Below are 112,489 nucleotides of genomic sequence, written 5' to 3'. Positions count from 1 at the left end.
TGACGCTGCGGTACGCCCGCGCGGATGGCACGCACTCCGAAGCAACGTTTGATTACGTGTTGGCAGCAACGGGCCGGGACCCCAACGTGGCGAACCTGGGCCTCGCAAACACCTCGCTCGAACTCGACGCGCACGGCGTGCCGCGTTTCGACCCGGCTACGCTGCAAGTTGGCACCGCGCCGGTATTTTTGGCAGGCGACGCGAACGACGTGCTGCCGTTGCTGCACGAAGCCGCCGACGAGGGCCGCGCCGCGGGCCGCAATGCGGCTCGCTTTCCCGCAGTCGAACCCGTTGCGCGCCGTGCGCCGCTTGCGATCGTGTTCTCGGATCCGCAGATCGCCATGGTTGGCAAGTCACATCGAGAACTGGTGGAAGGCAGCTTCGTGACGGGTGCCGTGAGCTTCGAGGACCAGGGCCGCAGCCGCGTGATGCTCAAGAACCACGGCATCGGCCACGTGTACGTGGATCGCGCGACGCGGCGCTTCTTGGGTGCGGAATGGTTCGGACCGGCGGCGGAACATATCGGGCACCTGCTCGCGTGGAGTGTGCAGATGGGACTAAGCGTGGACGACATGGTGGCGATGCCGTTCTATCACCCGGTGGTGGAGGAAGGCTTGCGCACGGCGCTGCGCGATGCCGCCTCGCAGCTGAATCACAAGGGCTAGGCGAATTTCGCCTGGTTATCCTTTACAACCCGCAACGGCGCACACGCTGACAATGAAAGCACTCGCATGCGCTCGCGCCGCTGTCGTTTCGTGAGGCGACTTATTCGGGTGTGTTTACGCTTTATCCGCTTTTGAGCGGTAAGAACCGCGTGCATCATGGTGCAGGCTCTCGACTTTTCATTCACGAGCGACACTACAGCGAGGTTCTCGAGGACGTCAAATCAATCGCCGCTTCGTGGCGCCGCCGGCGCACTGGACTCCAGGCCCAATCCCCGAAGCGCCGACTCAATCAAATCTGATTATTGTCGCCGCGTGAAGCAGACAGTCGCGCATTGAATCCCTCGACTCCTTCGACTCGTAGAACTAAGCGGTTGCTGAGTGGCCTTATGTAACAGCTTTTTCTTAAAGCGCCTGGGCAGCAATTCGACCGAACGAAATCTTCTGCGCGCGAACACCTCGCCTCGAGCACATACACGCCACTTGCCAGCGACGACCTCAGACGCACATATTCGAAGCTGCGGGATCTTGGCGACGCCATGGAAATCGTTCAGAATGTCGGCGACCGAGTGAGAGATTACATCTATGTGGACCGCACGGAATACGCCCCGCCGGCAATTGGCGCCTCTTCGCAGACAAGACGGCGGAGTGCTATCGCAGCGCCGGCCTGCACTCGCACACCATCTCCGCGTGCCTGAAAACGGACAATGAACACGACTTGCCAGGAAACCACGCGAACGCATGGTCGCAAGACAGCCCTCCGATCGAGCAGATCGAAGAACTGCCGGGCGGTACCAAAGGTCTGACTGTTTTGATGGTTTTTCCCGTCAACTTCATGGGAATGGACGACGTACTGGCGTTCGCTGGTGCCGCCCGCCCCGTATCTCAAACGGAAACACATATCGTGTTCGACACGTTCCGTAATCCTTCCGTAATTCTCATGCCAGCGACGAGTCGGTCAGGCGTCGGGCGATAATGTACGACGACACCTTCGCAGAAGACCTCCTCGCGACGGAGGCGGTGCAACGCGTACTGGCCGCAAAGCCAAAATTCAATGGCAGCGTGTTCGCAACGGCGAAGCACAGGTTATCTCGTATGCAAATCGCTACCGCGAGGAAATGACTTCGTAACTCGGTAGCGCGTGCCCCGGATAAAACGTCCAGTCCTTACGTATCTCACGAACGTGGGACTGGACTGGTGGTGTACGGTCGGCCCACATGCTGCATCCCCTCCCGCCGGATACTGTCTGGGAAAACAGAAAATGCTCGCTCCTTTGCTTGCTGCATTCTACGAAACGGTTCGACAGGGCAGCGTCACGGCTGCCGCGCGACGGTTGGGGATAAGTCAGCCTACCGTCACAGCGCGCATCCAGCAGCTCGAGAAACGGTACGGCGTGCAACTCTTTCACCGGCGCGGCAGCCGCCTCGACGTGACGAAGACCGGCGCGGCGCTCATGCCGTTCATTGACCGTATGACGCAGGCGGAGAGCGACATCGACTTCGTACTGCGCAACGAGTGCGAGTTGTTCGCGGGCAGCTTCCGGCTCGGGACCACTGGCCCCTACTACGTCCTGCCGACCATCGCCGCATTTCGTCGCCGCTATCCTCACGTCCAGATCGGCATCGAGATCGGCAATTCGCAAGCCGTGCTCGACGCGCTCACGGAGCATCGCGTCGATATCGCGGTCTCATCGCATCACGTGGACGACGAGAGCCTCGAGTTGCATCGCATCGCGAGTGATCGGCTCGTACTCGTCGTCGAACCTCGCCATCCGCTTGCGGGGCAGCGCAGCGTCGACTTGAACGTGCTCGCGGCCGAAACGCTGCTGCTGCGCGAACAGGGCTCGTGCACGCGCGACGCAACGGAGGCCGCGCTTGGGCAGCGCCGCGTGGAGCCTCGGGCGCTCATCGAGATCGGCAGCCGCGAAGCGATCTGCGAAGCGATCCGCCTCGGCCTCGGCTGCGCCCTGATGCCCGCGGGCGAGGTGCCCCTCGGCTCAGCGCTCGTTTCCGTGTCCATCGAGCCGGAATGCCCTGCCGTATACGAATATCTTTATCACCTGCGCAGCCGTTCGGGCGCGCGTCTCATCACCACATTCATGGCGACGTTGGCCGAGACCATCGACCTCCCCATAAAAAAAACCGATACGTGAATCGGGGATCTTTCGCAGAACGCAATATAGGCGTCTTGCCCGCTGCCTAATATCGCCCTCAATCGCTGGATACACCGGCGAATCTTTGCAGGGGGATAACCATGACAAGACAGGCATTCGTCTATGCCGCATGTGGTCTCGCACTCGTCACCGCGCTCAGCGGTTGCGGCGGCGGGAGCACGCAATCGGCGGCAAACCGGACCTTTTCAGGCAACGCGGCGATCGGATCATCGGGGTCAGCCAGCAGCACTCTCAACAAGATGCTCGTAATCGAGCTCGACGGCGTGACCTATAGCGCCCTCACTGCGGGCATCTCGGGCGGCACTCTGCCGAACCTCGCGAAGCTGAACATTGCGCCTGCCTATAGCGGCGGCGTGAACAGCACGCTCAGCCAGCAACCGAATCTCGATATGCCCGGCTGGGCCACGATCGTGACCGGTTCCTGGGCCGACCGCCATCAGATCGAATCCGACGCGCCAAACCAGGCGCTGCACGCGCCCACCGTATTCTCAATATTGAAGTCCGCGGGTGCGGGCAAGTTGGGTGCAGCCGTCGATTCGCCTGGTTTCGCCTCGATCCTGACGCCCGACCAGAACGCCGGCTACATCGACACCGTGGTCAACTGCGCCTCAGTCGACAGCTGCGTGACGACTCAAGGCAAGAGCATGATCGACAACGGCTACTCGCTCGTCGTCGCCCAGTATCACTCCGCCGAAGACGCCGCTCTCAACTGGGGCCTCAACTCGTCGAATTATTCGGCCACGCTCGCCCAACTCGACAGTGCCATCGGCACGCTCGTCGGCGACGTGTCGCAACGCAGCGGGGAGAATTGGCTCGTGCTCGTGACAACCAGCCACGGCCTCAATGCCGCGGGTGGCACCGACGCCCTGCCACTCGCGCCGGAGTCGACGAGCTTCATCGGCATCAACCAGCAACCCAACGGGCGCCTCACCAATCCGGCCGCCCCCACCTCGCTCGCGGACCTCTATACCCGCGCCAGCATTGCAGACATCACGCCCACGCTGCTCGCCTATTGGAGTGCGCTGCCGAGCGCGGTGACGTATGCGCTCGACGGCGGCGAACTGGTCGGCCAGCAGCCGGTGTCGCAGCTCATCGGTGTCACCGGCAGCGGCAATGCGAGTACGGTGCTCAGTTGGACCCCGCCTTCGAGCGGCGCGATCTCGGTGCTACGCAACGGCCAGCAGATCGCCACGCTCCCTGCAGGCACGACGACGTACACGGACAGCCAGCTCGGCGTCAGCACAACCGGCGCTTATACGTTCAACTACGTGGTGGCCGCGGGCAATGCGCCGCTCGCGTCGCTGATCCAGATCGAGTATGTGGCGCCCCCTCCGCCTCCGCCCCCGCCTCCCCCTCTCGCGACGACGCTGACCAACGGCCTCTCGACATACTATCCATTCGGCGCGCTGCCAGCCGCCGACAAGATGGCGGCCAGCACGCTCGGCCCCTGGGCGGCGGATGCGAACGGCGGCTCGCTTACGCCGGATCCGTTTGGCGGCCAGGGTCTCAAGGTGGATACGAACATCGTCGACACGAATGGGTACGACGGCTACAAGCTCGTGCAGAACAACGACGTGACGAAACAGCCGCAGTTCACGATGGGCTTCTGGGTCATGACGTCTTGCCAGAATCTCACGGGCAACGGCACGCCAATCTTCTCGAACAAAAACTACTACTCGGGGGGCAACCCCGGTCTCACGATCGCGCTGTTCCCGGGTTCTGGCACGAGTTGTAACGTGCGCTTCAATATCGGCGACGGGACTACGCGCAACGACATGAACTCTGCGACCATCACCGCGAACAAGTGGGCCTACGTAGCATTCACAATCGACACGGTCGGCAAGACCATGACGGGCTACGTGTTTGATCCGGTGCTCGGCGAAGAGAAGTACACGGCCCCGGTCACGGTGACCGCGTCGAAGCTGCCGGGCCTCGGCGCTTTCGGCCTCAACGAGGACGGCACAGGCCAGTACTACATGAACGCGTGCAAGGATACCCCGCCCTACACGCCTGGCAAGTGCGCGGCTACGCCCCCGGATGTGCAGTCGTTCAGCGACCTCGCGCTCTGGAACCGCACCGTCACTGAGGCTGAACTGAAGACGGTCTTCGCTTCGGGCAAGCCGCTCTCCACCCTTCTCCCGTAAGAGACTCCTCGATGAATGCGAATAGCTTTCTCGCCATGCACGGCGCACAGCACCTGCGCCGCAGCGCAGGTGCGCTGCTCACCGGGCTGCTGTGCGCGCTGCTCGCGGCCTGCGGCCCCGGTTCGAACGGCGGGTCTTCCGCGCGAGCGGCTACGGGTGCGGGTGGCGCAAGCGCGCCGGTCGCGATCGTGGCGGCACCCGCCTCGGGCAGCTACGCGGCCCTTGGCGTGGCCGCCTCGCAGCCGCACCTCAACACGCAGTTGAACTGCGCGCCATGAACGTCACGCGAACCGCGCGCAAGGCGTGCCCAGTGCAGGCCCGACGCACGGTTCGCGCTCCGCGCAAAGCGCCTGTTCGCGCCCCTCGGTTCGGCCCTCGTATCGCGCGGCTACGCGCGAAGACAACGTAGAAGAAAACCCACCACATCATGACTTCATTGGATCGCCGTCAATTCCTGCGCGCCGCAGCGGCCGGCGCGACGTTCAGCATGTTCCCGCCCGCCATCCGGCGCGCGCTCGCAATTCCCGCGAATAACACGACCGGCACGATCAACGACGTGCAGCACGTCGTGATCTTCATGCAGGAGAACCGCTCTTTCGATCATTATTTCGGCACGCTACCCGGCGTGCGCGGCTTCGCCGACCGCTTCACGATCCCACAGCCGGGCGGCTCCACTGTCTGGCAGCAGAGCGACGGCAGCCGCACCGTGCTGCCGTTCTATCTGGACAGCACCAAGGGCAATGCGCTGCTTGCGGGCGGCGCGCACTCGTGGACCGACACGCACAGCGCCTGGGATAACGGCCGCATGACGCAATGGCCGATATCGAAGGGCGATGTATCGATGGGCTATCTGCAGTCCGCCGACCTCCCCTTTCACTTCGCCCTCGCGAACGCGTTCACGATCTGCGACGCGTACCACTGCTCGCTGCACGGCGGCACCAACTCGAACCGCATCTTCATGTGGACCGGCACGAACGGCCCCACCGGCTCTAACTATGCGGTCGTCAACAACAATGGATGGGACGGCCTCGGCCCGTCGGCGACGGGCCTGACCTGGACCACCTACGCGGAGCGTCTGCAAGCCGCGGGGGTGAGCTGGAAGGTCTACGAGAACCAGCCCGATAACTATAATGACAACCCGCTCGCTGGCTTCGCAGTGTTTCGCAAGGTCAACGAGACCATTTCCGGTTCGCCGAACGCACCCTATACACCGGCAATGGAGGCGCTTTCGCCGCTCTATAAAGGCATCGGCAACACGATGCCCGATGGCGGATTCCTGCAGGCCCTCGCCAACGACATCGCTGCGGGACAAATGCCGCAGGTGAGTTGGATCGTTTCGCCGGGGGCGTATAGCGAGCACCCTGGATCGTCTACCCCAGGCCAGGGCGCTTACTACCTGCAGTTACTGCTCGACACGCTCACGGCTAACCCCGATGTCTGGAGCAAGACCGTGCTCTTCGTGAACTATGACGAGAACGACTGCTTCTTCGACCATATGCCTCCGCCCAATCCGCCCTCCCCGAATGGCAACGGCACTTATGCCGGCAAGTCGACGGTCACGACGCAATACGAATATTTCACCCTTCCCAATCCGCCGGGCGACTCTTCACCGCTCGCACCGGACGGCAAGCCATACGGACCCGGTCCGCGGGTGCCGATGTTCGTCGTGTCGCCGTGGAGCACGGGCGGCTTCGTCAACTCTCAGGTCTTCGACCACACCTCGGTGCTGCGCTTCCTCGAACAGCGTTTCGGCGTGCGCGAAACGAACATCAGCCCGTGGCGTCGCACAGTATTCGGCGACCTGACCTCCTGCTTCAACTTCAGTAATCCAAATGATACGGCCGTCGCGCCTCTGCCCGCACCGACCAAATCCGCCGCCGATGCCCAGAGTGCGCAGCAAAGCGCGCTTGGCGCGGTGCCGGTGCCTTCGGTCGCGAGCCAGACGATGCCAAAGCAGTCGCTAATGGCGCGGCCGTCGCGTGCGCTGCCGTATCAGTTGCACACCAGCGCCAATGTTGACACGAAGAACGGCAACGTGTGGCTCATCTTCAGCAACACCGGCAGCGCGGGCGCTGTCTTTCACGTCTACGACAAGCTGCATCTCGACAAACCGCCTCACCGCTACACGGTGGAAGCCGGCAAAGAGCTTTCGGATGTCTGGACACCAGCCGCTGCGGATGCGGGCGCCTACGATCTTTGGGTGCTCGGCCCGAACGGCCTGCACCGCCAGTTCACCGGCAACATTACCAAAGCGACAAGCGGGCCCAATCCTGAGGTTCGCGTATGCTACGACACGGGCAACAACGCCGTTTATCTGACCATCATGAACACAGGCAGCGTCGCCACCAATACGACTGTCACATCGAACGCGTACCGGACCGATGGCCCCTGGACCTACGCGGTTCCCCCCGGCATGCAGGTCGAGCCGTACTGGTCGTTGACGTCATCGAATGGCTGGTATGACTTTACGCTCGCCGCCGAGAACGGCGTAACCCGCCGTTTTGCAGGGCGGGTCGAAACGGGGGCGGACAGTGTCAGCGATCCCGCAATGGGGAGCTAAATGTGCGGCGCGAATTTCAGTGGCACCTACGAGACTGCTGTGGGCAGCGACGGACTGGCGGCCATCGCTCCGCTCTTCGGGACAGTAGCCGGCGACGCAATCGCATTCACCGTGAACTGGGGACCAACGTACGTCTCGGTGAGAGGCTGGAGCGGCCTTCTGCTTGCTGACGGAAACCAGGCTTGCACGTACACGCTCTGGAATCTTTCGTGCACGCCGATGGATGAAGACGACTTCCAGCATTCGATCCTCACTGGCGCGGACCTGTTTGCAAGGGCGTGAAGAATGCGCCCGCACGGCGCCATACATCCGCGCGCTTCGCGAACGCATTATCGACGGAAATCGATATAATATGGATTCCTTTTTATTCTGCGCTGTACCTGGCGCATCAAAACGGCGTGTCGCCTTCGACGGTGGTGCGATAAAGCCTACGGCGCAGACGATCGGGCGTGCCCGCCGCGAGATGCATCAGCGAACGATTGTCCCAGAACACGAGATCGTGCTCGCGCCATTCGTGGCGGTAGCAATGCTCCGCGCGCACGCTATGCGCGAACAAGGCGTCGAGCAGCGCACGGCTTTCGTCCGCGGGTAGATCGACGATGCGCGTCGTGAAGTGCTCGCTCACGAACAGCGCCTTGCGGCCCGTTTCCGGATGCGTGCGCACGACGGGATGCACGACGGGCTTCACCTGCGCGATCTGCTCCGCCGTGAGATTCGGCCGCCACGGGCTGCGCGCCTGGAGTTCCGCATAGCGCGCGAGATAGGTGTGCTCGGCGCGCCGGCCCTCCACGGCGCTGCGCAAATGCGCAGGCAGCGTCTCCCACGCGAGATGCATGTTGGCGAACAGCGTGTCGCCGCCCTCCGCGGGCAACTCCTGCGCATGCAGCAGCGAGCCCAGACTCGGCTTCTCCTTGTATGAAAGATCGGAATGCCAGAAGTGTCCCGCGTCGCCAAGACCAATGGGCTTGCCGTTCTCCACGATGTTCGAGACGATCAGCACCTCCGGGTGGCCCGCCAGCGCGAACTGATGCAGCACGTGGATCTGCAACGGCCCGAAGCGGCGGCTGAATTCGACCTGCTGCTCCGGCGTGATGCGCTGGTCGCGAAACACCAGCACATGGTGATCGAGGTGCGCGCGATGAATGCGCGCGAAGTCTTCGCTCGACAGCGGCTGCGTGAGATCGAGGCCGACCACTTCCGCGCCGAGCGGCGCATCCAGGGGAAGAATGTCGAAGCGTTGGGACGCCTGCGCGTTCGATAAGGCGAAGGCGGTGAATGGGGCAGGGGTAGTCACGCAGCAAGCCTTTCAGGTAAGCAATGGCTTCAATCTACGTGATCTGACCGCCCGCTGACAACGAAGCAAATCCAATACGTTTATCCGTTCGAGTCATAAAGGCGCTGTTAAGGCATACGCCGAATATGTGGCTGATCGGCGCTCCGGGTTCGAATACTCATGTCCGAATCTGGCCAGAATCCTCACTGAATCTGTTTTAAAGTCTCGACATGCGCCTCGATCCCGACACCTGCTACCAGACCATGCTCTCGAGGGACCGCCGTTTCGACGGCTGGTTTTTCGTCGGCGTTTCGTCTACGGGGATTTACTGCCGCCCGGTCTGCCCGGTGCGCACGCCCCAGCGCCAGAACTGCCACTTTTTCTCCAACGCCGCAGCGGCCGAACGCGCGGGCTTCCGCCCCTGTCTGCGGTGCCGCCCTGAACTGGCCCCGGGCAACGGCCTGCTGGACGTATCGAGCAGGCTCGCGCGCGCCGCCGCGACGCTGATCGAAGAGGGTTTCCTCAATACCGGCAGCCTGGCTGACCTGGCCGCACGCGTGGGCGTGACCGACCGGCATCTGCGCAGGATCTTCGACGCGCAATTCGGCGTGACGCTGATGGAGTTCGCTCAAACCCAACGATTGCTGATGGCCAAGCGGCTGCTGACCGATACCCGCTTGCCGGTGAACGCCGTTGCGCTCACGGCGGGATTCGGCAGCGTACGGCGGTTCAACGACCTGTTCCTGAAGCAATACGGCCTGAACCCACTGCGTTTCCGCAAAGAAACCGATGCCCCCCATGCTTCGAATGCGGAAAGCGTGACCTTTCCGCTGGGCTATCGGCCGCCGTTCTGCTGGTCCGGCATTCTCGCGTTCCTCGCACGCCGGCACATAGCTGGCGTCGAGCATATCGGCGACGAGATCTATACGCGGACCCTCGCATTGAGCCACAAAGGCCACGACATCCACGGGTGGTTCAGCGTACGGCACACGCCACAACGCTACGCGCTCGAAGTGACCTTGCCGATGTCGCTGATGCCGGTCGTGGGGCAGCTTCTGCCGCGCGTCAGGCGTCTGTTCGATCTGGACTCGCGCCCCGATCTGATCGATCCGCATCTCGGCGACCTCGCCGACGGACAACCGGGTATGCGCGTTCCGGGCGCCGTGGACGGCTTCGAGATCGCGGTGTGCGCCCTGGCCGGGCAATCACCGCATTCAACGAGCACGCAACGCATCCTCTCACGCATTGCCGAGCGCTTTGGCACGCAGGTCAGCGCGCCGCAGGCGTTGACCCGCGTCTTTCCGTCCGCTGCAAAGCTCGCATGTGAGCCCGTTTCCGCAATCGAAGATACGGGCATGACGCGCAAGCGCGCAGAGACGATCGTTGCGCTCGCAAGCGAAGTGTCGTCGGGGCGCATCAGGCTCGAGCCCGCCGCGCCGCTGGAGGAAACGCTCCATGCGCTGCGGAACATTCATGGCATCGGCGAATGGGCCGTGCAATACATCGCCATGCGCGCCCTGGCGTGGCCCAATGCCTTTCCGCCGTGTGACCTGAAGCTGAAAAAGCGACTGGGCTACGCGCGCGCATCCGCACTCGGCCGCCACGCCGAACAATGGGAACCGTGGCGCGCCTACGCGACCCTTCACATGTGGAGCCAACTCGAGGGACAACTCAGATGACACCCGGCTACCTGATTCCGAGTCCATTGGGGGATATCGCGCTGCGCGTTGAAGACGATTTCCTGACCGGCCTCTTTTTCGTGGGCCAGAAGTACTTTCCGCAGATGTCGCTGATGCGCATCGGCACCGGAGCGCCGCCACTCGCGCTTTACGCACAGCGCCAAATCACGCAGTTCTTTGCCGGCGAGAGACGGGACTTCGGGCTTCCCGTTGCATTGCGGGGCACACCGTTTCAGCGGCGGGTCTGGAAAGAGCTAGAAGCGATTCCGTATGGGCGGGTGATCTCCTATGCGGAGGTCGCGAGGCGCTTGCGTCTGGACTCGGGGCACGCACGCGCGGTGGGAAGCGCGGTGGGCCGCAACCCCGTTTCCGTGATCGTTCCGTGCCACCGTGTCGTCGCGACGAACGGCGCGCTGACCGGCTACGCAGGCGGCGTCGATCGCAAGGCGGCGCTGCTCGAACTCGAACACGCCGCCCCGTTGGAATGAAACTCGAGTGGACCGCTTCGCAACGCTGGTTCAGGCCTTAGCCGCCGGTCCGAAAGCGGTCCGCTCTCACCGCTACTGCCCGCCCCCGTACATATCGAGCAGCATCAGCGTCACGCCGTTGGTCCAGCCAAAGCCGTCCTGCAACGGGTATTCGCCGCCCCCGCCGCCGCCTTCACCCGCGCCCTCCACGATATATTTCTCGACGAGCTTTTGCTGCGTGTTATAGACGTTCTCGACGTCGGCGAGAAAACGCGTGCCGACCGGCTGCGCGAGATCGCTGCGCCCGTATTGCTTGAGGCCCTGGATGGCGATCCAGTGCAGCGGCGCCCAGCCGTTCGGCGCATCCCATTGCTGGCCGGTGTTGTAGGTCGACGTGGCGAGGCCGCCTTGCTGGAGCAGTACGCTTTGCATCGTCTGCGCCGTCTTCTTCGCGCGCTCGGGCCACGCCACGCCCGCCATCAACGGATACATCATCGCGGGCGTCTGGTTGTCGCGCGCCTTGCCGAGTTGCCAGTCGTAGTCGCCGTAGTAGCCCTTGTTGTTCCAGAGGTAATGGTTGATACCTTCGGCGCGGCGCGCGGCGTAGCCGGCGAACTGCCCCACGCAGCCGAAATCGCGTGCGACCGTGCAGGCGCGCACGATCGTCGTCTCCAGATGGAACAGCAGGCTGTTCAGATCGACCGGAATGATCGACGTGGTGCGCACGGTCCAGAGGTTCTGGTTGTCGCCGAACCAGCGCGAGCTGAAGTCCCAGCCGCTTTCGGCCGTGGCGCGCAGGTCGCGGTAGACCTCGTTGGCGGGGCGGCCCGTGGCCTGCTGCGCGGTCTGGACGTCTTCGATATACGACTCGTCGCGCGGCGTGTCGAGTTCGTCCCAGTACCGGTTGAGCACGGTGCCGTCGCGCAGCACGACCACGTTGCGCGTGGCCTGCCCGCGCGGCGTGCTGCTCGCGCCCTGCATCCAGTACGCGTACTCCTTGCGCAGCGCGGGCAGGTACTTCTGATACACGCTGTTGCCTTCCTTCTGCGCCGCGAGCTCCACCATGTACGAATAGAACGGCGGTTGCGAGCGGCTCAGATAATAGGTCCGATTGCCGTTCGGAATATGGCCGAAGGTGTTGATCATGTAGGCGAAGTTGTCGAGCATGTCGTCGACGAGATCTTCATGGCCCGACTCCTGGAGCCCGAGCATCGTGAAGTACGTGTCCCAGTAATAGCCCTCTCTGAAGCGGCCGCCCGGCACGACATAGGGCTTCGGCAGCGGCACGAGCGAGCTGTTGTCGGGCGCCGACGTGGTCGTGCGCGTGAGCCCGGTCCAGAGCCAGTCGATATGCTGGCGCAGGGTCTGCCCCGCCGGCGGCGTGATGCTCTGGTCCGGCGGCGGCGTGAAGTACTGGTTTACGAAATTCGGCAATGAGAAGCCGGGTTGGTTCTTCTGCGCTTCGTAGAGCTGAACGATGGTTGCGGGGTCCGTGTTCGGCGTCGAATCGACGAAGGTCTTCTGGTCGGGGAAGATCTGCGCGGTCTGCACCGCCACGAAAAGATCGCCGTACAGAATATCGGGCGCGGGCGGCAGCGGCGCGCCCACCTGGGTGTCGGCGAAACAGTTTGCACAGGCGAGCAAAAGCGTGGCGACACTGGCCGCACTGATTGCGGTTCGCGAACGCTGCGGTGACTTTCGGGGCGGGAGTGACTGTAAGCTTGCGTGAATGCGATGCGCATCGATTGGCGATGCGGCGTGGATGCGAGATTGCAGCTGCGTGCTCATGTTGCCTCCGTGGTGTTGGGGCACTTCGCTGGTCTCCTCGCACCGGCCCGTTCACGCCGTTTGTTTGCGGCGTGCGGGTCCGGCTGGATGCGCAATGGCATCGCCGGATCCCGGGCAACGAGAGCATCGCATGACTTCGCACACCGAAGCAACTGCGGCGTGACAATGAATGACTGTGCGGAAATTTATGCCGCCGGCCTGGCGGGAAAGACACGGCGCATCGGTAACAGTGGCCGTGCTGGGGCAGCCCATGCGGCAGAAATGCGGGCGCCAGTCACAACAGCCCTGTCGTCGGCGCCCACTCGTTTAAACATCGCCCAGATCGTCGATGCGATCCGGACGCACGTCGCCGTCGGGCTCCAGCGATTCGTCGCCGTCTGCCGCGGCGCGTTCACCCGTGCCTGCGCTATCGGTGTCGCTCTGCGCTTCGTCCTCGCCCGCTTCGAGCGCGTGATTGTCGAGTTCGGTGTCGCGGTCGAATTCGTGGCGCTTCGCGCCCTGGGTGTCGCTGCCGGAATCGGATGAATCGCCCGGGCCCAGCGAGCCGGTGTCGTGCCCCGGCGGCAAGGATTCGGGAAGGTCGTTGTCGGGGTCCAGCGTGCTGTTCATGGCAGGCTCCTTGTATTGTCGATGCGTTCACGAAGCGCGCAGAACGCGTGCCCCGCAAACCGCGCCCTTCGACGAGCGCCGCGTCGCTGAATCGTTCCATGGCGAACGACTCGGGTCTGTCCACCACGTTCGTTCAATCGACGGTTCACACAGGAATTCATGCGCACCATACGTGCCGAACGCAAGCGGCGGTAAGCGGCGAGCGTGCACAAAAGGGGAAGCGATCACGGGCGTGACCGCGCCTGCCTGCGCAGACGTGCAAACGCCATCGCCACGCCGAGGACGCCAATCGCCACCCCGCCCATCGCCGCATGCACGTGGCGCTCGGTGAAGAGCGGCGCGCCGCCATTGCGCGCTTCAAGGTCGAAGCGGCCATGTGCGCCGATCTCGCCCGGCACAGGCGCATGCAGATTCTCGGGCGCGTCGGGCGCGCGCGGGTGGCCCGTCAATTGCCCGCGATACCCGGCTCGCGCGAGATAGCGGTCGAGCAGCCCCGGCGCGATCAGATCGGCGATGATGGCGCGCACCGTGGACCAGCCGAGCCAGAGCGTGCGCCGCCGATGTTGCGCAGCAAACAGAATGGCGCGCGCGGCGACTTCGGGTTCGTAGACAGGCGCAACGGGCCGCGCGTCCTGGCCGGTACGGTTGGCGGCCCAGTCGAACTGCGGCGTGTTGATGGCGGGGAGATCGACCAGCGAGATGTGCACGTCGAGGCCATCGTGAATCAGCTCCGATCGCACGGCGTCGGTAAAGCCGCGCACCGCGAACTTCGCGCCGCAATACGCGGATTGCAACGGGATCGCGCGCGAGGCGAGCGCCGACCCCACGTTGACGATCGCGCCGCGATTGCGCTTGCGCATGCGCGCGAGCGCCGCCATCGTGCCGTGCACCTGGCCGAGGTACGTGACCTGGGTCGCACGCTCGAAGTCGCGCGGCGAGATCGACGAGAGCGGCGCGAAGATCGTCGCCATGGCCACGTTCACCCACACGTCGATGTCGCCCAGTTCGCGCTCGACGCGCGCTGCCGCCGCTTCGACGGCCTGGGCGTCGGCCACGTCGGTGGGCACCGCGAGCGCGCGCACGCCACGGTAAGCGGCCTGTAATTGCGCGGCGGCGCGCACGAGCCGTTCGGGTTCGCGCGAAAGCAGCGCGACGTCGTAGCCCGCGCGCGCGAAGGCTTCGGCAACGGCGCGGCCCACGCCGGCGCCCGCGCCGGTCACGACAACGATTTTGTGGTGCGATTTTCGATGCATCGGCTCGGTATCCGAAAAGGACAGACGTGATAGTGTCGAACCGCAATGGCTATGCCTGTCTGGCATCGAAATGCGGTGCCCAGGCCGGCACCGCATTTGCGCATCGACCTGTTTGCGAACTGCCGCCCGCTTGCAGCGCGCCCCTGCCGAGGAGTCCCCTCATGCCATCGAATGCCACGCCGAACGCCAGGCCCACCCGGGCCGACCCGTCCGATCTCGACCGTCTCGCCATCGACACGATCCGCACCTTGTCGATGGACGCCGTGCAAAAGGCCAATTCCGGCCACCCCGGCACGCCCATGGCGCTCGCGCCGCTTGCGTACCAGATCTGGCAGCATCATCTGCATTACGACCCTGCCGCGCCGCTATGGCCCAATCGCGACCGCTTCGTGCTCTCGAACGGCCACGCTTCCATGCTGCTCTATTCGTTGCTGCACCTCACGGGCGTGCAAGCCATCGACGAGAAAGGCAAGCTCACGGGCAAGCCCGCGGTCTCGCTCGACGATATCAAACACTTTCGCCAGATCGACAGCGTGACGCCGGGGCACCCGGAATTCCGCATGACGACGGGCGTCGAGACGACCACGGGGCCGCTCGGCCAAGGGCTCGGCAACAGCGTGGGCATGGCCATGGCCGGGCGCTGGTTGGAGCAGCACTTCAATCGCGCCGATGCCGGAATCTTCGACTACCGCGTCTATGCGGTGTGCGGCGACGGCGACATGATGGAAGGCGTCTCGCACGAAGCGGCGTCGCTCGCGGGCCATCTGGGCCTGTCGAATCTGATCTGGTTCTATGACAGCAACCGCATCACGATCGAGGGCCACACCGACCTCGCTTATAGCGACGATGTCGAAGCGCGCTTTCGCGGCTACCACTGGAACACGCTGCACGTGGACGACGCCAACGACACCAAAGCCATCGAGGCCGCCATCGAAAAAGCGCAGGCCGTGACCGACAAGCCGACGCTCATCGTGGTGAAGAGCATCATCGGCTGGGGCGCGCCGAACCGGCACGACACGGCGGCGGCGCACGGCGAGGCGCTGGGCGAGGACGAAGTGCGCCTTGCCAAGCGCGCGTACGGCTGGCCGGAGGACGCGCATTTCCTCGTACCCGATGGCGTGTACGAACGTTTCGCGCAAGGCATGGGCGCACGCGGCAAGGCGGCGCACGAGGCATGGAAGCAACGCTACGACGACTACGCGAAGCGCTATCCCGAGCTAGCGAAGGAACTGGGCCTGATGCTCGACGGCAAGCTGCCCGAGGGCTGGGACACCGATATTCCCACCTTCGAGGCCGACGACAAGGGCATGGCCACGCGCGAGTCGTCGGGCAAGGTGCTCAACGCCATTGCGCAACGCGTGCCGTGGATGATCGGCGGCGCGGCCGATCTCTCCCCCTCCACCAAAACCAATCTCAAGTTCGAGGGCGCGGGAAGTTTCGAGCGCGACCACTACGACGGCCGCAACCTGCACTTCGGCATTCGCGAGCACGGCATGGGCGCGGTCTCCAACGGCCTCGCGCTTTCGGGCCTGCGGCCGTTCGCATCGACGTTCCTGATTTTCAGCGACTACATGAAGCCGCCCATCCGGCTCGCCGCAATCATGGAGTTGCCCGTAGTTTTCGTGTTCACGCACGATTCGATTGGCCTCGGCGAAGACGGGCCCACGCACCAGCCGATCGAACAGCTCGCCTCGCTTCGCGCTGTGCCGGGCCTGCTCACGCTGCGCCCCGCCGACGCCAACGAAGTCGCCGAGTCCTGGCGCGTTGCGCTCGCACGTTCGCGCGAACCGGCCTGCCTGGTGTTGTCGCGCCAGCCGCTGCCCACCGTCGACCGCAAAAAATACGCGAGCGCAGAAGGCGTGCGGCGCGGCGCATACGTACTCGCCGACGCGCCCGACGGCAAAGAGCCCGAAGTCCTGCTGCTCGCCACGGGCAGCGAAGTTTCGCTATGCATTGCCGCCTATGAGACGCTGAAACAGGAGGGCATCGCGGCACGCGTCGTCTCGATGCCGTCGTGGGACGTGTTCGAACTGGAGGACGAGGCGTACCGCGAGTCGGTGCTGCCGCCGCACATCCATGCGCGCGTGGCCGTGGAGCAGGCGGCGACGCTCGGCTGGGACCGCTACGTCGGCCGCTTCGGCTCGCAGATCGTGATGCACACGTTCGGCGCCTCCGCGCCGCTCAAGGCGCTGAAGACCAAATTCGGCTTCACGCCGGAACGCGTGGTCGAAGAGGCGAAGCAGCAGATTGCGCGCTGCAAGGCGGGCGCGGGTGAGTAGTCAGTGCCTGCCGGCGCCGTACATGCGCAAATAGCCGCTATGCAGCATCACGGGCTTGCCGTCCGTCTCTTCGATGAGGCGGGCGGCTGCCGCTTCGATCGCGTCGCGGTTGCGGTGGAACGCCTGGCGCAGGTCGGGTTCGCGCAGCGATCGCGCGCCGAAGCGGTCTTCCAGCGCTTCAGCCGTAATGGCACAGTCCACCGGCACGGAATCCGCCACCGCAACAAACGTTAGCGCGAGTTCCTCCGTGTCGTACTCGACCGGGCCTTCGGGAAAGGTGATTTTCATGACCGATGGACTCCTGAAATACTTGCCGACCAACCTGCCCCTCGCGTCTCACCCGCTCGCGCCGGAAGTACGCGCCACCGCGCGTAGCGCTTCGAGCATGATGGCTTCGAGTTCCTGGGCCCTCGCCACGCGCGCGCTTTCGATCACGAGACTGTCGCCGTCGCCGGAACGCTGAGCCCAGTCTTTGCGCTCGCGGGCGTACACCAGGTGCTCCCTGACGGACCGCGCCGCGGTCCACAGTGCGCGTTCCACCTGACTCACGATGCCCTCCTCCAGCGACATCGCCGAAAACGCGTGACCCGTGTGGCAACGGTAACGGTGCGGACGCGCGTCCTTGATCTGCCAGAGCGTACCGCCGCACTCGGGGCACGTGAGGGCCGTGCGTTCGCCGACGGTGTCGAGCTCTTCGGGCGAAACGAACCCGCGCGCGGCCACACGCGCCTCTTCTTCAGTTTGCGAGCCCGCTTTCATGGCACGCTCCTTAGCCAGGGTAGCCAATGGCGCCGCACGCAAGGCGTCGCCGATCGCGGCAGCCATGTCCTGAATGCCGGCCACCGTCGCCGCGCCGTCTACCGCGCGCAGGGCCGCGGCGGGCATGGACGACGCTTCGCATTCCTGCGGATCCTGCACGAGACACGCACCACCGCACGCACGGACCGCTGCGAGGCCCGCCGCGCCATCGTCGAGATCGCCGCTCAGCACGACGCCGACCACCTCGCTGCCATACGCCATGGCGGCGCTGCGAAACAAGGGATCGGCGGCGGGCCGCGAGAAGTTCTCCGGTGCGCCATCGGAGAGCCGAAGGCGCCCTTTCTCGACGATCAGATGCCGGTCGGGGGGCGCCACGTAAATCCGGCCCGCCTGCAGCACTTCGCCGTCGGCGGCGTGGGCGGCGGGCAGCGGGCCGCTGCGCGACATCAGTTCGGGCAGCGTGCTTTTGTGGCGGCCAATATGCAAAACCACGCACACGGCAGCCGGCAAATCGCCCGGGAACCCGGCCGCGAGTGTGCGCAGCGCGGAAAAACCGTCGCGCGAAGCGGCGATGACCACAATTTTCAACGGTTCCATGCCGCTCTCTCCCCGGCGCGTGCATCGTACATGCCCAGGCGAAGTGGCGCCTTGACCGACGCCGGGGACGGATTACCGCCTCGTGATGCCAAACAGCAGGCTCGCCAGAAAGAGAATCACGAAGATGACGAACAGAATCTTGGCGATGCTCGCGGCGCCCGCCGCAATCCCGCCAAACCCGAAGACAGCCGCGATGATGGCTATCACGAAGAAAACGATCGCGTAGTAAAGCATTGCCGGCTCCTTTGAAAAGGTCTCACGGCGTATGCGCACCGGCTGTGCCCGAGCCGGTTTTAGCGAGGGCGACGCGGGTCCCGGGCAGCACCGGGTGCCAGGAAGCATGGAGTCCCGCGGCACGCCTGTTGCGGGAGAAGCAGGCTGTGGCTCCCAAAGCGAAGGAGGCAGTCATGTACCCGTTGCAATGCGCCTTGCGCGCGGGCCTCGCCGGCCTCTGTGTCGTGCTCGGCGCGCAGGTAGCGCTTTCCCAGAGTGGCCCGCGGGCCGCCAGCGCCGAATCACCTCCCATTGCGCGGCCCAACCAGTTGCCGCCGCACGATCTCGCGGCAGGCAATCCGGGTTACGGCGGCGAGGCGAGCGACACGTTCATCACCGCCCACGCGAAGGCCGCGCTGATGGCCACAGACGGCGTGAACTCCAGCGACGTGCACGTCACCACCCAGCGCGGCGCCGTCACGCTCACGGGCACGGTGCCCGACGAGGCGCAGCGCGACAAGGCCGAAAGCGTGGTCCACGACCTCGACGGCGTGGTCTACGTGACGAACGACCTGAAAGTGTCCAAACCGCAGTAACGCCGCAAAGTCTCACCGCTAACCGCCATGACCTCTCCACAGGAGTTCTTCATGCCGATGCTGTACGCCTTCACGACGTCGTTTCATTTGCCGCCGCCCGATCCACTGGACGACCCGCAACGCCCACCGCTGCCGCCGCAACCGGACGACCGCCCGCCGCCCCCGCTGCCCGAAGGCGATCCTCCGCCGCACGTGCCGCCGGTGCGCGTCTTGCACGCGGCACGTTTTGCATGAGAAGAGACACGACAACCACGAAAGGAGAAGACAATGACCCAGGTTCGCGAAGTGATGTCACGCGAGGTCGTGCATATCGCGCCCGATACGACGATCCGGCACGCCGCCGAACTCATGCGCGACCATGACATCGGCGCGCTGCCGGTATGCGACGGCGAGCAGATCGTCGGCATGGTGACCGACCGCGACCTCGCCATGCGCGGGCTCGCCCAGGGCTGCACGGGCGAGGAAACGGTCTCGCATGTGGCGACCTCGGGCGTGCAGTGGTGCTATGAGGACGAAGACGTGAACGTCGTCCAGCGCCGCATGGCGGAGGCGCAGGTGCGCAGGCTGCCGGTGGTGAACCACGAACGCGAGCTGGTGGGCACGCTCTCGCTCGGCGACATCGCCACCCGCTGCGACGGCGCGCAGCGCGAGCGCATCGCCAATACGCTCGAAGACATTTCGCAGCGGCGCGTGCCGTGACGATCGGCGTGGATGCGGCTCGGCTCAGGTCCGCATCGATGCCTCCCGCTCCACCCGCCGGCTAGTCGAATGCTTCCCTCGCGCGCACGCGGCGCTCCGCTGCCGCGTGCGCTTCCTGGCGCCGGTAATAGCGTTCGAGCACGTAGCCCGCCGTCGCGCCGTGCAGCACGACGGACAGCACGATCGCGTCGAGTGCCGCGGGCAGCACGGGCCGCAGCACATCGCCGGCCTCGTCGATACCCCACACCGCGTAATAAAACGCGCCCACGCCGCGGATGCCCATCCACGCCATCAGCACGCGCTGCGGCGCTTCCGCGTGCGAACCCGTCATTGCCGCGAACACGGCCAGGGGACGCGCAACGAGCACCAGCACGAGTGCGCTCAGCACGGGGCGCAGATCGAGCATCTCGCGCCAATGCGCGGAAATCACACAGCCGATGATCAGCAGTACCGAGAACTCGGCCAGCCGCTCGATTTCCAGCGTGAAACCCGTCATGCCTTCGGCAAGCCAGGCGTGGGCGCGCTGCGGGTCTTTCGCGACTTCGGTGCGCTCGCCGAGCTGCACGCTTTCAAGCGCCTCGGCCGGGCGGCGCTCGCCCGTCGCGCGCAGTTCCTCGTGGCGCAGCGCCACGCCCGCGGCGAATACGGCAACGAACGCGTACGCGTGCAGCAGCAGTGCCACGCCGTACGTCACGGACATCAGGCCGATCGCGATGAAGCCGTCGAGGCCCACCGCTTCGCCATAGCGCGTACGCAGATGGAACACGATCCGCACGCACAGCGTGGCGAGCACGGCGCCCACGAGGAGCGCGCCGACGATGCCCCAGGCCACCCACGCGGCGAATGCCGCCGCGTTCTGCGTGCCGGCGCCGGGCACGCCGCACAGCGCGAGACCGAGCAGCGCGAACGGCATCGCCGCGCCGTCGTTGAGGCCGCCCTCGCCCGAGAGCGCGAATCGCACGGGCTCGGCGTCGCCGGCTTCATGAACGCGCAACTCGTTGGCGAGCACCGGGTCGGTCGGCGCGAGCGCGGCGGCGAGAAACAAGGCAACGCCGCTGGCCACGCCCAGCGCCAACCCGAACGCGTACATCAGCGCGACGCTGAGCGCCATGGCCAGCACCCCCAGGCGCAGCGGCAAGCGCCAGAGCCGGTCGCGCAGCCGCACGCGCAGGTGCATGCCCACGGAAAACAACGAAATCACGAGCCCGGCCTCCGCCACCACAGTGAGCGTACGCACGTTCTGCGCAAGGTCGGCGTGCACGAGACCGAGCACACCCGGCCCGACGATCACGCCCACGGCCAGATAAATCATCGCGCCCGTCAACGGCAGACGCGCGATCGGGCCCCGCGCGAGCGCCACGAACATCAGCAGCACGCCGATCAGCAAAAACCACAGTGCTTCCTCCGGCATCGGAAGACGTCCCTCCTCGTCGATGGTTGCGGCGTTGGGCGGGCCGCTGCCCGCGCACCAACCCCGCATTCAAGCAACCTCTGTGCCTCCCCTCGGGTGGCGCGGCAGCATCATTCGTCCGCGAGGAGCGGCAGCGCCTTCGCGAAGCACCGCACGTCGCTCAAACCGGCACAGTCCGCGAACGGCTTCGCCCGCTCGTAACCGTGCCGTTGATAGAACGCGATCGCGCGCCGGTTGGTGTCGCGCGCCTGAAGCATGACGCGCCGATAGCCCGCCCCGGCCGCGACCGTCTCGAGAAAACGAAGAATCGCCGTGCCGGTTCCCGGCCATTCGGGCCGCCGGTAGAGGCACTGGAATTCGGCCACCTCGAACGAGAAGCGGCACAGCGCCCCGCAGCCGATCGCGAGACCATCCATGGTGCGCGCCATCACAAAGGCGCTGCGCGCCGAACCCAGGTCGCCCAGGTAGAACTGCGACTGCATGCTGTCCCCACGGTAGAGCGCCAGCATGGCGCTCATCTCGTCGAGCAGAATGCGCGCATCGAGCGTGCACGCGTTCTCTCTTCGCACCACTGCGAGTGTCGATAAGTCTTTCATTGCTCATGCTCTCCCGATCTCGTCGCATCCTGGACGCGCAAGGAGGGTGCCAGGGCGCGGTGACCTTCCATGGCCGACATGGGCGCGTGCCGGCTCCCTCAGCCGCCTATGCGCGCAGTCTTGTCGATATCCACCACGCGAACCGGTATCGATTTCGCCCCCGGGACCATGCTTTCCTTCGCATAGTGCCAGAGCGGCAGCAGCGGATTGCACTCCGGGTAGTAGCCCGCGAGACAGCCGCGCGGCACGTCGTAGGGTTTCGCGGCGAGGCCGGACACTTCGCGCACCACCCCGTCGTTCGCGAGCGTGCGCAAGGTCACGCGGTCGCCTTCGTCGATGCCGCGCGCCACCATGTCGTCGCCGTTCATCAGCAGCACCATGCGCGAGCCGCGCACGCCACGGAAGCGGTCGTCGTGGTTGTAGAGCGTCGTATTGAACTGGCCGTCCGCGCGCAGCGTCATGAGACGCAGCGCGTCGGGTTCGCTCTCGGGCATATCGGGGTCTTCGCACAGGCCCTCGGGCAGGTAGAACTCGGCCTTGCCGCTCTTCGTTTTCCATTCGCGCGAACGCGCGGGCAGCGGCCGCACGAAGCCGCCCGGCGTCCACATGCGCGTTTCGATGTCATGGAACATCTCCGGCCACGTCTTCGCCATTTCCGCACGCACGCGCGCATAGTCCTCGCTCCAGGCGCGCCAGTCCACGGTGGAGCGCGCGCCTAGCGTGGCGTGCGCGAGGCCCGCGAGAATCGCAGGCTCCGAGCGGATATCGGGCGAAGCCGGCTCTGCCACGCCACGCGAGCCGTGAAAGCGCGCCGTGCTGTCTTCCATCGAAACGACCTGTTCACGGCCGCCCGTCCGGTCGATCTCGATGCGGCTCAGGCACGGCAACACGTAGGCGTTCGCGCCGTGCACGAGGTGGCTGCGGTTGAGCTTCGTCGCAATGTTGACGGTGAGGGGCAGGCTGCGCCAGGCAGGCTCGGTGCGCAGGCGGTCGGGCACCGAGCGCACGAGGTTGCCGCCCAGGTTGACCACCGCGTTCACCTTGCCCTCGAGCATTGCCTCGAACGCTTCGACGATATTGAAACCCTTCCCGCGCGGCGGCTCGAAGGCGAACTGGCGCGCGAGTTGATCGAGCGGCGCAAGCTCCGGTTTTTCGGTAATGCCTACCGTGCGTTGACCCTGCACGTTCGAATGCCCGCGGATAGGCGAAGGCCCCGCGCCCGGCTTGCCGACATTGCCACGCAGGAACAGCAGGTTGCAGATCATGCGGACGTTCTGCACACCCAGGCGATGTTGCGTGAGACCCATGCCGTAGTGCGCGATCACGGCGTTGGCCTGCATGTACTCGCGCGCGGCCGCTTCGATCGCTGCGCGCTGCAGGCCGCTCTCGCGCTCGATTTCTTCCCATTGGACCGCTCGCACATAGGCGGCGAAGTCCTCGAATCCCACCGTATGCTCGCGAATGAAATCCAGGTCGAGCATCGGCGGCGCACCGTGCGTCCTGGCTTCGTCGTCCGCCGCGATCACGGCCTTGCACATGCCCGCGAGCGCGGCGCTGTCGCCGCCCGGCCGCAGCTGGTGGTATTGCGAGCTGATCTTCGTGTCGCCCGGCAGCAGCATGTCGCGCGGCGACTGCGGATTCGCGAACGAGACGAGACCCGGTTCGCGCAGCGGATTGAACGTGATGATGGGCACGCCGCGCCTGCGCGCATCCTGCAGCTGGTGAAGCATGCGCGGACTGTTGGTGCCGACATTCTGGCCGAAGAAGAACATGAGGTCGGCCTGTTCGAAGTCGTCGAGGCCGATCGTGCCCACGCCCACGCCGATAGCCTGCTTCAAGCCTACGCTCGTGCTCTCGTGGCACATGTTCGAGCTATCGGGCATATTGTTGGTGCCGTACATGCGCGCGAACAGCTGCAACATGTACGACGTTTCCAGCGACGCCCGCCCCGAGGTGTAGAACACGACGCTGGCTGGATCGAAGCCGCGCAGCTGCGCGCCGATCGCCGCGAACGCCTCCTCCCAGGCAACGGGCACGTAGCGGTCGCTCTGCGCGTCGTAGCGCATCGGCTCGGTCAAACGGCCCGCGTCTTCGAGATCGTGATCGTGCCATTCGAGCAGTTCGCTCACGGTGTGCCGCTCGAAGAACGCTCGGTCGGCGCGTTTGGGCGTGGTGTCCCACGCAGTCGCTTTCGCACCGCTTTCGCAGAACTCGAAGGGATGCGGATGCGCAGGCTTCGCCCACGAACAGCTCACGCACATGAAACCATCGGGCTTGTTTTGATGCGGGAGGATCGTCGCGTCGCGCATGACGGTCTTTTCCTGAACGAGAATGCGCGTGACCGCCTTCAGCGATCCCCAGCCGCCCGAGGCATAAGGGTAGGCTTGCCCCTTGGGTCCGCCTTGCGGGTTCTCGCTGCGGGGGGGATTCTGGGTACGTCGGGCCTTGTCCATGTCGTGCCTCGGCTAGAAGTCCTTCGGGTCGCCGCAAGCTTTCGCGTGCGTACTGGGAATGCCCCAGTGCGCGCACTTCGCATGCCCATGCGGCGCATTCGAGGCCCCTCACGCCGCTTTCGTCTACCATCGCGAGTGCTTCGTCATCCGATCAGGAGACCGTATTGGACGCACAGCAACTGAGCACCCTTTACCGGCGCTACGTCGACTGCCTGAACCGGCGCGATTGGGCCTCCCTCGGGGATTTCGTCGCTCAGGACGCGATCCACAACGGCCGTCCGCTTGGCCTCGCGGGATATCGCGCCATGCTGGAACAGGACGTTCGCGACATACCCGACTTGCGCTTCGACATCGAACTGCTGGCCGCCGAGCCGCCGCTCGTGGCCAGCCGCTTACGTTTTGATTGCACGCCCCGACACGTCTTTCTCGGCTTGCCTGTCGACGGGCGGCGCATCGCGTTTTCGGAAAATGTCTTCTACGCCTGGCGAGACGGGAAGATCGCGCAGGTCTGGTCGGTCATCGACAAGGCGGCGATCGAGGCGCAACTGTCATGAAAAGCCGGTTTGCAGCGGCGATTGCTGCGGTTTTCGGCTGCGTGACCAGTTGCTCGATCGCACACGCAGCAGGAAGCCAGGATGTGTCACCTTGCAGTGCGGAAAGTGCCGCGCATTCGGGCTCGTCGTATCCGCAGTTCTTTCTTCCCGACCAGAACGGCAAGCCGCCGAAGCCCAGTTCGTCGGTCCATACCTTCACCACGCGAGATTGCGCCGGCGCCGTGCTGGTGGACGGCAAAGTCCGAACGCTCGCGCATTGAGTTCACTCACTCCGGAAGCGCCATGACAACAACCCGCAAAATACTTCCGCATGCCGCAGCTTCGATATTGACCGTACTCTTGTGCCTGTTCACCGCGGTCGCACACGCGGCGGGCTTCAAGCGCCTCGACATTCCCGCCGACGCCAACGGCCCGGCCTTGAACGCCATGGTGTGGACGCCATGCGCCGAGCCCGCCGAAGACGTGCCGTTCGGTCCATACATCCTGCACGGGCGGCGCGACTGTCCGACGGTTGGCGACAAACTTCCGCTCATCGTCATTTCGCACGGCCACACGGGCTCGTTTCTGGGCCACCACGACCTTGCCGAAGTGCTGGCCGATGCTGGCTTCGTTGTGGCCGCAATCAACCATCCCGGCGATTCGTTCGCCGACCCGGGCCGCTCGGGCGATCTCTCCGTGTTCGTCGAGCGGCCGACCGATATCAAACGCCTGATCGATTACATGCTGGACGCCGCGCCTGACGCCGCGAAAATCGATCCGCAACGCATCGGCTTCTTTGGTTTTTCGCGCGGCGGCTATACGGGTCTGGTGTTAGCGGGCGGCGTGCCGGACTTCAAGCACGCCGATGTGCCGTGCCCGGAGCCGAGGCCGCCGGTCTGCGACGAGATCGCGCGTGGCGAGGTGCCTACGCCGCTGGCAGTCGACGCGCGCATCAAGGCGTTCGTGCTCGCCGATCCGCTCAACGTATTCCCCGCCACCGGCGACCTGAAGAACGTGACGGCGCCCATGCAGGTGTGGGCTTCGCAGTATGGCGGCGACGGCGTGTTGCCCCACAACGCGCCCGCGCTCGCCAACACGCTGCCTCGCAAACCCGACTATCACTTCGTGCCCGATTCGGCGCATTTCGCCTTTCTTGCGCCCTGCCCCGCCGCGATGAAAAAGAGAGTGCCGGAGATCTGCGTGGATGAGCACGGCTTCGACCGGGTCGCCTTTCATAAGCAGTTCGATGCAAGCGTGCTCGCGTTTTTTCAGGCGAAACTGCGCTAGCTCTCACGCTGCCCCGTAGCAGTAGCCGAGCCACCAGCGGTTTGTCACCCTGGCCATCGCGGCGTCAGTTTCGCGCCAGCGTCGGCAGGTAAGATCGGTGCAAACGAAGCCATGGCGCAGGACGCAACAGGGGCGAGGGCAGAATGCATTCTTTTCCGCTATTCATTGTCGGTGCACCCCGCTCGGGAACGACGTTTCTCTGCTCGGTCCTCAATGCGCACCCGCACATCCAGCTGACCAACGAATGTCGCGTTTTCGCGCTGGTCAAGGACATGCTGGAGGCGGGCAGCCAGCGCCCCGATCTGCTGGGCGCGGCCTGCCGCGACCGCTTCAACGCGTATAGCCGCCGCACGCTCGGCGCCTGGGTCGAGCGCTTCTATCGTGAAGAACTCGACATGTCGGCGCCGATCTGGGGCGACAAGCATCCGCCTTACGCCGATCCGACGATTCTTTCCGGCCGCATCGGCGCAATCGAGCGCCTGCCGCGCTCCGGGTCGTGCCTGAGGCTCATCCACGAGTTGCTGCCCAACGCGCGCTTCATCCATCTGCATCGCGATCCTGGCTGGGTCGCCAATTCGCTGGTGCGCAAGCACTGGATCGGGTCCGTCAACGACGGCGTGCGCGTATGGGGTCAGTATGTGACCGAGATCATCGACTTCTTCGCTGAAATCCCGAAGGAGCAGACGTTGACGATCGGCTATCGCAATCTCATCGAGGATGCGGACACGACGATAGCAAGCGTCAGCCGCTTTCTGGACCTCGCGGACCCTGCGCCGATCCGCGATTTTCTGCACGCCCAGCGCAGTGCGCCGACGCCGTTCAGCGATCCGGTGACCGATATCGCCGATCTCTACGTCGTGCCGCCTACGCCAACGACGGACAACGCGCTCCTCGCGCTCGCAGAAAGGGCGGCGACGCAACTCGGCTACTCGGCATCGGCAACTCTTTAGGGATCCAGATGACTTGCGCACGAGCGGCGCCTGGCATGTGCAGTTTCGCGTGGCACGCCCCTACTCGCCTTCGCCGCCCTCGATGTTCTTTTCATCGGCCACCTCGATGCCATAGCGCAGCAGAGCTTGAAGGATACGCAGTCGCTGCTGATGCAGAGCAGCGTGGCGTTGATCAGGAATCTGGGGGGCGGGTGGCAGTGGGATGCGAAAGCCGGGGCCGCTGTGGTGGGTGATAGCGGCGAGAAGGGGGTTCAGTGAGCTTCTGAGATCCAGCGACGTCGCCACAACAACCAGTTGCTCCAATACCCGCATGCGTGACAACGGACGACCGGCTCCATGGCTGTTTGCCAAAAAGATGCAGACGCGCCCTATGAAGTCGCCATCCGGCCCACGATCGCGTTCGATCATCCTCTCGCTACGCTTACCTGCGCACTCAATGACGGCAGAGTGGCGCAGCTTTTTGATTTCACCGTTCAAGACGATCTGCGAAATGGGCGACCGGTTGCGTCGGGGTGGGGAGGACGCGCTCCGCATGCTCCATGCGAGCCACTCGGGCAGCTAACGTCGGCAGCAAAAATCGAAAGCAAAATGAAATATCTCGCCAAAAGCCAGCCCTTTCTGGCAAGTGCGCTCGAATGCTTCGCGCTCGCGGCACGCGAACTCCATCTCACGCCGTCGGCGATCAGCCATCAGGTCAAGGAGCTCGAGGCGTACTTCGGGCGGCCGCTCTTCATCCGGCGCAATCGCCGCATCGATCCGGCCCCCGAGGCGCTGCGCCTGCTCGACAGCCTGAGCCGCGTCTTCGACGTCATCGAATCGGCCTGCAGCGAAGTCTCGCTCGCGCCCCAGGCCCAGGTGCTCGCCGTGTACAGCGCGCCGAGCTTCGCCGTGAAATGGCTCGGGCCCAGGCTCGCCGACTTCGCGCGCCATCACCCCAACATCACGCTGCGGCTTTCCACCGGACCGGAGCCGCTGGACCTCACGCGCGCCCAGGAAATCGACGTGGCGATTTCGTAAGGCGGCGCGCTGGAGCGGCCGGGCGTGGAGACGGTGGCGCTGGGCGTCGAACCGCTCGTGCCGATGTGCTCGCCCGCGTTGCTGGCGATCGCAGGCTCGGTGGAAGCGCTGATGCAGGAGGCCACGCTGATCGACAGCCCGTTGAGCCGCGTGACCTGGCGCGACTGGTTCGCCGCGAACGGCCTGCCGTTGACCGACCGGCCGCGCCCCTCGTTCGATCGCGCGGCGCTGGCGATTTCGGCGGCGGCCGACGGCATGGGCGTCGTGCTCGAAAGCACGCGCCTCGCCTAGCGCGAGCTTGCGCGCGGCGACCTGGTGGAGGTGGGCGCCGACCGCTTCACGCGCTTTTTACGCGAAACGCATTTCCTTTCGTGGCGCACGTCCGACATCAGGCAGAGCCGACTGGCCGCATTCCGGCTGTGGTTGCTGGCGCAAGCGTCGCCGGGGTGAGCGCTTGCGTTCGGCGGCATACCCAGGGGGTTTCCCGCCGCTTGAATGTCATCAGCCGCGTAGTACGATGAAGTCATCGAAAAACAGAATTAGAGGTCCCTCCATGGACACGACCGCACGGCACGCGACGGCCATCGCATTGCTTGCAACGGGGTGCGCAGTATCGGCAGCATCACACGCGTATAGCAAGGAAGAAGACGCCGCGGCGCAGGACCGCGAAGTCCAGGCGGCCTATGACCGGGGCTACAAGGCAGCCAGGGAGGAGATGGCGCAGGCGGCGGCTCCCGCCGCTGCGCCAGTGAAGAAGGCCGCCGGCGCGGCGGCGCAGAAACCCATCCTCGACATCAAGCACACGTATAGCGACGCGGGCGAGGTCTCGACGGTCATGACCGTGCCGGTCGTGGTCAAGCCGCTCGCGGATGGGCAAGGCGCGCAAAGCGAACAAAGCGCGGGAGAGACTCAAGAGGCGCAGGACGTCCAGGACTCCACCGCCGCGGCTCCGGCGGCAGCGCCGGCTCCCGAGCAGACGAACGCGCACGCCACCGTTGCGAAAGCCGCCAACGCAGCGCCGGCTGCGGCCGCCCGGCAACCGCAGCCTCAGCCGCACGCCTACGCGCAGGCGAGCGCGAACCATCGTGCTGTGGCGGCCACGCCGCCCGCGCAGGACGACGTCGCGCCGCCGGAGTCGCTGGCGAACGACGAAACCGTCGCCGAACCGGAGCCGCCGCGCTCCGCGCAGATCTATTCGACGCAAGGCCAGGGTTACGCCCAACCCTACTACCAGCCGGCGCAGCCGCGAGTCCAGCAACAGGTCCCGCCGCAGGCCCAGCAATACGCGCCGCCGCCCCAGCCGTATGGCTATGCGCAGCAGCCGGCGTATGCGCAGCAGCGGCCGGCCTACGCACAGCAGCCACCCGCCTATCCGCAGCAGCAGCAACCGGTGTATGCGCAGCAATACGCCCAGCAGCAATACCCGCAGCAGCAGCCCGTGTACGCTCAGCCCCGTCCCGCTTACTACCCGCCGCCGGCACCGTGGGGCGCGCAGTACCAGCAACCGCCGGCGCGCTGGGTGTACTGGTCGCCGCAGTATGGGCGCTGGATGTATTACTGAGCGCCGCTTACCAGCGCGCGTCGTTCATCTGGCAGGCGAGCAGGCAACCCAGGGCCGAAATGGTACCGACCGAGCCGATACCAAAACCCAGGGCAATATTTTCCGCGGTCGTCGCACAGCCCTGCAGCATCAGCGTCGAGCTGAGCAGCACGGGGAGCAGGAGCTGACCCAGGATGCGCGAACGGGTTGGGCGTCGTTGTGACATGGGGCGTGGGTCCGGGGAGGATTTTTTTGCGGTAGTTGAGCTTGTCAGCTTACTGACTCGCCTCATTCGCATTCCCGGGAGCAACGTGTCACAACCGCAATGCCTTACCAATTCCCTCGCGACGGTAAGGAAGTGGGTGGCGGGGGATGTTCGCCTCGCGCGTTAGAACCCATGCCGGGCGCTGATCGCCGCCCCCGTGTCATGCGAGCGCGATAGCGGAAGATGCGCATCGGCGGAGAGATCCCAGTCGCCGACCGTCACGAGCGGCGGCGTTTGCGGGTGGAGCGCCTGGTTGGGGATCCCGTTGCTGTCGACCTGGGCGCCCGGCGTGCGCGTCCCGTTGGCGCCCGGATCGAGCATGGCGTCGGTATCGTCCGGAATGCCAGGCGTTGCGGCGGTGGTTGTCGCCAGATGCGCGTCGTACTGCCTTTCAAACGGCGACTGGTACTCGAAGCGCTTCGCAATGGCGGGCAAAGAGACGGATGGCGCCGCCGGCGCGGGTGCGGCCGCAACGGCGTGCTTCGGGGCGTGGCCCCTCGCGTCCTTCTGGACGTGCTTTTGAACGTGGTTCTGGACAGGCTTCTGGGTATGCGCCGACTTGGCGGGTTCGGCCGCCGAGACGCTGGCAAGCGCCAGCAGAGCGACACCCAAAAGCCATCCCTGGATCGGATGCTTCATGGAACGAAATCTGCGTCTGGAAACTGGTGCCGCATCGAATAGCTGCGCAGCACTCGCCCCTGGAGTCTAGATCAATCACAAGTCCGACCAATCGGTATCTTCCCTCGCCTTTCGCTCATATCTTCACGCAGACCACGCAACGCTTCGTCATCCTGCATGCTCCTGCCGCCGCCAATCCGGCCGCGGGAGCGGCATTCTCCCGTCAGAATGCGACCGTCGTGCGCAAGCCGAACACCGCCTCGTCGCCAATACGCCGCGACGCGTTCTGCGGATCTGGAATGCCGCCGGCCGGCCGGAAGAAGTACTGAAAGTCCGCCTGCAATTGCCACCACGGCGCGATCTGATACTGGTAAGTCGCTTCCAGAACCGTCTCGGCGCTGCGCGACGGGTAGCCGGGCGTCGAGACCGCCTGGGCGCTCGCATAGTCCTGCGCGTGCGAGCCGATGTGCGCGTAGCCGACGGCCAGGCCGGCCACGTCGTTGTCGCGTCCCTTGAACGGCGCCTTGAGCGTCACGCCCGCGTTGACCCCGAGGTCCACCAGGTTGCGGTCGCCGGGCGCACCCATCACGCGCGCGAACACGCCCACCGACTGCGGACTGTCGGCGCTCGGACGCCAGACCATCTGGTCCGCCACGGCATAGATGCTGTAGTTGCCCCGATGGCTAACCGGGCCACCCACGCCCGTCACGCCCGTCGCCGGGTCGGCGAAACGGTTGCTGTTGTACCAGAAGCCAAGCTTGTAGGTGCCGGGCATCCCACCTGGTTTGGGATCCGAATTATTGGCGGGCGGCTGATTGATTGCATACTGAATTTCGCCGATCACCAGCGCGCCATTGCCCAGGTTGAAATTCGTGCCGCTCGCGTTGAGCTTTTGCGGGTCGCCATCGCCCGGCGCCGGGTTGCCGTCGAATACGCCGCCGAGCACCGTGATCGCGTCCGTAGGCGTGGCGCGCACACGCACGCCGAGCGACGAAAGCGGATACGCTGGGCCGCCCGCAGGCAGATCGACGGACGGCAGGACCGACCAGCCGAACGTCGCGTTCATGAACGTATTCGCATACTGGCTGACCATGAACTCCTGGTCGAGGCTTTGCTGACCGACCTTCACGTCGACCTTGCCGCCGGGCAGCGTCTGCTGGTACCACAACTCCCACAGGCGGGTCGAGGCATCGGCCTCGATGCCGCTCGCGTTCTGCAGCGTTTGCAGGTTGCGCGCAGTCAGGCTCGTGCCGTGAATCTGGAAGCCGGACACATTGAAGATGCCGCCAGGCAAACCGAACGCTTTTTGCGTGTCCATGCCGAGGCTGAACTCAGTCACACCTTGATAGGCGCCGCCGCGACTCGTTCCGCCGCTCACGTTGCCCATGTACTCGCTGGTTTCCTGCAGGCCGAACGACAAGCCGTACTGCGCGAGCCAGGGCCGCAAACCGCCCATATCGCCAAAGAGGTTCGAGCGTTCCCAAAGGCCCGTGGGCGCGGCTGCATTCTGATCGGCAGCGGGCGCTTGTTGCTGATCCGCTGCACCGGTTGACGAAGCAGGAGCAGCGGGCGAAGCCGGTTGAGCGGGCGCATTTTCGCCGCTGGTCTGTGCGAAGGCGGCGGGCACGACGCCCAGCGAGAGAACCGCGCTCAGCGTAATGGGTGCGCCCGAACCGAGCAGCCTGCTCTTGAGGATGTTTTTCATAGTATTTGTGGGGCTTTGGTAAGTTGCGGACAAGTCCGCTATTCAACGCAGAGCGTGCCTGCGAAGCTTGATGAAACTGTGTCCGGCGCGCAGGTTTTCTACGCGAAGCGCGAATGCGGCCATAAAGGACGCTCCGGCTCGGAAGTGCACGCGGTCGCGGATGCGCACAGCAGCGAGACCAGCGCGGCCGCCGCTACGGTCGCGCCGAGAAGCACGTACCCCGTGGGCGTGAGCGGATGTCCCGCGTGAACGGTGCGCAGCGCGCCGCGCGCCGCCATGTGGGCGGCACGGCGTGCAACGTGCAACATACGAAGGCGCACGCCGGCAGGCGTGGCGCGAACCGCAGCCGCGAATGCGAAGCCGTGCAGGCAGGCAAGCGCCGCTGCAGCCACGAGCATTCGTGCGCGACGGCAGATAGCCCGCAACGCGCGCAGCTGAAAGACAGGAAAGAGAAAGACGAACATCATCCCTCCGCGTTGACCGCTTAAAAAGCGGACGAAATGCGAATGCGCAGCCATTCCTGCAAGCAAGCTTGCAAATGGCAATCGACAAGAGGGAGCGTGCTGTTGGCAGACTGGTCGCAAAGCGACTGAGACCAGTCAGTAACGAAGCGCGCTAACCCGGCGTAAGCGAGTTAGCGGCGAAGGAGTGAACCTGCGGCGACTATCTCGCGGTGGTGCTGCCGGCGCTGGCCGGCATCGGACTTCCACTACTAGAACATGCGTCCACGGAGGACTCCTTTGCTATGACGGGGCGGATTGTATTGGGCACGCAGACAAAAATGCAAGTAAAAAAAGCATAAAGACGAAATCAGCCAGCAACAGTCCCGCAGACTCCGATTCCTTTCAATCGCGTTTCTCCAACCTTCAGAATCGAATCTCTGCTCTGCTTAGCAATTTGGGTTGACTTGGTGTTTTTACCGAGACTAGAATTCGCCCGTCTTCTCAATGGGGCCGATGCCTTGGACAGTAGCAGTAGTCGATCTTCGAACAGTTTCGCTGCCTGACCGGCAGGACATCCGCTCCCCTTCCCGAGCCGCCGTCCTGCCAGCAGGCAGACGGTGCGCGCCGTAGCAGTCTTCCCTCGTGCACCCCAAACCATGCGCCACGCCGAAGCGGCCTTCGCTCGCGTACGCATTGGCATAACCTCGCGAGCGCTTGCGCCCGCGGCCGCCGTACGCCTGCCCCCGGCTGGCCTGCGCCCGGCATGAACAGGAGCCGAAATGCCCGACAGTGACAGTTGCCCTTACCGCTTGCCTTTGAACTCGTCCGAGGAAAGCACGTAGACCCCTGCGACCGCGCCGACTGCGCGGCGACCGAACGTCTGCGGGCTTTGCACTCGCCCAAACACGCCAGACGTCCGGAGAAACATCATGATTTTCGGTCTGCTTTTGTCGCATCTGCCTCACGTCAACGAGGCGCGCGCGCACTATGAAGCGCTGCTGTCGCTCGAACCTGCCCGCCGCCACCCATGGAAAGACTTGTGGCGCCGCATCAAGTCCCGGCTTTCCTAAGTTCTGCCAAACTCCGGTCACGAAGATTCGCCATCGTTGGAAAAGCGATGAGTTCCCTGAGCGTGACCGTGAGTTGACCATTCCCTTTCACGCGCTTTTCGTTTCGCCTTGAACCGGCTGTTGCACGCGCATGCCGAGTTCCGTCTTCGCCTTGATTGAGTATCAATCCCATGCAAAACCTCAAACCGATCACTCCCGACGTGCTGCAGACGCGGTCCCGCACCGGCCAGGAAGTGATGTGCGTCCAGCACGTGTGCCGCGGCTTCGGCAAGAACCCGAGCGAGCAGCTGGTGCTCGACGACGTGGACGTCACGCTGCGTGAAGGCGAGATCGTCGGCTTGCTGGGCCGCTCGGGCTCCGGCAAGTCCACGCTGCTGCGCATCATCGCGGGCCTGATTCCGCCCACCAGCGGCGACGTGAACTATCTCGGCAAGCCGCTGCGCGGTCCGGCCGAAGGCGTCGCGATGGTGTTCCAGACCTTCGCGCTGTTCCCGTGGCTCACCGTGCTGGAAAATGTCGAGGCCGGCCTGGAGGCGATCGGCGTCGGCCCGCACGAGCGGCGCAAGCGCGCGCTCGCCGCCATCGACCTGATCGGTCTGGACGGCTTCGAAAACGCCTATCCGCGCGAGCTTTCGGGCGGCATGCGCCAGCGCGTGGGCTTTGCGCGCGCGCTCGTGGTCGACCCCACGCTGATGCTGATGGACGAGCCCTTTTCCGCGCTCGACGTGCTCACGGCCGAAACGCTGCGCACCGACCTGCTCGACCTGTGGACGCAAGGCCGCCTGCCGATTAAGTCGGTGCTGATCGTCACGCACAATATCGAGGAAGCCGTATTCATGTGCGACCGCATTCTCGTGTTGTCGTCGAACCCGGGCCGCGTGGTGGCCGAAATTCCGGTGGCGTTCAAGCACCCGCGCAATCGTCTCGACCCGGCGTTCCGCGCGCTCGTCGACGACATCTACGCGAAGATGACCGCGCGCCAGGCGGGCGCGCCGGCCAAACCCGAACTCGAGCCGGGCAGCGCGCTGCCGGGCGTGTCGGTCAACCTGATGGCGGGCCTGATCGAAACGCTGGCCGCCGCGCCCTACCACGGCCGCGCGGACATGCCGGAAATCGCACGCACGCTGCAACTGGAAGTCAACGAACTCTTCCCGGTCGCGGAAATGCTCCAGCACCTCGGCTTTGCGGAGGTCAGCGAAGGCGACGTGGTGCTCACGCACGCGGGCAAGACCTTCAACGAATTCAATACGCAGGAGCGCAAGCTGATGTTCGCCGAACATCTGCTGCGCAACGTGCCGCTGGCCGCGCGGATCAGCACGGTGCTCAACGAGCGCCCCGGACATCGCGCCCCGCGCGTGCGCTTCGAGCAGGAACTGGAGGACCTGCTGGCCGACGACGCCGCGCAGGAAACGCTCGACGCCGTGATCGCCTGGGGCCGCTACGCCGAGATCTTTTCGTATAACGACAAGACCGGAATATTCAGCCTCGCCGACGTCGAATCCTGACGTCTGAATCCCGCGACGGTTTCCCTCGGCGGCCTCGTTTCGCCTGGTCCGACGTTTGTAAACAGTGGTAATATTCGACACACACAAAAATTCGTCAGAGCGCTGACGGTGACGGATCGGTCACCGCGGCCGCTTCTCGCCGTTCCTGTCGAATTCCTTTCACTGCTTACAACTAAAGCGTCAGCGATTGCCCATGCGCAATACGCGCGCGACGGCCCGTCACGCGGCGGGCGACCCGGGAAACCATGAAAGTCCGTAACGCCCGCCTCTGGGCGCCAAGAGGCCCGCGCCGATGGTGCATTGCCGCTGGCGCGCTCGTGCTCGCGAGCGCCATCCGCTTCGCACTGCACCCCCTGCTCGGCCCGATGATGCCGGGCACGACGTTCTGTATTGCCGCTTCGCTGGTCGAATACTTCCTCGGCCTCGCGCCTGCGCTGACCGTGATGGTGCTGGGTCTGGCCATTGCGGACTATATGTTCGTACCTCCCTACAATTACATTACGTTCCTCGACACCCGCGATGTGATCCTGATGGTGTCGTACCCGCTCGTCACGATCATCGTGATCACGCTGATCGAGCGTCTGCGGCGCGAGCAGTTTCGCGCGCAGTTGATTACGTCGGTCGCCCAGTCCCGCTACGAAATGCTGCTGCGTCACGACAACGAACGCGCGCTGGCGCGCCGCGCCGTCGACGAAACGCACCGCCTGCTGCGGCATCTCGCGCAGCATCACGAAGGCTTCATCCTCATCAAGGGGCTCGAGCGCAATGCCGCCCAGCGCGCGAGCGTGGGACAGAGCATGTCGCAAGCGCTGCCGGCCGCCGCCGAAGTCGCACCTGGCCCGCTCTTCGACGCCCTGCACCCCGACGACGTGCAGCGCCTCACGCACGCCCTGTCGCCGGGCCATCATCGCGTGCGCCTGCGCAGCGAGCAGCACAAGCGCGAGTACCGGCACGTCAATTGCAACTGCGAACGCTTCACCACTCACGCAGGCGATTTTCTCGTGCTGCGCACGGAGAGCTGACATGGCGACGCTCGACATGGAACTGGCCGCTGCCGAAGCGCCAGCCGTGCAATCCACGCGCTTCTTCTGCGAAGGCGACGGCCACGCCGTGCTCATGCTTCACGGACTCTCCAGCTCGCCGATCGAGCTGCGCTATCTCGCGCGCTATCTGCAAGGCGAAGGGTTCACGGTATGCGCGCCCGTCATCGACGGTTATAGCGCCGGCACCGGCCAGTTGCCGATGGAACAATGGGTCGAAAACGCCGCGCGCGAGTTCGACGCCCTGGCGGCGCGCTACGAGCGCGTCTCGATCTGCGGGCTGTCGATCGGCGGCGCACTCGCGCTACGTCTGATTCGCGAGCGGCCCGCCGCGCAGTCGCTGGTCCTGCTCTCGCTCACGCTTGCTTATGACGGCTGGGCGATCCCGTGGTATCGCTTCCTGCTCGACTGGGCATACTTCACGCCGCTGCGCCACCGCTACCGCTATCGCGAGGCCGAACCGTTCGGCGTGCGCAACGAAGCGCTGCGCAAGAAGATCGCGCGCGCCATGCAGCGCAGCGACTTCAGCGAGGTCGGCCCCTCGACGATTGCGCTGCCCGCGCTGCATCAGGCGCTGCGCCTCGCGCGCGCGGCCCGCAAGGATGTCGCCGCGATCGAGAACGACACACTCGTGATCCACGCGATCGACGACGAAACGTCGAGCCCGCGCAACCCGCGCCACGTGATCGACCGCATCGGCTCGAACTTCCTGCGCACGCTCTGGCTCGACGATTCGTATCACATGATCACCTCGGACAACGAACGCGAGATCGTTGCGCGCGAAACGGCCCTGTTCCTGCGCGAGAGCGAAGTCGCGCGCGGCGCGAAGGACGCGCCGGTCGTCTCCAAGGCGCTCGCCCGGCGCCTGCGCCAACTGGCGGCAGTGGGAAGGAAAAATACGTGAAGCCATCCGTAGCAATCAAAGGGCTGGCGTGCGTCGCCGCGCTGACCCTCGCCTCGCACGCGTGGGCCGACAACGATACGTCCAGCACCGCGACAACCGACTCGCCGTGGAAAGTCTCGATCGGTCCGGGCGCCTATTTCGCGCCCGAGTATCCGGGCGCGCGCCACATGAAGGTCTATCCGTTCCCGTCGCTCGATATCTCGTACCGCGACCGCTTCTTCTCGCAAGGGCCGGACGTGCTGGGCGTGAACGTGATTTCCGCGGAGAACTACCATGTGGGCGCTTCGCTGAGCTTCGACTTCCAGTCGCGTACCGTGTCGGACGACCCGCATCTGCACGGCCTGAGCAATGTCGATGACGGCCCCAAGCTGCGCCTTTTCGCCGATTACACGGCGTGGGCGTTCACGGGCGCCGTTGCCATGTATCAGGACATCAGCGGCCACGGGCAAGGTACGACGGCAACGGCGGACCTCTATGTGTCGCTGCCGCTGACGGGGTGGCTGTTTTCGGTGGGTCCGGGGCTCACGTGGGCCAACGGCGTCTACACGCGCACGCTATTTGGCGTGACGCCGGACGAGAGTGCGGCATCCGGCTTGCCGGCCTATGCGCCGGGCGCGGGCATTCGCGACCTGCACATGACGTTCTACATGACGCATGACTTCTCGAAGCATTGGGTCGGTTCGGTGAACGCGACGTTCGGGCGCCTTCAGCATTACGCCGCCGACAGCCCGATCACCGAGAGCCGCCGCGAGATCACGGCGTTCGCGGGGCTCAATTACCGGTTCTGACCACGCGTGCGCCGGTGCGCGCGCCGTCAAAACCGATCGGCGCGAAATGGCCGGGGATCCACCACCGTCGGCGCGCCCGTCATCATTTCCGCGATCAGGCGCCCCGTCACCGGGCCGAGCGTGAGACCGTGGTGCGCGTGGCCGAAAGCGAACCAGAGGTCGTCGTGCTTCGGCGCAGGCCCGATGATCGGCATCATGTCGGGCGTGCAGGGGCGACGGCCCAGCCACGGCTCGGCATCGAGCCGCGCGCCAAGCGCGAAGATTTCGCGCGCGAGCGGCTCCACGGCTTCGAGCTGAACGGGCGTCTTTGGCGCATCGCGCAAGCCGAGTTCGACGCCGGTCGTGAGACGCGTGCCGCGCACCATCGGTGTAATCAGGAAACCCGCTTCGGCGTCGAGTACCGGTTGATTCAGCTTCGCGCCATTCGTAACTGCGTAATGCATGTGATAGCCGCGTTTCACGGCGAGCGGCAACGCGTAACCGAGCCGCGCCGTGAGATCGCCCGACCACGGCCCCATGGCGATGACTGCCGACTTCGCCAGCACGGGGCCATCCTGTGTCATGACGCGCCACGACGGTTCGAGCGTCGCGGCATCGCCGATCATCACGCGGCCGCCTAGCTGTTCGAAGAGCTTCGAGTAGGCCGTTACCAATCCATTCGGATCGCTAACCGAATCGGAATCGGTGTAGCGCACGCCGCCCACCAGCGTGTGACTGAGCGCGGGCTCGGCGTCGCGCAGCGCCGCGGCATCCAGCGCCTCGTGGCCCACGCCGTACTCGCGCTGCCAGCGCTGTGCCTCGGCCACCGTGGCGTCCATGGCGGCGGCGCTGCGAAACACCTTCATCCAGCCATTGGTGCGTAACAGCGCCTGTGCGGCCGCCGCCTCGATCAGCGCGCGATGCTCGATCACGCAATGCTCGATGAGCGTGGAATACGCGCGCGCGATCTCGGCGTGCCGGTCGGCGCGCGAATGGTGCCAGTAGCGATAGAGAAAAGGCAGCAGCTTCGGCATCGCCCCAGGGTGATAGCGCACGTCCGTCGAGCGGTTGCGCGCGTAGCGCAGCAGCGTTGAAAGCTCGCGTGGAAACGCATAAGGGTAGACGCCCTCGCGCTGGATCAATCCCCCGTTGCCGTGCGATGTTTCATTGCCCGGCGCCCTGCGGTCCACGAGCGCGACCGAGAGGCCGCGCCGCTGCAACTGCAAAGCCACCGAGACGCCGACGATACCGCCGCCAAGCACGACCGAATCGAATTTCATCACGCGATGTTCCTGGCTCGAAGGCACTCAGGCGAGCGCGGTGACGGCCACTTCGACGTCGAGGCCCGGGCGCATCAGCAAGGCCTGCACACAGGCGCGCGTGGGCGCGTGCCCTTGCGCAACCCAGGCGTCCCATACGGCATTGAACGCGTCGAAATGCTTCGGGTCGCTGAGCCACACGTTCGCGGTCAGCACGCGCGTTTTGTCCACGCCCGCCGATGCGAGCAGCTTGTCGATACGCGTGAGGATTTCGGTAGCCTGGACGTCGATCGTCGCGCCTGCGGTATCGGGCACCTGGCCCGAGAGATACACCACGCCGTTGGCGATCACCACCTGGCTCATGCGCGCGTTGGTTTGCAGTCTTTGGATGTCGTTGCTCATGTTCACACCGCCGAAAGACCGGCAGCGTCGCTGCCGGCCGGGTTGTATACGGGAGGGGCCGTGACGATGGACGTCAGCGCCGGATTGGCTTGCGTCAGGCGCGCGAGATCGGGGCGCGGACGACGCAGATGAGGATACGCCGAAAACGCCGTTTCCAGCGCCTGCGAGACGGCGAGCGTTTTCATGTCTCCGCGAAACGGGCCCACGATCTGGAGTCCGAACGGCATGCCCGCGTGATCGACGCCGCACGGCAGCGCGAGCGCCGGATGCGTGGTGAGCGTAACGACGTACGTGAGGGCGAGCCAGCGGTAGTAATTCTCCTGCGCGCGGCCGTCGATCTGCGCGGCATAAAGCTCGGTCCACGGGAACGGCGTCACCGGCGTGGTGGGCGAAACGATCACGTCGTAGCGCGCGAACGCGCTCTGGAAGCGCTGGTAGATGCGCGTTTGCTCGGCTTGCGCCCACGCGCTGTCCGAGAGCGACATCGTCGCGCCCATTTCATAGTTCGCGCGCGTGTTCGGACCGAGCGCGCCCGGGTCGCGCGTATAGGCGGCATGCAGGCCCGCGACGAAGCTCTCCGCGCGGATCACGTCGAAGCAGCGATGCACGTCGCCCAGATCGAACGCCACCGGCTCGCACGTATGGACGATGCGTTCGAGTTCCGCCATGCGCGCGCGGAACACGGCGCGAATCTGCGGGTCGACGTCGCAGCAGCCGAAGTCTTCGGTATAGCCGATGCGCAGCGTCGACGGATCCATGTGCGCAGGCAAGGCGAACGCGTTGGCATCCACGGCATAGCTCAGCGGATCGCCAGCCGATTCGCCCGCGGTTGCCGCGAGTTGCAGCGCCGTTTCGGCGACGTCGCGCCCCATCGGCCCGACCACCGAGATCGGCGTCCAGCCGAGCAGGCGGCGCGAATTCGGCACGAGCCCCGGCGACGGACGGAAGCCCACCACCCCGCACTTCGCGGCGGGAATGCGCAGCGAACCGCCCGTGTCGGAACCCGTGCAAACCGGCAGCATGTCGCACGCGAGCGCCGCCGCCGAGCCGCCCGACGAGCCTCCGGCATTGAGCGCTGGGTTGAACGGATTGCCCGTTGCACCCCATACGGGGTTGCGCGTATTCGCGCCCGCGCCTAGCTCCGGCACGTTGGTCTTCGCCACGAGAATCGCGCCCGCCGCGCGCAGGCGCTCCACGAGCACCACGTCGCGCGAAGGCACGTGCCCGCGCGACATCGGCGAGCCGTAGGTCGTGAGCAGGCCCGCCGTGTCTTCGAGATCTTTCACGCCGAGCGGCAGGCCGTGCAGCAGGCCGAGCGGCTTGCCGTCCATGACGGCCTGCTCGGCCGCTTTGGCCGCTTCGCGCGCGGCGTCGAAACAGGTCGCCGTAATCGCGTTGACGGCCGGATTCACGGCTTCGATGCGTTCGATGCACGCGTCGAGCAGTTCGACGGGCGAAATGGCTTTGGCGCCGATCAGGCGGCGCAGTTCGACGGCGGACAGGCTGACCAGTTCGGTCTTGTCGAGCATCGTTCGGTTTCCTGATGAAAAGGTGTTCAGCCGATGGCCTCGCCGGTACGGTCGCGCAGCCAGACGAGCGGGATCAGCGAAATGGCGCTGGCAGCCGCCACATACCAGGCGGGCGCGAGCGGATTGCCGGTGCGCGCGACGATCCAGCTTGCCACAAGTGGCGAAAATCCGCCGAAGATCGAGGCGCTCACGACATAGGTCAGCGCAATGCCGGTGGCCCGCACTTCGCGCGGGAACAGCTCGGGGATCATCACGAGCACCGGCACGACCTGCCCCGCCACCAACACGGAGAGGAAGGCGGACACCGCGCAGAGCAGCGCCATGGAAGGCGCGGCGGAAAGCCAGGCGAACGCCGGGTAGACGCTCAGCAACAGCACGACGCGCGAGATCACGAGCACGCGCTTGCGGGTGTAGCGGTCGGCGAGCTTGCCCACGAGCGGGGCGGCAATGAACAGCACCAGCGAGCTGACCACGCCCGACGCGACGGCCGCCGTGGACGAAAGATGCAACACGCGCACAGCGTGATTCGGCAGAAAAAACGCTGTGATGTAGATGGAGACCGAACCGCCGAGTTCGGCGAAAGTGCCGAGTATCGTGAGTTTCAGATGCGTGGTGAGCGCCGACTTCAACGCGCCGCTTCGGCGTGCGCCGTGCGCCGGTGCGGCGCTCAGCGTCTCTTCGAGGCGGCGGCGGATCAGCATGCCCACGGGCGCCGCCACGATGCCGACGAGAAACGGAACGCGCCATCCCCAGCTGTCGACCGCCTCTTTGGGCAGCAGCACGTTCACGAGCGTGGCGACCGTCGCGCCAAGCGCGAGGCCCAGCGCCGTCGCAGCGAAGTTCCAGCTTGCGAAGAACGCGCGCGTGTTGTCGCTCGCATATTCCACGAGCAGCGTCGTGCCGGGGCCGAACTCGCCGCCCGCCGCGAAGCCCTGGATCAGGCGCGCCGCAAGCACGATGAGCGGCGCGGCGATGCCCGCCACCGCGTACGGCGGCGCACAGGCGATCAGCGCGCAGCTCAGCGCCATCAGCATGATGGTGAGCACCATGGCGCGCTTGCGCCCGGCGCGGTCCGCATAGGCGCCGATGACGATGCCGCCGAGCGGACGCACCACGAAGCCCACGCCGAACAGGCCGATGGAAAGCAGGAACTGGTTGACCGACGATGCAGAGGGAAAGAACAGCTTGCCGATCTGGATCGCGAAAAAGCTGTAGATCGTGAAGTCGTAGTACTCGAGCGCCGTGCCCAGCGTCGTCGCGGCAATGACCTGGCCCTTCGAAAGACCCGTTTTTCCCAGTGCGATTGAGGCCACGACGCTGCTCCTTCAAAAGGGAGTCGAGATGCGAGTTATCATATACGAGAAAAAATCATTTCTCGTATACGACAAAACCCGTAACCGGGAACCCTCCCTTCCATGGCAAAAAGCGCAGCACGTAATCACGCAACTGAGCACGCAACTGAGCATGCAACCGGGAAAGCAACCGGGCAGGCGGCAACGGAAATCGATCACGCGGCCGTTGGCGCGCGTCTGCGCGAGGCGCGCAAGGCGCGCGAGTTGACGTTGATGCAGCTATCGGAGTTGTCGGGCATCGCCGTCTCGACGATTTCGAAGGCCGAACGCGGCGACATTGCGCTCACCTATGACAAGTTCGCGGCGCTCGCGCACGCGCTCAACGTGGACTTCGACACGATCTTCGGGCGCAGGAAGCGCAAGGCGGCCGGCCCGATGAAGCCGTCGCTCACGCGCGCGGGCAAACAGATGATCTACGATACGCCGAACTACGAGTACGGCATGATCGCCAACGATCTCACGGGCAAGCGCATGGTGCCGATGCGCGGACGCATCCATGCGCGCACGATGGACGCGTTTCCCGATTACATCCGCCACAGCGGCGAGGAGTTTCTGTTCCTGCTGCGCGGCGAGCTGGAACTGCATTTTGAAAACGGCACGGTCTTCAAGCTGTCGCCCGGCGACAGTCTCTACTTCGACAGCGCCGTGGGGCACGTCTATCTCAGCACGGGTGCCGAGGATGCCGAGGTGCTGGTTTGTTGCGTCGACAACGACTCACACCGGCTGCCCGAAACGCTCTGAGCTGGCGCTCGCAAGTGTGACGCCGCCGCGTTTGAACGGCGGCGTCACGCCGCTCATCGGCCGAGCATCGGCAGCTTGAGACCCGCCTCGCGCGCCGTTTGCTGCGCGAGTTCGTAGCCGGCGTCCGCGTGGCGCATCACGCCCGTGGCCGGATCGTTGAGCAGCACGCGGCCCAGACGCTCGTGCGCCGACTGCGTGCCGTCCGCCACGATCACCACGCCCGAGTGCTGCGAGAAGCCCATGCCCACGCCGCCGCCGTGGTGCAGCGACACCCACGACGCGCCGCCCGCCGTGTTCAGCAGCGCATTGAGCAGCGGCCAGTCGCTCACCGCGTCCGAGCCGTCCTTCATCGATTCCGTTTCGCGGTTCGGGCTCGCCACCGAGCCGGTGTCGAGGTGGTCGCGGCCGATCACGATGGGCGCCTTCAGCTCGCCGTTCCTGACCATTTCGTTGAACGCCTGGCCCAGACGGTAGCGATCCTTCACGCCCACCCAGCAGATACGCGCCGGCAACCCCTGGAACGCGATGCGCTCGCGCGCCATGTCGAGCCAGTTGTGCAGGTGCGGATCGTCCGGGATCAGTTCCTTGACCTTGGCATCGGTCTTGTAGATGTCCTCGGGGTCACCCGAGAGCGCCACCCAGCGGAACGGGCCCTTGCCCTCGCAGAACAGCGGACGGATATACGCCGGCACGAAGCCCGGGAAATCGAACGCGTTTTCCACGCCCATTTCCAGCGCCATCTGGCGGATGTTGTTGCCGTAGTCGAGCGTGGCCGCGCCGCGCTCCTGCAGCGTGAGCATCGCGCGCACCTGGTGGGCCATCGACTCCTTCGCGACCTTCACGATGCTTTCCGGCGCGACCTTCTGCGCTTCGCGCCACTGTTCCACAGTCCAGCCCTGCGGCAGGTAGCCGTGGATCGGATCGTGCGCGCTCGTCTGGTCGGTCACGCAGTCAGGCGTGATGCCGCGCTTCACGAACTCGGCGAACACGTCTGCCGCATTGCCGAGCAGGCCCACCGAAACCGGCTTGCCCGTCTTCTTCGCTTCCTCGACGATGGCCAGCGCCTCGTCGATGGTCTTCGCCTTGCGGTCCACGTAGCGCGTCTTCAGGCGGAAGTCGATGCGCGTCTCGTCGCATTCCACCGCGATCATCGAGAAGCCCGCCATCGTCGCCGCGAGCGGCTGCGCGCCGCCCATGCCGCCGAGGCCGCCCGTGAGAATCCAGCGGCCCTTCGGGTCGCCGTTGAAGTGCTGGTTCGCGACCGAATAGAACGTCTCGTAGGTGCCCTGCACGATGCCCTGCGAGCCGATATAGATCCAGCTGCCCGCCGTCATCTGGCCGTACATCATGAGGCCCTTGCGGTCCAGTTCGTGGAAGTGTTCCCACGTGGCCCAGTGCGGCACGAGGTTCGAGTTCGCGAGCAGCACGCGCGGGGCGTCGGCATGCGTGCGGAACACGCCCACCGGCTTGCCCGACTGGATCAGCAGCGTTTCGTCCTCGTTCAGGTCCTTGAGCGACGCGAGGATCTGGTCGAAACACTCCCAGTTGCGCGCCGCGCGGCCGATGCCGCCGTACACCACGAGCGCATGCGGATGCTCGGCGACTTCGGGGTCCAGATTATTCTGGAGCATCCGGTAGGCGGCTTCCGCCAGCCAGGTCTTGCAGACCTTCTCGCTGCCGCGCGGCGCGCGGATCGTGCGGGTCGGGTCGAGGCGCGGGTCGGTGAAGTTCGGTTGGTTCATAACGTCTTCGTCTCGGATGTTATTCAGGTTTTTATCTGGCCTTCGGCGCTTATTGCTCGGACTCGAACGCCAGCGGGCTGTGTTTGGCGATCGCGCCGTTCTGCACGAGCTTCGTCATCGCGGCGATGTCCGGCGCGAAATAGCGGTCGAGGTCGTAATGCGGCACCTCGGCGCGCACCGACTGCATCACATGCGCGAGCGCCGGGCTCGTGTGGTGCGGCGCGCGCAGGTCCACGCCCTGGGCGGCGGCGAGCAGTTCGATCGCGAGGATGTTGGCCGTGTTGTCGGCGATGTCGGCGAGCTTGCGCGCGGCGAACGTCGCCATCGAAACGTGGTCTTCCTGGTTGGCCGAGGTCGGCAGCGAATCGACCGAGGCCGGATGCGCGAGCGTCTTGTTTTCCGACGCCAGTGCGGCCGCCGTGACGTGCGCGATCATGAAGCCCGAGTTCACGCCGCCGTCCTTGACGAGGAAAGGCGGCAAGCCCGAAAGCGTCGCGTCGATGAGCAGCGCGATGCGGCGCTCGGCCAGTGCGCCGATTTCGGCCGCGGCCAGCGCGAGGTTGTCGGCGGCGAAGGCCACCGGTTCCGCGTGGAAGTTGCCGCCCGAGAGCACTTCATTCGTTTCCGGGAAGATCAGCGGATTGTCCGACACCGCGTTCGCTTCGATGAGCAGCACCTGCGCCGCATGGCGCATCTGGTCCAGACACGCGCCCATCACCTGCGGCTGGCAGCGCAGCGAGTACGGGTCCTGGACCTTGCCGCAGTCGCGGTGCGAGAGATTGATCGCGGAGCCTTCGAGCAGCGTGCGATAGGCCGCGGCCGCCTCGATCTGGCCGCGATGGCCGCGCAGTTCGTGAATGCGCGCGTCGAACGGCTTCACCGAACCTGCCGCGGCATCCACGCAGAGTGCGCCCGAGACGAGTGCCGTGCGGTACAGGTCCTCGATCGCGAACATGTTGTAGAGCGCAAGCGCGGCGGAAGCCTGCGTGCCGTTGAGCAGCGCGAGACCTTCCTTCGCCTGCAGCGCGAGCGGCTTGAGACCGACGAGACGCAGGCCCTCGACCGCGCTCATGCGCTCGCCCTTCGCGAACACGTCGCCCACACCCAGCAGCACGCAGGACATATGCGCGAGCGGCGCGAGGTCGCCCGAAGCACCCACGGAACCCTTCACCGGAATCACGGGCAGCACGTCGGCATTGAACAGCGTGATGAGCGTGTCCATCACTTCGCGGCGAATGCCCGAATGGCCGCGGCCCAGACTCGACAGCTTCAGCGCCATCAGGAGACGTACGACGGGACGCGACATCGGCTCGCCCACGCCCACGGCGTGCGAGAGCACCAGATTGCGCTGCAGCAGTTCGAGCTGCTCACGCGGAATATGCGTGCTCGCCAGACGCCCGAAGCCCGTGTTGATGCCGTAGGCGGGCTCGCCCTTCGCCGTGATCTCGGCAACGGCGCGTGCGCCTGCGTCGATGGCCGCAAAGCTGGCCGGATCGAGTTCGAGCTTCACGCCGCCGTTTTCATCGGCACGCGCGATCTGGCGCAGTTGGGACAGGGTCAGATGGCCGGGAGTGAGTTTGATGTTCATTGCGGTGTCAAAGTTGTCTGGACAAGGTGGAATCAGATTACCGAAGCGAGCTTGTCTATACAAGTTCAATCTGCTCCACGTATACCCGCATTTCCGCTTCCTGACGCCTGAATTACGCCATCTTTCGATTGTGGCACAGTGAAATCCCCAGGTGATAACACCGATTGCCGGTCTTTCCGACACATCGATAATTGTATAGACAACTTGCCGTGCCGAACCTCCAGTCCATGACCGGGCACACGCCAACCATTCCTATCGGAGACTTCATGAAGAAACTTGCCTTGTGTGTCGCCCTCGCCCTTGCCGCCGGTGGCGCGTACGCGAAAGACTGGTCGACCATCCGCTTCGGCACCGACGCGAGCTACGCGCCGTTCGAGTCGAAGGCGACCGATGGCAAGCTGGTCGGTTTCGACATCGACCTCGGCAACGAAATCTGCCGGCGCCTGAACGCCAAATGCGTGTGGGTCGAGCAGGATTTCGACGGCATGATCCCGGGCCTCAAGGCCAAGAAGTTCGACGGCGCCCTGTCCGCGCTCACCATCACCCCGCAGCGCGAGCAGCAGATCGCCTTCTCGGCGAAGATGTTCAACACGCCTACTCGCCTCGTCGCCAAGCAAGGCTCGCCGCTGCAGCCGACCATCGCTTCGCTGCAGGGCAAGACGGTGGGCGTCGAGCAAGGCTCGATTCAGGAAACCTACGCGAAGCAGAACTGGGCGCCCAAGGGCATCAACGTGATTTCCTACCAGAACCAGGACCAGGTCTATCTGGATCTGCAGTCGGGGCGCCTCGACGCCGCGCTGCAAGACGAAGTGCAGGCCAATCTCGGCTTCCTGAAGACGCCGCGTGGCGCAGGCTTTGCGTTCGCGGGCGCGGAAATCCCCACGGGCGCCGCCGCCATCGGCCTGCGCAAGGACGATGCCGACCTCAAGGCGAAGATCGACAAGACGATCGCCGACATGATCAAGGACGGCACCTACAAGAAGATCGAGTCGAAGTATTTCGACTTCGACGTGTACGGCGGTTAAGCACCGCCGTCTTCATCTGCAACAACCAGGGGGAGCGCCGCTCCCCTGAACGAGGACACCTTCCATGGTCTTTCAAGGCTTCGGCCCGCTGCTCCTTGCGGGCACGTGGGAAACCATCAAGCTCGCGGTGCTTTCGCTCGGCGCCGCATTTCTGCTCGGCCTTGCGGGCGCTGCCGCGAAGCTCTCGCCCAACCGCATGCTTGCGCGCATCGGCACGGCGTACACCACGCTCATTCGCGCGGTGCCCGACCTCGTGCTCATGCTGCTGCTGTTCTACAGCATCCAGATCTGGCTCAACGACGTGACCGACATGATGGGCATGGACCAGATCGACATCGATCCGTTCGTGGCCGGCGTCATCACACTCGGCTTCATTTACGGCGCGTACTTCACGGAGACCTTCCGCGGCGCGTTTCTCGCCGTGCCGCGCGGGCAGATCGAAGCCGGTTTCGCCTACGGCATGAGTTCCACGCGGGTATTCACGCGCATCCTGTTCCCGCAGATGATGCGTTTCGCGCTGCCGGGCATCGGCAATAACTGGCAGGTGCTCGTGAAGGCCACGGCGCTCGTCTCGATCATCGGTCTCGCCGATGTGGTGAAGGCCGCACAGGACGCGGGCAAGGCCACCCAGGCGTTCTTCTTCTTCACGCTCGTGACCGGCGCGATCTATCTCGCCATCACCACGGTTTCCAACCTGGCACTGCACCGCCTCGAAAAGCGCTATTCGACCGGTGTGCGGAGGGCAGCGCTGTGATCGAACTGCTTCGTCAATACTGGCCCAACTATCTGTTCAGCGACGGCTTCAACACGAGCGGCCTCGCCATCACGCTCTGGCTGCTGGTCGTGTCGATCGTGGCGGGCTTCCTGCTTGCCGTGCCGCTCGCCATTGCGCGCGCGTCGCGCAACCCTTGGCTTTCGCGGCCGGTTTGGGTCTACACGTACGTGTTCCGCGGCACGCCACTCTATGTGCAGCTGCTGCTCTTCTACACCGGCCTCTACAGCCTGCATTTCGTGCAGGCCAATCCGGTTCTTGGCGACTTCTTTCGCAGTGCCATGAATTGCACGCTGCTGGCGTTTGCCTTGAACGAGTGCGCTTACGCCACCGAAATCTTCGCGGGCGCGATTCGCGAGACCGCGTATGGCGAAATCGAAGCGGCCCAGGCGTATGGCATGTCGAAGACCAAGATCTACACGCGCATCATCCTGCCTTCGGCGTTGCGGCGCGCCCTGCCCTCGTACAGCAACGAGGTGATCCTCATGCTGCACGCGACGACGCTGGCGTTCACCGCGACCGTGCCCGACATCCTGAAGGTGGCGCGCGATGCCAATTCCGCCACCTATATGACGTTCCAGGCGTACGGCATCGCGGCGGCGCTCTATGCGTCCATCGTCTTCGCCCTGATCTGGGGTTTCCGCCGCCTCGAAACACGTGTGCTGGCGTATCTGAAGCCGCAAGGCCACTAAGAATTTCACGCAGTTTTGATGGAGTGACCCGAGTATGTACAAGCTGATTGTCGACGACCTGCACAAGAAGTTCGGCGAGAACGAGGTTTTGAAGGGCGTATCGCTCAAGGCAAAGGCTGGCGACGTGATCAGCCTGATCGGATCGAGCGGTTCGGGAAAGAGCACGTTCCTGCGTTGCATTAACTTTCTCGAATCGCCCTGCTCGGGACGCATCACGCTCAACGGCGAGGAGATCCGCACGAGCGCCGACCGCGGCGGCGCGCTGCGCGTGAGCGATCCGAAGCAGCTCCAGAAAATGCGCACGCGCCTTTCGATGGTCTTTCAGCACTTCAATCTCTGGGCGCACATGACCGTGCTCGAGAACATCATCGAGGCGCCGGTCAGCGTGCTCGGCCTCTCCCGCAGCGAAGCCGAGGCCCGCGCGCGCAAGTACCTCGACAAGGTGGGGCTGGCCGCCGGCGTCGAGCACAAGTACCCCTCGCATCTTTCCGGCGGCCAGCAGCAGCGCGTGGCGATCGCCCGCGCGCTGGCCATGGAGCCCGAAGTGATGCTGTTCGACGAGCCCACTTCCGCGCTCGACCCCGAGCTTGTGGGCGAAGTGCTCAAGGTCATGCAGAAGCTCGCGGAGGAAGGCCGCACCATGATCGTCGTCACGCACGAAATGGGCTTCGCGCGCAACGTGTCGAATCACGTCGTGTTTCTGCACAAGGGCAAGATCGAAGAGCAAGGCGACCCCAAGGACGTGCTCAATGCGCCGCGCAGCGAGCGGCTCCAGCAGTTCCTCGCGGGACGGCTGAAGTAAGGTCGTGGCGGGCTGTCGTTTCAAGGCCCGCCAGCGCACCTCGGGGGCATGTGCAACGATGCGCGGGCATCGAAGTGCTGCTCCGGTTACACACCTTGTGTGCGCCAGGCCACATTGGCGCAAGCGCCCGGCGCTATAGTGAAAACGTCAACGGGAGCGACGCCCAACGCCCGCCTCCACGCCTCGCGTCGGGCTATCCGCCGGACGAGCGCGCCGCTCCATCGTGTCGAAGCAAGGCAGTAATCCGGCTTTTCAGGAGACCTCCCATGAAAAAGCTGCTTGCCCTCCTGCTCATCGTTCCCGCTACGGCTTTTGCCGACGCAGCGGCATTCCCGGACGGGTCCGCGAGCCCCAGCGCGGCCGACCTCCAGCAACGCCTCTCGGGCAAGGCATTCGACATCAAGATCGCCGACGGCAGCACGTGGCATGTGCAGTACGGCAATAACGGCGACTACGACTTCAAGTCGAGCAAAGGCTTTGCCGACCACGGCGACTGGAAAGCCGAGGACGGCAAGATCTGCAGCAAAGGCAGCAAGATGCCGTATTCGTGCAACGAAGTGCGCATGAAAGGCGCCGACCTGTACCTCAAGCGCGACAACGGCGAGATCATCGAGTTCGTCGAATCGCAGTGAGCGACGCCTGGCAGGCCCAACCAATCGAAAGCCGATCGTCGGCGATCGAGCGCCGTTGGGCCTACACTACCGGCATGCCGCCCACTCCAGACGAATGCATGCCAGCCAGCGCAGCCCTCCACGCCGATGCGCCCTCGCTCACCGACGCGCATCCTGAACCGCCCGACGCCGAACCCCTGCTGGACCCGGCCCTGCTGCGCCGCCTGTTGCGCGCGAAAGACCGCATGGACGCCGCCTCTCACGAGGCGTGGCCCGTCAAGCGCCTGGCCGAGGTCAGCGGCGTATCCGAAGCGCATTTCGCGCGCTCCTTCAAGCGCGCCTTCGGGCTCCCGCCGCATCGCTACCTGCTCACGCGGCGCATCGAGCAGGCCACCACCCTGCTGCGCGACACCGATCTCGACATCACGGATATCGCTTTCGCCACCGGCTGGGAGAGTCTCGGCACCTTTGGCCGCACGTTTCGCGACGTGGCCGGCTCGAGCCCCAGCGCCATGCGCGTTCAGGCGCGGGCCAACCTGCCCGAGATCGACCGGGTGCCCGCCTGCGTGCTGAAAGCCGCGCAGCGCCCCGACCTCACCACAGCAGTTTTGGAGAAGCGGCGGCGTGCGGGCAAGGCTAAAGTGCGGCCCTGAAGTGCGATCACTAACCAGGGAGGTGTTATGAATCAGGGTATCAATGTGGTGGGCCTGTACGTCGACGACCAGGACGAGGCACTCAAGTTCTACGTCGACAAACTCGGATTCCGTGTGCATACCGACGTGCGCAATGGCGCGTACCGCTGGCTCACGGTCCAGCACCCGGAGCAGCCATCGTTCCAGCTCGGGCTGTTCCTGCCCGGGCCGCCCGTTCACGATGAGGCCACCGCGCAAACGCTGCGCGCCATGGTCGCCAAGGGCGCCATGCCGCCCCTCGTGCTCGCCGTGGCGGACTGCCGCGCGAGCTACGAGCGCCTGAAGGGTCTGGGCGTGGAATTCACCCAGGAGCCGGTCGACCGCTACGGCAGCGTCGACGCGGGCTTTCGCGATCCTGCCGGCAACGGCTGGAAGATGATCCAGGCGCCGAAGCAGGCATAGCGGCTAGGCATGCGCGGCTTCGAAGGCGATGCCTTCGGCCGCGTCTTCGAAATGGTCGCGGCTTTCGGCGATTTCCTGATAGTCGATCTCGCCGTCGAGCATGACGTATTCGTGAATACGCAGGCCCGCAGAAAAAATTACCTCGAGATTGCGATCCGTCGCCGGGAACACGGCCTGCGGCTTGCCCTGCTGGGTGATCACCAGAAGCTGGCTGCCCAGCCGGTCCTTCATGAATAGCGTCTGCGTGACTCGCGCGGTCTGCACGCGCGTGCGGTCGCCCACCAGGTCCAGATACGTTTCGCTAATGTTCCTGAACATCGTTGCCTCCATTTCAGCGCTGCCTGCCGCTGACTTCCAGTTACATGACAAGTCAACTATAGTGCCGAAATAGCCCGCTCGCAGGCGACATCCTGTCGCGCGCGAGCGCCTGATTGAACGCATCCTTCTTCAGATCATTGACATTTGCGCTGGTCGAGCGTAGCGAACGGCGCGTGGCCGTCCATCCAGTCGTACTGGCTGGTCGGCGTCGCCCACGCCCAGTTCGAAGGCGAACGCGCAGTGGCGCCGCGGCTTGTGCGATCCGCGCCGCTGCGCGGCACGGCATTCGGTGCGCGATCCTCGGTGCCCGTCTGCTGGCTTTCGGCGATGATGTCTTTCATGTCAGTCCCGCTCCAAAGAAATGAGATCCGCATGCGGCGGCCGACCGTCTGCACGGCACAACCCGCATGCTTTTCGATGTGAGCGGACGATACGCCAATCCAATGAAGCGCTTTTCGCTTCAAATGCCATTCTTTTAGGCTTGGGCGCCACTGAGCGTTAACGACTGGCCCGCCACGAAGCGGCGCTGCGCTTCGTGGTGGCAATTTGATGACAATTCAATGACGTTCGCGTACCAGATATTCAGGCGCGAACCGGGAAGCGGTCAGGGCGTGGCGTCCCAGCCGTGTGACGCGAGGATCTTGTCGAGCAGGAAGCGCAGCGCGACACGCTCGGCCTCGTTCAGCCCGTGGTAGAGGTCGCTTTCGCGCTTGTCCAGGGTCGGGCCGATCTTCCTGAATATCTTGCGGCCTTCGGCGGTGAGCGAAATGATGACGCTGCGTCCGTCCTTGTCGTTGCCCGTGCGCGCGAGGATCTCCTTCGAGAGCATGGCCTCGACCGTGCGGCTGGCCTGACTCTTGTCGAGGTTGGCGCGCCGCGAGATGTCCATCACGGTTTGCGGACCGAACGTGCCGATCGCGGCGATGATGCTCGCCTCCGGATACGGCACCCCCAGCTTGTCGCGCGACATCTCGCTGCTCATGCGGTCGGCGATCTTGGTCAGTGCTTTCAGCCGATAGGTCAGCGAGGCGTCTGCGCCTGGCTCATTCGTGCTTGCCATATGTCCACTCGAGAATTGGATCCGGAAACCCGCGAAAGAAACCCGGGTATGTTGCCCTGATCCTGCCCGCAAGGTCAACTGTGGGGCGCACACAAGGCGCAAGCAGTGAGTCGGGCGCCGTCCGCTTCAATACGGTGCACGCAGTGTGCGAAGGCGCGATACGCAGCGTCGATGGCCATATTCATTTTCATCACTCGCATTCATCGTGGCCGCTTATACTGCACGCGTTCAACGCGCGAAGATGGCCATGAGCAAACGAATGACTGTCCGGCAGTCGCCGGTGCACGGAAAAGGCGTCTATGCGTTGCGTCCCCTGCGGGCCGGCGAGCGCATCTTCGAATACAAAGGCAAGATCATGAGCTGGCGCAGCGCGGCCCGGCGTTATCGTCTGCGTGAAGACGGCGCGCATACGTTTCTGTTCGGTCTTTCCGATGGCCGCGTGATCGACGGCGGCCAGGGCGGCAACTGGGCGCGCTGGCTCAATCACGCGTGCCAGGCGAACTGCGAAACCATCGAAATCAACGGTCACGTATTCATCGACGCGTGCCGCGACATCCTGCCGGGCGAAGAGCTGTTCATCGACTACGCGCTCGAACTGCCCGACGACGCCTGCGAAGACAGCGTGCGCGAATACATCTGCCGCTGCGGGGCGCCGGCGTGCCGTGGGACGATGCTCGCCGGCGCCGGTGTCAGCGCCAGTGTTATCGATGACACCGGCGTGAGCAGCATCGTCAGCGTAGTCAGCCTGTTTTAGGCTGCACGCCGCCTAGAACCGGTGCCGCATGCCGATCGCGACAACCGTCTGCTGATTCGTCGACGACGGCGACTGCCCGCTGATATCCGCACCCAGACCCGATCCATCCGCGCTGATGTGCGGGTAGCTCGCCTGCGCATAGACGTCGGTGCGCTTCGAGAGGAAATAGTCGGCCTGCACCGACACCTCGCGCCAGCGCGGGTGATGCTCGCCGCCTGAACTCGAGAGCGCGCCCTGCGTGTAGGTGTACGCGCCGTTCAGGCTGAATTGCGGCGTGAACAGGTAGCTCGCGTTCACCTCGTAGTTGCTGAAGCTCGCGCCCTGCCGGTTCTGCACGAGGCCGAGGCTGTCCGCGCCGTTGATCGTGTCGAGGCCGCCCAGTTGCGTGCGGGTCCACACGAAGCCGAAGCGCGCATGGCGGGTAACGTATCTCAGTTCGAAGCCGCTTTGCGTGCGGCATCGTCGGTGGACGGCCCGGTTCCACGCAGGTTCGTCACGTTTTGCAGCAGGTCGAACCAGAACGGCGCGCCGAACAACGTCGCGCTCGCCGTGAGCAGCCAGCCGACGATCATCCAGGCCACGCCGTCCGCGTAGGCGCCGTCCCTTTGCCAGCCGATCGGCAACTGGTTCATCAGCGAGACCGCATCGGCAGACGCGTTCCCGTGCAGCGCACCCGCGAGCGAGGGATGCATCCATAGAATCCTGAACAGAAAAACCGTATCGATGTTCAGTGCAATCACGATGACAAGCGCCACGGCAAATGAAATGAACTGCGACCAGCGCTTGTAGGTGCCGGAAAGCCTGTCCATCCCGTTGTCGAACCACTTGCCGAGCGCGTCGGAAAACTGGCCGACATCCTGGTTGGCGTGCCGGAACATCGCCTGCAACACCTCCCTCAACTGCTGGTTCTGGATGGTGGCAATCGACTGGCCGATGTTCTGGTCGGCACCGGGGGCGCGCCGAAGGATATCGATCATCGCCAGGGCAAAGTCCTTCGACGGAATATAGGAGGGCTTGTACTTCAGGTCGCTCGCATTCGTCGCGTCACCGGAGTCGCGCGGGCTCACGAGTGCGTGGTTGTAGAGGTCGCGCGCCATGCCGTTGAACTGTGGGTCGTTCAAAATCTGCTTGACGCCGGATAGCAGACACTTCGCGCGCAACTGCAAAAGCGACGCGAAGAGCTCGGTCACGGTGCTGACGGCAAGGCTCACCGCGAAATAGCAGAACACCAGGCCAATGCCGACTTCAAGTACGGTGCTGTTGAACATGTGCGGCTCCGCGTGCTTGCGCTTCAAAGAAACGAGAGACTGCACAGCCGGCTGCTCTTCGAAGCATGTTCGTGACATTCGCGTGGCGGGAGCCCTCTCTTCAACAATCAGCGGTTTTGACACGACGCTCAAGACCGTAAATGCGGGTTGTGTGGGCAATGCCACACAGCGAAAGCATCGGAGGGACGACTCATCCTGAGTGCGGCCACACGAATTCAAACATTCGCGTTGTTCACGAGCAGTGTCACGTCCGAGGCGATCTTCGCGGCAGCCGTAACTGAGGCCGGATCCGTCACGTCGATCTTGACCGGAACGATGCCGGGTTCGTTAAAGCCTTCCGGGTTGCGCACCCCAGCGTAGACCTTCGCGGCCCCGCGGGCCAGGGCCTCGCGTGCAAAGGCCAGACCGAGGCCACGGCTTGCACCGGTTACAAACACGACGGAATTCCTGATTTTCATTTTGAATCTCCAATGAAATTGATCATGCAAAGTGTTCGTTTGAATCAGGCCCGGAAGAGCTCGCGGTGCTCGCGAACGAACGCCTCGACCGTCTGCGGCGCCTTGCCGGTCACTTGCTCGATGATGCTATCGGTCCCCTTGAACACGCCGTTCTGATAGTCGACAGCGACTTCGATGAAGTGCTGGATCATAAACTCGGGAAGGTCGTACTTCTGCAAATGCGCGCGATATTCATCGAGTGTACCGGGGCGATAAGCGATCTTCCGGTCGGTGACCTTGCCGATCTCGTCGGCAATGCCCTGGTGGTCGAGTTCGACCGGCCCGCAAAGCTCGTAGCGCTTGCCAATATGGCCCGAGGGTTGCGCGAGCACCGTGGCGATGAAGCGGGCCTGGTCAACGGCGGTGATCGGCGCGTGGCGACCCGCGCCGTAAGGCAGCGCGATCTGTCCTTGCTGGACGATGGTGTCGCGCACCCACGGGAAGATCAGCCATTCGGAAAAGAAGGTCGGGCGAACATGAATGGTCGGCACCCCCGACCAGTCGAGCACGCGCTCGGCAATCCAGTGATCGCGCGCGGCGTGGCTCTTCGCATTCTCGCGCGCGGAAATCTGCGACATTTCCACGACGACTTCGAGACTGGCGCGGCGCGCGGCGTCCGCGAAATACGCGGTGCCCTGAATGAACCCGGGCCGAACGGGATAGCAGAGATACGCGCCCGTCACGCCCGAGGTGGCGCGGATCAGGTCGTCGTGATCGAGCAGATCGCCCACCACCACTTCGGCGCCGGCGGCCCGCAGCGCGGCACTGCGCGCGTCTTCCGTACGGACCATCGCGCGAACCGCGTGTCCGGCTTCGAGCAGGTTATTGACCACGTGCACGCCGGTTTTTCCCGTAGCGCCGGTAATCAGGAATTTACGCTGTTGCATGATGAGCTCTCCGTTAAAGTGCATATGCACATTTGTACCCGAAATAAATCGCCAGTCTCTGGCGACAGTTTTCGTTCAGATCGTTTCGATGTGTTGCCTGACGTCTTCCAGCAGTGACGCGGAAGCGTCCGGATCGGGGATGATGCGCGCCATGGTCAGCGCGCCGATCATGGCCGCGAGCGCGAAAGCGGCCTGCGAGCGGTCCGCCTCTTCCTCCGGTGACGCCATGCGCGCCGCCAGCATGTCGACGAGCGCATCGAACCCGCGCGACGCCGCCGCGCGCGTCGCGTCGTCCGCGCGCGCCAGCTCGCTGCCCATGCCGGCAAGCGGGCAACCGTTCGCGCGCGCGTCGCGATGACCGGTGGACATGTACGCGTCCACGACCGCCCGGAACGCGTCCTCGCCCGTGGCCCCATCCGCAGCGGCGACGAGGTTTTCGACGATGCCGGCCAGCCCCGCTTCGCACGCCTCGGCAACCAGCTGGTCCTTCGACTCGAAATGGCGGTAAAAGCCGCCATGCGAAAGCCCGGCGGCGGCCATCACGTCGGCGAGTCCCGTTGCGTGGATGCCATTCGCCCTGAATGCTTCAGCGGCGACTTCCACGATGCGCTCCCGCGTCTGCGCCGTTTCGACTTTCGACTTCCTCATGATGCGACCCCGCTCCGTGATTCGATGTTGTTTAGATGGTAGTCGTCATCTAAATGGAAGTCAAGGTGAGTTTGGGGTGTTCGGGCGTCGCGGGGCAGCCGGAAACCCGATTCGGCATCACTCATGTCCGAGACGACCGCATCACGACCTACTGGCTTGTCTGCAAGCGCCGGCACTCTGCCTGTTTCATATCGATGTAATGCTGCCGGTCGATTTCGTGCAGTTGTCGCGGATATTGCTCGCTGGCGCTGAACCACTCATTCAGGCGTTGCTCCAGGCGCGTATCGGGCAGGCTGGACGGTTCGCCGATAAAGGCATCGATAGCCAGGTAATAACGCATGGTATTGCGTTCGACGAGGCCGCGCACCCCATCGGCGTATTTCGGCTCTGTCGCGGACGGACCCGCGATATTGGTGAATCCGACCTTGCCGCGACCGAAAGTTGCCAGATAGCCCTTCATGGCGAGACGCCCGAATACGCCGTAGCTGTATGCGTAGGTCAAGTGCAGAAACGTGCGATCACTTCTGAGAGACACCGCTTCCAGAACGATCTGGTAATCGCGGGTGTCCAGCGGTCCGCTCGCGGCGTGGAGGTTTATCCGGAAATATCCCGGGCTGGTCATCGCCGGATCGTATTCGAATTGAAGGCGGTAAGTGGAAGCGAGCTTCTCTTCGGGCACCTGGTCCTGGCTGACGTTGACAGTCAGCGTTTCTGCGTTGCTGCTATGCGCAACATGGCAGTACTTTACATTGGGATGCAGGATCAGTATGTCGCACCAGTTCTTTGGGCCGTGCGACGGGTCATCGAGGATACGGCTGACCTTCGCGAACGGGTAGTCCATCACAGCGTAGATTTCGCCTGCGACCGTGGATGAGGACTCGCGGGAATCGAGGTACAGCCTCCGATGAAATGCGTTCTGGTCGAGTTGTGGTTTCAGGCTCTCGTAGGTGGCGCGCAAGCTGGTGGCATTGTCGACCGTTTGAGCCGCCTGCACGATGGATGACGGGTACCATGCGGCGAGGATGAGAATACACACCGTACCGCGTAGCCACCCGGTGACTGAACATCGGGGAGACCGGGTCATCTCTGGTTCAAGGAGACGGGGCATGAGCGTGCCTTGAGTTAGGTGGATCTCGTCCACAAGTGTTGTGTCTTCTGGATTCTGCGCACGGATCATGCCTCCGCGGCGATTGATTCGCACCCGCTCCTCTCATGCCGCCCGGCGCGCCACTCGTGCGCCGACCGCGAGTGCGACGCACGCGAGCGCGGCACAGAAGACTGCGAACACCACATTGGCCCACAGATGGCCAACCGCGCTCGCAAGCAGCGCAACGCCGACTGCAGGCACCGAGTTTCCGGTGTAGCAGCACAACAGATAGGCCGATAGCAATTCCGCGCGCTTGTCCTGGGGAGCGATGCGGTTGATCTCCTGGAGACTACCGCGAAATCCCCACGCGCTCGCAACACCGCAAAGCGCCGTCGCCGCCAGCAGCCAGGCGAGCGAGCCGTCAATCTGCGCCCACAGGAGGATCGCGAGGCTGGGCGGTAAAAACCATAGCCCCGCCGACATCGCGGTCCGCGCCGCAAGCATGGGCGTCGCGATGACCGTAAGCGCCCCGGCCAGGAAGAGTTCGGCAACCACCGCGCCGCTCAGCGCAGGACTGTGTATGCGCATGCTCCCGGCGAGCAGATTGGGCAGCAGTGCAGCGTAGAACCCCAGTAGCGCGAAGGTAGCGAAAGCCGTCACGGCGGGCGCCACGAAAGCGAAGCGCAGATCGCGTGGCACCCCGACACGTGGCTTGAGCGAAAGCTGCGCGGTCGAATGCGTGGGCGATTCGACCGTTTCGCAGGCGAGCGCCGTCGATGCTGCCGTTACCACGAGCACGGCCAGATAAACGATGAAGGGCAGGCGCAACGGCCACGGCGCGAACTGTGCAAGGAGGCCCGCGATCAGCACGCCGACCGCGAGGCCCGCGAGATTGACGGCCGCAGCGAGCCGGCTCGCACTCGCCTTGTCGTCGGCGGCGTACAGCTCCGCGATCCATGCCGTTGCGCTCGCTGCGCCAACACCGATGGCGAGCCCGCTAAGTGCGCGCCCGAGAAAGAGCATGACGGGGTGCACGGCGAACAGGAACACCAGCGCACTCACGATCGCCACGGCGAGCACGATGAGGCTGACGGCGCGCCGCCCTGCCTGATCGGAGACGCGCCCAAACGCGAACAGCGCTACGAGATTGCCGGTCACGTAAGTGGCGTAGACGAGCGTGACCGTCAGTTCGGAAAGGCCGAAGCTGCGTTGATAAAGCGGATAGAGCGGCGTGACCATGGTGCTCCCCGCGTAGATCACGCCGAGCAGCACCGCCGCCGTGATGAGCGACATGCGCCGGTTCAGCCTGCCCTGCCATGTACGCGCGGCCACTGTGCGAGCCTTCAGGCGCCATCGCGGATGGCCGTGTCGATGGCCACCGCGCGAAGCGGTATCGATTTCGTGCCGGGCACCTTGCTTTCCTTCGCGTACTGCCACAGTGGCAAGGGAGATGCCTCGGCTCCCGGGTCAAAATGTGTAGTTTCGCTACGCCGCGACGTGTTTTGCGCTTTTTCCATGTCGTCCCTCGATAAGCTCCTCAGCTCTCGATGGGTTCGAGCGCAAGCGACATTCCGCGCGGCCGCAGCGTCGCTCGTTTAGGGGCGCCTAAGGCTCGACGGCCGCACTGACACGACCGAACCTTGAGCGCGGCTTTCGGACAGTGGCGAGGCTGGCGGTGAAACCACCGGCATTGAAGAGGGGGATAGAAAACGGCGCGACGGACCACTACCCGATGGCCCTGGCCTTGGTAAGGGCCCTCGCTATTTCCGCGACAAGCTGGTGTTGCTGATACGGTTTACGAAGTCTCTGGATTTCGACGTCGGCTCCCTGCGGAAGCTCTGCGTAGCCAGTGGCCAGGATCACAGGGAGTGTCGGGCGCAACTCGCGTGCGGCCAGCGCCAGCTCAAGTCCCGTCATCCGCGGCATCGAATAGTCGGTGAGCAGGAGGTCGATCTTGCGCCCCGCCTTCAGGATCTCGAGTGCGCCTGCGCCCGAGTCGGCTTCGATCACCTCATGTCCCATATCCTGAAGGAGGTACGCAGTGCTCGTCGCGATCAGGGCATCGTCATCGACGAGAAGAATGCTCGCCTGGATCGGATCGATTGCGCTGCCCTCCGGCTGCGCATCGTGCTGCAGGTCATCGGGTGTGACGCGTCGCGAGGTAACGGGCAGCCATAACTCTACCCGCGTCCCTCGTCCTGCCTCGCTCTCGAGGCGCAGGGCGCCGTTCAGTTGCAGCGCGAGTCCGTGAATCATTGAGAGACCCAACCCCGTCCCCTTGCCGAGCTCTTTCGTTGTAAAGAACGGCTCGGTTGCTTTCGCGAGGGTGTCCGGATCCATGCCTTTCCCGGTATCAGTGACGATGATGCGTACGTAATCGCCCGCAGGCAGTCCGTTGTCGCAACACGTGTGTATGTCATCGACCGCTATCGACAACGCCCCGCCCTCCGGCATCGCGTCGCGGGCGTTGACCACCAGGTTCAGGAGCGCGAGTTCGACCTGATTCCCATCGGCAAGGGTAAGCGGAATGTCCTCCGGCAAACTCAGCTCCAGCGCCACGCGCGGCCCTATCGACCGTTCCAGGAGATCGGTCATGCCACGAACCACGGTGGGGAGGTGGGTCGGCTCGACCTTGAGATCCTGCTGCCGCGCGAAGGCCAGAAGGCGCTGCGTAAGCGCGGCGCCACGCTGTGCTCCCCTAAGCGCGCCGTCGATCAGTCGCGTTGCTCGAATGGCGTCCCGCGGCTGTTTGCGCAGCAGTTCGAGATTGGCCATGATGGCCATCAGCAAGTTGTTGAAATCGTGGGCAACCCCGCCCGTCAACTGCCCGATCATTTCCATCTTCTGAACCTGGCGCAGCAACTCTTCCGCGCGCTCGCGCTGCCGGATCTCGTCCAGCACGAGCTGGTGGGTACGCTCAAGCTCCGCAGTGCGCTGGGCGACCCTTGCCTCGAGCATGTCGTTGACCCGCTGCAGGCTGTCTTCCGCCGCCTTGCGCAGGGTGATATCGGATGTTACTCCGACGAGCCGCGCGATCTTTCGAGTGCCGTCTCGAACCAGCCGCGCGCGCATGTCCGCCCAATGCACCGTCCCGTCTGGCCAGATCGTACAGAGTTCGAGTGCGAAATCGCAGCCGGTCGCGAGGCTGCGATTGATTGCGTCGGTTATGCGGGGCCTGTCATCGCGGCTGATGCCGGCAATGAGATCGGTGTACGTGAAAGGCTCGCCTGACGCAAGCCCGAAAATCGCGTGACACGCAGGCGAGGCCACGAGTGCAAATGTCGACAGGTCCAGCTCCCATGAGCCCAGTTTCCCTGCCGTGAGTGCGGTATGCAGGCGCGCCTCGCTTTCGCGCAATTCATCGATACGCAGACGGGCTTCGAATTGCCGCGCCCGGCCACGCAGCGCTGTGCCAACCGCGCTGATGAACGTCCGCGGATGAAACGGGCGCTCGATGAACGTCGCGTTTCCCAGCGTCGCCGCGAGTCGGGCCAGTTCGGGGTCCCGATCCGGCGCGCCCCCCCGCTGCGTAAGGATGATGAACGGAAAGTCCGACCATGTGGGCTGCGCCGAAACCCAGTTTTCGAGTGGCTTGAGGTCGGCACCTCGCAGCCCCTCGTCGGTCACGATCGCGCAACAAATTCCCTCACCGAGCTTTGCGACGAATTGCTCGAAATCGCCACATACGCACGCCAGCGCGCCTGCCTCCTTCAGGAGAGCCGTGGCAACGACAGCGTCTCGCCCAACCGGTGTAAAAACCAGTGCGGGACAGCGACTGAAATCAGGTGCTTTCATTGCCAGCGGCGCCCGTCGGCATGAGCGGCCCTGTGTGACCCACGAACGTGGGTACACCGCGCAGGATGCCCTGGAAGCTGTCGAGCGGTGCCCCGACGTTCAGACCGAATCGCCCAATGCGAAATTCCCGGATCGTCTCCTCGTGACGACCGGTGCGCTTCTTGATGATCGACACCGCACGTCGCACGCTTCCCAGCGCCTCGAAATACCGCAGCAGGATGACCGTGTCGGCAAGGTACGTGACGTCGACGGGCGCCTTCATGTCGCCAACGAGCCCATGCTGCGCTACCGTCAGGAAAGTCGTCGCGCCTTGCCTGTTGAGGTATTGCAGCAATTCGTGGATATGCAGGACGAGCGCGTTCTCCTGCGGCATGGCGGCCTGGTAACCGTTGAGGCTGTCGATGGCCACCGTTTTGGCCCCGGAGTGATCGACGCAAGCGCGTACGCGCTGGGCGAACTCGCCAGGCGAGAGTTCCGCGGCATCGACCTGCTCCACATACAGCCGTCCGGCGTCGCGCATCGCTTCAAGGTCGAAACCCAACGCGCGGGTCCGGTCAAAGAGCAGTCCAAGTTCTTCGTCGAAGGCGAACAGCGCCGCCTTCTCGCCCCGGGCGACCGCCGCCGAAATGAACTGAAGCACAAAAATGCTTTTGCCAGTGCCCGCCGGTCCTAGCACCAAAGTGCTCGAGCCCTGTTCGATGCCGCCGCAGAGAAGCGCATCGAGTTCCGCCACGCCGCTCGTCATTTGCTCGCGTGCAAACCTGACGCGATGTTCCGCGGCAACGAGTCGGGGAAACACGGCAACACCGCCGCGTTTGATGGTGAAGTCGTGATAGCCACCACGGAACGCCTGCCCCCGGTACTTGGAAATCCTCAACCTGCGCCGCTCGGCTCCATAGTCAGGGGCAAGTTCTTCGAGCTTGATGACGCCGTGGGCGACGCTGTGTACGGTTTTGTCTGCGGCATCCGCAGTCAGGTCGTCGAGCAAGAGGACGGTCGCTCCCTGCCGCGAGAAGTAATGCTTGATGGCGAGCACCTGGCGGCGGTAACGCAGCGAGCTCTGCGCGAGCAGACGGATTTCCGACAGGCTGTCGAGGACGACCCGCCTGGGCCGAACTCGTTCGAAGGCGTCAAAGATCAGGCGGGTCGTCTCGCCGAGCTCGAGATCGGACGAATACAGCAGACTCTGTTGCTGATCCGCATCGAGCAGGCTCTCCGGGGGCACCACTTCGAACACGGCGACGCGATCGCCCAGCTGCCAGCCATGCGACGCGGCGCCGTCGCGCAATTCCCGCTCCGTTTCGGACAGCGTGATGTAAAGGCCCTGATCGCCCGCCTCGACACCTTCAAGGAGAAACCGCAGCGCGATGGTCGTTTTCCCGGTGCCGGGGCTCCCTTCGAGAAGGAAAAGATTTCCCTGAGTCAGCCCTCCCGCCAGGACGTCGTCCAACCCGGGAACGCCAGTGCGCACAATCGGCTTGGCTTTGGTCTCATCGTCCATCAGGCGCTCCTGACTGCTCGGTGTTTGACGCGATATTCCCGCATCGCGGGCGGCCTGGCTCACTGAATCCGTCTCGATGCAATGAATGCGGCGCGCTACGTGCGCAAAACGCATGCCCGCCCTCCTTCCTCCGCCCGATGGAAGCTGCCGGAGGAGATCGCGAAGCGAGCGCCGGGTTTCCGTGCGGCGGCCATGGAGCGTGTCTGCCAGCGTATCTGCGAGGCACGCGGAATGCGCGTGGCGGTCCATCGCCCATCTCAACACGGAGAAAGACCATGACCAAAAGCACGGATTCCAGCGTCTATAAGGTGACGGAAATCATCGGCACGAGCACGACTTCCTGGGAGGAAGCCGCAAAAAATGCAGTGGAAACCGCAGCCGCGTCGTTGCGCGACCTGCGAATCGCCGAAGTCTGCAAACTCGACATCAAGATCGAAAACGGCAAGGTCGTTGAATATCGGACCCGGGTATCCGTGTCCTTCAAATACGAGACCTGAGAAGATCGCAGGCCACGATTGCGCCCCGGGCGCCGTGAAGCAATGGGGAAGTGGCGCGCGCTTTGGTCCCTCTACTGCGCTTCACGATCGGAAGCGCTGGCGCCGGAGTTCGCTGTTTCGCCGCCTGTTGCGGAACCGGCCGGCGCGCGTCGCTTGTCGCGCCATTCCGCGACTTGCCATGCGACGAGCCCGGGCACAAAGACGATGACGTCACGAAACCTTCGCGCACCCGCAAGTGCGAGGCAAGTCTGCGGATTGAAACCGAGTACCGTGCCGATCAGCAAGAATCCCCCCTCCTGAACGCCGAGTCCGCCAGGCACAAAGAACGCGACACTACTGAGCGCCTGGATGAGCGACTCGAGTACGATTGCCTGCAGAAAGCTTCCTTTCGCTCCGAGAAAATAGAGCGCGAGCCAGAACTCCAGCGCGGTTGCGATGCATTGAAGTGACTGCCAGATGAGCAGATAACGAATGATCATGCCACGCTGACGCCAGAGATCGCTGATCGACTGATCGATGCGCACCGACTCGCCGACGAGCGAGCGGAACTTGCCGCTCGTGATGCGATTGAATAGTTTCGTCAGGCGAGCGAGCGGACTCATGCGCTGCACGAACAAAAACGCGAGGAGCAGGACTGCAAGAATGGCGATACCTCCTCCGAGTCTCGCTGCAAGGTGCAACGCGCTGGAGCCCGCATGTGCGATCAGATAGCCGATGGCCGCAATGGCAAAGAGCATCTCGCTGATCAGCGTTAGCTGAAGATCGACGACGAGGCTCGCCATTGCCGGGGCCGGCTGCATGCCCCATTTGCACATCATGCGGAACGTCACGACTTCACCGCCGACGCGCGCAACGGGCAACGTCCCGTTCACGGACTCCCGAATCCAGACGAGGCTCAGGACGCCCAACAGCGTTGGACGTCTCGCACCGCGCATCAACATTTGCCAGTTCCTTGCATTGGCGAGCATCGGCAAAACATGGATCATCCCCGCGAGTGCGAGCCCTGCGCCGGCAGCGCGCATCAAACCGAGCACCGCTCGCGCATCGGCGTGCCAGACGAGCCAGACCGCGATGGCGAGGCCTGCAAGTGCCGCGATTCGGGCGAGATATTTCATAAGGCCGCTGTATTGCCTGCCACGTGTGCGGTGAGAGCCGGGGAGCCCCAAAAAGTAGCCGCATCGACGAACCCTGCCGCACAGGCGAGCCAGCAATGGCCGCCGACGAAGGCAGATCTCGTGCATGCCGCTTCGGTTGTCGTTGCGGTTCTCCCCCGCTGAGCGCCACGACCGGTGCTTAGCCACTGTGCGCACCGCCTGCTCCCGGTCTTCGGGATGACTCCGGCGCGGCGCCACGCGGCATCGCGGCTGATGCACGCGACCGAGTTCCACTTCTTATTTCTGGCCAGGACTGCAGGGTGCGAAACCCGGTGCTTCCCCTTTCGTTCGACGGCCCTTGCATGGGCATAGCGATTGCTATTTGCGGGGCAGACTGCCTTTTCCAAGGACATCGAATCCACCGGGCGCCGCATGAACACCTTCCCCTTTTCAGCCGATTTCACCGGCGAGCCAGGAGCCGCGCATGGCTGAACAAGAAGGAACCGGCGGCGTGGGCGCGTGGTCGCGCGCGCATCGGGGCAGACCGCGCCGTGCGGATGCCGCGAAATCCAGAAACGGCGCGAACAACGGCGCGAAAGGCGGCGAAACAGACGACAATCAGGGCCGCAAGCGTCCCGGCAAGAAGCCGCTCATCGTGATCGGCATCGTGCTGCTCGTGATCGCCATCGGTGCGTCGATCTGGTGGTTCGTCACGCGCAACGAGGTCAGCACCGACGACGCCTATACCGACGGCAACGCCATCACCATCGCCCCGAAGGTGTCGGGCTACGTGACGCAACTCAACGTCGACGACAACGTCTACGTGCACAAGGGCGACCTGATGGTCGAAATCGACCGGCGCGACTACGCGGCCCAGGTCGATCAGGCGCGCGCACAGCTGGGCCTCGCGAAGGCCCAGTTGCTTTCCGCGCAGGCGCAGCTCGACATCGCGCGCGTGCAGTACCCCGCGCAGTACGACCAGGCGCGTGCGCAGATCGAAACGGCCAGCGCGAACTACACCCGCGCCCAGGCCGACTACGAACGCCAGCACGGCGTCGATCCTCGCGCGACCACGCAGCAGAACATCGACACGGCCAACGACCAGCAGCGCGTGTCGCACGCCAGCGTCATGAGCGCCCGCGCGCAGCTGAAAACGGCGAGCCTCGTGCCGCAGCAGATCCGCCAGGCCGTGGCCGCCGTGGAAGCGCGCCGAGAACAGGTGGCGCAGGCCGAGGCGCAGCTCGACACGGCGGAACTGAACCTCGCCTGGTGCGACATGCGCGCGCCCTCCGACGGTTGGGTCACGCGCCGCAACGTGCAGTACGGCACGTTCTTGCAGGCGGGCGCTTCGCTCTTTTCAATCGTCACGCCGCAAATGTGGATCACCGCCAATTTCAAGGAGTCCCAACTCACGCGCATGCGTCCGGGCGACAAGGTCAAGATCAGCGTGGACGCCTACCCGAAGCTCGAATTACGCGGCCACGTGGACAGCATCCAGCTCGGCAGCGGCTCGCGCTTTTCGGCGTTCCCCGCCGAAAACGCGACGGGCAACTTCGTCAAGATCGTGCAGCGCGTGCCGGTGAAGATCGTCATCGACAGCGGCTTGCCTGGGAACCGGCCGCTGCCGCTGGGGCTTTCGGTCGAGCCTACGGTATATCTGGCGGACTGAGGGCGCGGCCATGAGCGATTCGCAGAGCAACTGGCGCCCCGCCGGCAACCCCTGGCTCATCGCGATCGCGGTCACGCTCGCCGCGTTCATGGAGGTGCTCGACACGACCATCGTGAACGTCGCGCTGCCCCATATCGCCGGCACGATGTCGGCGAGCTACGACGAAGCCACCTGGGTGCTGACGTCCTACCTCGTGGCCAATGGCATCGTGCTGCCCATCTCGGCGTTCTTCGGCCGCGTGCTCGGGCGCAAGCGCTATTTCATGCTCTGCATCGTCGCGTTCACGGTGTGCTCGTTCCTGTGCGGCGTCGCCACGAGCCTCGGGCAGCTCGTGATCTTCCGCGTGGCGCAAGGCTTCTTTGGCGGCGGCCTGCAGCCTAACCAGCAGTCCATCATCCTCGACACCTTCGAGCCCAGCCAGCGCGGGCGCGCGTTTTCGATCTCCGCCGTGGCCATCGTCGTCGCCCCTGTGCTCGGCCCGACGCTGGGCGGCTGGATCACCGACCACGTCTCGTGGCGCTGGGTCTTCCTGCTCAACGTGCCGGTCGGCATTCTCACGACCCTCGCCGTGTTCCAGCTCGTGGAAGACCCGCCATGGGTCAAACGCGAGACGCATCGACGCATGAACTGGCGCACGGTCGACTTCTGGGGCATCGGGCTCATCGCCCTGGGTCTCGGCTGCCTGCAGGTCATGCTCGATCGCGGCGAGGACGACGACTGGTTCTCGTCGCCGTTCATCGTCACCTTCGCCGTGCTCGCGCTGCTCGGCATCGTGGGCGCGACCTTCCGGCTGCTCTACGCGAAGCATCCCGTCGTGGATCTGCGCTGCCTGCGCGACCGCAACTTCGCCCTGGGTTGCTGCATGATCGCCGCGTTCGCCGCCGTGCTCTATGGCAGCGCCGTGATCATTCCGCAGCTCGCGCAGCAGCAGCTCGGCTACACCGCCACCCTCGCGGGCCTCGTGCTTTCGCCGGGCACCGTGCTCATCACGATGGAGATTCCCGTCGTCAGCCGGCTGATGCCGCATATCCAGACGCGCATGCTCATACTGACCGGCTTCATCATGCTCACCGTGGCGCTCATCTACGCGCGCACGCTCACGCCCGATATCGACTACCTCACGCTCGTGAAGCTGCGCAGCGCGCAGTCACTCGCCATCGGCTTCCTGTTCGTGCCGGTCACGACGCTCGCCTATCTGACCGTGCCGAAGGACCTCAATAACGACGCCTCCGCGCTGTTCACCATGTTCCGCAACGTGGCCGGCTCGATCGGCATATCGGTTTCCACCGCATTGGTTCGCGAGCGCTCGCAGGCATGGATGGCGCATCTTTCCGCCCATATGTCGCCGTTCTCGCAGAACTACCAGGACACGCTCGCGCGCGAGGCGCAAACGGTCATGCAAAGCACGGGCGCGCCGCTCGCGCAGGCCATGCAGACGGCCAACGGCCATCTCTACGAGACCTTCGTTTCGCAGGCCACCATCCTCGCCTACATCGACGTGTTCGGCATACTCGCGTGCTTCTGCGTGGTGTTCGCGCCGCTCGCGCTGTTTTTCTCGCCCGTGAAGGCGTCGGGTTCGGGAGGCCATTGATGCGCGCGCTCGCCGTCGTTCTGGCCGCTTCGCTGTGCGCATGCACCGTAGGCCCCGACTTCAAGCCGCCGCAGGCAAACGCGCCCGGCGACTGGCACGCGATGCAACGCACGGCGAACGGATCGAACGCTGCATCGAGGCCCACCGTCGAATCGAACCCCGACCCGCAGTGGTGGCGCGGCTTCGGCGACCCCACGCTCGACGCCCTGATCGGGCGCGCCTTGAGCGGCAACCCCGATCTGCAGATCGCGGTCGTGCGGATCGCCGAAGCACGCGAACGAACCCAGCAGGCCGCCGCGCAAGGTTTGCCGAACGTGCGCGCGAGCGCGAGCTACAAGCGCGAACAACTGGGCGCGAAGGGCATCCTCGAATCGGCGGGCGCATACAACAAGGTCGATGCGCTCGGCGCGCCCAACTCGCCCATCAACCAGATCGCGCCCGGCGCGGGCCCGAGCGTGGAGCGCGGCGCGCAGAGCGCACTCGACCAGCTCACCGCGCCCGTGAACCTGTGGCAGGTGGGCTTCGACGCATCATGGGAACTCGACCTCTTCGGTCGCGTGGGACGCTCGGTCGAAGCCGCGAACGCCCAGGCCGACGTCGCGCTCGAGTCGCAACGCGACGCACAGGTCTCGCTGGAAGCCGAAGTCGCCGAGACCTATCTGCAACTGCGCGGCGGCCAGATGCTGCACGCGACGGCCCAGAACCTCGTCGCCGAGCAGCGCGAGACCGAGGACCTCGCGCGCAGCGCCGCGATGCACGGCCTCGAAAGCGAACTCGACGTCGCGCGCGCGCACGCCGAACGCACGCAAACCGAGGCGCTGCTGCCGCAATACGATCAGCAGATCGCGCAGTCGCTCAACGCGCTCGCGGTGCTGGTCGGCGAAGCGCCGGGTGCGCTCGACACCGAACTCACGCCGCCCGGCATACTGCCCGGCACGCCGCCCGCGGTGCCGGTCGGGCTGCCCGCCACACTCGCGCGCCGGCGCCCCGACATCCGCCGCGCCGAAGCTGCGCTGCACGCGGCCACGGCCAACGTGGGCGTAGCCGTGGCGCAGTTCTATCCCGACATCTCGCTCACGGGACAAGTCGGCACGCGCGCGACCTCGCCGCACGATCTCACGCACTGGGCGAACCTTTTCTGGTCGTGGGGGCCGAGCGTATCGCTGCCCGTCTTCCAGGGCGGCGCGCTCGTGTCGAACTTGCGGCTGTCGAAGCTACAGCAGGTCGAAGCCGCGCTCGACTACCGCAAGACCGTGCTCGACGCGCTGCGCGACGTGAACAACGCGCTCGATGTGTATCGCACCGATCAGGCGCGCCTCGTCTCGCTCGACGAGAGCGCGGCAGCCCAGCGCCACGCGTTCGACCTCGCACGCGACAGCTATCGCAAGGGCATCGTCTCGTTCATCGACGTGCTCGATGCGCAGCGGCAATTGAGCAGCGCCGAGCAGAACGCGCAGCAGGAGCAATTGCAGGTGTGTACCGACCTCGTGGCGTTGTACAAGGCCCTGGGCGGCGGGTGGGAGCAAGCGGGGCCGATTGCCTCGTCCGCTGCTTCACCGCCACCTTAATGGAGCAGCCGGACCCTTTCTTCGTGAGTGGCTACCGTAATTTTAGTAACTATTGCGATCGACTCTCGCGCTCGCGCCGCCACAACAGCGCGGGTTTTGGTGTATTCCCCAGGCATCTTTTTGGCCTCGTCGATTTAACATTGATGCAACGCAACATCCATTTGCTCATGATGAGGGGGGACAGAAAGAATGGTTTGCACTGCCGAAGACCTGCTGGTAGCCATGCTGAACATCGATGCGGAGATCAAGGCGTGCATGGCGCGCCTCTCCGAGGTCGAACGCAGCACGGACCACCGCGCGGCAGCGTGGCTGACCGAGACTCGAACCGCCTTGCGAACCGACCTGGCTTTAATGAAGGCACGCCGCGAAGAATATTTTCTCCAGCTGAATGGCGTGCAGCGCGACCAGGGCCCCAGATCCGCATCATCTGGAAGCAGAAGTATCGATTCGCGCTCTGCGCTACCGAGCGGCACAAGAACCTGCGATTGTCTCTGAGACGCTCTCGCTCTTTACCAATGTTGCGTTGCCGGGACGCGGCTCGATCCTGACCACGTCGACATCGACTGCAACATCGAGCGTGAGCCCGTTGTATTCGTAACTTCGATACATATCTGGCTCTGCGCGTCGCGTGCGATCCATCTTTCGTCCTCCGAAGACAGCATGGCACCAGTGATCCGATGACAGAGGGCGCTAGCGTCAGCCTGTCTTGCGTGCCAAATTTGATAGGTTCACCTCCCGGATCGGGAACGGACCGTTCAGGTCTCGTGCAGTTTCCGTCGCCCTGCGGCGTCGTATGGGTGACTGACGGGCGACCAGTTCATTCAGCGCAAGGAAATGAACTTCGCGGCGCTTTCTCAGCTGCGTCAGGCGCGCTTGCGCGCGGGCTCGTTCCTCCTTGACCCACGGTACGAAGCAGTCTTCAGCGCCGCCCCCTATGCTTGCCAGACAGGCTACGCAGCATCTGATTTCCGCATCGAGGTTCAGGATCTTCACGAGGATGTCTTCAGGTTCGGCCATTGCCCCTCCTTGCGGTCACCATGAACACAGCCACCACGGCGCCAGTCCGCCCCACGCCTGCATTCCGCCGTTCAAAGGTTGGGCATGAACACACGCGCCGGCGCCAACCTGCGCTTGAGCGTACGCGTCAGTAAATAGGCCGTGCCGTGGCGCTCGACGCCCAGCCGCTGCGTGAGCGTCGCGCCGAATCCGTTGAGGAAGCTGAATGTCGACGGGCTCGAAAAGCCGTCGAAGTCGAAGGTGAGCTTGCGCTCCAGCGCGCGGCCAATGCCGGTCCACAACAGCAGGCTGATCGAGCCGCAGTGCGCGTCCTGTGCGCGCGACGACAGCAGGTAATACATGGCCTGATGGTCCCAGACGAGGCCGACCGCCGCCACGAGTTTGCCGCCCTGCCCATAGGCGCCGAGCAGCATTCCCGCCTTGCGCTCGAAGAACGCGTTGACGAGGTCGCGCATGACCATATCCCCATATGCATTGGTACGCGAACGCGCCGCGAGATTCGCTTCGTAGAACGCGATGAACTCGGCGGGCGCGATGTCCGGCACGACGGTCAATTCACGGGAGGCGCTGCGGATCACGTTGCGCGTCTTGCTGTTCAGGCGCTTCCATGCTTCGTCGGCCGTCGTGTTCCGGTCGATGCGGAACGTGTAGCGCGCCGTCACGGTAAAGCCGTGCAGCGCGAACGCCAGGGCGTCGTCGAGGCGCGGGTCGAGCACCTGAAAAAAGCTGTCACAGTCGGGCAATTGCTCGATCAGGTTGCCGGTGACCTCGAGTTCATGATGCAGTTGGCGGGCCTCGCTGCCCGTCACGGACTTGATGACCGGCCCGAGCGTGCGCGTGAGCGGCGGCAGGTGCGAGACACGCCACAGTCGCGTGCGCTGCATCGCGTATGGCATCTCGCCGATGACCTCGTCGTCCTGCTTCACCACCGCAAGCTTCCAGTCGCCTTGCGTGGCGATGTCGAGCCACCAGCGTTCATGAAAGATCGAAGGCGCCGCGCGTACCGGCACCGGCGTAGCAGTCTCAGCCGGTGCCTCGAGAACGGGCAACGTCCGGTCGTTTATGGTCGTCATCAATCACCGGCCTGTTCTGACTATAAGCCCTGACTGGCAGTCCACACAGCGTGGTGTCCATGCGCTTCCAATGCGTGCAAAGTCTCGCACAAAACGGCATTGCCTGCGCTTCCGTTTTGGTTTTCGAAGTCGAACTGCGTGCGTTGCGATGAACGACGAGCCACTTCATAAAGCTGCGGATAGCACGCCGATTCCAGTCTAAGAATGGCAACCGTCCGTTTACGCCAAAACCGAGACGCATGCGAACAGGTTATTCCCTGGGCATTTTCGTCCGATCATAGCGATCGTTCATATCGCAAACAGGAAGACGTCAGTCAAGGCGTGGCGCAGCGGGAACTTTCAATCAGCGCACCAAAGTGCCTTTGACGTGTGGCACATGCGCCGCGCTCGCGGTCCTCAAACAAACCCGAAATCCACAGGAAGCCAAAAACGCTATTCCTTTGGGATATAGCGCCATGCAGCGGCGTTGTGCGCCGCGGCGCATGCTCGGGAATGTTCGGTGCGCGAGGAACGAGACCATGACCGCGCCGTTATCCATCGCCCTCTCTGTCGCGGCCGCTTTACTCATCTACGGCGGCGCCATTGCATTGCTGTACTGGCTGCAGGGCCGGCTGATCTACCCGTCGGAGCGCCTGCAGCGCGGGCCGCTACGCCCGGACGCGCAGGGGCGCATCCGCCATGTGCGTGTGCATACCGCCGACGGCAAAGAACTGATTTGCGGCCACGCGGCGCCCGCGGACCCTGCCCGCGCCACGGTCGTACTCTTTCATGGCAACGGAGACGACCTCACCCAGCGAACTCATGTCGCGCACGCGCTGCTCGACGCAGGCTATGGCGTCCTGCTTGCAGGCTATCGTGGTTACGGCGGCGCGCCTGGGCGTCCCAGCGAAGCAGGCCTCTACGCCGACGGCCGCGCTGCTATCGCATTCGCCGCGCAGCACTCGCGCGACGTCGTCCTGCATGGTTATTCGCTCGGCTCGGGCGTGGCAGTGCAGATCGCGACCGAACGCCCACTCGCCGCCCTGCTGCTCGAAGCCCCGTTCACCAGCATCGCCGATGTCGCCGCCGTACGCATGCGCTGGCTGCCGCGCATCGTTCCCTTGCGGTGGCTCGTGCGCGACCGCTATGACAATCTCGCCAAGGTCGGCAGCGTGCGCGCCCCTATCCTCATTTACGGCGGCGACGCTGACCACGTCGTTCCCCCGGCGCAATTCTCACGGCTCTTCACGGCGATCCGGGCGCCCCGGCGCTTCGCGATCATCGCTGGCGCCTCGCACGTCGATGCATGGGAGCGCGGAGGTCATGCTCACGTGTTGCGTTTTCTCGACGACGTGTTGGGCTCCCAGTCCTGATCCTGGTGGAACGCGCTTTGCTGTTGTGACTGCGATAGCGCTCGGCGGCCGCGTGCCGCGAGCGCGCAGGAGCGTGCTGCCGTGCTCATTTTTCTCATCTGCCTGTCGTGCGTCTGCGTCATCGCCCTCGTGTGGCTGACGCTGGTCTGGCGCAGGCTCAAGCAAACCTCCGCCATCGACCGAGGCAGCCGCCGCCGCGGCATCGAAGGCGCCTTCGTGCAGGCCGGCCCATACCGCATGTTCTATCGAGTCGCCCGCTGCCACGCGCGCGCGCCCGGCCGATTGCCCGTGGTGCTGGTCCACGGCCTCGTCGTTTCGAGCCGTTACATGGAACCGCTCACGTATGCGCTCAAGCGCGACTTTGACGTGTTCGCGCCCGACCTGCCCGGCTTCGGCGAGAGTCCACTCGCGCGGGCGCGCGACGCGTTGGGCATCGCGCAGCTTGCCGAAGCGCTGCATCTCTGGCTGAACGCATGCGGCATGAAACGAGCGATGTTCGTGGGCAACTCGTTCGGCTGCCAGGTCCTCGCCGATTTCGCAGTGCGCTATCCACAGGCGGTGGATCGCCTCGTTCTCCAGGCGCCCACTCCGGACCCTGGTGCACGCTCGCTGCCACGCCAGGCGTGGCGCGACTGGGTCAACGGACTGCGCGAGCGTCCCCACACGCCAGCGAAGGCCGGCCGGATCGACTACGCCAAGGCGGGATTGTGGCGCGCGTTTGCCACCATGCGCATGCTGGTGCGCGAGAGCGTCGACGATCGGCTCCCGCGCATCGCTGCGCCCGCCCTCGTCGTCGTGGGCACGCGCGACCCCGTTGCGCCGCTCGACTGGGGCGCAGAGGCCGCGCGCAAACTGCAGCACGGCAGGCTGATGACGATCGAAGGCGGCACGCACACACTCAACTACGCCGCGCCCAATGCGTTCGCGTTCGCGATCACACCGTTCCTCAAAGCCGATGCCATTGGCGTATAGCAAGGGAGCACTTCGATGAACAAGCCGCCGCCGGGCATCGCCCGTTTCGATTCCGCCGCCGCCATGGCCCAGGCACTGGCGAGCATGTTGCACGGGAAACGTTTTTCGAGCCCGAGCCAGTCGCCCCTGCTCGACCGCTTCATGCCCGCGATCAATGCGCTGCCGAAACGTCAGCGCGAATGGGCCTATATCGTGGGCGGCATGAGCGAGGGCATCGATCCTCGCCGCGCGAAGAGCCTCGACGTCGAACGCATTGCGCAATGGCTAACGGACCTTTATCCGCAAGTCCCCCGCCGCTGCGCGTTTATCGGGTCGTCGAACGGCGCGATGATCCATCTCGCGGCCGCGCTGCGCGCCCCCTGGCTGCCGCAAACATTTCTCTGCCCGGTACGCGCGCCGTTCAGCGATCCCGATGATGCCCAGCGTGGCTTCGACACGAGCCGGCGCATCGCGGAAGCACTGCTCGCCGCCGACGCACGCATTGCCGTTCACCATATGCACGATCCCAACCAGGACCGCCTGATGTTGCATGGCATGCGCTATTTCCGGCTCAAGTTTCGACGCCTGCCGCTCGCGTTTCGCGAGTTCCTGCTCGGCAATCTCGAGCGCGGCGGGACCCTTTACGTGGTGAATTGCACGCGCGATTGGGCAGTCACGCGCACGAGCGAGCGTTCGGTGTTCCAGTTCGGCGCCACGGGCGGCGCGACCGAGGACGAATATCTGCACGGCGGCGAGCGCGTGCGCGCGTTTCTCGCGCACTACGGCAGCGTGCGCACGCGCTGGGATCCCCCGGCTCCCGACGCTCGCGCCCCTGAAGCCGAATGGGGCTTCGACGCCGCCTTGCGCGACGATCTCGTCGAGTTGGCCGGCCCAATGCAATGGCGCATCGTCGAGATCCGTTTCGAGGAACCCGAAGCGCTGAGCTTCGCGACCGCGGCTGTTTATCGGCGCTGGTATCAGGAAAGCGTGATCGAGACGCGCCGCCTCCTCGTCGATTCGTTCATGCTGATGGATCCCCTCACGACGCTCGAGATTCACGCCATACCATTCTGGCTGCTGTTCGGCGTCGAGCCCTCGGCCAACGCCCTGCAGCGCTTCCTGGACAGCACGCCCGCATTCGAAGACATCGACATGACGCTGTTCTCCCACGGTACGCAAAGCATCGGGCTCGCGCCGATCCCGCGCTGGCGAGCGCTGCTGGCTCATGCTGCTCGCGAGGGGCGCTTCGCGGGCGTCGATAGCGAGCGTTACCCACGCGATTTCGCGACGTTCGAGCGATACGGACGGGCACTCGCGCAGTTGAAGCCCCGGCTCGGGCGGCCCTCGCCGCTCGAACCCGCGCACTTCGAAGCCTTGCTCGCCGAATATGGCGCACCTTTTGGTGTGCAGTGCGAAGCGCCCTCGCGCCCCGTGAGCGCAGAGATATGACCGCTCGCTCGTGCAGCGTCGTTAGTCCCCCATGTCACGACGTTCCCTGCGTCGTTCCCGGCGGAACAGGATTCTTCTCCTGCGTGGATGGCAACTCGTTTTCCGACGCTTCGTGCTTGCGCTTTTCGCGCTCGTCACGCTCAGCCTGCTTCGTGTCGGCGGGCTGCGCAGGGGAACGGCGGTCGCCCTCAGGCGGTTGCGCGGCGGCGCGCGTGCCGGTATCGGTATCTGGTCGCATGTCGATATCCTTTCGTGCAGGGCGTGCGCCGGCGCTTTCGCGAAGCGCCGTCACGCGAATGAAGCTCGCAATCGGTGTTGTCAGCGTGGGGACGCATGGCGCGTCGTCTCGAACAGGAACCAGACGCGCTCTTCGGTCTGGTCGATCCAGTTCTCGATCAGGCTCGCCGTGGCGACGTCGTTCTTTTCATCGCAAAGTTCGTGCAGATCACGCATGTAGGTCACGAGCGATTCGTTGTCGCGGCGCAACTCATCGAGCATCGCCTCGGGGGCCACGAACGCTGCGTCGTTGTCGGAGAGTCGCTTGAGCGAGGCGATCGCACCGATCGAGCGCAGCGTCGTGCCCCCAAGCTTGCGCACGCGCTCCGCGACGGGGTCGATCATCGCAAACACCAGCGCCGCCTGATCATCGAGCAGCAGATGATAGTCGCGAAAGTGCGGACCGCTGACGTGCCAGTGGAAATTCTTCGTCTTCACGAAGAGCGCGAATACGTCCGCGAGCAGCTTCGTGAGCCCAGCCGAGACTTCCTGTCGCGCGTCGTCGCCGAGGTCGGTCGGCGTGGTCAGATTCGTGGCGGCAGCGCCTTTGCGATTCGAGTCCGTATTTGCCATGGTGCTCATTCCTTGTAGATGCGCAAGCGTTCATTGACGTGTCGGGTGTCCAGCCATCGAGATGCACGGTGGCTGCCGTCGCATCTGCGCACCACGTGTGCCTGAGGTCTGCGCGCCGGCGCAGGAGATCTGGGCAAGCTCGACCCCGAGGGCAGCGACATCTCTGGCGCCACGGTTGCCGTGACGGGCGGCACGCCGCTCATCTAGACGGCGGGCCGCTCCACCTCCCAGTAACGTTCGGGGCGCTCCACATCCGGCGGAAACGGTCCGAATGCACGCATCTGGCTCGGGTACGCCCCCACCGCGCGCCGCTTGATCGCCGCGAGCCGCCGAGCCGGATACCGCCCGAACACCTGCGCGCTCATCGGCCTCACCAGCAAGCGCTCTGCTTCGAGGCGCTGGAAGCCGGCGTCGAGCACACCGGGCATTGCGCGGTAAATAGCGTCCTCATAGGCGATATAGCGTGTAAGACGCTGCATTTGCAGCAGCAAACGGCACGCGGCGCCCACGAGTTGATGATCGGAATGCCACAGGCCAAACGGGCACACGGGCAGCCAGGCGCCAAAACGCGCGAACTGCCCAGCCAACGTGTGCGCAACGTCTTCGACGTCCGGCGTCGCGCCATACTGTCCATCCAGAAAGTCCAGCCACAACGGCGTAGCGCCGCACAGCGCAAGCGCACGCTCGTCCTCCCGCTTGCGCGCACGCACGGCTTCGTGCGCATCGGCAAAGCCGCTGGCTTCATCCCATTGCGTATGCATCGGCGCGACAGGCTCGCCCGCGAACACCGTGCAAACGATCGAACCGGGGCACCTCGCGATGAGACCTGCGCAGCCGAGTATCGCGTCGTCCAGATGCGGCGAAACCACGATCAACCGCGGCGCCCCGTCGCTGATGTCGTGAGGCGAAGCATTCGTCATCGTCTCTCCTTTTCTCGCTTCAAGCGCCAGACGCACAATGGGCATCAGGCGATATGGCACGGTGGCCACCCAGTTCGTACAGGCTGCAGCGCTTGCGGATTCCCTCCCGATGCGCCTCGTCGAACCTCTCTCGAGCGCAATTGGCGTTCCGGCTAGGCCCGCGGCCACGGCGTGCCGACCCGGGCGCGCGGGTTGCGGAACGATCGATGCACCGTCTGCGCGCAGGCGATGCGAATCCATCACGCAACCTTCGATCATTTCAGGAGCCCATCATGGCGATGAACCCCGATTCCCCGCAGACCGGCGCGCGTATCGTCGGTAAAGGCAGTGAGACCGCGGCCGGCCCAGGCCCATCCATCATGGCCGCGAGCACACTCGAAGGCGACCGCGTCTTCAGTTCGGATAACGAAGAGCTTGGCAAGATCAAGCACATCATGCTCGATGTCGAGCGCGGACGGATCGCCTACGCGGTCATGTCGAGCGGCGGCTTTCTCGGCATTGGCGACAAGCTGCTCGCGCTGCCGTGGGCCGCGCTCACGCTCGACACCACGCAGAAGTGCTTCGTGCTGAACGTGACCGGCGAGCGCGTGAAGGATGCGCCGGGCTTCGACAAGGACCATTGGCCTGCCATGGCCGACATCGGGTGGGCCACCACGGTGCACGACTACTACGGCGCACGCGCGCACTGGCAGGACGATCCGCTCGCGCCGGGCAGCGGCATCGAGCCCCCGGGGATGGGTGGCCCGAAGCTTTAAGGCTGGCATACGCCTGAGCGAAGCGGGCTCGCGGCTTTCGCGGGCCCGCACACGCTTCCTGCCCGTCCAGGGTGGAGCGCAAAGGCATGCCGCTTGCTGAAGTTCTGGCAACTCACATGGGGTCGGGAGTCCAACATGTCCGATTTACCCGCGCACTGGCAGGCGGAGCTCGATGCCCTGCTGGCCAGCGAATCCATGCCGCTCGACGCGACGACGCTCGCCGGCGCGACTGCGCGTCTCGCGGCGGCGTTTCCTGTCCTGCCGATGCCAGGCGCGGGCAACACGCTCGCGCGCTGGCAATTACTCGCGGAGGTAGCGGCGCACGACCTTTCGCTAGTCAAGATTTATGAAGCGCACGCCGACGCCCGCGCGATCCTGGCCGAACTCGCGCCGGCTGCGCACTTCGAAGCCGCTTCCCTTGGCGCGCCGCCTGTCTGGGCCGTCTGGGCCGCTCGCTCGCCGGGCAACGAACTGAGCTTTGCTTCGCGCGATGGCAAGCACGTCAAGCTCGCGGGCACCAAGGCATGGTGCTCGGGCGCGCGCTTCACGACGCATGCGCTCGTGACCTGCGTCGATGCAGACGGGAGCGACTGGCTCGCCGCCCTGCCCATCGACCAGCCAGGCGTGACGATCAGTGCGCGCGGCTGGGAAGCGGTCGGCATGGACGCCACGCAAAGCGTGGAAGTCGACTTTGCCGACGCGCATGCCACGCTCGTGGGCGACGCTGGCGCGTACGTGCGCCGCCCCGGCTTCTGGCACGGCGGCGCGGGTATCGCGGCTTGCTGGTACGGCGCCGCTTCGGCGCTCGCGGCGAGACTGCGCGAGGCCGCGCAGCGCCGCGACAATCCTTATTTGCATGCACACCTGGGCGCCGCCGACGTGGCGCTCGCCGGCGCGCGCGCATGCCTGCGCGAGTGCGCGGCTGCCATCGACGCCGCGCCGCGCGCGGACGCCATGCGGCATGCTTTGCGCGCGCGCTGTGCCGTGGAAAGCGCGGTGGACAGTACCCTGCGTGCCTGCGCACGCGGTATGGGCGCGGCGCCGCTGTGCCGCGACCGCTGGTTCGCGCGCGTGAGTGCCGATCTGCCGGTCTTCGTGCGCCAGAGTCACGCGGAAGCCGATCTTGCTGCGCTCGCCGGCGCGGTCCTCGAGTCCGGCGAAGACTGGCGGCTCTAGAATCCGTGATCGTAAGGATAACGATGGACCGTCCGCCCGCATCGCTCGCCGGCTACTTCGACAGCAAGTTCGCCGCGAGCCCCGACCCCTGGCGCTACCACGACAGCTGGTACGAGGAGCGCAAGCGCGCGCTGCTGCTCGCGTCGCTGCCGCGCGAGCGTTATCGCAAAGCGTTCGAGCCGGGTTGCGCGATCGGGGCCTTGTCCACCGACCTGGCGCGGCGTTGCGAGCATCTGCTTTGCGCGGACTTCTCGCCTCGCGCCGTCGCCGCGGCACGAGCGCGCCTTGTCGCGTTCGCGAACGTGGACGTGCATGCGCTCGCCATGCCGCGCGACTGGCCCGCCGGCCAGTTCGACTTGATTGTGATGAGCGAATTCGCGTACTACCTGAACGCACGCGACTGCACGTCGCTCGCCACGCTAGCCGCGTCCTCGCTCGCCGCCGATGGCACGCTGGCATGCTGTCACTGGCGTCACGGCGGCGAGACGTGGATGCTGCAAAGCGTCCAGGTGCACGGCATCTTCGCGCAGGCGGCGGCAAACGCCGCGCTGCATGCCGTCGTTCAGGTCGACGACACGGATTTCCTGCTCGATGTCTGGAGCCGCGATCGGCTCAGCGTCGCACGCCGCGAACGCGCGTAAAGACACGCTGGGACTTCTGGGACTCAGGGCGCAACGGAAGACTCGCTGTCGTCCACCCCGTCCGCCCAAGCGGCGAGCGTGTCGCCGAAGCCGCCGCGCGCACGCGCGTCGCGCCGCCCGCTCGTCACCACGCGCGGCGCTGCGCTCCACGCGAGCGTGGCGCCTGTCGCGATCAGCAGGTCGACCAGCGCGACGTCTTCGCGGCAGGCAAGCGGCGGAAAACCTCCGGCGCGCAAATACGCGTGCGCCGCGACGCCCAGGTTTGCGCCATGAATGTGGCGATGCCCGTCCGAGTCGCGGTAGCGCCGCTCCCAGGTCGCGCGGGCGCCGGGCGCCAGCGCGCTCCAGTCGTCCACGCTCACAGGCCCGCACACGGCGTCCGCGGCAAGCGCGAGCTGGGCGGCAAGCCAGTCGGGCGCGACGTGGCTGTCGGCGTCGGTGAAGGCGAGCCAACGGGCGCCGCACGCAAGCAGAGCCTGCGCACCGGCAGCGCGGGCGACGCCGACGTTGTGGGCGTCTATGCATAGAGCCTCGAACCCGAAGTCCGAAACGATCGCAGCCGAGGTATCCGTGCAGGCGTCGAGCACCACGAGCGGGCGAACCGCCTCGCCTCGCAGCGCAGGATGCGACGCGGCGCACCGCACCGAGGCAAGGCACACGGCAATCAGGCGCGCTTCGTTGTGCGCAGGAATAACGACCCCGATCATTCGAACTCCATGGTATTGGCGTGACTTTGCGTCATGCCACCCGAAGTCCGATCGTGGCGTACGCAGCAAACGTCAGACTGCATGCGCACGCCGGATGCCCGCGCCCACCGGCGGGTACCGTGGTCTGTGCGGCCGTCAGTGCTCCTGGCTCGGCATCGGCGCACGCGTCCCCGGCACATCGATTGCGCTTGCGGTCCCATACGAGAGACCGGAGCACGCTATGGCTGGATGGATCAAGGCAATGGATGTGGCGGCAGTGCCCGCGACGGCCATGCGGCGCGTCGAGCTGGAAGGTGTCGCCGTGCTGCTCGTGAACACCAGCGATCGCATCCGCGCATTCAGCGCGGACTGCCCGCATGCGGGCGCGCCGCTCGAACAGGGTGCGCTTTGCGCAGGCCGCATCGTGTGTCCATGGCACAAGGGCGTGTTCTCGAGCGAAAGCGGCGCGTGGCTCGAACCACCTGCGCTGGAGGGGCTGACGTCGTACCCCGTGCGTATCGAAGCGGATACCATCCTCGTCGAACTTACGCCGCAGCGTGCCTTCACGCCTCGCACCCCCTCCGCGCGCGCCAGGTCCGCGCGTCGTTTCGCGGTGATCGGCGGCGGCGCGGCGGGCGCAGCGGCCATCGCCACGCTGCTGGAAAGCGAATTCGCCGGCGAGGTGACGGTGTTCGCTGCCGAGCCGCAAGTGCCCTACGACCGGACCTGTCTCAGCAAATTCGTGCCCGCCGGCGAGATGACGCCCGATGAGGTCCCGCCGATCCTGCCCGAAACCGTGGCTCACGACCAGCGCTTGCGCGTCGACCACAGCGCGGTCAAACACTGTGACGTCCACACGAGACAGGTCACGCTAGCCGATGGCCGCGTGCAGGCCTTCGACGCCGTGCTCATCGCGAGCGGCTCGGTGGCAAAGCGACCCGATATACCGGGCGCCGAACTTGGCAACGTCTACACGCTGCGCAACCTGGCAGACGCCGGGGCCATACTCCACGCGCTCGCGCCAACCGAGCGTGCCGTGGTGCTGGGCGACAGCTTCATCGGCCTCGAGACGGCCTCGGCATTGCGCAGACGCGGCGTCGACGTCACCATCGTGTCCCCCGCAGGCGTGCCGCTGCAACGGGTGCTTGGCGAGCGTATCGGCGGGATGTTCCGCGACTGGCACGAATCGCACGGCGTGGTGTTTCGGCGCGCGAAGGCGCTGCGCTTCAGCGGCGCGCGCGAGGTCGAATCAGTCGAACTCGACGACGGCAGCGCGCTGCGCGCGAAGGCCGTGATCGTCGGCATTGGCGTGCGGCCGGCCACGCACTTCGTCAGCGGCGCCGAGACCGGCGAGGACGGCGGACTCGATGTCGATGCGACGATGCGCGTCGCCGGTGAAACCTACGCGGCGGGAGATATCGCGCGATTCACGCTCAGCAGCGCCTTAGAAACGCCGCAGCGCACGCGCATCGAACACTGGCGCGTCGCACAGCAACAAGGGCGCATCGCGGCGCTCAACATGCTGGGCCAGACGGCAAGCTACGACGGCGTGCCGTTCTTCTGGACCCAGCACTACGACAAGCGCGTCGACTATCTGGGACATGCCGGACATTGGGACGAGCTGGTGATTTCGGGCCGCGCCGGGGACGATCGCTTCGGGGTCCTCTACGGTGAGTCCGGCCGCCTTCGAGCCACGCTCGCCTGCGGCTACGATCGCGAGATGGCGCTCATGAGCGAAAGCATGCGCAGACCCATCACCATCAACGCAGCGCGCGAAATCCTGGGGTTTTGATCGGGCGAGCCTTCGCCATTCGTGAGCTCTCATGTGAACTGCAAAACGGTATGCACCGCCAACGCCGCGCCCGTAGCGACTGTGGCCAACCAGCATAATGCGCGGGTGATCACGTGCGCCTTCATCTCACCGACGGCCTCACGGCGCCGACTCAACAGCAAGAGCAGGATGAGGACCGGCGCAACAGTCATGCCGTTGGCCAAGGCGCTCCAATAGCAGGCCTTGACCGGATCGACGCCGGATACATGGAACAGCAACGCAATGGCGACACTCACCACCATGAGCGCAACGAGGACGCCGGCGATGCGGCGGTCTCGCTGCTCACCCTGCGGCCAGCCGAACGAACTGGCGGCAGCGTGCGCCGCCGAACCCGCCAGGGGCGGGAGCGCAAGCAGCGCGGTGCCGAGGAGCGCGAGGCCGAGTACGGGCGACGCGTATCCATGCGCGACCGGAGCGATCGCAAGCGCGGCGGCCTGGGCGCTGCTGACCGGCTGGTGCGCCGCGTGGAGCGTAACGGCGGCCGCGACGAGGACAAACGCCCCGCAGGCGTTGGAAAACAGCGTGCGCACGAGCGTATCGCGTCGCATCTTTTGTAGCCGCGGTGGGTCTTCATTGCGGCTTTCGCGGCTTTCCCCCGCGCGCGTCCGCTCTTCGACTTCCTGTTCCGCTTGCGAGAACAGCAGGTAGGGGCTGACCGTGGTGCCAAGCACCGCAAGCAGCATCCCGAAGTAGTCTTCGGACCAGGTGAAACCTGGCACCAGGGCATGCCACGCCACGGCGCGCCACGGCACGTCGGTCGCGAACATCACGCCGGCATACGCGAACAGCGAGAGCGCTAGCCACTTGAGCACGTTAGCGTAGCGCGCATAGGGGATCCACCATTGAAGCGCGATTGACGCGCCGGCAAAAAGGACGATGAACGGCGCGACCGGCCCGCGGAACGTCAAGCGCGCGGCCTCGCCCATGGCCAGCATATCGGCAGCCATGTTCACGGTATTCGCACCCAGAAAGCGTGCGACGGCGATCAGGAAGATCCAGCGCGCGTAGTGCTCGCGCATGTTCTCCGTGAGGCCCTTGCCCGTGACGGCGGCGACGCGCGTCGCGATCAACTGGAGCGCTACCATCGACGGGTACGAAAGAACGCACACCCAGAGCAGATCGAAACCATATTGCGCGCCGGCTAGCGAGTACGTCAGGATGCCGCCCGGATCATTGTCCGTTGCGACGGTGCCGAGACCCGGGCCAATGTCCGCCGCCCAGGCGTGCGCCGGGAGTTCGCTTCGATTGGCATGCTCGCGTCGAAAACGTAGGCTCAGGCCGGCTTTCATCGAAAAGAGTGCATAGACGTGCGGAGTGCACCCTGTCTCGCAGGGCACGTTCCCGGGCATCGAGCGTGCTCTTCTGATTCCGGTCGTTCGTCACGTGATGGCCAACCTGCCAGGAATGAACTCGATGAATCTCGATCAGATTTATGCCCGAATATGGGATTGCCTCGCTGCCGCGGTACGCGAAGAGGATCAGCCGTTCAAGGTGATGCAGGCCGCGACGATCGGCCTTGATGGTTCCCCGAATGTCCGCACCGTACTGCTTCGGAGCGCCAATGAAACCCAGAACCGGCTGACTTTCCATACCGACCTGCGCTCGCCGAAGATTGCCGAACTCAGCCTGGAACCTCGCATCGCGCTCGTCGGTTGCGATCCCGTTCACAACCTGCAAGTCCGCGTATACGGCGAAACCCGAATCCTGCGCGACGGGCAAGCGCGAATCGATGCATGGAGGACCAGTCCCGATCATGATCTTGTGGTCTACCGCACCCGCCTCCCGCCCGGAACTCCCATGAGTCATTCGGGTGATGCGTTCGACGAGACACACGATATGCCTGGTGAGGCCGAAGGCCTCAAGCATTTCGCCGTCGTTGAGTTGCGTCCCGCGCGCCTGGATTGGCTAGACCTTGCGGCGGCAGATGGTCAGCAGCGCGCGCTGTTTGTCCGTCAAGGTGACAGCTGGATCCACAGCTGGATCGCCCCCTGATCACGCCGGGTGCAAGTCCAACGCGTCACAGAGCGGGATGCGCATGGTGTGCCTCGTGCGGCACGAGACTTGCGGTTTCGTCGCGACGCTCGTCCCGAGCGCTGCAGGAAGATCGCCGTGGCCGACAACGAAAAACTTGAACCCGAAAGCGCCGTCACCGATCGGACGGAACGCTCGTGGCTGTCGCGGCTGGGGCCCGGGCTCGTAACGGGCGGCGCAGATGACGATCCGAGTGGAATTGGCACCTACTCCCAAGCCGGCGCGAAGTTCGGCTTCGCGCTGCTATGGACGCTTCTGCTGACCTATCCGCTGATGGTCGCCATCCAGATGATCAGCGCACGAATTGGACGTGTGACTGGCAAAGGGCTCGCCTCCAACATGCGAGCTTTTGGTCCCCGCTGGCTCGTGATCGTTCTGGTGCTGCTGCTTGCCGTTGCCAACACGATCAACATTGCCGCGGACCTGGCGGCCATGGGCGCAGCCATCGGTTTGCTGGTGCGTGGCCCTGAGCAACTTTACGTGGTCGCGCTGGGCGCGTTTTCCGCCATCCTCCAGATCTGCCTTCCCTACGAAAGTTACGCACGCTTCCTGAAGTGGTTGACCGTCGTGCTCTTTGCATACGTTGCAGTGGCGTTCGTCGTTCCGGTCGACTGGTCGCAGGTCGCGCTTTCCCTGGTCCACCCGCGTGCGCCTCTGTCTGGCGACTATCTCACCACCGTCGTCGCCGTCCTCGGCACCACGATCAGTCCTTACCTGTTCTTTTGGCAAGCTTCGCAGGAAGTCGAGGAACTTCGATCGAAACCCGGCGAACATCCGTTACGCTGGGTCTCGTCATTCCGTGCATACCGGCAGCTCGACAGGATCACCGCCGATACCTGGATCGGCATGGGCGTCTCGAACGGGGTGGGATTTTTCATCATGTTGACCGCGGCCGCAACACTGCACGCGCACAATATCAGCATCCAGACGTCGGCGGATGCAGCGAAGGCGCTTGCTCCCATTGCCGGGCGTTTCACAGCGTTGGCGTTTGCCGCCGGCATCCTGGGAACCGGGCTGCTCGCGCTGCCCGTGCTGGCCGGTTCGGCGGCCTATGGCGCGGCGGGCGCGTTCCGGTGGCGCAATAGCCTGTCTTTACACCTCACGCTGGCGCGCGAGTTCTATTCCGTCATCGTCGTGGCCATCCTGGGCGGCGTCGCGATTACGTTCTGCCACCTCGACCCGGTGAAAGCGCTTTACTGGAGCGCTGTCGTCAACGGGCTTGCCGCCGTACCCGTCATGATCGTCGTCATGTTGATGGGAACCAGTCACCGCGTGATGGGAAAGTTCGCAATATCAGGGGTCCTGAAAATTGGCGGCTGGACGGCAACTGCCGTTATGGCCGTCGCAGCCATCGGCATGTTCATTCCCGCATAGTCTTTGGCCAAACGTTACGCGTGCCGGCGTAGACGCGGGAAGGCCTGACTCAGGCGACGGATAATCGGCTTGATGCCTTCGGGCCCGGGACTTTGCCCCGGTGCCAACGGAATGTCGGCCCAGTCGGGGGCCAACACGGTGTCGACGAGACCGGGGTCCTTTCCCCGTACACCGCGTGTGCGCCCCAAATGCGTCACCTACGAATGTGACTGCCCAAACGCGCTCGAACTGAAGCAATACGAGCGCGATCTGGCCAGTGGTTCAGCGATCCGTCTTGCCGGGATCTTTCCTGGCTGCAAAAGCGCAGGCGGCCGCGGCAAGATTCAGTTCGTTCAGATCGATCATGAGCAACAGGCTGTCTATTTCGCCTAACTGACTTTTGTTGACGCGGCCGGTATCGAGCAGGCCATGCAGCCTATGGCGCCAGTAGCTCGCAGGAAAGACAGGCCCGGCAAGATCACCGCCAGGCGATACCGATATCGCGTGCCGGATATGTGCGATTTCCTGGTCAATCAGGTTCGACATGGCGCATCCGGCCTGAAGGCGCTCGCCGTTTTTCTTTTTCATTTTGGCCCCGTTCCCGCTGGTTGGAATGACAGGAAAGCATGATCTGAAGATACCTTAGCACTTCGCTGTCGGGAGCGCCGCCGGTGTGCCTCCGGGCGTCTGCAGCACGATGAATGCTGCTCGAAATGACTATTGATTATGTGTCAATGAGCTGCGCAGGCACGTAATATGCGCACTAGCGAGTTCACAGGCCGCTGACAATGCACACCGCTTGCACCTTGCGCCACTTCATCCCCATGCACCGGCAGCGCATGACGGTATGGATCACGCTTTTCGCGGTGCCGCTAATATGGCTGCTCTACGTGCTCATTTGCATGACGCTTGTCTCCAGCGCATGCGTGGTCGGCGTCGCACAGCGCGGCGAACTCCGCTGGGAAGACACGGAGAACATTCTCGCCGCTGTGTCGGCCGCGGCGTTCGCCGTTTGCCTTGTCCTTGCAGTCGCCACCGGACGCGCCTGGAGGAAGATCGCCTGGTCTTCGCACGGCGAACCAGATGCCACATGCTTCATTGCATGGTGTAGCGCGATCGTGGCCACCGCTTTCACCGGTACCCTGGCATTCATCGCCTGCGTACTGATCGCCGCCCCGTTCGACCGCCTGTGCGCGCCATTTCAATGACCCATCGCTGTTGATGATATGCCGTATGTCTCGGACCTTGGACGCGCGAGTCTTCGATGGTGGGTGAAGTCGACTGTGAATCCGCCATAGATCAACGGACAGGTCATCACATAATGGATGCCCCTTCCGCAAGTTCGTCTTTACGGGCAGCGGTTCAGGATGCGAGCGGGTGTCGGTTGCGACACCGCAAGGAATTTCAATGTGGTGGCAACTGCCGCCGGCTTACAGTTTGTCTTCTGACGACCGGGACCTGACTTGTCCCGGCATCGGAAGTCCACGATAGCGGTTCTCATTTCCACGACGGCACAACTGGCAGCATGACGATTTCCCGGCCTGGGCCCTTACGACGTCAGCGAAGTGTCCAGTGAACGTCCCTGTTCTGGAAGGGACTGCGGGAACAGCACCAGTCAGCTCCGCAGCCCGGGCAGTGGTAGTACTGGAGACGTACGCTGCCGAGATACGCCGGTTCGCCGACGTCGCGCAGAGGGTGTGTCACGTCGAAATCGGGGTGACGCAGCAGAAGACTGCAGGACGCGCAAAGATGTGACGGATCGCTAACCATTTCATTTCCTCTGCATTACAAGGACGTGTACGGAAGTGACAGAGAGCCCGTCCTGCGCGGCACAGCGAGTTTTTCCCATTGCAGGGTTACACGAGCCGTTGCGCAGGTATTTCGAATGGATCGTCATCGGTCGTCATGGAGATCCTGCCACCAGAAGACAAGGCAAAATCGACTGCGAAATAATAAGCATGTGCATACGGCCACGGCACACTATCTGTCATCACCGGGCCGGTGGTCAATTGCGCAAGTGACGAGCCTGGCAACGTACCATCACGAAGCTCGGGTCGTGGCGTCATGAACCAGAGAAGCATCATGCCTGATGCCCTGTCTTGCGCACGGCACACTGGCATTCGTGAAGCGCTCGAAGTATAGGATGCGGCCTGGGGCGAGCGGGCGTACTAAACCCATGGGTTCCGCACAGCAAACGTCACATCGGACGAGAAACTGCGCAGCAGGCAGCAACGAGGAAGGCAAGGCTCAGGCAGCAGATCACGCGCGTCATGACGCGCGCTTTCCGGTGTACCAGTGAACGCGCGAATTGCGAAAGACCGCAAGTCCGCTGTTCAGGTACAGGCTTGCGCTTCCGAATAGTACCGGTTCGGCGCGGGAAAGACGCCTGTCATGACTTCAATCAGGAACGGGCCGTCATATCGACTTGCTTCGCCGAGAACATCATCCAGCTCGTCGATTCCGTTAACCTCGCGTGCCGCCACACCGAGCGACGATGCAAACGCGGTCCAGCTATGACAGGGCAGCCTCGTGAACTGCTCCGAAATCAGATCGCCCCTCATCGCGTCGATGTGGATTGCGCCGTGCGCAGAGTTGTTCAGGACAACATAGATCACCTTGATGCCGTAGCGAGCTGCCGTCTGAACCTCCGTTCCGTGCATCATCATGCATCCGTCGCCCGTGACTACGACGCAAGGGCGTTCAGGGGCCGCAAGCTTGACGCCGATTCCGGCTGCAATAGCCCAGCCCATCGGCGCCAGTGAGCTGGATGAAAAGTAGTTGCCCATGCCCGACGTCAGCCAGTAGTGGGCCATGAAAATACGATGGGCACCGGAATCCACCACGACGTTGCTGTCCCTGGGCAACAGCTGACACAGGCGCTTGATGACGGTGCCAGGATAAAGCGATTTATTTTCGCTGGAAGCCCTTGCGGCAAAGTCCTCGAACTGGCTGTCGTACAGGGGAATCTGGTTGAGCCCGGCGACCCATGCCCTTCTTCTTTCGAGCACTTTCTCGAACCCGTCGTGGGCGTCCGTGTTCATCCGGGCGAGCAACCGGAAGCTCGCCCCGATCCCGGAGAAAATACTTCGTTGGGCAATGTGCCCCATCGACGGGTGATCAAAGCTGTCATCGAAGACAAGCAGATCCTTCCCCTCGGTCAGCTTCCTGCTCCAGTTCATGCTGTCACGCTGGTTCAGATCGCTGCCAAATACAACGAGAGCGTCAAGCTCGTCAGAATTGACCACACGCGCAGCGCGCGAATGGCTCGAGAACCCGTAGATGCCCAGGGCGAGTTTATGTCCCTCGGGAAAGGCACCCTTGCCGGCCAGCGTCGTCGCAACGGGAACGTGAAATTTTTCCGCAACCTCAAGAAGGGCCCTCGCAGTCTCCGCGTCATTCCCGCGACTCCCAATCAGAAACGCGACTTTCTTCGACTGGAGCAGATACAGGTGGTGCAGGGCTTCCAGTGCGGTACGGTCAGGCGGAACTTCGCCCATATTGAATTCGTGCTGGGCGTAGGGTTGCCGTGCTATCTGCGGGCCGGGAGGTACATCCTGCCTTTGAATGTCGACAGGAATACTGATGAATGACCGCGCCCGACGCATCCAGTTCAGCCCGTCCGTCGCACGACGCAGCTCAGCCTGAACGTTTTCCTTGTTCTTCAGCTCGACCACGTCCGTCATCAGCCCTCTGACCACGCCACTTTCAAAGATGCCACCTGACGTCGCATCCTGGAAGGCCCCTTTACCCTCCGCACTCGACGCGATGCCTCCCGCGATATAGAGCATCGGAATCTGGTCTGCCTGAGCGGCCGCCATGCCGGGCACGAAGTTCATGGTGCCGGGACCGGAAATTCCTGCGCAAACGCCGAATTTGCGGCTGGCGCGTGCATAGCCATCGGCCATGAAGGCGCTGCCCGTTTCATGAGCGCCAACGATGCCGCGAATGGAAGGCGAATCATCAATTGCAGCCAGCAGAGGGTAAATCAGCTTTCCAGGAACCAGGAACACGTGGTCGATTCCTGCAGACTCCAGCGACTTCACCACCATCTTCGAAACGTTGAGCGGAGCGGAAGATCTCATGGTCTTTGGTGACGATCCGGGCAGACATCCATATTCGAATATCCCGCCGCTCTCCGTCGTCGGGTGACGCGCGGTCTTTCGGCATTGAAACGTACCGAAGCCGGGGACAACCGATGTCTGGAGACAGCGAGATGGCCTTTGACACGCTGCACTTTCAGTAACAGTCGTGTCTCGCGCTACTTCCCCGGGTCGGCACGAACAGCGGGCCCGAGTGTCTCCATCCATGAGTTCCCCGTCCCTGGCTGCACCGTCGCTCGCGCGCGCTCTCTATGCGCCGCTGGCGCAGCACTCGCCGCCCCCCCGATGAGCTATGGCGGGCCTTATCGAGTACCTTATCGTGGATCTGCGTCCACTAGACCAGGACCCGCCTGCGCGCGCCCCGTTATCGATCGCTGCCCAGACATCGCAGTCCCGTTCAGAATGTCTGCCACTCCGATGTCCCGGTAGCGGCGGCAGCAACTACCTTGCTTGCGCTCTCCGGGGAGACCGGCATCGACGCGGGCTTTGTTGCTGCTGCGCGAGCGGACGTAAGGCGGTTCCGGGCGACGGCCTGCAGCGTTTTCGTCTCCCTTGATGAAGTCGCTTCGTTGCCATTGACCCTGAAGAAGGCCACCGTCTTGCTCAGGCTTTCCGCCTGCTGCGCCATTGCCTGGGCGGCGGCCGAAGCTTCTTCCACGAGCGCCGCGTTCTGCTGTGTGACCTGATCCATCTGGTTGACCGCCTGATTCACCTGCTCGATGCCGGTGCTTTGCTCGCTCGATGCCGACGAGATTTCGCCCACGATGTCAGTCACACGCTTGACCGCTTGCACGACTTCCTTGATTGCGCCGCCTGCTTCTTCGACGAGCCTCGAGCCGGTTTCCACCCTGTTGACGGAGTCGGAGATCAGCTCCTTGATCTCCTTCGCGGCAGTCGCACTGCGCTGCGCGAGCGTGCGGACCTCACCTGCAACGACGGCGAAGCCGCGCCCCTGTTCTCCTGCGCGAGCCGCCTCGACTGCTGCATTCAGTGCGAGGATGTTGGTCTGAAAGGCGATGCCCTCGATGACGCCGATAATCTCGGACATTCGGGTCGAACTCGTGGAGATGTCGCGCATCGTCTCGACGACGCGACCCACGATTTCGCCGCCGCGCTGCGCCACGCCCGAGGCCGTACCTGCGAGCGTGGCAGCCTGCGTTGCATTGTCCGTGTTGTGACGGACCGCTGCGGTCAGTTGCTCCATACTCGACGCAGTTTCTTCGAGCGATGCGGCCTGCTCCTCGGTGCGGCTCGACAGATCGAGGTTGCCTTGTGCGATCTGCGCGCTCGCAGTCGCGACACCTTCGGCGTTTTCGCGTACGTCCGACACGACTCGCAACAGCGCCTCGCACATGGACTTCAGCGATGCCATCAGGCTGTTTGTGTCACCGGCGCGCAGGTCAATGCTCACGTTCAGGTCACCCGCGGCCACACTTCTGGCCACGGCGGCGGCCGTCGCAGGCTCCGTACCCAGTTGCCGGGTCACGCTACGCATCATCCAGATGCCGATACCGAGGCCGATCGAGACGGACATCGCCACGAGGACAAGCATCAGATTGCGGCCTTCGCCGTACACGGCGTCGTTGGATTCCGCCGTCCTTTGCGCGTCGCCCTGCTTCAGGGCAACCAGATTGCCCATCAGGACGAGCGTTCTGAAACCCTTCGTGTGGTACTCACCCAGCATGTATTCAGTGAGGCCATCCCGGTCCTGTAACGCCGCCGAACTGATCTTGCCTTTCATTTCGTTGAAGGCCTGGATGTAGTCCTGCCAGCCCTGGTCAAGCTCGGCGAAGGTCCCCTTCCCCTTGTCGGTATAGACAAGCGGTTCTGCCTGGTTGAGGTGATCGCGTGCCTGGGTCAGGGCCTTGTCAGCCTGGTCCAGCGAGCCAGCCCGCTGCTCGGCCGTTGTGGCCAGAACCGCATTGCGTAGATAGGTCCCGACTCGCAATACGTCCGCGTTAGCCTGCTGGATCAGGTTCAGTCCGACAAGATCCTGTCGATACGTCTTGTCTGCATTCGCGCTGATTTGCGCCATGTTGTGCAGGCCGATCCCGCTGACGGCCGCGCTGATCGCCGAAACCAGGATGAAAGCGCTGATCAGTTTGGTGCCGAGTTTCATGTTGCCGAAATTCATGATTCACTTTGGTGAGAATGAAAGAACCAGAACGGATAAGCGGGTTCGTGCACAGTTCGACGCAGTATCAATCCCGAAAAGTCCGGCAACCCTGTATCGAATAAACGAACAACTGCAAGCCAGGTTTCATGGTGCGATGGACGTCTGGCGCTGACACCCCGCTACGCGAGCGTGAGAACAGCGCAGTACCTGACTGGTTATCGGCGGCATGATTTATTTCTTCATACAAATTATGCGTTTTGCCGCGGGAATTTTTTTACAGCGGTGTAAGGTCGATGGAGCGGACAGCATCGGCCGATTCAACCGTGCACAGCCATGGTGCGGCGAGCGCCCGGATCAATAATCGACATGCAAGCTCGCCGGCTGGGTCTGATCGGTCCGGAACTTCTCCGCGCAAGATCAACAGGCAGTACAACTACGGAAAGGCTCGCCGCTGACACAACTTGTGGTGAAGCAAGTTGCGAAGGGCGCAGACGCGTCAGTACCGCTGCACCACTCTCTCCTGCGACCCTCGCCGCGCGGATCGATCGATTGCATTCAGGTTGGCTGATAGTACACGCCGCATGGGTGTTCGTAAGTGCGTCTTTGTGGACAGCACGTCGCGGCTGACCTATCCTGCGGCCCTCGGAAAAGGTCATTGCGGCGTGCCGTTGCGACCAGAGCGCGCAAGCGCGGCATCCCGTGCGCGTTTCCACTCGATGGCAATCCGAGCGGCACATACGCGGCGAGAACGTAACGAATGAACGGTCTCAACCGCCGCGTGCACCTCCGCACGAGGCGTAGTATCTGAATCGAGATACTCATAAACGTGTGACATGCTGACCGCCACGGTGCGGTCGACTCCGTTCTCTCCGAAAGCGGCGTCCGGGGCACTGCTGACAGGACCTGAAGGAACGGGAATCGTTCTCGCGGAGGACAAGCAAATGGCCTATCTCCCCACTCACAGCGATGCGGCCGATCATGTGTGCCTGACCGTTCGCTCAGCGCCGGGCCAACTCAGAATCGTCGGGGTCTGGCAGGCTCTCGGGCAACACGCATCGCATGCGAGGCGAAGTCACATCCATTGCAGCGGAAAACGTAATTTTGATGAACTGACAGTCACGCTCGATTCCGTTTCTCCCGCCGAGCTGGGCGACATCATGTTGCTTCTGAACGCCCAGCCGTGGGTGATTGCCGCATCGGTCACTGAATGACGACAACGGCACGCCGCTGGCCCCATCCCGCCAAGGGCCCCTGATCTGCCGGAAGCGAGCCAGCCGATCTTTTCCCGCGTGGCACAGACATCGAGGCAAACAGAACAGGCAGCTCGCGGGAACGTCCGGAAGCCGCGCGGTCGCCACTCGCGGCATGATATTTGCGCGCGCTTCGCGTCACGCGACAAGCTACCGGAGCGAGCCATGCAATTCATGTTTCAGTCTTGCCTGATCAGCACGAGCGCAAGCATCGATGACGGAAGAATTGTGGCGAATGCGAGGATCTTCGTGCCGGCGTCAGACGGCTCATTTGAAGATGATGTACACGACCTGTGCCTGGACGACAACTTCATCGACGAAAACGAAGCGCTGACCTACGCACGCGAATGCGCAATGGGTTGGGTCGAAGAGCATTGTGTCAGCGAGACCTAGTCAACACTGCGTTCCCCACCCCGCAGCCTCTCTGCGCGCGCATCGCCGATAGTTCACAGAACACGGTAACCAGAGCGAACCTGAAATCATGCTCCGCGCCGGTCGAAAACGCCCAACGAGCCTGCGCTCGCACGTTATTGTGCCGCCGCTGGGGGCGTAGCGCCCGGCGAACGCGCCGCCGCGCGGCAATGGCTCAGGCGATCCATAAATGGCGACTTCCGGACAGGCACACAGGCGAGGGCTGGACCTATTATGTCTGTCTGCGCTGCGTCTATGCGGTGGGCCGTCCAAGTTCGGGCCGTTAGCCGTTCAGCGTACGTACATCGCGGCGCCACGCCTTTCCCTGAGAGGCCTTACGGAGCGTCGAAGCCATGTCCGGCCCCCAATCGTCTTTCGTGCTACCGCTGTCCACCCGTGCCTGGCGCACGCTCGATACGCAGGAACTCTATTCCCGTCAGCGGCGCCGCCCTGACTACCAGGCGGAGCTCGACGCGCTCAGTCTGCTCGCCCGTTCGCTCGGAACCTCGAAAGTCTCGATGCTTCAGGCGCTTGTCGATACGGCGCTGAAATTGTGCGAGGGCGACAGTGCTGGGATCAGCCTTCGCGAGTTTGATAACCGTGGCATTCCGATGCTTCGGTGGGTCGCTTTGGCTGGACCGCATGCGAAATTCACCGGGCACCCGGTCCCCATCAGTGACAGTCCGGGGGGCGTAGCGATCAAGCTTGCCGCTCCGCAACTGTTCGCCTTTCCAAAGCAGCAATTCGACTGCCTTTCGGTTGTCGCTCATGAAGTCGCCGAGGAACTGGTCGTTCCGATATCAGGTGTCCCGAAGCCGTGGGGCGCGATCTGGGTCATGTCCGGTCTAGGCAACCACTTCGATAGCGAGCACCTTCGCATTCTTTGCAGTCTGGCGAGCTTCGCCTGCGCTGCGCTGACCATGAATCAGGTCAAGGCGAACGACGAAACTCGCGCAGAGCAGGCCGAAGCTGCCGCAAGTGAGTCGGCGGACGCGGAAGCCGAAAAGGACGGCTTTATTGCCCTGCTCGCGCATGAACTTCGCAATCCCCTGAGTCCCATTGAAGGGGCGCTTGAAGTTGCCCAGGCATCGGCAGTCGACGCCCCCACGCGGACGAAGGCGTTGGAGCTCGCGCGACGCCAGGTCTCGCAGCTCAAGCGACTTGTCGCCGATCTTCTTGATGCTTCAAGAGTGCGGCATGGCAAGCTTTCTGTCCGCCCGGCGGATGCCCTGCTGGGCGACATCGTGGACGACGCAATGGACTCCGTACGCGACGAAGTCAGTCAACGTCGACATCGGGTACACCTGGCCATGCCTGGGTATCCAGTGCCGGTCTACGCTGATGCTGCACGTCTCACTCAGGTCATTTCGAATCTGCTCTCGAACGCCATCAAGTACACGCCGCCGGGCGGCGACATCGTCGTGAAAGTAGGCGCCCCGGACCTGAACTCGCTACCCGCAGGCGATTCCGAAACGAGAGAGGCACGCATTACGATCCGCGATAACGGTATGGGCATCGCCCCCGACCTGCTGCCCCGGGTCTTTGACCTGTTTTCGCAGTCGCCATCGGCGCGAACGCGGGCCGAAGGCGGCCTGGGGCTCGGCCTGTCCGTCGTGAAATATCTGGTCAATGCGCACCATGGCCAGATTGACATCTCGAGCCGGGGTGAAGGCTCGGGCACTGAAGTCACCGTGAGATTGCCCATCGTTCGGCGTGGCAATGCCAAACTGTCTCCGGTAGCGACCCAGGTTCTCTCGCCTTTGCGCATTCTCGTCGTTGACGATTGCCGCGATTCGGCGGAAGCCCTCTCGATGCGACTCGCGCTGGAGGGCCATGAGGTGAAATCCGCCTGTAGCGGCGAGGAAGCGCTCTCGCTGCTTGCATCCTTCTTACCGGACGCCGCGCTGATTGACCTCCAGATGCCAGGGATGGATGGCCGCCAGCTGGCGCGACTTCTGAGGCAGCAGGGGCAATGTGCGTCAACGCATCTGATTGCAGTGTCCGGCTATACCCCGACGACGGCGCCTGAAATGACTGGAGGCGAGTTCGACGCTTACCTCTCGAAACCGCTATCGCCAGAGGATCTTGCTAATGTTCTGCGCCGATAGGCTGATGTTGCCTCAGACAGCTATGCGACCTGGGGTCGACATGACTTCTCGTGCTTGACTCAACAAGGGGACGATGATGCCGGAAAAACATCTATCCAGTGGTTTTGACGCTGACCTCACCCTTGCTTCGACAAGGCTCCTCGAGATGGGTGGCCTCGTAGAGTTGCAGATCGCTCGTGCTCTTTCGTTACTGCGTGCCTTCGACCCCGACGTCGTCCAGACGGTGCTCGCGAGCGAGCATCGTCTGAATCAGATGGAGCTCGAAATCGATGAAGAGGTGAGTAACGTCATCGCTCGCAGACAACCTGCAGCTCGCGATCTTCGACTTCTGCTGGCCATCTCGAAGTGCACCACCAATCTTGAACGCGCTGGCGACGAAGCACGGAAGGTCGCCAAGCGCATCCGTCGCATCCACGAAAATAACGAAGGTCCGGTCATCGGAATAACCGAAATCAGGACCTCCGCAGAGATGGCCATGGGTATCCTTCACGGCGCGCTGAATGCGTTCGCGCGAATGGATACTGTCGCGGCCGCGCACCTGGTGCGCGACGATGCGGCCATCGACAACGAGTTTCGGGCCTTTACGCGTAGACTGATTGTCGAAATGACTGCCCACCCGCGCGTCATTTCGACGGGGCTCGACTACATGGTCATCGCCAAAGCCATAGAGCGCATTGGGGACCATGCTAAAAACATCGCCGAGTTCGTCGTCTATGTCGTCAAAGGTACCGACGTGCGGCATGTACCTGCGGCACAGCTCGAACAGGAGGCCAGTAGCTGAACGGCTGCCAGACGGAAATCGCCTGCGGAGCAGGCGGTTTCTGGACATGCAATCCATGATGCGCCCGAGATAGCGATCACCAGTTCAACGGCGATGCCGCTCCCGAAATACCCCTATCGGCGTAGATCGAATAGGCGGGCGCGCCTGCTTTCTGCGCCCCATCGCCGTCCCGGACGAAACGCCCGCAAGCAGGGGAGCCCGCGCAGTGAGCGTCGGCCTGCCAGGCCTTCGTGAATCGTGGGGGAATTTACCACGGCTCACTTTTTCGGACACAATGGACGCTCAACGTTGCGCAACGCGGGCAAACATGGTCACGGACGCATTTCTGCCTGATGTCATGGAACCTGAGGTGCTTCTGGTGGGCGCACCAGCGCAGGCGGATCACTTTCTGCTCTCAACGCTGTGGGGACCCGGGGGAACCCGTATCCCGGTATTTCAGGTGCTCGGCTGGATGGAAATCTTGCGCGATCGCGGCGTCGATTTCGCGTCGCATGCTGCGGTGTGTCAGTACTGGCTCTACGAACAGGTGCCTGACGTACCGGCGTTGCTGCAGGCGTGGAAATGCGAGCGGCTTGCCCGCAGCACCGTCGCCCGAAGCGCGGTATCCCTCGCCAGGCAGCAAACGCTCATCAGCCAGCTCCGGCGTCGCCGCATCCAGGAGTCCGCCGCTGTCGCAACGCTCGATTCAATGCAGAAGGCTTTCGGCGTCTTCTGCGAAATCTGGGCGATGCGCTCCAAAACCCTCGACGCGTTATGTCGGCGAGCTGAAACTGCGGCGAAATCCTCGGCGCAAGTAGTCGAAAAGCGCCGACGCCGTATGCCGCTCGAACCTTAGCCTACCGAGGCACGATCTGACTCCGACTGTCGCTACTCGATGCCGTTGGCCCGGCGAATCATGCAGCGCGCGGACGGTGATACCCGTGTTCGATCAAGTCGCATGCGTAAAGCGCAATTGAGCCTTCAGGTAGTCCAGGAACGCACGCAGTTTCCGCGACGGCGTCCGCTCCTTCGGAAAAAGAGCATTGAGATCCTGCTGTGGACCGATCCATTCGGGTAGCACCTTGCACAGACGCCCCGCTGCGACTTCCGATGCCATGCTCGCGGCCATCGCCAGTCCCGCTCGCCCATGCGACGGATGCCGCGGGCTCCATTCGCGTGCCCGCCTCCTGCAATGGACTGTTCGGGCTCAAACCAACGCGCGGCCGCAGCTCGAACGGGCCGGCGACGCTGCCGCAGATGCCGCCCGCTATCGGCGCCTATGGCGCCGGCGCCGAATCGATGAACGGGATCGCGTGGACGCAGCGGGTCTTTCGGCATTCTCCGTTCACGCCGCCCTTCAACGTCGCCGGCGTTCCCGCCATGCCCGTACCGCTTGAAACGCATCCCGCTACCGCTTTGCCAATCGGCATGCAGTTCGCAGCGGGATTCGGCCGGGAAGACACCTTGCTGCGACTCGCCGGCCAACTCGAGCGGGCCCGGCCGCGGGCCAGTCGTCGACCGATGCTGTGGGCGGGCCGCCGGTCGGAGTGAGCACGACCCGAAGGGCAAGTGCCTGTCCAGAGCAAGGCGATCCACATCACCAGCTGGTACAGAAGTGATTGCAAATCACAATATGGCAGCGTCGTTTTGTTCGCCAGCCATCAGTAAAGCCACCCGAGCCGTTTTCTGCACGTATTTAACGGCGGCGCTACACTCGTGCGGTTATCGAAAGGCCGTGCCCACGGGCCTGCGCTTTGGCTTGCTCATTAGGCAACCCAGGCAGAACAGCCGGCGCGCGGACGCTTCGATTGCACGATCGAGAACGACAAATCCCTACTCTCGGAGAGCCGCTCCATGACGACGCTAACCATCAACGGAGAAACTCATACGGTCGACGCGCCGCCCGACATGCCGCTGCTCTGGGTCCTGCGCGACATCGTCGGCCTCACCGGCACGAAGTTCGGCTGTGGCATTGCACAGTGCGGCGCTTGCACGGTGCATCTCGACGGCGAGGCGGCGCGCTCGTGCGTACTGCCCGTCGCGGCCGTGGCGGGCCGCCGGATCACCACCATCGAGGCGATCGGCGCCACCCCCGCCGGACAGAAGGTGCAGAAGGCCTGGCGCGAGATCGACGTCGTGCAGTGCGGCTACTGTCAATCGGGACAGGTGATGTCGGCGACAGCGCTCATCGCCGCGAATCCGAATCCGAGCGACGCCGATATCGACGCCGCCATGGCGGGCAACATCTGCCGCTGTGGCACCTATGCGCGGATTCGCGCCGCCATCAAGCAAGCCGCGAAGGAGGCCTGAGATGTCACAGGGTCTCCTCGATGCGCAAAACGGCGCGCCGGAACGCAAGCAGCATGTCTCCATGAGTGGCCCACTCTCGCGCCGCACGTTTCTCAAGCTCGGCGCAGCGGCGGCCGGCGGCCTGCTGCTCGGCATCAGCTTTTCCGCCGGCGCGCAGGGCGACAGCCAGACGCGTCAGTCGGTCGTTGGCGGCGACGGCAACGAAGCCCCGCAAGACGGCGTGTTCGAGCCGAACGCGTTCGTGCAGATCGACCGCTCGGGCAAGGTCACGCTGATCGTCCCGAAGGTGGAGATGGGGCAAGGCGTGTACACCTCGATTCCGATGCTGATCGCGGAAGAACTCGAAGTGCCGCTCGATAGCGTCACGATCGATCACGCGCCGCCCAATGCGAAGCTCTTCACCGACCCGCTGCTGGGCGGCCAGCTCACGGGCGGCTCGACGTCGATTCGCTTTGCCTGGCAGCCCATGCGCGAAGCGGGCGCGGCCGCGCGCACCGTTCTGATCCAGGCGGCGGCGCAACAGTGGCAAGTCGATCCGGCCACCTGCCACGCCAAAGCGGGCGAGGTGCTGCACGACGCGAGCGGCCGGCGCATCGCCTATGGCCAGCTCGTCGATGCGGCCGCCCATCTGCCCGTGCCGCAGAAGGTGGCGCTCAAGGACCCGAAAGACTTCACACTGGTCGGCAAGCCCACGAAGCGTCTCGACTCGCCCGAGAAGGTGGACGGTTCGGCGCTTTTCGGCCTCGACGTGCGCCTGCCCGACATGGTCTACGCGGCCATCGTGAACTGCCCCGTGTTCGGCGGCACGCTCGCGAAGGTCGACGACACGCACGCGAAGCAGGTGCCCGGCGTCACGCAGGTCGTGAAGATCGACAACGCCGTGGCCGTAGTCGGCGCGCACACGTGGGCCGCGAAACGGGGCGCCGCGGCGCTCGTCGTCGAGTGGAACGAAGGCGCGGGCGCCAACGTGTCGATGCAGCAGATCGTCGCCGATCTCGCGAGCGCCTCGCAACGCGAGGGCGCCGTCGCGCGCAAGGATGGCGACGTGCAGCACGGATTCGGCGGCGCCAAAACGCGCATCGACGCCGTCTATCAGCAGCCGTTCCTTGCGCACGCAACGATGGAGCCGGTCAACTGCACGGTCCACGTGCAGCCCGATAGCTGCGAAATCTGGGTGGGCAGCCAGGTGCCCACGCGCGCCGTGGATGCGGCCGTGGCCGTCACGGGTCTGAAGCCCGAGCAGGTCACGCTGCACAATCACCTGCTTGGCGGCGGCTTCGGGCGGCGGCTCGAAACCGATTTCATTACCCAGGCCGTCAAGATCGCCAAACAGCTCGACGTGCCGGTCAAGGTCTTCTATACGCGCGAAGAAGATATCCAGCACGACATGTACCGGCCGTATTACTACGATCGTCTCTCGGCCGGGCTCGACGCGAACGGCAAGCCCGTGGCCTGGCAGCACCGCATCGCGGGCTCCTCGATCATGGCGCGCTTTGCGCCCCCCGCGTTCCAGCACGGCGTCGATCCCGACGCCGTGGAAGTCGCCGCCGATCTGCCCTACGACCTGCCGAACCAGTTGATCGAATACGTGCGCCAGGAGCCGCACGCGGTGCCCACCGCGTTCTGGCGCGGCGTGGGGCCCACGCGCGGCACGTTCGTGGTGGAGAGCTTCATCGACGAACTCGCGGTGGCCGCGAAAACCGATCCGGTCACCTACCGCCGCAACCTGCTCGGCAAATCGCCGCGCGCGCTCAATGTGCTCGACGTGGCCACGCGCGCCGCGAACTGGGGACCACCCATGCCGAAGGGCCAGGGGCGCGGCGTTGCGGTGATGCACGCGTTCGGCAGCTTCCTCAGCATGGTCGCGGACGTCACCGTGGACGACGGCGAGGTGCGCGTGAACCGCGTGGTGTGCGCCGTGGATTGCGGCATGGCCGTGAATCCCGAAACCATCGAGGCGCAGATCCAGGGCGGCATCGTGTTCGGCATCACGGCCGCGCTGTGGGGCGAGATCACGATCGAGCGCGGACGCGTCACGCAAACCAATTTCACCGACTACCGGATCATGCGCATCGACCAGATGCCGGCGATCGAAGTGCATCTGGTGAAGAGCGCCGAAGCGCCCGGCGGGATCGGCGAGCCCGGGACCTCGGCGGTCATACCGGCCGTGGCGAATGCGATCTACGCGGCGACCGGAAAGCGTCTGCGGCACTTGCCAGTGGGCCGCCAGCTCGTGAACGCGGGCGCGTCCGCGCACTCGGCTTGAGGGAGCGAACCATGACGAACACGATCGACGCATCCCAACGAGCCCGCGGCCTGCGCCGCGCTGCCGGCGCAGCACTCGCGCTCGCGGCATTCGCGTGCGTGAGCGCGCGCCCCGCCCTCGCGGCGGGCGCCGCCGACGCCGCCACGATCCAGCACGGCGCCTACCTCGCCGCCGTGGGCGACTGCGCAGCGTGCCACACGGCGCCGCACGGCAAGCCGTTCGCGGGCGGCCTGCCCATGAACACGCCGCTTGGCCGCATCTACTCGACCAACATCACGCCCGACCCGGACACCGGCATTGGCGGCTATACGCAAGCGGACTTCGCGCGCGCCCTGCGCGAGGGCGTCGCCAAGGACGGCCACAACCTCTATCCGGCGATGCCTTATCCCTCATACGCAAAGGTGCGTGACGAGGACGTCGCCGCGCTCTACGCGTACTTCATGCAAGGCGTGCAGCCGGTCAAGCAGAGCAACCGCGACGCCGACATCAAGTGGCCGATGAACATGCGCTGGCCGCTCAAGATCTGGAACGCCGTCTTCCTCGAGAAGGGCGCGTACCAGGACAAGGCGGGCAAGGACGTGGCATGGAACCGCGGCGCGTACCTCGTGCAGGGTCTCGGCCATTGCGGCTCGTGCCACACGCCGCGCGGCATCGGCTTCAACGAGAAGGCGCTCGACGAAAGCGGCGACGCCTGGCTCACGGGCGCCCTGCTCGACGGCTGGTTCGCCTCGAACCTGACCGGCGCGCACAACACGGGCCTCGGGCGCTGGAGCGCAGCGGACCTCGCGCAGTTCCTGAAGACGGGCGCGAACCAGCACGCCTCGGCGTTCGGCGCGATGACCGATGTGGTCAACAAGAGCACCCAGGCCATGAACGACGCGGACGTCAACGCGATCGCACTCTACCTGAAGTCGCTGCCGGCGAAGGGCGGCGACGGCGCGCCGGCCTACGCCTATGACGCGCAGGCGACGAAAGTGTCGCTCTCGCGCCCGGCGAACGATGCGGGCGCGCGCGTCTACACGGCGTATTGCATGCATTGCCATGGCGCCGACGGGCGCGGCTTCGCGCCGATGTTCGCGCCGCTCGCGGGCAATCCGAACGTGCTGGAGAAGGACGCGTCGTCGCTCATCAACGTCACGCTCAACGGCACCGGCGATCTCGTGATCCAGGGCATGCCCGCGCCGTACCCCATGCCCGCTTATGCAGATGTCCTAAGCGATAAGCAGATCGCCGATGTGCTCACGTTCGTGCGTGCGGGCTGGAACAACAAGGCAGGCGGAGTGGGCGCGGCGGAGGTCGCGAAGCTGCGGACGAGGACGCAGGCGGCGCGGTAGGAAGGGGTGTAGAAGCGATCGCGCCGGCCAGGAATACGGCCGGCGCAAGTGTTACGGAACACCTGTAGCGTTAGTGCGCGAGCGGTTGCGTCACGTCCTGGCCGAACCACTGCATGGAGATCTTCTTGAGCGTGCCGTCCTGCTTGAGCGAGGTGAGCGCGTCGTTGATCGCCTTCTCGAACTTCGGATTGCCCTTGCGGAACGGAATGGCCATTTGCTGATCGGCGCCCGGCAACACGGCGCCCGGACGCAGCGGCAGATTCGACGTCTTGATGATGTACGGCAGCATCAGGCGGTCGTCCATCGTCGCGTCGATGCGTTTCGCGGCCAGGTCGCGCAGCTTCTCGGGCGCGCCGGGATAGGTTTGCACGTTGATGCCGGGCACGGCGCGCGCCATCTGGTCATAGTTGGTGCCGAGCGTCACGCCGAGCTTCTTGTCGCCCTTGAATTCGTCGAGCGTCTTGAATTCGCGTTTGTCGTCGGAGCGCTGGATCAGCTGCGCAGCCGAGTACGTGTACGGCTGGCTGAAGTCGAGCGCCTGCTGGCGTTGCGGCGTGACGGTCACCTGATTGACGATCACGTCGAACTTGCCGGCCTGCAGCGCCGCGATGATGCCGCTCCACTCGGTCGGAATGAACTCGGGCTTGACCCCGAGCTTGGCCGCCACGGCCTTCGCGACGTCGACGTCGAAGCCGACGAGTTCGCCCTTGCTGTCACGGGAATCGAACGGGGGATAGGTGCCTTCCAGACCGATCTTGAGCACCCCGGCCTGTTTGACGGAATCCAGCAGATCTTCCGCGTGGGCGGAAATGGCGGTAAATCCCAGTGCCGATACGGCAAGCGCGCTTGTGAACAGGAGCTTCGTCAACTTCATTCAACCTCTCCTCTTTATGTGGATCATTATGTGGATGTCTGCACTGCTTCGTGATGGCACATCTGCGCCCCCCGAGGCCGCGTCGCTAGAGAATACTACGATCGGCAGCGCGATCGTAGCCCGCACAACTGAGTACATTCCCGCGCCAGGCGGCGCGCAGAACTGGACAAGCGCTGATCCCGCCGAGACCACGCGCCCCTTTCCCGAACGATACGATTCCCAGCGAATGGGAATGACATGAGAGGGTTTTCCCTGGCGATCTCCAACGTCCCGCGTGGGGCCGCCCGGTGACTTTTACCCGCTTCTGGTAATGTCACGCACATGCAAACGATCCTCTCCATCGAGAATCTCTCGAAAGTCTACGCATCGGGACTCCGGGCGCTCACGAACATCGATCTGGACATCCAGCGGGGCGAAATCTTCGCGCTGCTGGGGCCAAATGGCGCGGGCAAGACGACGCTGATCAGCATCATCTGCGGCATCGTCAATGCGAGCGAAGGCAGTGTACGCGTGGCCGGTCACGATATCCTCACCGACTACCGCGCCGCGCGCTCGCTGATCGGCCTCGTGCCGCAGGAGCTGACGACCGACGCGTTCGAAACGGTCTGGGCCACCGTATCGTTCAGCCGCGGCCTGTTCGGCAAGCCGCCCAACCCCGCGTATGTCGAGCGCGTGCTGCGCGACCTCTCGCTGTGGGAGAAGCGGAACAACAAGATCATGACGCTCTCGGGCGGCATGAAGCGCCGCGTGCTGATCGCGAAGGCGCTCGCGCACGAGCCGCAAGTGCTGTTTCTGGACGAGCCGACGGCGGGGGTGGACGTCGAGTTGCGCCGCGACATGTGGGAACTCGTGCGCGGGCTCAAGGCGAACGGCGTGACGATCATCCTGACGACGCACTACATCGACGAGGCGGAGGAGATGGCCGACCGCATCGGCGTCATCAACGCGGGCAAGATCATGCTCGTCGAGCACAAGGACGAGCTGATGCGCAAGCTCGGCCGCAAACAGCTGACGCTGCAGCTCGACGCCCCGCTGGGCGCGATTCCGGATGGGCTCGCCGCGTGGGGGCTGGAACTGGCCGACGGCGGCGCCGAACTGATCTATACCTACGACAGCGAAAACGAACGCAACGACATCATCACAACGCTGCTCAAGAACCTGAACGAGGCCGGCATCGGCTTCACGGACCTGAAGACGAGCCAGAGTTCGCTCGAGGACATCTTCGTGAGCCTCGTCCATAAGGACCCGGCGGCCGCTTCACGGCACGCTGCTACAGCTTCGGTCGCAGAAGACGGCAAAGGACAGGTAACTTCCCGATGAACCACTACGCAATTCGCGCGATCTACCGGTTCGAAATGGCGCGCACGCGGCGCACGCTGATGCAGAGCATCGTCGCGCCGGTCATTTCGACCTCGCTCTACTTCATCGTATTCGGCTCCGCCATCGGTTCGCGCATCAAGGAAGTGAACGGCGTCAGCTACGGCGCGTTCATCGTGCCGGGCCTGATCATGCTGTCGCTGCTCTCGCAGAGCATCTCGAACGCGTCGTTCGGCATCTACTTCCCGCGCTTCACGGGCACGATCTACGAGCTGCTCTCGGCGCCCGTGTCCTACCTCGAAATCGTGGTCAGCTATGTCGGCGCGGCGGCGACCAAGTCGGTCGTGCTCGGCCTCATCATCCTCGCGACCGCGGCGCTCTTCGTGCCGATCCAGATCCAGCACCCCGTATGGATGGCGCTGTTCCTGCTGCTCACCGCGGTTACGTTCAGCCTGCTCGGTTTCATCATCGGCATCTGGGCGGACAACTTCGAGAAGCTGCAGATCGTGCCGCTCCTCGTCATCACGCCGCTGACCTTCCTCGGCGGCGCCTTCTACTCGGTCGACATGCTGCCGACGGCGTGGAAGGTGATCACGCTGTTCAACCCGATCGTCTATCTGATCAGCGGCTTTCGCTGGAGCTTCTACGGGCTCGCCGACGTCGACGTCGGCGTGAGTCTCGGCATGACGGCCGCCTTTCTCGCGCTGTTCCTCGCGATCACCGCGTGGATCTTCAAGACGGGCTACCGGCTGAAGACCTGACGTTAGCGAATCGACCGGGTGCCCACGTCGAATTTCAGGCCGGCACCTCTCCCGGCGCGCCGTCGAGCGGCCGGTCGTGCTGGCCGTTCAGGGGAGCGTCGAACGAGCCGTCCAGAATCCGCAGCTTGTCGGTCATATCGGGGAAGTTGTGACCTGCCGCGCGCAGCTCGTTCACGAGCCGATGCGCAACGGCCCTGCAGTGCGCCAGCGTTTCGTGCAGACGTGGATCCGACTGCAGGCCGGTCACCGCCCGCTCCAGATCCGCTGGAGACTCGCTCAACAGAGCGGGAACGACTTCGTCCGGCGGGATCAGCGAACCGTGACTGAGCAGTTGCGCGGTCCAGTCGCAGCCGTACAGCAGTGCGCGCCGTTCGGCCCTGCGCGCCTCGTCCTGCTCGAGCGTGGCGAGGCTATGGCGATTCTTCTGAATCTCGGCGCGCCACGGCGCGAGAACGTCGGCGCGCAGCGCCGCGATCGCTTCGCCGAGCGCCGCGTTCTGCCCACCCGCGACGAGCCGGCGTTCATCGAGCCGGTCCACCTCGTCCCGGTAGCTTTCGAGGTACGCGAGCCAGTTCAACGGCAGCTCGGGCTTTTCGAAGAATGCGCGCCGCACGTCATTGAGTTCGTTGCGAATATCCTGCAGCGCCAGGTTGTCGGCGAGACGCGCCTCATGCACGTCGTGCGCCGTCACCATCTGACGGTGCAGCGGAAAGAGCGGATTGCTGTAGCGCCGCTGCAGATGCCGCTCGGCCGCGCCCGGCCGGGCGCTCCATTTCCAGTTGGGCAAGGTCTTCGCGTCGAATTCGACCGCCTGGATCATCGGCCGGAACACGGACAGCGCTTCGTCGGTGGCGTGGCGAAAGCAGTCCGCCAGCTTGTAGTCGTTGCCTTGCAGGGAGGCAACCTCGTCGCCCGCATAAGGCGAGTCCGGCCTGAGCCTGAGCGTGCCCGTGGCCAGAAAGAATTCCATCGGCAGTTCGACACTCATGCCTTCGAGGCGGAACGCGCGCTGCTCGGCGGAAACCGCCTCGACGGCACGCGCGAGGCGGTTTTCCTGATCGAGGAGCGCATCGATCGCGTCTCCCGACGACGGCTGCGCCGCATCGGCCAGCAGGCAGAACGTTTCGCGCGCCATTCTCGCCGCGATGGTGCCGTGCTTCTCGGCAAAGAGCCAGAACCAGAGGGCGAGCTGGTAGCCCTTGACCCCATTTTGGGCGATCGATTCGACTTCGGGTGTGAATGCGATGCCGGGCGCGGCCCAGTTCGCAAACGGCGGCGTGCCGGCGCCCTGGTACATGCCCAGGAGTTGGCGTATCGATTCATGCGTATTGGTGGGCCAGTTGCGCGCCTCTTCCTGGCGCTTTTCTGTCTTCCAGAACCTCCAGTCCATTCTGCACCTCGCAAGAGAGCAAGAGTCTTGGTGCGACTCGCTGCGAGGGATACTTGCACACTCCGCCGAGGGCGTAAACCGGTGATGTCCGCGCTTGCTCTTCAGGCCCCGCTCAGTTCCTGATGGAGCGCGACGAATTCGCGCGTGAGCTTGTGCGCCGGATCGAGGTGAACGACGGGCTTGGCCTGCTGATGCGATTCGCGAATCTTCACCGACGAAGACAGCCGCGACGCCAGCACCGGCAATCCTTCTTCGACGAGTTCGTCGACGAGTTGCTGCGGCAGGCTCGCGCGCGGCTGGAACTGGTTGATGACGATCCCTTCGACCGTGAGCCCGGCATTGTGGTCCTGCTGAATTTCCTTCACGTTCTCGAGCAGCGTATAGAGCGCGCGGCGCGAGAAGTCGTCGCAATCGAACGGGATGAGGCAGCGCTCGACCGCGATCAGCGCCGAGCGCGTGTAGAAGTTCAGCGCAGGCGGCGTGTCGATGTAGATCGCATCGTACATGTCGAGTTCTTTGAGCGCGTCGCGCAGCTTGTAGATCTTGTAGCGCGACTCGAGCTTGCCGTGCAGCGTGTCGAGATCGGCATGCGCGGGCATCACGTCGAGATTCTCGAACGGTGTCGAATGAATGAACGAGGTGACCTCGACCGGCCGGAAGCTGAACGTCAGCGCGGTTTCGAAGAAGTCGGCGACGTTGGGCTTCGCGTCGGCGGAAGCCGCGCCGAGCAGGTACTGGCTCGAATTTGCCTGCGCATCGAGGTCGATGACGAGCGTACGCCGGCCCTCGTTCGCGCTGATCGCAGCGAGATTGCAAACGATCGTTGACTTGCCTACGCCACCCTTCTGATTGAACACCACGCGCCGCATGTCTTCGCTCCCCTGTTTCTCTCTCAATCAATGAGATGGATGGGGATGAGCATACCCGATGCGGCGCCGCAAAAAAGATTTTTGGCGGCGGTTTTCCTGGCAAGCGCAGGTACGCGGCTAATTACATAACCGCTTCATTTTCCAGAGCCTGGCTGGTTATAACCCGTACCACCGTCGCATGCGTAACTTGCGGTGGCTGGCAGCGCCAGGACAAGCGATAGAGCCAACAGGGCTGCAAAGATGCGCCGAGCTTTCATTTGCGTTTCTCCTGTTCAAATGGATGCCGGTGCGTTAAGCATAGGTCAGGTGACTTAAAGCGCAATTTCGCGCGATTACAGAGTCTTTCTTCACGCGTGTCCCCAAAATTTGCGCTGCACCTGCATCACCTCTTCCTCGACCTCGGCTACGGGCCCGATCAGGTCCACGCGCTTCTGGCAATGATCGAAAACATAGCGCGACGACACACTCATCGTTGGGTTCTCCGCGTGATTGCCCGTGGCCTGCAGCAACCGCTCTTCGGTCATGCCGAACACCACGCGCCCGATGTTCGCCCAATAGGCCGTGCCCGCGCACATGCAGCACGGCTCGACCGTCGTATACAGCGTGCAACTCCACAAGAATTGCGGCGTGAAGTTGAGCGCGGCAATGCGCGCGAGCACGGCTTCCGCATGATTGACGGTATCGACATTGCCCTGTTCGATGAGAACCGATTCCTGATCGGGCCCGACGAGAATGGCGCCGAACGGGTGATGGCCCAACTGCGTCGCGCGTTCTGCGACCACGCTTGCGTGGCGCAAATGGCGGACGATCTGTTCACGCGTCGGCGCGAGCCCTTGCTCGGGGAATTCAGAAGCGTTCTCTTGTGGGGAAATGGTCAGGCTCAAAGCTTGTCTCCTCCTTGTGGGCAATTTCATTTCGGCAATGCGCCGTCTACGCCCTGCACGAACCAGTTCAGCCGCAGTAACTCGGCGTCGGGCAGCGATGTGCCCGCCGCCACCTTGATCGCGCCGCTCTGATCCTTGATGGGCCCCGCGAACGGATCGAATTTGCCGGCGATGATGTCGTCGCGCTTTTGCGCAAGCGCCTTTTGCGCGGCAGGCGAGACGGTTGTGGTGTTGATATCGGCGACGTCGATGGCTTTTTCCTTGAGGCCCCACCACGTTGGCGTGTTGGTCCACGTGCCCGCTTGCACCTGATCGATCAGGTGAGCGTAATAGACGCCCCAGTAACTCACGCAAGCCCCCAGTTGGGCATTCGGGCCGAAATTCTTCATATCGGAGTCCCAACCGAACGCATGCACTTTCTTCTGCTCGGCCGTCTGCATCGTCGCCGTCGAGTCGGTGTTCTGGATCAGCACGTCCGCGCCCTGGCCGATCAGCGTTTCGGCGGCCTGTTTCTCTTTGCCCGGATCGAACCAGCTATTGATCCAGATGACCTTGACCTTCGCATTCGGATTGACCGAACGCGCGCCCATCGTGAAAGCATTGATGTTGCGCACCACTTCAGGCACCGGCACCGAGGCGACGAAGCCGAGCGTATTCGTCTTCGTCGTATAGCCGCCGACGAGACCGGCCAGGTACGCGCTCTGGTACGTGCGCACGTCATAGGTCGCGAAGTTCGCGGCCTTTTTGTATCCGGTTGCATGCTCGAAGACGACGTCGGGATAATCCTTTGCGGTCTTCAGTTCGAAGTCCTGAAAACCGAAGCTCGAGCCCACGATGATCTTGTTGCCCTTGCTCGCGAGATCGCGAAACACGCGCTCCGAGTCGGCGGATTCGGGCACGTTCTCCACGCGCGTGACCTTGATCTTGTCGCCGAACTTCGCTTCGATCGCCTTCACGCCCTGTTCGTGCGCGTAGGTCCAGCCAGCGTCGCCGGGGTTGCCGAGGTAGACGAACGCGACGCCCATCGGGGCCGCAGCGGTCGCCGTGGCGCTCAGCGCGGCACAGGCGCCGAGCGCGGCGAACAGCGTAGCCACGAGGCGCAGCGAGCGCACCGACGCGCGAGCGAATCTTGTTGCCATGAGGTCTCCGAAACAGGAAATGGAAAGTCAGATACTGGTCAGTCAAAATTGAGGCCGATATTTCGATTCATTATGTGATGAATAACGGAATCGATATAACGCTCATTGCGTCGTTGGAGCACGCTATCGCCGATGGCTTCACGCTGGAACGCGTCGTGCTTGCCGAACCCGTTGCCCCTCCAACCTTTGCGCCCGGGAGACTTGTCATGCAAACCGCACTCGCCACCGATTTTTCGCACGTCAAGCCGCAGGACACTTCGTTCACGGGCGGCGGGCTGCGCGACTTCTTTGTCTATCGCGACCTGGGCATCGCCAAAGCCACGCATGGCAAGGTGGTCGCGCAACTCGTCAGGGCAAATCTTGCGCCGGAACTGGGCACGGGCTGGCACCGGCATGAGGCAGAGTTTCATATCGTCATCATGCTCAAGGGCTGGGCGCGCTTCATGTACGGCGACAAGGAAACGCTCGTCGAAGCGGGCGACTGCGTGCATCAGGCGCCGGGCATCGCCCATTACCTGTTCGATTACTCGCCCGACATGGAGTACCTCGAAATCGTGAGCCCCGCCGACTTCAAGTCGATCGATGTGGAAGCGCCCTGCGCCGTGCCCGCGCCGACGCCCTGGCAGGCGAGCCCCGCAATCTGAGGCGGCCGCCCTGGGTGGGCTATGTTGCGGCGGCGCGGCTGATGGCCGTTGCCGCATGCGCATCGGCATCGAGCAGCGCGCGCAGGGTCACCCGATCGTCGCCCATCGCCTCCGGCGCCGCGATGCGCCGCGCGCGCGGCTCGTGGTCGTGAATGGTCGAGCGCACGAGCGGATAGATCTGCGTGTCCCAGCGGCGGCCATTGAAGACGCCGTAGTGACCCACGCCCGTCTGGACGTGATGTGTCTTCATATAAGGGCGCAGCCCCCGGCACAGGTCATGGGCGGCCACGGTCTGGCCGACCGCGCAGATATCGTCCTTCTCGCCTTCGATCGTGAGCAGTGCGGTGCGGCGAATCGCATGCGGCTCCACGAGGCGCTCGCCTACCTTGAGCTTGCCCAACGGCAGGGCGTATTCCTGAAACACCGACCTGACCGTTTCCAGGTAGAACTCCGCGGTGAGATCGGAGGTGGCGAAGTACTCGCGGTAGAACACGTTGAGCGCATCCGCCCTCGTGGGGTCGCCCTTCGCCCGCTCGTGGCGCATCTCCTCGAACGAAGCGAGATGACGCTCGAGGTTCATCGACATGAACGCGCTGAGCTGCACGAAGCCCGGATACACGCGACGCTGCGCGCCGGGAAAACCGCCTGGCACCGCGCTGATGAGATTGCGCTCGAACCACGTGATCGGCTTGCTGTTGGCGAGATCGTTGACCCTGGTGGGATTCACGCGGCAATCGATCGGTCCCGCCATCAGCGTCATGCTCGCGGGCTGCGCGGGATCGTTGTCGGCGGCCATCAACGCTACGGCCGCGAGCGCCGCGACCGTGGGCTGGCAGATCGCCACCAGATGCGCATCCGGGCCGATCCGCCGGATGAAGGACATGACGTGCTCGACGTATTCGTCGAAGCCGAAGCGCCCCGCCGACAAGGGCACGTCGCGCGGGTTGTGCCAGTCGGTGATATAGACGTCGTGGTCGGCGAGCATGGTGCGCACGGTCCCGCGCAGCAACGTCGCGAAGTGCCCCGACATCGGCGCGACGAGCAGCACGCGCGGCTGCGGCGTGGCGACGTCCTTGCGAAAGTGCAGCAGCGAGGCGAACGGCGTGCGCTTGACGACGGCTTCCGTCACCGGCGTGTGCACGCCATCCACCTCCACCCCATCGATTTCGAACGGCGGCCGCGCGTGCGAGAGCCCGGCTAGCTCGATCTGCTCCCACCAGGCGTCGAGATAGCGCGCGTCGAATCCGCACGCGAGCGCGGGCCACGCCGCGAGCGCCGCGCGCGAGAACGACGCGCTGGCGCGCCCGAACCTCGTCAAGTCCGCGAACGTCTGGTAAGCCAGATAGGCGAGCAGGTTCATGAGCGCAACTCTCGATCGTTTTGAACGCGAAGCGAAGCAGGCAATACGTATGCCAGAAGCGTTCATTGGCACAGTGCTTGCACCTGCACGGCCAGGCGCGCGGGCGCTTCGCACAAAGTGGCGGTTGCGCCTTCCTGCATGCCGCAATGTAGTGCGTCGAATCGGCGCGAGCGGTGCATGCGGGACCGATGCGCGCATTCGGTGCATGCGGCTCTCTGCGCGTCGCACCGTTTGCCGTCATGGCCTCACCGTTCAGGAGCTCTCCATGAGTCAGACGAATACGACCCTGACGATCAGCAGCCGGAATTATTCGTCGTGGTCCATGCGCGGCTGGCTGCTCGCCAGACTCGCCGGACTCGAATTCGACACGGTGACGGTGCCGCTCGACGACGCGGCCACGCGTGCCGAACTGCTGCTGCTCTCGCCTTCGATTCTCGTGCCCTGCCTGCGCCACGACGGCATCGCGGTCTGGGACACGCTCGCGATCTGCGAATACCTCAACGAGATCCAGTCGCAGGCGCGGCTGTTGCCTGCGGACCGCACGGCGCGCGCGCACTGCCGCTCGGTGTGCGGGGAAATGCATTCGGGCTTCAGCGCGCTGCGCTCCGCGCTGCCGATGAACCTGCGCGGCCACTTTCCGAACTTTCGCGTCTGGTCGCGCGCGCAGGACGACATCGCGCGCATCGTGACTATCTGGCGCGAATGCCTGCAGAAGTATGGCGGCCCGTGGCTCTTTGGCGAGATCGGGGCGGCGGACGCGATGTATGCGCCCGTCGTCACGCGCCTGCTCACCTATGACGTGCCGATCGACCCC

At 64.3% G+C, this 112,489-nt stretch carries 110 protein-coding genes and 3 pseudogenes (2 of these 113 running past the window's edge); 61 read left to right on the top strand and 52 right to left on the bottom strand.

All coding sequences use genetic code 11. The features are described 5' to 3' along the window. The 7 genes and pseudogenes from AB4Y40_RS24895 to AB4Y40_RS24865 all read left to right on the top strand — a co-directional run. On the top strand, nt 1–665 hold the 3' portion of the coding sequence (locus AB4Y40_RS24895) for a dihydrolipoyl dehydrogenase (RefSeq protein ID WP_368690068.1). 733 nt of this gene lie to the left of the window's left edge; the window shows 665 of its 1,398 coding nt (coding positions 734–1,398); its start codon lies beyond the left edge, outside the window; it ends in the stop codon at nt 663–665. A 62-nt stretch (nt 666–727) separates the two neighbouring features. Further along, nucleotides 728–826, top strand: a pseudogene (locus AB4Y40_RS24890) (quinone oxidoreductase); the annotation flags it as partial. Nucleotides 827–1,923: 1,097 nt separating this feature from the next. Then, nucleotides 1,924–2,814, top strand: coding sequence for a LysR substrate-binding domain-containing protein (locus tag AB4Y40_RS24885; protein ID WP_342923123.1), 891 nt, complete (start codon nt 1,924–1,926; stop codon nt 2,812–2,814). A gap of 101 nt (nt 2,815–2,915) precedes the next feature. Then, a complete protein-coding gene (locus tag AB4Y40_RS24880; RefSeq protein ID WP_368690067.1) occupies nt 2,916–4,979 on the top strand; it encodes a LamG-like jellyroll fold domain-containing protein in 2,064 nt (687 codons plus the stop codon). Nucleotides 4,980–4,990: 11 nt separating this feature from the next. After that, complete coding sequence (locus tag AB4Y40_RS24875) at nt 4,991–5,257, top strand: hypothetical protein (RefSeq protein WP_368690066.1); 267 nt, start codon at nt 4,991–4,993, stop codon at nt 5,255–5,257. A 149-nt stretch (nt 5,258–5,406) separates the two neighbouring features. Further along, on the top strand, nt 5,407–7,539 hold the full coding sequence (locus AB4Y40_RS24870; protein WP_368690065.1) for a phosphocholine-specific phospholipase C: 2,133 nt from the start codon (nt 5,407–5,409) through the stop codon (nt 7,537–7,539). Beyond that, complete coding sequence (locus AB4Y40_RS24865) at nt 7,540–7,821, top strand: avidin/streptavidin family protein (RefSeq protein WP_368690064.1); 282 nt, start codon at nt 7,540–7,542, stop codon at nt 7,819–7,821. A 106-nt stretch (nt 7,822–7,927) separates the two neighbouring features. On the opposite strand, the gene AB4Y40_RS24860 is transcribed toward AB4Y40_RS24865, so the two are convergent. Beyond that, entirely contained in the window at nt 7,928–8,833 is a 906-nt protein-coding gene (locus tag AB4Y40_RS24860; RefSeq protein WP_368690063.1) for a TauD/TfdA dioxygenase family protein, read from the bottom strand. Between the two features lie 209 nt (nt 8,834–9,042). On the opposite strand from AB4Y40_RS24860, the gene AB4Y40_RS24855 reads away from it, so the two are divergent. Further along, nucleotides 9,043–10,491, top strand: coding sequence for an AlkA N-terminal domain-containing protein (locus AB4Y40_RS24855; RefSeq protein ID WP_368690062.1), 1,449 nt, complete (start codon nt 9,043–9,045; stop codon nt 10,489–10,491). Next, the gene (locus tag AB4Y40_RS24850) at nt 10,488–10,979 is read left to right on the top strand and encodes a methylated-DNA--[protein]-cysteine S-methyltransferase (RefSeq protein WP_368690061.1); all 492 of its coding nucleotides are present in this window, start codon (nt 10,488–10,490) and stop codon (nt 10,977–10,979) included. The genes AB4Y40_RS24855 and AB4Y40_RS24850 overlap by 4 nt, the downstream gene beginning before the upstream one ends. A gap of 72 nt (nt 10,980–11,051) precedes the next feature. Here AB4Y40_RS24850 and treA read toward each other — a convergent pair whose 3' ends face one another. From treA to AB4Y40_RS24835, 3 genes are all read right to left on the bottom strand, one after another. Next, nucleotides 11,052–12,746, bottom strand: a complete 1,695-nt coding sequence (gene treA, locus AB4Y40_RS24845) for an alpha,alpha-trehalase TreA (protein ID WP_368690060.1) — start codon at nt 12,744–12,746, stop codon at nt 11,052–11,054. 306 nt (nt 12,747–13,052) lie between these two features. After that, entirely contained in the window at nt 13,053–13,355 is a 303-nt protein-coding gene (locus tag AB4Y40_RS24840) for a chemotaxis protein (protein ID WP_368690059.1), read from the bottom strand. 224 nt (nt 13,356–13,579) lie between these two features. Beyond that, nucleotides 13,580–14,608, bottom strand: a complete 1,029-nt coding sequence (locus tag AB4Y40_RS24835) for an SDR family oxidoreductase (protein WP_368690058.1) — start codon at nt 14,606–14,608, stop codon at nt 13,580–13,582. 161 nt (nt 14,609–14,769) lie between these two features. Here AB4Y40_RS24835 and tkt point away from each other — a divergent pair, with 161 nt between their 5' ends. Beyond that, nucleotides 14,770–16,887, top strand: a complete 2,118-nt coding sequence (gene tkt / locus AB4Y40_RS24830; RefSeq protein WP_368690057.1) for a transketolase — start codon at nt 14,770–14,772, stop codon at nt 16,885–16,887. On the opposite strand, the gene AB4Y40_RS24825 is transcribed toward tkt, so the two are convergent. From AB4Y40_RS24825 to AB4Y40_RS24815, 3 genes are all read right to left on the bottom strand, one after another. Then, the gene (locus AB4Y40_RS24825) at nt 16,888–17,175 is read right to left on the bottom strand and encodes a DUF1488 domain-containing protein (protein WP_342923133.1); all 288 of its coding nucleotides are present in this window, start codon (nt 17,173–17,175) and stop codon (nt 16,888–16,890) included. Nucleotides 17,176–17,223: 48 nt separating this feature from the next. Then, nucleotides 17,224–18,243 carry a chemotaxis protein CheB gene (locus AB4Y40_RS24820; protein ID WP_368690056.1) on the bottom strand — a complete coding sequence of 340 codons (1,020 nt, stop codon included), beginning with the start codon at nt 18,241–18,243 and terminating at the stop codon, nt 17,224–17,226. Between the two features lie 72 nt (nt 18,244–18,315). Then, nucleotides 18,316–18,477: a DUF1328 domain-containing protein gene (locus AB4Y40_RS24815; protein WP_042267338.1), complete on the bottom strand. Its 162-nt coding sequence runs from the start codon at nt 18,475–18,477 to the stop codon at nt 18,316–18,318. A 173-nt stretch (nt 18,478–18,650) separates the two neighbouring features. Between AB4Y40_RS24815 and AB4Y40_RS24810 the strand changes: the two genes are divergently transcribed. From AB4Y40_RS24810 to AB4Y40_RS24800, 3 genes are read left to right on the top strand one after another with little or no spacing between them, the layout of a single operon-like run. Next, nucleotides 18,651–19,052: a BON domain-containing protein gene (locus tag AB4Y40_RS24810; protein WP_368690055.1), complete on the top strand. Its 402-nt coding sequence runs from the start codon at nt 18,651–18,653 to the stop codon at nt 19,050–19,052. 27 nt (nt 19,053–19,079) lie between these two features. Beyond that, a complete protein-coding gene (locus AB4Y40_RS24805) occupies nt 19,080–19,286 on the top strand; it encodes a hypothetical protein (protein WP_368690054.1) in 207 nt (68 codons plus the stop codon). A gap of 33 nt (nt 19,287–19,319) precedes the next feature. Further along, nucleotides 19,320–19,751, top strand: coding sequence for a CBS domain-containing protein (locus tag AB4Y40_RS24800; protein ID WP_133183161.1), 432 nt, complete (start codon nt 19,320–19,322; stop codon nt 19,749–19,751). A 61-nt stretch (nt 19,752–19,812) separates the two neighbouring features. Here AB4Y40_RS24800 and AB4Y40_RS24795 read toward each other — a convergent pair whose 3' ends face one another. From AB4Y40_RS24795 to AB4Y40_RS24785, 3 genes are all read right to left on the bottom strand, one after another. Further along, the gene (locus AB4Y40_RS24795) at nt 19,813–21,162 is read right to left on the bottom strand and encodes a cation:proton antiporter (RefSeq protein WP_368690053.1); all 1,350 of its coding nucleotides are present in this window, start codon (nt 21,160–21,162) and stop codon (nt 19,813–19,815) included. 110 nt (nt 21,163–21,272) lie between these two features. After that, nucleotides 21,273–21,758, bottom strand: a complete 486-nt coding sequence (locus AB4Y40_RS24790; RefSeq protein ID WP_368690052.1) for a GNAT family N-acetyltransferase — start codon at nt 21,756–21,758, stop codon at nt 21,273–21,275. Nucleotides 21,759–21,856: 98 nt separating this feature from the next. Then, nucleotides 21,857–24,211: an FdhF/YdeP family oxidoreductase gene (locus AB4Y40_RS24785; protein WP_368690051.1), complete on the bottom strand. Its 2,355-nt coding sequence runs from the start codon at nt 24,209–24,211 to the stop codon at nt 21,857–21,859. Between the two features lie 164 nt (nt 24,212–24,375). Here AB4Y40_RS24785 and AB4Y40_RS24780 point away from each other — a divergent pair, with 164 nt between their 5' ends. From AB4Y40_RS24780 to AB4Y40_RS24765, 4 genes are all read left to right on the top strand, one after another. Then, entirely contained in the window at nt 24,376–24,765 is a 390-nt protein-coding gene (locus AB4Y40_RS24780) for an ester cyclase (protein WP_368690050.1), read from the top strand. Continuing rightward, the gene (locus tag AB4Y40_RS24775) at nt 24,762–25,025 is read left to right on the top strand and encodes a hypothetical protein (protein ID WP_368690049.1); all 264 of its coding nucleotides are present in this window, start codon (nt 24,762–24,764) and stop codon (nt 25,023–25,025) included. Before AB4Y40_RS24780 ends, AB4Y40_RS24775 begins: the two co-directional genes overlap by 4 nt. Before the next feature lie 22 nt (nt 25,026–25,047). After that, a complete protein-coding gene (locus AB4Y40_RS24770) occupies nt 25,048–26,031 on the top strand; it encodes an alpha/beta hydrolase family protein (RefSeq protein ID WP_368690048.1) in 984 nt (327 codons plus the stop codon). 143 nt (nt 26,032–26,174) lie between these two features. Then, nucleotides 26,175–26,981 (top strand): sulfotransferase, encoded by an 807-nt coding sequence (locus AB4Y40_RS24765; RefSeq protein ID WP_368690047.1) that lies wholly within the window; start codon nt 26,175–26,177, stop codon nt 26,979–26,981. 60 nt (nt 26,982–27,041) lie between these two features. Here the strand turns inward: AB4Y40_RS24765 and AB4Y40_RS24760 are convergent, their stop codons facing one another. Continuing rightward, complete coding sequence (locus AB4Y40_RS24760; protein WP_368690046.1) at nt 27,042–27,458, bottom strand: hypothetical protein; 417 nt, start codon at nt 27,456–27,458, stop codon at nt 27,042–27,044. 111 nt (nt 27,459–27,569) lie between these two features. Between AB4Y40_RS24760 and AB4Y40_RS24755 the strand changes: the two are divergent. Both AB4Y40_RS24755 and AB4Y40_RS24750 read left to right on the top strand, forming a co-directional pair. Continuing rightward, nucleotides 27,570–28,448 (top strand): annotated as a pseudogene (locus tag AB4Y40_RS24755) (LysR substrate-binding domain-containing protein). A gap of 103 nt (nt 28,449–28,551) precedes the next feature. Next, a complete protein-coding gene (locus AB4Y40_RS24750; RefSeq protein ID WP_368690045.1) occupies nt 28,552–29,559 on the top strand; it encodes a hypothetical protein in 1,008 nt (335 codons plus the stop codon). A gap of 7 nt (nt 29,560–29,566) precedes the next feature. On the opposite strand, the gene AB4Y40_RS24745 is transcribed toward AB4Y40_RS24750, so the two are convergent. The 4 genes from AB4Y40_RS24745 to AB4Y40_RS24730 form a co-directional block, all read right to left on the bottom strand. After that, nucleotides 29,567–29,764 carry a hypothetical protein gene (locus tag AB4Y40_RS24745; RefSeq protein ID WP_368690044.1) on the bottom strand — a complete coding sequence of 66 codons (198 nt, stop codon included), beginning with the start codon at nt 29,762–29,764 and terminating at the stop codon, nt 29,567–29,569. 162 nt (nt 29,765–29,926) lie between these two features. Then, nucleotides 29,927–30,442 (bottom strand): hypothetical protein, encoded by a 516-nt coding sequence (locus tag AB4Y40_RS24740; protein WP_368690043.1) that lies wholly within the window; start codon nt 30,440–30,442, stop codon nt 29,927–29,929. 202 nt (nt 30,443–30,644) lie between these two features. Continuing rightward, nucleotides 30,645–32,126, bottom strand: a complete 1,482-nt coding sequence (locus tag AB4Y40_RS24735; RefSeq protein ID WP_368690042.1) for a carbohydrate porin — start codon at nt 32,124–32,126, stop codon at nt 30,645–30,647. Nucleotides 32,127–32,224: 98 nt separating this feature from the next. Next, on the bottom strand, nt 32,225–32,524 hold the full coding sequence (locus tag AB4Y40_RS24730; RefSeq protein ID WP_368690041.1) for a hypothetical protein: 300 nt from the start codon (nt 32,522–32,524) through the stop codon (nt 32,225–32,227). 974 nt (nt 32,525–33,498) lie between these two features. Between AB4Y40_RS24730 and AB4Y40_RS24725 the strand changes: the two genes are divergently transcribed. From AB4Y40_RS24725 to AB4Y40_RS24705, 5 genes are all read left to right on the top strand, one after another. Then, nucleotides 33,499–33,639 (top strand): hypothetical protein, encoded by a 141-nt coding sequence (locus AB4Y40_RS24725; RefSeq protein WP_368690040.1) that lies wholly within the window; start codon nt 33,499–33,501, stop codon nt 33,637–33,639. 170 nt (nt 33,640–33,809) lie between these two features. After that, a complete protein-coding gene (locus tag AB4Y40_RS24720; protein ID WP_368690039.1) occupies nt 33,810–35,144 on the top strand; it encodes an AAA-associated domain-containing protein in 1,335 nt (444 codons plus the stop codon). 245 nt (nt 35,145–35,389) lie between these two features. Next, the gene (locus AB4Y40_RS24715) at nt 35,390–36,166 is read left to right on the top strand and encodes a DUF4118 domain-containing protein (RefSeq protein WP_368690038.1); all 777 of its coding nucleotides are present in this window, start codon (nt 35,390–35,392) and stop codon (nt 36,164–36,166) included. Between the two features lie 16 nt (nt 36,167–36,182). Next, nucleotides 36,183–37,088 carry an alpha/beta fold hydrolase gene (locus tag AB4Y40_RS24710; protein ID WP_342923163.1) on the top strand — a complete coding sequence of 302 codons (906 nt, stop codon included), beginning with the start codon at nt 36,183–36,185 and terminating at the stop codon, nt 37,086–37,088. Continuing rightward, nucleotides 37,085–37,876, top strand: coding sequence for a MipA/OmpV family protein (locus AB4Y40_RS24705; RefSeq protein WP_368690037.1), 792 nt, complete (start codon nt 37,085–37,087; stop codon nt 37,874–37,876). The genes AB4Y40_RS24710 and AB4Y40_RS24705 overlap by 4 nt, the downstream gene beginning before the upstream one ends. A gap of 26 nt (nt 37,877–37,902) precedes the next feature. Here the strand turns inward: AB4Y40_RS24705 and AB4Y40_RS24700 are convergent, their stop codons facing one another. Genes AB4Y40_RS24700 through AB4Y40_RS24685 form a run of 4 tightly spaced genes read right to left on the bottom strand, consistent with a single transcriptional unit; the run spans nt 37,903 to nt 42,358 of the window. Next, nucleotides 37,903–39,135: an NAD(P)/FAD-dependent oxidoreductase gene (locus tag AB4Y40_RS24700; protein WP_368690036.1), complete on the bottom strand. Its 1,233-nt coding sequence runs from the start codon at nt 39,133–39,135 to the stop codon at nt 37,903–37,905. A 27-nt stretch (nt 39,136–39,162) separates the two neighbouring features. Beyond that, the gene (locus AB4Y40_RS24695; protein WP_368690035.1) at nt 39,163–39,516 is read right to left on the bottom strand and encodes a RidA family protein; all 354 of its coding nucleotides are present in this window, start codon (nt 39,514–39,516) and stop codon (nt 39,163–39,165) included. A gap of 2 nt (nt 39,517–39,518) precedes the next feature. After that, nucleotides 39,519–41,045, bottom strand: a complete 1,527-nt coding sequence (locus AB4Y40_RS24690; protein WP_368690034.1) for an amidase — start codon at nt 41,043–41,045, stop codon at nt 39,519–39,521. Nucleotides 41,046–41,071: 26 nt separating this feature from the next. Beyond that, the gene (locus AB4Y40_RS24685; protein ID WP_368690033.1) at nt 41,072–42,358 is read right to left on the bottom strand and encodes an MFS transporter; all 1,287 of its coding nucleotides are present in this window, start codon (nt 42,356–42,358) and stop codon (nt 41,072–41,074) included. A 102-nt stretch (nt 42,359–42,460) separates the two neighbouring features. Here AB4Y40_RS24685 and AB4Y40_RS24680 point away from each other — a divergent pair, with 102 nt between their 5' ends. After that, nucleotides 42,461–43,138: a helix-turn-helix domain-containing protein gene (locus AB4Y40_RS24680; protein ID WP_368690032.1), complete on the top strand. Its 678-nt coding sequence runs from the start codon at nt 42,461–42,463 to the stop codon at nt 43,136–43,138. Nucleotides 43,139–43,191: 53 nt separating this feature from the next. Here the strand turns inward: AB4Y40_RS24680 and hutU are convergent, their stop codons facing one another. After that, nucleotides 43,192–44,880 carry a urocanate hydratase gene (gene hutU, locus AB4Y40_RS24675; RefSeq protein ID WP_368690031.1) on the bottom strand — a complete coding sequence of 563 codons (1,689 nt, stop codon included), beginning with the start codon at nt 44,878–44,880 and terminating at the stop codon, nt 43,192–43,194. Nucleotides 44,881–44,929: 49 nt separating this feature from the next. Beyond that, entirely contained in the window at nt 44,930–46,468 is a 1,539-nt protein-coding gene (hutH, locus tag AB4Y40_RS24670) for a histidine ammonia-lyase (protein WP_368690030.1), read from the bottom strand. Between the two features lie 266 nt (nt 46,469–46,734). On the opposite strand from hutH, the gene AB4Y40_RS24665 reads away from it, so the two are divergent. The 7 genes from AB4Y40_RS24665 to AB4Y40_RS24635 all read left to right on the top strand — a co-directional run bounded on the left by AB4Y40_RS24665 (nt 46,735) and on the right by AB4Y40_RS24635 (nt 51,464). Next, nucleotides 46,735–47,493 carry an ABC transporter substrate-binding protein gene (locus AB4Y40_RS24665; protein WP_368690029.1) on the top strand — a complete coding sequence of 253 codons (759 nt, stop codon included), beginning with the start codon at nt 46,735–46,737 and terminating at the stop codon, nt 47,491–47,493. Nucleotides 47,494–47,557: 64 nt separating this feature from the next. Next, nucleotides 47,558–48,247, top strand: a complete 690-nt coding sequence (locus tag AB4Y40_RS24660; protein WP_069263215.1) for an ABC transporter permease — start codon at nt 47,558–47,560, stop codon at nt 48,245–48,247. Next, complete coding sequence (locus tag AB4Y40_RS24655; RefSeq protein ID WP_368690028.1) at nt 48,244–48,957, top strand: ABC transporter permease; 714 nt, start codon at nt 48,244–48,246, stop codon at nt 48,955–48,957. The genes AB4Y40_RS24660 and AB4Y40_RS24655 overlap by 4 nt, the downstream gene beginning before the upstream one ends. A 34-nt stretch (nt 48,958–48,991) precedes the next feature. Then, on the top strand, nt 48,992–49,759 hold the full coding sequence (locus AB4Y40_RS24650; RefSeq protein ID WP_368690027.1) for an ABC transporter ATP-binding protein: 768 nt from the start codon (nt 48,992–48,994) through the stop codon (nt 49,757–49,759). Between the two features lie 266 nt (nt 49,760–50,025). Further along, nucleotides 50,026–50,391, top strand: coding sequence for a hypothetical protein (locus AB4Y40_RS24645; protein WP_368690026.1), 366 nt, complete (start codon nt 50,026–50,028; stop codon nt 50,389–50,391). Between the two features lie 98 nt (nt 50,392–50,489). After that, nucleotides 50,490–51,023 (top strand): helix-turn-helix transcriptional regulator, encoded by a 534-nt coding sequence (locus AB4Y40_RS24640; RefSeq protein ID WP_368690171.1) that lies wholly within the window; start codon nt 50,490–50,492, stop codon nt 51,021–51,023. A 27-nt stretch (nt 51,024–51,050) separates the two neighbouring features. Next, the gene (locus tag AB4Y40_RS24635; protein ID WP_368690025.1) at nt 51,051–51,464 is read left to right on the top strand and encodes a VOC family protein; all 414 of its coding nucleotides are present in this window, start codon (nt 51,051–51,053) and stop codon (nt 51,462–51,464) included. Nucleotides 51,465–51,467: 3 nt separating this feature from the next. Here AB4Y40_RS24635 and AB4Y40_RS24630 read toward each other — a convergent pair whose 3' ends face one another. From AB4Y40_RS24630 to AB4Y40_RS24620, 3 genes are all read right to left on the bottom strand, one after another. Further along, nucleotides 51,468–51,782, bottom strand: a complete 315-nt coding sequence (locus AB4Y40_RS24630) for a hypothetical protein (protein ID WP_368690024.1) — start codon at nt 51,780–51,782, stop codon at nt 51,468–51,470. 134 nt (nt 51,783–51,916) lie between these two features. Then, nucleotides 51,917–52,123, bottom strand: coding sequence for a hypothetical protein (locus AB4Y40_RS24625; RefSeq protein ID WP_368690023.1), 207 nt, complete (start codon nt 52,121–52,123; stop codon nt 51,917–51,919). 263 nt (nt 52,124–52,386) lie between these two features. Continuing rightward, the gene (locus AB4Y40_RS24620; RefSeq protein ID WP_368690022.1) at nt 52,387–52,842 is read right to left on the bottom strand and encodes a MarR family winged helix-turn-helix transcriptional regulator; all 456 of its coding nucleotides are present in this window, start codon (nt 52,840–52,842) and stop codon (nt 52,387–52,389) included. Nucleotides 52,843–53,089: 247 nt separating this feature from the next. Between AB4Y40_RS24620 and AB4Y40_RS24615 the strand changes: the two genes are divergently transcribed. Continuing rightward, nucleotides 53,090–53,596: an SET domain-containing protein gene (locus tag AB4Y40_RS24615; protein WP_368690021.1), complete on the top strand. Its 507-nt coding sequence runs from the start codon at nt 53,090–53,092 to the stop codon at nt 53,594–53,596. 12 nt (nt 53,597–53,608) lie between these two features. Here the strand turns inward: AB4Y40_RS24615 and AB4Y40_RS24610 are convergent, their stop codons facing one another. The 10 genes and pseudogenes from AB4Y40_RS24610 to AB4Y40_RS24565 form a co-directional block, all read right to left on the bottom strand. Then, nucleotides 53,609–53,995 carry a porin gene (locus AB4Y40_RS24610; RefSeq protein ID WP_368690020.1) on the bottom strand — a complete coding sequence of 129 codons (387 nt, stop codon included), beginning with the start codon at nt 53,993–53,995 and terminating at the stop codon, nt 53,609–53,611. Nucleotides 53,996–54,027: 32 nt separating this feature from the next. After that, on the bottom strand, nt 54,028–54,864 hold the full coding sequence (locus AB4Y40_RS24605; RefSeq protein ID WP_368690019.1) for a hypothetical protein: 837 nt from the start codon (nt 54,862–54,864) through the stop codon (nt 54,028–54,030). Between the two features lie 224 nt (nt 54,865–55,088). Next, nucleotides 55,089–55,322, bottom strand: a pseudogene (locus AB4Y40_RS24600) (SDR family NAD(P)-dependent oxidoreductase); the annotation flags it as partial. A gap of 44 nt (nt 55,323–55,366) precedes the next feature. Beyond that, on the bottom strand, nt 55,367–56,248 hold the full coding sequence (locus AB4Y40_RS24595; protein WP_368690018.1) for an NAD(P)H-binding protein: 882 nt from the start codon (nt 56,246–56,248) through the stop codon (nt 55,367–55,369). Between the two features lie 75 nt (nt 56,249–56,323). Then, nucleotides 56,324–56,896, bottom strand: coding sequence for a TetR/AcrR family transcriptional regulator (locus AB4Y40_RS24590; protein ID WP_368690017.1), 573 nt, complete (start codon nt 56,894–56,896; stop codon nt 56,324–56,326). A 148-nt stretch (nt 56,897–57,044) separates the two neighbouring features. Then, nucleotides 57,045–57,932, bottom strand: a complete 888-nt coding sequence (locus tag AB4Y40_RS24585) for a hypothetical protein (RefSeq protein ID WP_368690016.1) — start codon at nt 57,930–57,932, stop codon at nt 57,045–57,047. Nucleotides 57,933–58,106: 174 nt separating this feature from the next. After that, on the bottom strand, nt 58,107–59,276 hold the full coding sequence (locus AB4Y40_RS24580) for an MFS transporter (RefSeq protein ID WP_368690015.1): 1,170 nt from the start codon (nt 59,274–59,276) through the stop codon (nt 58,107–58,109). Between the two features lie 50 nt (nt 59,277–59,326). Next, nucleotides 59,327–59,500: a hypothetical protein gene (locus tag AB4Y40_RS24575; protein WP_368690014.1), complete on the bottom strand. Its 174-nt coding sequence runs from the start codon at nt 59,498–59,500 to the stop codon at nt 59,327–59,329. A gap of 208 nt (nt 59,501–59,708) precedes the next feature. Then, a complete protein-coding gene (locus tag AB4Y40_RS24570) occupies nt 59,709–61,778 on the bottom strand; it encodes an ATP-binding protein (protein WP_368690013.1) in 2,070 nt (689 codons plus the stop codon). Then, nucleotides 61,765–63,279, bottom strand: a complete 1,515-nt coding sequence (locus AB4Y40_RS24565; RefSeq protein WP_368690170.1) for an ATPase domain-containing protein — start codon at nt 63,277–63,279, stop codon at nt 61,765–61,767. The genes AB4Y40_RS24570 and AB4Y40_RS24565 overlap by 14 nt, the downstream gene beginning before the upstream one ends. 275 nt (nt 63,280–63,554) lie before the next feature. Here AB4Y40_RS24565 and AB4Y40_RS24560 point away from each other — a divergent pair, with 275 nt between their 5' ends. Then, the gene (locus AB4Y40_RS24560) at nt 63,555–63,776 is read left to right on the top strand and encodes a dodecin family protein (protein ID WP_368690012.1); all 222 of its coding nucleotides are present in this window, start codon (nt 63,555–63,557) and stop codon (nt 63,774–63,776) included. A 71-nt stretch (nt 63,777–63,847) separates the two neighbouring features. Here the strand turns inward: AB4Y40_RS24560 and AB4Y40_RS24555 are convergent, their stop codons facing one another. Further along, nucleotides 63,848–64,891, bottom strand: coding sequence for a lysylphosphatidylglycerol synthase domain-containing protein (locus AB4Y40_RS24555; RefSeq protein WP_368690169.1), 1,044 nt, complete (start codon nt 64,889–64,891; stop codon nt 63,848–63,850). A gap of 463 nt (nt 64,892–65,354) precedes the next feature. Between AB4Y40_RS24555 and AB4Y40_RS24550 the strand changes: the two genes are divergently transcribed. From AB4Y40_RS24550 to AB4Y40_RS24535, 4 genes are all read left to right on the top strand, one after another. Next, nucleotides 65,355–66,539, top strand: coding sequence for an HlyD family secretion protein (locus tag AB4Y40_RS24550; RefSeq protein WP_368690011.1), 1,185 nt, complete (start codon nt 65,355–65,357; stop codon nt 66,537–66,539). A gap of 10 nt (nt 66,540–66,549) precedes the next feature. Further along, nucleotides 66,550–68,130 (top strand): DHA2 family efflux MFS transporter permease subunit, encoded by a 1,581-nt coding sequence (locus AB4Y40_RS24545; RefSeq protein WP_368690010.1) that lies wholly within the window; start codon nt 66,550–66,552, stop codon nt 68,128–68,130. After that, nucleotides 68,130–69,698, top strand: coding sequence for an efflux transporter outer membrane subunit (locus AB4Y40_RS24540; RefSeq protein ID WP_368690009.1), 1,569 nt, complete (start codon nt 68,130–68,132; stop codon nt 69,696–69,698). Before AB4Y40_RS24545 ends, AB4Y40_RS24540 begins: the two co-directional genes overlap by 1 nt. 189 nt (nt 69,699–69,887) lie before the next feature. Then, nucleotides 69,888–70,193 carry a hypothetical protein gene (locus AB4Y40_RS24535; RefSeq protein ID WP_368690008.1) on the top strand — a complete coding sequence of 102 codons (306 nt, stop codon included), beginning with the start codon at nt 69,888–69,890 and terminating at the stop codon, nt 70,191–70,193. A 201-nt stretch (nt 70,194–70,394) separates the two neighbouring features. Here AB4Y40_RS24535 and AB4Y40_RS24530 read toward each other — a convergent pair whose 3' ends face one another. Both AB4Y40_RS24530 and AB4Y40_RS24525 read right to left on the bottom strand, forming a co-directional pair. Next, nucleotides 70,395–70,715: a hypothetical protein gene (locus AB4Y40_RS24530; RefSeq protein WP_368690007.1), complete on the bottom strand. Its 321-nt coding sequence runs from the start codon at nt 70,713–70,715 to the stop codon at nt 70,395–70,397. Between the two features lie 71 nt (nt 70,716–70,786). Then, the gene (locus tag AB4Y40_RS24525; RefSeq protein ID WP_368690006.1) at nt 70,787–71,788 is read right to left on the bottom strand and encodes a GNAT family N-acetyltransferase; all 1,002 of its coding nucleotides are present in this window, start codon (nt 71,786–71,788) and stop codon (nt 70,787–70,789) included. A gap of 518 nt (nt 71,789–72,306) precedes the next feature. Between AB4Y40_RS24525 and AB4Y40_RS24520 the strand changes: the two genes are divergently transcribed. From AB4Y40_RS24520 to AB4Y40_RS24510, 3 genes are all read left to right on the top strand, one after another. After that, complete coding sequence (locus AB4Y40_RS24520) at nt 72,307–73,140, top strand: alpha/beta hydrolase (RefSeq protein ID WP_368690005.1); 834 nt, start codon at nt 72,307–72,309, stop codon at nt 73,138–73,140. 81 nt (nt 73,141–73,221) lie between these two features. Continuing rightward, the gene (locus AB4Y40_RS24515) at nt 73,222–74,112 is read left to right on the top strand and encodes an alpha/beta fold hydrolase (RefSeq protein ID WP_368690004.1); all 891 of its coding nucleotides are present in this window, start codon (nt 73,222–73,224) and stop codon (nt 74,110–74,112) included. A 15-nt stretch (nt 74,113–74,127) separates the two neighbouring features. Further along, nucleotides 74,128–75,540 (top strand): hypothetical protein, encoded by a 1,413-nt coding sequence (locus AB4Y40_RS24510; protein WP_368690003.1) that lies wholly within the window; start codon nt 74,128–74,130, stop codon nt 75,538–75,540. 34 nt (nt 75,541–75,574) lie between these two features. On the opposite strand, the gene AB4Y40_RS24505 is transcribed toward AB4Y40_RS24510, so the two are convergent. The 3 genes from AB4Y40_RS24505 to AB4Y40_RS24495 all read right to left on the bottom strand — a co-directional run bounded on the left by AB4Y40_RS24505 (nt 75,575) and on the right by AB4Y40_RS24495 (nt 77,309). Beyond that, nucleotides 75,575–75,778: a hypothetical protein gene (locus tag AB4Y40_RS24505; RefSeq protein ID WP_368690002.1), complete on the bottom strand. Its 204-nt coding sequence runs from the start codon at nt 75,776–75,778 to the stop codon at nt 75,575–75,577. 80 nt (nt 75,779–75,858) lie between these two features. Then, on the bottom strand, nt 75,859–76,389 hold the full coding sequence (locus AB4Y40_RS24500) for a Dps family protein (RefSeq protein ID WP_368690001.1): 531 nt from the start codon (nt 76,387–76,389) through the stop codon (nt 75,859–75,861). A 203-nt stretch (nt 76,390–76,592) separates the two neighbouring features. After that, the gene (locus AB4Y40_RS24495; RefSeq protein WP_368690000.1) at nt 76,593–77,309 is read right to left on the bottom strand and encodes a PIG-L deacetylase family protein; all 717 of its coding nucleotides are present in this window, start codon (nt 77,307–77,309) and stop codon (nt 76,593–76,595) included. Nucleotides 77,310–77,581: 272 nt separating this feature from the next. On the opposite strand from AB4Y40_RS24495, the gene AB4Y40_RS24490 reads away from it, so the two are divergent. The 3 genes from AB4Y40_RS24490 (at nt 77,582) to AB4Y40_RS24480 (ending at nt 79,881) form a co-directional block, all read left to right on the top strand. Continuing rightward, a complete protein-coding gene (locus tag AB4Y40_RS24490; RefSeq protein WP_368689999.1) occupies nt 77,582–78,064 on the top strand; it encodes a PRC-barrel domain-containing protein in 483 nt (160 codons plus the stop codon). A 135-nt stretch (nt 78,065–78,199) separates the two neighbouring features. Continuing rightward, nucleotides 78,200–79,240 carry an acyl-CoA dehydrogenase gene (locus AB4Y40_RS24485; RefSeq protein WP_368689998.1) on the top strand — a complete coding sequence of 347 codons (1,041 nt, stop codon included), beginning with the start codon at nt 78,200–78,202 and terminating at the stop codon, nt 79,238–79,240. 23 nt (nt 79,241–79,263) lie between these two features. Further along, nucleotides 79,264–79,881 (top strand): SAM-dependent methyltransferase, encoded by a 618-nt coding sequence (locus AB4Y40_RS24480; RefSeq protein ID WP_368689997.1) that lies wholly within the window; start codon nt 79,264–79,266, stop codon nt 79,879–79,881. Nucleotides 79,882–79,904: 23 nt separating this feature from the next. Here AB4Y40_RS24480 and AB4Y40_RS24475 read toward each other — a convergent pair whose 3' ends face one another. Next, entirely contained in the window at nt 79,905–80,588 is a 684-nt protein-coding gene (locus tag AB4Y40_RS24475; protein WP_368689996.1) for a glycosyltransferase family 2 protein, read from the bottom strand. A gap of 220 nt (nt 80,589–80,808) precedes the next feature. On the opposite strand from AB4Y40_RS24475, the gene AB4Y40_RS24470 reads away from it, so the two are divergent. Continuing rightward, complete coding sequence (locus AB4Y40_RS24470; RefSeq protein WP_368689995.1) at nt 80,809–82,359, top strand: FAD-dependent oxidoreductase; 1,551 nt, start codon at nt 80,809–80,811, stop codon at nt 82,357–82,359. Between the two features lie 29 nt (nt 82,360–82,388). Here AB4Y40_RS24470 and AB4Y40_RS24465 read toward each other — a convergent pair whose 3' ends face one another. After that, nucleotides 82,389–83,687, bottom strand: a complete 1,299-nt coding sequence (locus tag AB4Y40_RS24465) for an NRAMP family divalent metal transporter (protein WP_368689994.1) — start codon at nt 83,685–83,687, stop codon at nt 82,389–82,391. A gap of 124 nt (nt 83,688–83,811) precedes the next feature. Between AB4Y40_RS24465 and AB4Y40_RS24460 the strand changes: the two genes are divergently transcribed. Together AB4Y40_RS24460 and AB4Y40_RS24455 are read left to right on the top strand one after the other, a co-directional pair. Further along, a complete protein-coding gene (locus AB4Y40_RS24460) occupies nt 83,812–84,390 on the top strand; it encodes a pyridoxamine 5'-phosphate oxidase family protein (RefSeq protein WP_368689993.1) in 579 nt (192 codons plus the stop codon). Between the two features lie 117 nt (nt 84,391–84,507). After that, nucleotides 84,508–85,803 carry an Nramp family divalent metal transporter gene (locus AB4Y40_RS24455; protein WP_368689992.1) on the top strand — a complete coding sequence of 432 codons (1,296 nt, stop codon included), beginning with the start codon at nt 84,508–84,510 and terminating at the stop codon, nt 85,801–85,803. A gap of 261 nt (nt 85,804–86,064) precedes the next feature. On the opposite strand, the gene AB4Y40_RS24450 is transcribed toward AB4Y40_RS24455, so the two are convergent. Further along, on the bottom strand, nt 86,065–86,370 hold the full coding sequence (locus AB4Y40_RS24450) for a hypothetical protein (RefSeq protein ID WP_368689991.1): 306 nt from the start codon (nt 86,368–86,370) through the stop codon (nt 86,065–86,067). Between the two features lie 251 nt (nt 86,371–86,621). Between AB4Y40_RS24450 and AB4Y40_RS24445 the strand changes: the two genes are divergently transcribed. Continuing rightward, nucleotides 86,622–86,990, top strand: coding sequence for a hypothetical protein (locus AB4Y40_RS24445; protein WP_368689990.1), 369 nt, complete (start codon nt 86,622–86,624; stop codon nt 86,988–86,990). 648 nt (nt 86,991–87,638) lie between these two features. Here the strand turns inward: AB4Y40_RS24445 and AB4Y40_RS24440 are convergent. From AB4Y40_RS24440 to AB4Y40_RS24430, 3 genes are all read right to left on the bottom strand, one after another. Then, nucleotides 87,639–87,866, bottom strand: a complete 228-nt coding sequence (locus AB4Y40_RS24440; RefSeq protein WP_368689989.1) for a hypothetical protein — start codon at nt 87,864–87,866, stop codon at nt 87,639–87,641. Between the two features lie 249 nt (nt 87,867–88,115). After that, entirely contained in the window at nt 88,116–89,864 is a 1,749-nt protein-coding gene (locus AB4Y40_RS24435; RefSeq protein ID WP_368689988.1) for a thiamine pyrophosphate-binding protein, read from the bottom strand. A gap of 415 nt (nt 89,865–90,279) precedes the next feature. Then, nucleotides 90,280–92,016, bottom strand: coding sequence for a methyl-accepting chemotaxis protein (locus AB4Y40_RS24430; RefSeq protein WP_368689987.1), 1,737 nt, complete (start codon nt 92,014–92,016; stop codon nt 90,280–90,282). 923 nt (nt 92,017–92,939) lie between these two features. Here AB4Y40_RS24430 and AB4Y40_RS24425 point away from each other — a divergent pair. From AB4Y40_RS24425 to AB4Y40_RS24385, 9 genes are all read left to right on the top strand, one after another. After that, nucleotides 92,940–93,209 (top strand): hypothetical protein, encoded by a 270-nt coding sequence (locus AB4Y40_RS24425; RefSeq protein ID WP_368689986.1) that lies wholly within the window; start codon nt 92,940–92,942, stop codon nt 93,207–93,209. Between the two features lie 204 nt (nt 93,210–93,413). Then, nucleotides 93,414–93,641, top strand: coding sequence for a hypothetical protein (locus AB4Y40_RS24420; RefSeq protein WP_368689985.1), 228 nt, complete (start codon nt 93,414–93,416; stop codon nt 93,639–93,641). 371 nt (nt 93,642–94,012) lie between these two features. After that, entirely contained in the window at nt 94,013–95,767 is a 1,755-nt protein-coding gene (locus AB4Y40_RS24415) for an ATP-binding protein (protein ID WP_368689984.1), read from the top strand. A 76-nt stretch (nt 95,768–95,843) separates the two neighbouring features. Next, nucleotides 95,844–96,548: a phosphate signaling complex protein PhoU gene (phoU, locus tag AB4Y40_RS24410; RefSeq protein ID WP_368690168.1), complete on the top strand. Its 705-nt coding sequence runs from the start codon at nt 95,844–95,846 to the stop codon at nt 96,546–96,548. 307 nt (nt 96,549–96,855) lie between these two features. Beyond that, on the top strand, nt 96,856–97,383 hold the full coding sequence (locus AB4Y40_RS24405; protein ID WP_368689983.1) for a hypothetical protein: 528 nt from the start codon (nt 96,856–96,858) through the stop codon (nt 97,381–97,383). Between the two features lie 320 nt (nt 97,384–97,703). After that, entirely contained in the window at nt 97,704–98,078 is a 375-nt protein-coding gene (locus AB4Y40_RS24400; protein WP_368689982.1) for an amidase family protein, read from the top strand. Nucleotides 98,079–98,381: 303 nt separating this feature from the next. Next, nucleotides 98,382–98,837 carry a (2Fe-2S)-binding protein gene (locus tag AB4Y40_RS24395; protein ID WP_368689981.1) on the top strand — a complete coding sequence of 152 codons (456 nt, stop codon included), beginning with the start codon at nt 98,382–98,384 and terminating at the stop codon, nt 98,835–98,837. 1 nt (nt 98,838) lies between these two features. After that, on the top strand, nt 98,839–101,103 hold the full coding sequence (locus AB4Y40_RS24390) for a molybdopterin cofactor-binding domain-containing protein (protein ID WP_368689980.1): 2,265 nt from the start codon (nt 98,839–98,841) through the stop codon (nt 101,101–101,103). Nucleotides 101,104–101,114: 11 nt separating this feature from the next. Then, nucleotides 101,115–102,437, top strand: a complete 1,323-nt coding sequence (locus AB4Y40_RS24385; protein ID WP_368689979.1) for a cytochrome c — start codon at nt 101,115–101,117, stop codon at nt 102,435–102,437. A 70-nt stretch (nt 102,438–102,507) separates the two neighbouring features. On the opposite strand, the gene AB4Y40_RS24380 is transcribed toward AB4Y40_RS24385, so the two are convergent. After that, the gene (locus AB4Y40_RS24380; RefSeq protein WP_368689978.1) at nt 102,508–103,311 is read right to left on the bottom strand and encodes a transporter substrate-binding domain-containing protein; all 804 of its coding nucleotides are present in this window, start codon (nt 103,309–103,311) and stop codon (nt 102,508–102,510) included. A gap of 321 nt (nt 103,312–103,632) precedes the next feature. On the opposite strand from AB4Y40_RS24380, the gene AB4Y40_RS24375 reads away from it, so the two are divergent. After that, nucleotides 103,633–104,631 (top strand): ABC transporter ATP-binding protein, encoded by a 999-nt coding sequence (locus AB4Y40_RS24375; RefSeq protein WP_368689977.1) that lies wholly within the window; start codon nt 103,633–103,635, stop codon nt 104,629–104,631. After that, nucleotides 104,628–105,389: an ABC transporter permease gene (locus tag AB4Y40_RS24370; protein WP_042270119.1), complete on the top strand. Its 762-nt coding sequence runs from the start codon at nt 104,628–104,630 to the stop codon at nt 105,387–105,389. The genes AB4Y40_RS24375 and AB4Y40_RS24370 overlap by 4 nt, the downstream gene beginning before the upstream one ends. A 34-nt stretch (nt 105,390–105,423) precedes the next feature. Here the strand turns inward: AB4Y40_RS24370 and AB4Y40_RS24365 are convergent, their stop codons facing one another. The 4 genes from AB4Y40_RS24365 to AB4Y40_RS24350 form a co-directional block, all read right to left on the bottom strand. Next, complete coding sequence (locus tag AB4Y40_RS24365; RefSeq protein ID WP_368689976.1) at nt 105,424–106,779, bottom strand: tryptophan leader peptide; 1,356 nt, start codon at nt 106,777–106,779, stop codon at nt 105,424–105,426. Nucleotides 106,780–106,880: 101 nt separating this feature from the next. Further along, nucleotides 106,881–107,648: a ParA family protein gene (locus AB4Y40_RS24360; RefSeq protein ID WP_342919909.1), complete on the bottom strand. Its 768-nt coding sequence runs from the start codon at nt 107,646–107,648 to the stop codon at nt 106,881–106,883. Nucleotides 107,649–107,995: 347 nt separating this feature from the next. Beyond that, a complete protein-coding gene (locus AB4Y40_RS24355; RefSeq protein WP_368689975.1) occupies nt 107,996–108,532 on the bottom strand; it encodes a nucleoside deaminase in 537 nt (178 codons plus the stop codon). A 26-nt stretch (nt 108,533–108,558) separates the two neighbouring features. Continuing rightward, entirely contained in the window at nt 108,559–109,671 is a 1,113-nt protein-coding gene (locus AB4Y40_RS24350) for a BMP family ABC transporter substrate-binding protein (protein ID WP_368689974.1), read from the bottom strand. Nucleotides 109,672–109,877: 206 nt separating this feature from the next. On the opposite strand from AB4Y40_RS24350, the gene AB4Y40_RS24345 reads away from it, so the two are divergent. Next, complete coding sequence (locus tag AB4Y40_RS24345) at nt 109,878–110,315, top strand: cupin domain-containing protein (RefSeq protein ID WP_368689973.1); 438 nt, start codon at nt 109,878–109,880, stop codon at nt 110,313–110,315. 19 nt (nt 110,316–110,334) lie between these two features. Here the strand turns inward: AB4Y40_RS24345 and AB4Y40_RS24340 are convergent, their stop codons facing one another. Continuing rightward, nucleotides 110,335–111,675 carry a polyhydroxyalkanoate depolymerase gene (locus AB4Y40_RS24340; RefSeq protein WP_368689972.1) on the bottom strand — a complete coding sequence of 447 codons (1,341 nt, stop codon included), beginning with the start codon at nt 111,673–111,675 and terminating at the stop codon, nt 110,335–110,337. A 265-nt stretch (nt 111,676–111,940) separates the two neighbouring features. On the opposite strand from AB4Y40_RS24340, the gene AB4Y40_RS24335 reads away from it, so the two are divergent. Then, nucleotides 111,941–112,489, top strand: partial view of a glutathione S-transferase family protein gene (locus AB4Y40_RS24335; protein WP_368689971.1) — the 5' portion only. Its footprint extends 111 nt past the window's final position; the window shows 549 of its 660 coding nt (coding positions 1–549); its start codon is at nt 111,941–111,943; its stop codon lies off the right edge, out of view.

The organism is Paraburkholderia sp. EG287B, assembly GCF_040965595.1.
GTDB lineage: Bacteria > Pseudomonadota > Gammaproteobacteria > Burkholderiales > Burkholderiaceae > Paraburkholderia.
The sequence above is the reverse complement of the archived record's forward strand: the minus strand, read 5'-3'. Positions and strand labels throughout refer to the sequence as shown.

Coding starts and splice junctions, on each gene's coding strand:
- AB4Y40_RS24370 (WP_042270119.1), top strand. CDS start 104,628: ATGAACCACTACGCAATTCGCGCGATCTACCGGTTCGAAATGGCGCGC.
- AB4Y40_RS24630 (WP_368690024.1), bottom strand. CDS start 51,782: ATGTTCAGGAACATTAGCGAAACGTATCTGGACCTGGTGGGCGACCGC.
- AB4Y40_RS24375 (WP_368689977.1), top strand. CDS start 103,633: ATGCAAACGATCCTCTCCATCGAGAATCTCTCGAAAGTCTACGCATCG.
- AB4Y40_RS24510 (WP_368690003.1), top strand. CDS start 74,128: ATGAACAAGCCGCCGCCGGGCATCGCCCGTTTCGATTCCGCCGCCGCC.
- AB4Y40_RS24480 (WP_368689997.1), top strand. CDS start 79,264: ATGGACCGTCCGCCCGCATCGCTCGCCGGCTACTTCGACAGCAAGTTC.
- AB4Y40_RS24650 (WP_368690027.1), top strand. CDS start 48,992: ATGTACAAGCTGATTGTCGACGACCTGCACAAGAAGTTCGGCGAGAAC.
- AB4Y40_RS24525 (WP_368690006.1), bottom strand. CDS start 71,788: ATGACGACCATAAACGACCGGACGTTGCCCGTTCTCGAGGCACCGGCT.
- AB4Y40_RS24465 (WP_368689994.1), bottom strand. CDS start 83,687: ATGAAAGCCGGCCTGAGCCTACGTTTTCGACGCGAGCATGCCAATCGA.
- AB4Y40_RS24420 (WP_368689985.1), top strand. CDS start 93,414: ATGCAATTCATGTTTCAGTCTTGCCTGATCAGCACGAGCGCAAGCATC.
- AB4Y40_RS24680 (WP_368690032.1), top strand. CDS start 42,461: ATGGCAAAAAGCGCAGCACGTAATCACGCAACTGAGCACGCAACTGAG.
- AB4Y40_RS24500 (WP_368690001.1), bottom strand. CDS start 76,389: ATGGCAAATACGGACTCGAATCGCAAAGGCGCTGCCGCCACGAATCTG.
- AB4Y40_RS24340 (WP_368689972.1), bottom strand. CDS start 111,675: ATGAACCTGCTCGCCTATCTGGCTTACCAGACGTTCGCGGACTTGACG.
- AB4Y40_RS24885 (WP_342923123.1), top strand. CDS start 1,924: ATGCTCGCTCCTTTGCTTGCTGCATTCTACGAAACGGTTCGACAGGGC.
- AB4Y40_RS24570 (WP_368690013.1), bottom strand. CDS start 61,778: ATGAAAGCACCTGATTTCAGTCGCTGTCCCGCACTGGTTTTTACACCG.
- AB4Y40_RS24445 (WP_368689990.1), top strand. CDS start 86,622: ATGACGGTATGGATCACGCTTTTCGCGGTGCCGCTAATATGGCTGCTC.
- AB4Y40_RS24690 (WP_368690034.1), bottom strand. CDS start 41,045: ATGCTCGACAAGACCGAACTGGTCAGCCTGTCCGCCGTCGAACTGCGC.
- AB4Y40_RS24870 (WP_368690065.1), top strand. CDS start 5,407: ATGACTTCATTGGATCGCCGTCAATTCCTGCGCGCCGCAGCGGCCGGC.
- tkt (WP_368690057.1), top strand. CDS start 14,770: ATGCCATCGAATGCCACGCCGAACGCCAGGCCCACCCGGGCCGACCCG.
- AB4Y40_RS24345 (WP_368689973.1), top strand. CDS start 109,878: ATGCAAACCGCACTCGCCACCGATTTTTCGCACGTCAAGCCGCAGGAC.
- AB4Y40_RS24435 (WP_368689988.1), bottom strand. CDS start 89,864: ATGAGATCTTCCGCTCCGCTCAACGTTTCGAAGATGGTGGTGAAGTCG.
- AB4Y40_RS24620 (WP_368690022.1), bottom strand. CDS start 52,842: ATGGCAAGCACGAATGAGCCAGGCGCAGACGCCTCGCTGACCTATCGG.
- AB4Y40_RS24715 (WP_368690038.1), top strand. CDS start 35,390: ATGAAAGTCCGTAACGCCCGCCTCTGGGCGCCAAGAGGCCCGCGCCGA.
- AB4Y40_RS24605 (WP_368690019.1), bottom strand. CDS start 54,864: ATGTTCAACAGCACCGTACTTGAAGTCGGCATTGGCCTGGTGTTCTGC.
- AB4Y40_RS24495 (WP_368690000.1), bottom strand. CDS start 77,309: ATGACGAATGCTTCGCCTCACGACATCAGCGACGGGGCGCCGCGGTTG.
- AB4Y40_RS24640 (WP_368690171.1), top strand. CDS start 50,490: ATGCCAGCCAGCGCAGCCCTCCACGCCGATGCGCCCTCGCTCACCGAC.
- AB4Y40_RS24540 (WP_368690009.1), top strand. CDS start 68,130: ATGCGCGCGCTCGCCGTCGTTCTGGCCGCTTCGCTGTGCGCATGCACC.
- AB4Y40_RS24595 (WP_368690018.1), bottom strand. CDS start 56,248: ATGCAACAGCGTAAATTCCTGATTACCGGCGCTACGGGAAAAACCGGC.
- AB4Y40_RS24730 (WP_368690041.1), bottom strand. CDS start 32,524: ATGCTCGTGGCTGCAGCGGCGCTTGCCTGCCTGCACGGCTTCGCATTC.
- AB4Y40_RS24365 (WP_368689976.1), bottom strand. CDS start 106,779: ATGGACTGGAGGTTCTGGAAGACAGAAAAGCGCCAGGAAGAGGCGCGC.
- AB4Y40_RS24800 (WP_133183161.1), top strand. CDS start 19,320: ATGACCCAGGTTCGCGAAGTGATGTCACGCGAGGTCGTGCATATCGCG.
- AB4Y40_RS24880 (WP_368690067.1), top strand. CDS start 2,916: ATGACAAGACAGGCATTCGTCTATGCCGCATGTGGTCTCGCACTCGTC.
- AB4Y40_RS24460 (WP_368689993.1), top strand. CDS start 83,812: ATGAATCTCGATCAGATTTATGCCCGAATATGGGATTGCCTCGCTGCC.
- hutH (WP_368690030.1), bottom strand. CDS start 46,468: ATGAACATCAAACTCACTCCCGGCCATCTGACCCTGTCCCAACTGCGC.
- AB4Y40_RS24440 (WP_368689989.1), bottom strand. CDS start 87,866: ATGATGCTTCTCTGGTTCATGACGCCACGACCCGAGCTTCGTGATGGT.
- AB4Y40_RS24805 (WP_368690054.1), top strand. CDS start 19,080: ATGACCTCTCCACAGGAGTTCTTCATGCCGATGCTGTACGCCTTCACG.
- AB4Y40_RS24555 (WP_368690169.1), bottom strand. CDS start 64,891: ATGAAATATCTCGCCCGAATCGCGGCACTTGCAGGCCTCGCCATCGCG.
- AB4Y40_RS24725 (WP_368690040.1), top strand. CDS start 33,499: ATGATTTTCGGTCTGCTTTTGTCGCATCTGCCTCACGTCAACGAGGCG.
- hutU (WP_368690031.1), bottom strand. CDS start 44,880: ATGAACCAACCGAACTTCACCGACCCGCGCCTCGACCCGACCCGCACG.
- AB4Y40_RS24635 (WP_368690025.1), top strand. CDS start 51,051: ATGAATCAGGGTATCAATGTGGTGGGCCTGTACGTCGACGACCAGGAC.
- AB4Y40_RS24790 (WP_368690052.1), bottom strand. CDS start 21,758: ATGAAAGACTTATCGACACTCGCAGTGGTGCGAAGAGAGAACGCGTGC.
- AB4Y40_RS24825 (WP_342923133.1), bottom strand. CDS start 17,175: ATGAAAATCACCTTTCCCGAAGGCCCGGTCGAGTACGACACGGAGGAA.
- AB4Y40_RS24700 (WP_368690036.1), bottom strand. CDS start 39,135: ATGAAATTCGATTCGGTCGTGCTTGGCGGCGGTATCGTCGGCGTCTCG.
- AB4Y40_RS24470 (WP_368689995.1), top strand. CDS start 80,809: ATGGCTGGATGGATCAAGGCAATGGATGTGGCGGCAGTGCCCGCGACG.
- AB4Y40_RS24770 (WP_368690048.1), top strand. CDS start 25,048: ATGACAACAACCCGCAAAATACTTCCGCATGCCGCAGCTTCGATATTG.
- AB4Y40_RS24505 (WP_368690002.1), bottom strand. CDS start 75,778: ATGCGACCAGATACCGATACCGGCACGCGCGCCGCCGCGCAACCGCCT.
- AB4Y40_RS24350 (WP_368689974.1), bottom strand. CDS start 109,671: ATGGCAACAAGATTCGCTCGCGCGTCGGTGCGCTCGCTGCGCCTCGTG.
- AB4Y40_RS24665 (WP_368690029.1), top strand. CDS start 46,735: ATGAAGAAACTTGCCTTGTGTGTCGCCCTCGCCCTTGCCGCCGGTGGC.
- phoU (WP_368690168.1), top strand. CDS start 95,844: ATGCCGGAAAAACATCTATCCAGTGGTTTTGACGCTGACCTCACCCTT.
- AB4Y40_RS24710 (WP_342923163.1), top strand. CDS start 36,183: ATGGAACTGGCCGCTGCCGAAGCGCCAGCCGTGCAATCCACGCGCTTC.
- AB4Y40_RS24695 (WP_368690035.1), bottom strand. CDS start 39,516: ATGAGCAACGACATCCAAAGACTGCAAACCAACGCGCGCATGAGCCAG.
- AB4Y40_RS24775 (WP_368690049.1), top strand. CDS start 24,762: ATGAAAAGCCGGTTTGCAGCGGCGATTGCTGCGGTTTTCGGCTGCGTG.
- AB4Y40_RS24590 (WP_368690017.1), bottom strand. CDS start 56,896: ATGAGGAAGTCGAAAGTCGAAACGGCGCAGACGCGGGAGCGCATCGTG.
- AB4Y40_RS24580 (WP_368690015.1), bottom strand. CDS start 59,276: ATGTCGCTCATCACGGCGGCGGTGCTGCTCGGCGTGATCTACGCGGGG.
- AB4Y40_RS24815 (WP_042267338.1), bottom strand. CDS start 18,477: ATGCTTTACTACGCGATCGTTTTCTTCGTGATAGCCATCATCGCGGCT.
- AB4Y40_RS24380 (WP_368689978.1), bottom strand. CDS start 103,311: ATGAAGTTGACGAAGCTCCTGTTCACAAGCGCGCTTGCCGTATCGGCA.
- AB4Y40_RS24385 (WP_368689979.1), top strand. CDS start 101,115: ATGACGAACACGATCGACGCATCCCAACGAGCCCGCGGCCTGCGCCGC.
- AB4Y40_RS24820 (WP_368690056.1), bottom strand. CDS start 18,243: ATGGAACCGTTGAAAATTGTGGTCATCGCCGCTTCGCGCGACGGTTTT.
- AB4Y40_RS24415 (WP_368689984.1), top strand. CDS start 94,013: ATGTCCGGCCCCCAATCGTCTTTCGTGCTACCGCTGTCCACCCGTGCC.
- AB4Y40_RS24745 (WP_368690044.1), bottom strand. CDS start 29,764: ATGTCACAACGACGCCCAACCCGTTCGCGCATCCTGGGTCAGCTCCTG.
- AB4Y40_RS24485 (WP_368689998.1), top strand. CDS start 78,200: ATGTCCGATTTACCCGCGCACTGGCAGGCGGAGCTCGATGCCCTGCTG.
- AB4Y40_RS24425 (WP_368689986.1), top strand. CDS start 92,940: ATGGCCTATCTCCCCACTCACAGCGATGCGGCCGATCATGTGTGCCTG.
- AB4Y40_RS24855 (WP_368690062.1), top strand. CDS start 9,043: ATGCGCCTCGATCCCGACACCTGCTACCAGACCATGCTCTCGAGGGAC.
- AB4Y40_RS24840 (WP_368690059.1), bottom strand. CDS start 13,355: ATGAACAGCACGCTGGACCCCGACAACGACCTTCCCGAATCCTTGCCG.
- AB4Y40_RS24360 (WP_342919909.1), bottom strand. CDS start 107,648: ATGCGGCGCGTGGTGTTCAATCAGAAGGGTGGCGTAGGCAAGTCAACG.
- AB4Y40_RS24545 (WP_368690010.1), top strand. CDS start 66,550: ATGAGCGATTCGCAGAGCAACTGGCGCCCCGCCGGCAACCCCTGGCTC.
- AB4Y40_RS24765 (WP_368690047.1), top strand. CDS start 26,175: ATGCATTCTTTTCCGCTATTCATTGTCGGTGCACCCCGCTCGGGAACG.
- AB4Y40_RS24785 (WP_368690051.1), bottom strand. CDS start 24,211: ATGGACAAGGCCCGACGTACCCAGAATCCCCCCCGCAGCGAGAACCCG.
- AB4Y40_RS24720 (WP_368690039.1), top strand. CDS start 33,810: ATGCAAAACCTCAAACCGATCACTCCCGACGTGCTGCAGACGCGGTCC.
- AB4Y40_RS24740 (WP_368690043.1), bottom strand. CDS start 30,442: ATGAAGCATCCGATCCAGGGATGGCTTTTGGGTGTCGCTCTGCTGGCG.
- AB4Y40_RS24490 (WP_368689999.1), top strand. CDS start 77,582: ATGGCGATGAACCCCGATTCCCCGCAGACCGGCGCGCGTATCGTCGGT.
- AB4Y40_RS24875 (WP_368690066.1), top strand. CDS start 4,991: ATGAATGCGAATAGCTTTCTCGCCATGCACGGCGCACAGCACCTGCGC.
- AB4Y40_RS24865 (WP_368690064.1), top strand. CDS start 7,540: ATGTGCGGCGCGAATTTCAGTGGCACCTACGAGACTGCTGTGGGCAGC.
- AB4Y40_RS24750 (WP_368690045.1), top strand. CDS start 28,552: ATGGACACGACCGCACGGCACGCGACGGCCATCGCATTGCTTGCAACG.
- AB4Y40_RS24550 (WP_368690011.1), top strand. CDS start 65,355: ATGGCTGAACAAGAAGGAACCGGCGGCGTGGGCGCGTGGTCGCGCGCG.
- AB4Y40_RS24835 (WP_368690058.1), bottom strand. CDS start 14,608: ATGCATCGAAAATCGCACCACAAAATCGTTGTCGTGACCGGCGCGGGC.
- AB4Y40_RS24520 (WP_368690005.1), top strand. CDS start 72,307: ATGACCGCGCCGTTATCCATCGCCCTCTCTGTCGCGGCCGCTTTACTC.
- AB4Y40_RS24625 (WP_368690023.1), bottom strand. CDS start 52,123: ATGAAAGACATCATCGCCGAAAGCCAGCAGACGGGCACCGAGGATCGC.
- AB4Y40_RS24405 (WP_368689983.1), top strand. CDS start 96,856: ATGGTCACGGACGCATTTCTGCCTGATGTCATGGAACCTGAGGTGCTT.
- AB4Y40_RS24390 (WP_368689980.1), top strand. CDS start 98,839: ATGTCACAGGGTCTCCTCGATGCGCAAAACGGCGCGCCGGAACGCAAG.
- AB4Y40_RS24575 (WP_368690014.1), bottom strand. CDS start 59,500: ATGGAAAAAGCGCAAAACACGTCGCGGCGTAGCGAAACTACACATTTT.
- AB4Y40_RS24645 (WP_368690026.1), top strand. CDS start 50,026: ATGAAAAAGCTGCTTGCCCTCCTGCTCATCGTTCCCGCTACGGCTTTT.
- AB4Y40_RS24535 (WP_368690008.1), top strand. CDS start 69,888: ATGGTTTGCACTGCCGAAGACCTGCTGGTAGCCATGCTGAACATCGAT.
- AB4Y40_RS24565 (WP_368690170.1), bottom strand. CDS start 63,279: ATGGACGATGAGACCAAAGCCAAGCCGATTGTGCGCACTGGCGTTCCC.
- AB4Y40_RS24475 (WP_368689996.1), bottom strand. CDS start 80,588: ATGATCGGGGTCGTTATTCCTGCGCACAACGAAGCGCGCCTGATTGCC.
- AB4Y40_RS24810 (WP_368690055.1), top strand. CDS start 18,651: ATGTACCCGTTGCAATGCGCCTTGCGCGCGGGCCTCGCCGGCCTCTGT.
- AB4Y40_RS24395 (WP_368689981.1), top strand. CDS start 98,382: ATGACGACGCTAACCATCAACGGAGAAACTCATACGGTCGACGCGCCG.
- AB4Y40_RS24850 (WP_368690061.1), top strand. CDS start 10,488: ATGACACCCGGCTACCTGATTCCGAGTCCATTGGGGGATATCGCGCTG.
- AB4Y40_RS24615 (WP_368690021.1), top strand. CDS start 53,090: ATGAGCAAACGAATGACTGTCCGGCAGTCGCCGGTGCACGGAAAAGGC.
- treA (WP_368690060.1), bottom strand. CDS start 12,746: ATGAGCACGCAGCTGCAATCTCGCATCCACGCCGCATCGCCAATCGAT.
- AB4Y40_RS24660 (WP_069263215.1), top strand. CDS start 47,558: ATGGTCTTTCAAGGCTTCGGCCCGCTGCTCCTTGCGGGCACGTGGGAA.
- AB4Y40_RS24450 (WP_368689991.1), bottom strand. CDS start 86,370: ATGAAAAAGAAAAACGGCGAGCGCCTTCAGGCCGGATGCGCCATGTCG.
- AB4Y40_RS24560 (WP_368690012.1), top strand. CDS start 63,555: ATGACCAAAAGCACGGATTCCAGCGTCTATAAGGTGACGGAAATCATC.
- AB4Y40_RS24795 (WP_368690053.1), bottom strand. CDS start 21,162: ATGCCGGAGGAAGCACTGTGGTTTTTGCTGATCGGCGTGCTGCTGATG.
- AB4Y40_RS24530 (WP_368690007.1), bottom strand. CDS start 70,715: ATGGCCGAACCTGAAGACATCCTCGTGAAGATCCTGAACCTCGATGCG.
- AB4Y40_RS24430 (WP_368689987.1), bottom strand. CDS start 92,016: ATGAATTTCGGCAACATGAAACTCGGCACCAAACTGATCAGCGCTTTC.
- AB4Y40_RS24735 (WP_368690042.1), bottom strand. CDS start 32,126: ATGAAAAACATCCTCAAGAGCAGGCTGCTCGGTTCGGGCGCACCCATT.